Here is a 115,343-nt window from a genome sequence, read left to right on the forward strand (position 1 = left end):
GACAAAAATGACTCCTGAGCAAGCGGCAAATTATACAGAAAAAATTGCCGCCGGTAAAGAGTAGGGGGAATAAAGGTGAAGCTGCTTGAATTAGCCGGAACACGTATGCAGACTGCAACAGGTGCTGCAGCGAAGAATAACAAAAGTGAAGCGGGGTTTTTCCAAAACTGGCTTTTGTCTGAAATCGGTTCAGTGAAACAGACAGGCGAAGTCAAGGATACTTTGACAAGCGATCAACAGCTCTTAGAAAATGCCTTGAAAAAGATCGGTGACTGGCTGAAAGCAAGTCCGGAAGATCAGGAAAAACAAACTGCAGAGCTTTTACAATCGTTGAATACATTAAAAGGAAAACAGGCGGATGAAGCAATTGTGCCGTTGCTGGAAAATCTGATGAAGATGATTAAAGCCATCCTGCCTGAGCAGACGGAAATGCAGGATGGCTCTCAACATTCTGTATCAGCTGAGTATGCCGCTGTAACAGAAGCCGATGAGATGACTGCTGATGGTTCATCTGATGAAAAGGAAAATGAGGCAGAGCAGTCCACTGACGGCGTGCTTATTTTCATCCAAACAGCCCTTTACCAGTTATTGAAGGAAAGCGACCTATCAGAAAATAAGCAGCAAGCTCAGGCCATTTACAAAAACGGCGATAGCTTTCTGGCAGCTCTAAAAGAAAAGGGTGCGTCAGATCAGCTTATCGAGGAACTCAAACAGCAGGTGTTCACCAAACAGGAATCAGCCTCTAAGCTTTATACGATGTCCAATGCGGAGCTGAAGAGTTTTCGAAGCTTAATGGAACAAATAACGGCACTGCCGCAAAAAGGGACTAAAGATTGGAACATGGCTGAAAGTGAAATGAAAGCCTTCCTGTTGTCAAAATCATCTGACTCGTCCCAAGAGGGTAAACGTGTATCGCTATCAACTCAGTCCTCAGCGATTGAGAGAGAAAACCGCTCACCAAAAAGCATTCAGGCAGCTGACAGCAAGCAAGGAATACATATGCTGTTTTCAGGACATCGGAGCAGCGGGATTCAGAGTATGGCGGCGCAGCTGTCTGCGGAACCACTCGCAACGGAAAGCAAACCTCTTACAGATCAAGTGATCAGCGCGTGGAAACAGATGAAATATACGCCTTTCGGGAGATCAACCGGCAGTTTTACGATTCGGCTGAATCCTGAACATTTGGGCTTTGTCACGATTAAACTGACAAATGAAAACGGAATGTTTCAAAGTAAAATTATCGCATCCAGCCAATCGGCCAAAGAACTGCTGGAACAGCACCTTCCGCAGCTCAAGCAATCTTTGCCGAATATGGCAGTGCAGGTTGACCGTTTCACTCTTCCGATTCAATCAGGAGATCAGCCGGTTTACGGCCAGCTTTCCGATGAGCAAAGACAGCAGCATGACGGACAGAAGCAGCAGAAACAAAAGCAGCAAACAAATGAATTCGGCGACCTTTTGGATGAGATTTCCCATGTTGAATTGGAGGAAGAGGAATGACGACAATTGATTCAGATTATTTACTGTCAAACATCAATAAAAAGAGCTCGTCCAGTACAAATAACACCAGTTTGGGGAAAGATGAATTTTTAAAAATCTTAATGAAACAAGTCCAAAACCAGGATCCGCTCAATCCGGTTGATGATAAAGAATTCATCAGCCAGATGGCCACCTTCTCAAGCTTGGAACAAATGATGAATCTTAACACGACAATGACAAAGTTTGTAGATTACCAAGATCCGTTTACAACCTATGTGAACTGGATCGGCAAAGATGTGTCATGGAGTGAAGGTCAAGACGGCAAGGAACAGACAGGTAAGGTCAGTTCTGTCAAGCACTCAAAAGGTGAATACTTTCTTGTTCTTGAAGACGGCAAAGAGATCAGTCCGTGGAATGTTACATCTGTCGGACAAACATCCAAATAAAAACAGAAAAAATCAGGGGGAATTGACATGTTACGTTCACTATATTCTGGAATCAGCGGCATGAAAAACTTTCAAACAAAGCTTGATGTTATCGGGAATAACATCGCTAACGTAAATACAGTAGGATTTAAAAAAAGCCGGGTTACATTTAAAGACATGGTCAGCCAGACGATTGCAGGCGGTTCAGCAGCCGGCGCGCAGGTCGGCGGTACAAATTCGAAACAGATCGGTTTAGGATCATCAACAGGCACGATTGATACCATTCATTCTACAAGTGCAACTCAAAGTACCGGAAGAACGCTTGACTTAGCGATAGATGGTGATGGATATTTTCAAATTGATAACGGCGAGGGAACAGTTTATACAAGAGCTGGTAACTTCTATTTGGATAATGAAGGTAAATTGGTAACTGGCGACGGCTACTACGTGCAAAAACTCGGCGGAGGCGAAATTACCATTCCTAAGGATGCCCAAAACTTTACCATTGGGCCTGATGGAAGCGTGTCAATTGTAGGGGCAGGAGGAGAAAAGATAGATGGCGGTCAAATCGGTATTGTCACATTCGCAAACAGTGATGGTTTAGATAAAATCGGAAACAGCTTGTATCGTGAATCCTCAAATTCAGGAACTCCAAGCGCTGCTAATATACCGGGCGATGGAGGAACAGGAGAGCTTAAATCAGGTTTCCTTGAAATGTCCAACGTTGATTTGACAGATGAATTCACCGAAATGATTGTCGCGCAGCGCGGTTTCCAATCGAACTCGAAAATTATTACAACGTCTGATGAAATCCTTCAAGAGCTGGTTAACCTTAAACGGTAAGGAGGGAGGAGAGGCGAAGGTTATCGCTTCTCCGCTGTTTTATGATTAAAGTAACCCGTCTGAACGGCCAGCCATTTACGCTTAACGCTCTTTTTATTGAACAGATAGAATGCTTTCCGGACACCACTATCACACTGTCAAATGGAAAAAAATTTGTAGTAAAAGAGAATGAAGAAGCCGTTTTGAAAAAGATCTTATCTTTCTATCAAAAAATACAAGTATTTTCAATGGATCAGGGAGTAGAGGAAACAGAATGAACAAAAAATTAATCATTATTATGCTGATTATTCTTATCGCAATCAGCGCTTTAGGGACGGCTGCTTATTTTATGGTAAGCGGGAAGCTCGGTAAAAGTGATGAGGAACCGACCATTGACGAAATTGTCGAGTCTTCAGTAGACATAGAAGAAATAACAACGAATTTAAAATCTGATCACATCATCAGGATTGCAATAAAACTTGAGACCGATTCAAAAAAAGCCAAGGAAGAACTGGAAAAACGGGACTTTCAGGTGAAGGATGCCATTATTACACTGCTGGCCGATACGAACGCCGATAAGATTGAGGGAGACAAGGGAAAAGAAGTCTTTAAAAGGGAATTAAAAGATAAAGTGAACAGTTATCTCCAAGAAGGAAAAGTAGAGAAAGTATATATTACCTCCTTTAATCTGCAATAAAAACGATTTTGACAGAATACGGAGGTGAGGAAAATGTCAGGAGAAGTTCTTTCCCAAAACGAAATAGATGCATTGCTTTCTGCAATCTCAACAGGTGAAATGGACGCAGAAGAACTGAAAAAGGAAGACAGCGAGAAAAAAGTGAAGGTCTATGATTTCAAACGTGCTTTGCGGTTTTCTAAAGACCAGATCCGCAGTTTAACGAGAATTCATGATAATTTTGCAAGGCTTCTTACCACTCACTTTTCTGCGCAGCTCAGAACTTATATTCATATTTCTGTCAGTTCAGTCGATCAGGTTCCATATGAAGAATTTATTCGCTCTATACCGAACATGACCATATTAAACTTGTTTGATGTTCATCCGATGGAAGGCAGAATTATGATGGAAGTCAACCCGACTGTGGCCTACGCGATGATGGACAGGGTGATGGGCGGCATTGGAATCAGTCATAACAAGGTTGACAGTCTGACTGAAATTGAAACGAAAATTATTTCTAATTTATTTGAAAATGCACTGGGCAATTACAAAGAGGCTTGGCAATCTATTGCTGATATTGAACCCGAAATGACGGAATTTGAAGTGAATCCTCAATTTGTTCAAATGGTCTCGCCTAATGAAACGGTCGTGGTTATTTCACTAAACACGCAAATCGGCGAAATCAGCGGCGTCATTAATCTTTGTATTCCGCATGTCGTACTCGAGCCGATTATACCTAAGCTTTCCGTCCATTATTGGATGCAATCCGAAAGAAATGAACCGAAGCCGGAAGAAACCAAGTCGCTTGAAAAACGTATCATGACAGCACAGATTCCTGTCGTGGCAGAGCTCGGCACATCTGAACTGACGATAGAAGAGTTTTTAAGTTTGGAAGTCGGGGACTGTATCACTTTGGACAAATCAGTAACTGACCCTCTTACTGTATTGGTCGGAGACAAACCGAAATTTTTAGGACAGGCCGGCCGGGTGAATCGAAAACAGGCAGTGCAAATTTTAGATCACGACATAAGAGGTGAAAAAGATGGAGAATAATAGATTATCCCAAGATGAAATCGACGCGCTTCTTAATGGCAGCGGCAGCACTTCGGAGGAGCCGGCACCGGCGAAGCCTGAACTGGATTTATCAGAGATGGAGCGAGATGCGATCGGGGAAATTGGGAATATTTCATTTGGCAGTTCGGCAACAGCTCTTTCCACGCTTTTAAATCAAAAAGTGGACATTACGACGCCGAGTGTAACCGTTATATCAAAAAGTAAAATCAGCGATGAATTTCCGCATCCGTATGTCGCTATTGAAGTGAATTATACTGAAGGCTTCAGCGGGAGCAATCTTCTTGTCGTAGAACAAAGTGACGCGGCTATTATTGCTGATCTGATGATCGGAGGAGACGGAAAGGGAGCAGATCCTTCGCTTGGTGAAATTCACTTGAGCGCCGTTCAGGAAGCAATGAACCAAATGATGGGTTCGGCTGCAACCTCAATGTCAACTGTATTCAGTAAAAAGATCGACATTTCGCCGCCTCGTGTGGAATTGCTCGATGTCAATGAAGAAAAGGGAACAGATCGTATCCCTGCTGACGAAATGCTTGTCAAAGTTTCTTTCCGCTTAAAAGTCGGGGAGTTAATTGACTCAAATATTATGCAGCTTTATCCCATTACATTTGCAAAAGATCTTATTTCAGATCTGATGAATACAGGAAGTTCAAATGAGGATATTCAGCAAGAGGAGCCGGAAGAAACCTACGAGGCCCCAGAAGAGGCCGTCATGCCGGAGCCGCGGTTGGAATCACAGCCGCAGCCAACGCCTAAGAGACAGGGGAAACCGAAAAAAGCAGCACCTGTACAAGTAGCGCCGGTGGAATTTTCGGCATTTGACCCGACCGAGGCGCCTCAAGCCCATTTGAATAATCTTGATATGCTGATGGATATTCCGCTTTCCATTACTGTGGAACTCGGAAGAACAAAAAGAAGCGTAAAGGAAATTCTTGAGCTTTCAGCCGGAAGCATTATTGAGCTTGATAAATTGGCCGGAGAGCCTGTTGATATTTTAGTCAACCAGCGCATCGTCGCGAAGGGCGAGGTCGTGGTCATTGAGGAAAACTTCGGTGTAAGAGTCACTGACATTTTGAGTCAGGCAGAACGAATTAACAACTTAAAATAACCAACCACAAGGAGAGAGACAAACTTATGGCACACAGAATTTTGATTGTAGACGATGCAGCATTTATGAGAATGATGATTAAAGATATTTTGGTGAAAAACGGTTTTGATGTAGTAGCTGAAGCCCAGGACGGAGCGCAGGCGGTTGAAAAATTTAAAGAGCATTCGCCTGATCTAGTTACAATGGATATTACGATGCCTGAAATGGACGGGATTACAGCTTTAAAAGAAATTAAGCAAATTGATCCTCAAGCGAAAATTATTATGTGTTCTGCAATGGGGCAGCAATCGATGGTCATTGATGCCATTCAGGCAGGCGCAAAAGATTTTATCGTTAAACCTTTCCAAGCAGACCGTGTACTTGAAGCGATTAATAAAACATTAAGTTAAAGGGTGTACGACTGTTGAATAAAAAGCACTATGTAATAGCTTTCATAAGTTTTTTCATTTTGTTCAGTATGCATCCGCTTTCTGCATTTGCGGCAGATTCCGGTGATTCAACCGTAAACGAATGGTTTCAAAATAAAGATGGGAAAACAACCGGCAAATCAGAGCAAAAGGCTGAAAAAACGAAACAAACTGTTGATGATGGGATAGAAGAGGCTTCAGCTTCTTCTGTCTCAGCTTTTGATTTTGTAAAGTTGATTTTCGCTTTGCTGTTTGTCATCCTGCTGATTTATGGATTGGTTAAGCTTATGAACAAAAGGAATCGCCTGTTAAAGCCATTTCAATATGTTGAAAACATCGGCGGCACATCTGTCGGACAAAACCGTTCAGTACAGCTGATCAAAGTAGGGAAAAGAGTTTTGGTTGTCGGTGTGGGAGATACGATCCAGCTCCTGAAAGAAATCGACAATGAAGAAGAACGAGAGGCGATTCTCGCCCAGCACGAAGAGGCAATGAGCAGCAAAGTGGAGTGGCCGAAACTGATGAATCCATTAAAGGGTTCTGAGAAGAAGCCGCAGCAGATGCTTCCGTCATTCTCAAAAGCATTAAAAGAGCAGCTTGAAGAGCTGAAACAAAACCGTTCTGAAGGAAAGAAGAAAGGCCCACATCACCATGAATGAGTTCATTAATATTTTCAATTCAAGCGATCCGGATAACGTCAGTTCAACTGTGAAATTATTGTTATTGTTAACTGTATTTTCAGTTGCGCCTGGAATATTAATTCTGATGACATGCTTTACACGCATTGTCATTGTCCTGTCCTTTGTCAGAACCTCGCTGGCCACTCAGTCTATGCCGCCCAACCAGGTTCTCATCGGGCTTGCGCTGTTTTTGACTTTTTTTATCATGGCTCCGACGTTTTCAGAGATTAATAAGGAAGCGCTGACGCCATTGATGGATAACAAAATCAGCCTTGACGAAGCTTATACAAAAGCAGAGGAACCGATTAAAGAATTTATGAGTAAGCATACACGGCAAAAGGATTTGGCATTGTTTATGAATTACGCCAAAATGGATAAACCCGAATCGCTAAAAGACATTCCCCTTACGACAATGGTTCCGGCGTTTGCCATATCGGAACTGAAAACAGCGTTTCAAATCGGTTTTATGATTTTTATTCCTTTTTTAATTATTGATATGGTAGTGGCAAGTGTCTTAATGTCTATGGGAATGATGATGCTTCCGCCGGTTATGATTTCTCTGCCCTTTAAAATTTTACTGTTTGTTTTAGTGGACGGCTGGTATTTAATTGTGAAATCTTTGCTGCAGAGCTTTTAGGGTAGGTGTTAAACGTGAGTTCAGAATTTGTAATTTCCATGGCGGAAAAAGCCGTGTATGTAACGCTGCTGATCAGCGGACCTCTGCTTGCGATCGCTTTATTGGTCGGTTTGGTCGTCAGTATCTTTCAAGCAACAACACAAATCCAGGAGCAGACTCTTGCGTTCATTCCGAAAATTGTGGCGGTTCTCTTAGGACTGATCTTTTTCGGTCCGTGGATGCTGTCGACCATTCTTTCGTTTACAACAGAGCTGTTTTCTAATTTAAACCGATTTGCAGGTTAATGGATCTATGAATTCAATAATTGATTTATTTCCCGCTTTTTTATTGGTTTTTATTCGGATTTCCGCTTTCTTTGTGACGATTCCGCTCTTCGGCCATCGAAATGTGCCTGCTGTGCATCGGATCGGGTTTGCTTTTTTTCTCGCTGTGATTTGCTTCAGCACGCTCGATCAAGCACCTTCAATCGAAATAGACGAACATTACATGCTTCTTGCGGTTAAAGAGACTGTAGTCGGACTTAGTCTTGGTTTGATTGCCTTTATTATGATCGCCGCTGTTCAGATTGCCGGCTCATTTATTGATTTTCAGATGGGATTTGCAATTGCAAACGTTATTGATCCTCAAACGGGCGCACAGAGTCCGTTAATCGGACAATTTATATATACAATGGCGCTTTTGTTCATGCTGAGTGTCAATGCCCATCATCTGCTGCTAGACGGCATTTATTACAGCTTTCAATATATTTCCATAGACCAGGCGTTCCCTGCCTTTGGAAATGAAGAGTTTGCTTATTTCATAGCAAAAAGCTTCAATGCTATGTTTATTATCGCCTTTCAAATGTCGGCGCCGGTCGTTGCCAGTCTTTTTTTGGTTGATCTTGCTTTAGGTATTGTGGCCCGGACGGTTCCGCAGCTGAATGTGTTTGTTGTGGGGCTGCCTTTAAAAATCGCCGTCAGTTTCATCATGCTGATTGTTTGTATGTCCGTTATCTTCGGTGTCATTCAAAACATCTTCAGCCTGACAATAGAAACGATGCGGAATCTATTAGCATTGGTCGGTGTTTCATAATGAAGCTAAGAATGGACCTGCAATTTTTTGCCGGAGAAAAGACGGAGAAAGCAACACCGAAAAAAAGACAGGACACGAGAAAGAAAGGTCAGGTTGCCAAAAGTGCCGATGTAAATACTGCGGTTTCACTGCTGGTGGTATTTCTTTCTTTCATTGCTATCGGACCGTACATGCGAGACAGGCTGCTATCATTCCTTGAAACGTTTTATACAGAATCGCTGACGATGAAACTCTCGATGTCGAATGTCCACACGCTGTTTATTGATTTATTAAAGGATACAGGTATCATTCTCGCTCCTATCATGCTTGTCGCGCTTATAGCAGGCGTCATAAGCAATTACATGCAGGTTGGAATCTTATTTTCTGCAGAAGTAATCAAGCCTGATCTGAAAAAACTAAGCCCTTTAAAAGGGTTTAAACGAATATACAGCATGAGAGCGATTGTAGAACTGCTGAAGTCTATTTTAAAAATTGCGGTTGTAGGTTTTGCCGCCTTTCTTGTGCTTTGGACGCACTACGGAGAAATCCTCCGTCTGCCGCTCTTGACGCCGGAAGAGGTCCTCTCCTTTGTTTCTAAACTAACTCTGTGGATGGGGTTGAGCGGCGCCGGGGCTTTAATGGTTCTGGCCGGGCTCGACTATTTATATCAAAAATTTGATTATGAGAAAAACATCCGAATGTCAAAACAGGATATAAAAGACGAGTATAAGAAATCAGAGGGAGATCCGATTATTAAATCAAAGATTAAGCAAAGGCAGCGTGAAATGGCAATGAGGCGCATGATGCAGGAAGTGCCGAAAGCTGATGTCATTATTACAAACCCGACCCACTATGCGATCGCATTAAAATATGACGAGCACAAGATGGATGCCCCATATATCATTGCAAAAGGCGTTGACCATCTTGCATTAAAAATCAAACAGATTGCAAAAGAGCATGATGTGATGACGGTGGAAAACAGACCGCTTGCCCGTGCGTTATATGATCAGGTTGAGATTGATCAGGCAGTGCCGGAAGAGTTTTTTAAAGTCATTGCAGAAATTTTAGCTTATGTCTATAAAACGAAACAAAAAGTACATTGAATTTTCAGATTCAGAAGGAGAGAAAAAACAGCATGTCAACAAGAGATTTATCCGTTTTAATTAGTGTTGTCCTCATTGTGGCAATGCTGGTCATCCCATTTCCTCCATGGTTGTTAAGTATTTTGATCATTATTAATATCTCTCTTGCTTTGATCGTGCTTCTCACCACAATGAATATGCAAGAACCGCTGCAATTTTCAATTTTCCCGTCATTGCTGCTGCTATTGACGCTATTTCGGCTCGGGCTGAATGTATCGACAACCCGTTCGATTCTGTCACATGGCGAAGGGGGAAAAGTCGTCGAGACATTCGGCAATTTCGTTGTCGGCGGAAATGTTTTAGTCGGACTTGTTGTATTTATTATTTTGATTATCATTCAGTTTGTCGTGATTACAAAAGGTGCAGAGCGTGTTTCCGAAGTGGCTGCAAGATTTACCCTTGACGCGATGCCCGGAAAGCAGATGAGTATTGACGCTGATCTGAACGCGGGCATGGTCACGGAGCAGGAAGCGAAGCACCGTCGTGAAAAGGTAGCCAGAGAGGCTGACTTTTACGGAGCGATGGATGGAGCAAGCAAATTCGTAAAAGGGGACGCAATTGCCGGAATTATCATCGTGATGATTAATATTATTTTCGGCATTATTATCGGAATGCTTCAGCAAGGCATGAGCATTCAAGAGTCGGCCTCCCACTTTACGATGCTGACGGTAGGCGACGGGATCGTTTCGCAAATTCCGGCGCTTTTAATCTCAACGGCCACGGGAATCGTGGTGACGCGGGCGGCTTCGGAAGGAAATCTCGGCCATGACATTACAGGCCAGCTTTTCGCATACCCGAAGCTTCTCTATGTCACGGCGGTAACGATTTTATTACTTGGTTTATTTACACCGATCGGGATTCTGCTTACAGGCCCTCTTGCAGGCCTGCTGGCTTTTGGAGCCTATTCGCTTTCTAAGGCCGGAAAGCAAAAAGAAGAAGTGGATGAAGTTCTTGAGGAAGAAGCGGAAGTGGATGAGCTGAAGAGCCCTGAAAGCGTTGTACATCTGCTGCATATCGATCCGATTGAATTTGAGTTCGGATATGGTCTTATCCCGCTTGCGGATGCTAATCAGGGCGGCGATCTTTTAGACCGCATCGTGATGATCAGACGGCAGCTCGCAATTGAACTGGGCCTTGTGATTCCCGTAGTTCGCATTCGGGATAATATCGCACTGCAGCCGAATGAGTACCGCTTAAAAATTAAAGGGAATGAAGTGGCAAAAGGTGAGCTTTTGCTTGATCACTATTTAGCAATGTCCCCGTCATCTGAAGATGATCTGATTGAAGGAATAGAAACGATAGAGCCTTCATTCGGGCTCCCAGCCAAATGGATCGGGGAAGCCGCAAAAGACGAAGCGGATATGCTCGGCTATACGGTTGTTGATCCGGCTTCGGTCGTCTCCACCCATATTACGGAAAAGATAAAACAATATGCACACGAACTGATCGGAAGGCAGGAGACGAAACAGCTGATCGACCACTTGAAGGAAACGTATCCTGTTCTTGTGGACGAAGTGACGCCTAATCCCTTGTCTGTCGGTGAAATTCAAAAGGTTCTCTCTAAGCTTTTAAAAGAAAAAGTGTCCATCAGGAATTTAGTGACGATATTTGAAACACTTGCGGATTACGGAAAACTAACCACAGACTCTGACCTTTTGACAGAATATACGAGACAGGCGCTGGCTAAACAAATTACAGCACAATTTGCTAAAGAAGATGAGACGTTAAAGGTGATTACTTGTTCAGGCCGGGTAGAAAAAGCGATTGCTGACGGTGTGCAGCAGACAGAGCACGGCAATTATTTGTCGCTTGAGCCTGATGTGTCCGAAAGTATTGTGCGCTCTGTCGCCAAAGAGGCAGAACAACTGTCCATCAGGCAAGAGTCAGCGATCCTGCTGTGTTCACCGCCTGTCAGAATGTATGTGAAGCAGCTGCTTGAACGATATTTCCCGGAACTGCCTGTGCTCTCATATAACGAGCTTGAGGCAAATGTTGAAGTACAAAGCATTGGAGTGGTGGATATTTAATGAAAATAAAAAAATTTAAAGCCGCTTCAATGCAGGAAGCAGCGATTCAAATAAAAAAAGAGCTGGGCAAAGATGCAGTGATATTAAATTCAAAGCAAATCCAAAAGCGGAAATGGTTTGGATTTTCAAAAAAATCAGCTGTTGAGGTTATAGCTGTAATGGACCAGGATTTTTCGGAGCAGCGAAAACCTGATCCGAAAATTGATACTGTGCCGAAAAAGTCTCTTGAAGCGTCCTCCAGTGCCCCGCGTGTTCAAGAGCAGGAACAGCGGGTACATGAGACAGTTCAGGTCGTTCTCAATGAAACGTCTGATTATCAGTCAATGCTGCCTGAACCGCTTCGAAAGGCCGAACAGCTTCTGCAGGATGCGGGAATCAAAGATTCCATTAAAACCAGTGTGATGAGCCGCTTACTTCATGACTCAATTTCAGCAGGCGATCTGACTGAAGAGAACGTGGTTCGTAAATTACAGGATGTTTTATGCGAGGCGCTTCCGCCGAAAGATAGGTGGCAGGAAGCGATCTCTTCCCAATATATCGTGTTATTTGGCTCCACAGGCGCCGGAAAGACGACAACGCTGGCAAAGCTCGCAGCGTCTTCTATGCTGGACAAACATAAAAAAATCGCATTTATCACAACAGACACATACCGGATAGCGGCAGTAGAGCAGCTGAAAACTTATGCGGAGCTGCTGCAGGCGCCTATGGAAGTCTGTTATACAAATGAAGAGTTTTTGCAGGCGAAAGAAACATTCTCTGAATATGATCATGTATTTATTGATACGGCCGGCAGAAATTTTAAAGAACAACAATACATTGAAGAGTTAAAAGAAACGATTCCATTTGAAAACAGCATACAGTCATTTCTTGTATTGTCGGCAACTTCTAAGTACGAAGACATGAAAGACATCGTCAAACGATTTTCAAGCGTGCCGGTCAATCAATTCATTTTTACGAAGGCTGATGAGACAGCTTCATTAGGCTCTGTATTTCATATTTTAGCAGAATCCAAAATCGGAGCAGGGTTTATCACAAACGGCCAAAATGTGCCGGAGGATATACAATCAGTTTCTCCTGAGGATTTTGTAAGGATGCTTATGAAATGACCAGACCGGATCAAGCCGAAACATTAAGAAAAAAAATGGAGTCACGGCTGAGAAATGTGCCCGTACTTTATCCGCGAAAAGCGAAAACGCTGGCTGTGATAAGCGGCAAAGGCGGCGTCGGAAAATCGAATATCACTTTGAATCTGGCCCTCGCGCTACAGGAAAAAGGCAAAAAGGTGCTGCTGATTGATCTGGATATCGGGATGGGCAATATTGATGTGTTAATCGGTACTTCATCTTCCCGAACGATTATTGACGTATTAACAGATCGAAAACCTTTAACCCATTCGTTATCCGCGGGGCCAATGGGTCTTCGGTATATATCCGGAGGGACCGGTCTTGATGCGATGTTTGAGCTGGATCAGGAGAGATGGTCATTTTTTATGAATGAGCTTGCCGGTTCCTTAACTGAGTTTGATTACGTACTGTTCGATATGGGAGCGGGATTATCAAAAGACGCTCTGCCGTTTATCTTGGCGGCAGATGATATTTTGATCGTTACCACTCCTGAACCCACTGCCATTATGGATGCATACAGCGCAGTTAAACACTTGGTGCAGACAGGAAACAAACTGTCAATGAAGGTCGCGGTTAATCGTTCCCGTGATCAAAAGGATGGGCTGTACACGTTTTCCCGCCTTTCTCATACGGTTAAAACATTTTTGGATGAAGCTGTTCAATTTGCCGGCACCATCCCGGACGATCCGTTAGTGAGTAAGGCTGTTATTGAACAGATGCCTTTTATGATAAAAAGTCCTCAATCAAGAGTAAGCAGGTCTGTCCGGCTCTTGGCGGATGTCCTGTTTCAAATAGAAGAAAACCAACCAGCAGAAGAGAAACAGACATTTATTGAGAAATTATCTTCTTTTTTAATGAGGAGGACATAATGTGATTCGTGTTCTTGTAGTTGATGATTCAGCATTTATGAGAAAACTGATAAGCGATTTTCTAACCGCCGAAAGTCAGATAGAAGTAATCGGAACAGCGAGAAACGGAGAAGAGGCGCTGCAAAAAATTAATGCGCTTCAGCCAGACGTTGTGACGCTTGATATTGAGATGCCTGTAATGAATGGAACAGATACGCTGCAAAAAATTCTCAATACCTATCAATTGCCGGTCATTATGGTATCTAGCCAAACGCAGCAAGGAAAAGAAGTTACAATTGACTGTTTGGAGATGGGGGCGTTTGATTTTATCACAAAGCCCTCCGGCTCTATTTCTCTGGATTTATATAAAATAAAAGAACAATTGGTGGAAAGAGTAATTGCAGCAGGGCTCTCAACGGAACAAAAGACTGAAGCTGCACCAATTACTCCCCCTCCGCCAAGGCGCGCCGCCAAAATTGAGTTAGTAAAACCGATATCTGCCGCCGCAAAGCACATTGTTTGTCTCGGCACGTCAACGGGCGGCCCCCGGGCATTGCAGAAGGTAATTCCGAAACTGCCGAAGGATCTGAAAGCGCCGGTTCTCATTGTCCAGCATATGCCTGAAGGGTTTACGGCATCTTTAGCCGACAGATTAAATCATTTGTCAGATATACAAGTAAAAGAAGCAAAAGATGGCGAAATGGCGTCAGAAGGCTGTGTTTACATTGCGCCGGGCGGTAAAAACATGTCGGTTGTAAAAACGGGCGCCGGACTTCAGATTAGTCTTGACAGCAAAGTGACGCCAAGCCGCCATAAACCGTCAGTCGATTATTTGTTCCGATCTGTTAGCCGGCTTTCTGACTATGCAAAGGTTGCGGTGATTATGACCGGCATGGGAAGTGACGGCACAGAAGGCATCAAAGAAATTCTTGCGGCGGGTAATGTGAAAACAATAGCTGAATCTGAAGAATCCTGTGTTGTATTTGGAATGCCGAAATCGGCAATTAAAGCAGGCCTCATACATGAAATCAAGCATGTAGAAGATATCGCAGCAGCCATCACAAGCAGTGTGAAAAAAGAGAGGGTGTGAGTCAATTGGATATGAATCAATATTTAGATGTCTTTATTGATGAAAGTAAAGAACATTTACAAACATGTAATGAAAAGCTTCTGCTTTTAGAAAAAGACCCGTCAGACCTTCAGATTGTTCATGATATTTTCAGAGCTGCCCATACGTTAAAAGGAATGAGCGCAACGATGGGTTACACGGATCTGGCCCATCTAACCCATCAGCTTGAAAATGTGTTGGATGCCATTCGGAATGGAGATATAGCCATCACTTCAAGCAGGCTTGACGTAATGTTTGAAGCGCTGGACCATCTTGAAGCGATGGTTCAGTCCATTATAGACGGCGGAGACGGGAAACGGGATATTACTGAAGTGAGCGCAAAGCTTGATGTAAACGGCGCTCACGCCGAAACAGCGGCTGCTGCAGAAATAGCTGAGACGGAGAGTTCAAAAGAAGACTGGGAATACGATGAGTTTGAGCGGACGGTTATAGAAGAAGCTGAGGAACAGGGATTTGAGCGATACGAAATAACCGTTTCTCTTAACGAAAATTGTATGTTAAAAGCAGTCAGAGTATATATGATTTTTGAAAAACTTAATGAAATAGGCGAAGTCGCTAAAACAATGCCGAGTGCGGAAGTGCTTGAAACAGAGGACTTCGGATCTTCGTTTCAGGTTTGCCTGTTAACCAAGCAGACGGCCGAAGACGTTGAACAAATCATCAACGGCATTTCAGAAGTTGAGAATGTGGAAATCAAACACGGGACTCCGTTAAAAACGGTTGAAAAACAGCCTGAACCAAAGGCTGACATTCAACCAGCCCTCCCTGAAAAGAAGCAGCAGGAAAAACAAAAACAGCCCGTAAAAAACGAAGAACAGGCGAAACATCATTCAGGAGGATCAAAAACGATCCGGGTCAATATTGACAGGCTGGACTCTTTGATGAATCTATTTGAAGAGCTTGTGATCGACCGTGGCCGGCTTGAGCAGATTGCCAAGGAGCTTGAGCATAACGAATTGACCGAAACGGTAGAACGAATGACAAGAATATCCGGAGACTTGCAATCCATTATTCTTAACATGAGAATGGTTCCGGTAGAAACTGTATTTAACCGTTTCCCGAGAATGATTCGTCAGCTTCAAAAAGAACTGAACAAAAAAATTGAGCTGTCAATAATCGGAGCGGAAACCGAATTAGACCGAACTGTTATTGATGAAATCGGCGATCCGCTCGTTCACTTGATCAGAAACAGTATTGACCATGGTGTTGAATCACCAGAAGTCCGTTTGAAAAAAGGAAAACCTGAATCCGGTAAAGTCGTTCTTAAAGCGTATCACAGCGGTAATCACGTCTTTATTGAAGTGGAGGATGACGGGGCCGGTCTGAACCGCAAAAAAATTCTTGAAAAGGCGCTCGAGCGCAACGTAATAACAGATCGGGAAGCTGAGAGTCTCGAAGACAACGAGATTTATGAATTAATATTTGCGCCCGGCTTCTCCACCGCCGATCAAATCTCTGATATTTCAGGCCGCGGCGTCGGGCTGGATGTAGTCAAGAATAAACTGGAATCTCTCGGCGGATCAGTCAGTGTAAGATCTGTTGAAGGCGAAGGTTCGCTCTTCAGTATTCAGCTTCCGCTGACATTGTCGATTATCTCAGTTCTTCTTATTAAACTGGAAGAAGAAACGTTTGCTATACCGATTTCTTCTATTATTGAAACGGCTGTTATTGATAAAAACGATATTTTGCAGACACATGATCGCGAAGTCATTGATTTCAGAGGACACATTGTGCCTGTCGTCTATTTAAAAGAAGAGTTTAAGATAAACGATACCAAGCAAGATGCACAACAGCTCCATATCATTATTGTCAAAAAAGGCGACAAGCCTACTGCGTTTGTCGTGGACTCCTTTATCGGCCAGCAGGAGGTCGTCCTGAAATCACTCGGAGACTACTTAACGAACGTCTTTGCGATTTCCGGGGCCACCATTTTAGGAGACGGACAGGTAGCGCTGATTATTGATTGTAACGCACTGATTATTTAACGATACGAGGAGGTGTCTCACGTGACTGCAGAAATTAAAACAGGCGAAAAAATGATTGTGTTTATGGTGAACGGCAAGGAATACGCCATTTCCGTCACTCAAGTGAAGTCAATTGAAAAGTGGCAAAAGCCGACGAGAGTCCCCGGCGTGGAGCCTTACATTTGCGGAGTTATCAATTTGCGAGGTGTCGTCACACCGGTGCTGGATTTAAGGATGCGGCTGAACTTGCCCGAGCATACGATTACTGACGAAACGCGCATTATTATCATTGCTTATCGTGACATTGAGGTCGGCTGGATTGTCGATGAAGCGAATGACGTCATTACTGTGCATGAAAATGAGATTGAATCTGCGCCTGAAAGTCTTCAAAAGGACGCTGATGTATGGATCAAACAGATCGTGAAGCAAGAGAACAGACTGTTGAATATCATTGATGCAAATGCAGTTTTAGATAAAGAAACGCCCCAGTCTGCCGTGCCCGATCAACCTTATTCTTAAAGGGGTTATGACATGAGTATTTTTAACGGAATCAAAGAAGAGCAGATGGACATATTGCGGGAAGTCGGAAATATCGGTGCAGGTCACTCAGCTTCTGCAATGGCACAGCTGTTAAACAGAAAGATTGATATGGAAGTGCCATTTGCGAAACTGTTGTCATTTGATGAGCTTGCTGATTTTTTTGGCGGTGCCGATATGCCCGTTGCCAGTATCTTTTTAAGAATGGAAGGCGACCTGACCGGCTCAATGTTCTTTATTATGCCTTTTCACCAAGCTGAACAGTTTATCAGAGAGCTGATCGGGAATCCGGAATTTGATATTGACAACCTGAGTGAGGATGATTTAAGTTCATCCGCTTTGCATGAGCTGGGCAATATTTTAGCAGGATCATATTTAACGGCGCTGGCTGACTTGACCAAGCTTGAACTTTATCCGAGCGTGCCTGAAGTCTCGCTCGATATGTTCGGTGCAGTCATAAGTGAAGGGCTGATGGAGTTCAGCCAAATTGGAGAGCAGGCGATCGTCGTCGATACTTCTATTTTTGACCAAAGCCATCAGCAGGAGCTTAAAGCTCATATGTTTTTGCTCCCGGATTATGATTCATTTGAAAAGCTCTTTGTTTCCTTGGGTGCATCGCGATGAGCACTAGAGAAGCCGTTATTGTAAAGGTGGGGATTGCCGACGTTCAGATTGTTCGTTTTCCAGATAAAATCCGAACGTCTGGCCTCGGATCGTGTGTCGGTCTGGTTCTTTATGATAAAGAAGCACAAACGGCCGGGCTGGTTCATGTCATGCTGCCGGATTCATCTTTATCAAAAACAGCGGAGCTCAACCGGGCAAAATATGCCGATACAGCGGTGAAGGCTACGATTGATATGCTGGTGGAAGCGGGCTGCCGAAAATTCGCCTTAAAAGCAAAGCTTGCCGGCGGCTCGGAAATGTTTAAATTTAAAATGACGAATGATTTGATGAAAATCGGACCGAGAAATGTGTCAGCGATAAAAAAACAGCTGTCCTTATATAAAATACCGGTCATCAGTGAAGATACGGGCGGCTCCAGCGGCCGGACGATAGAGTTTGAACCGAAGTCCTGTGAGCTGCACATTCGAACTGTTAAACAAGGTGAAAAAACGATTTAATAAGGTATTAGGGGGATAAAGATGCAATCCTTAAACTATGAAGATCAGGTGCTTTGGTCGCGCTGGAAAGAGTGGAAAGATCCAAAAGCCGGTGATGATTTAATGCGCCGCTACATGCCGCTTGTTACATATCATGTAGGCAGAATTTCTGTCGGGCTGCCTAAATCGGTGCATAAAGACGATCTTATGAGCCTTGGTATGCTTGGTTTATATGATGCCCTTGAAAAATTTGATCCCAGCAGGGACTTGAAATTTGATACCTACGCCTCGTTTAGGATTCGCGGTGCGATTATTGACGGGCTTCGGAAAGAAGACTGGCTGCCCAGAACATCACGGGAAAAAACGAAGAAGGTAGAAGCTGCGATTGAAAAGCTTGAACAGCGTTATCTTCGAAATGTATCGCCTGCAGAAATTGCAGAGGAGCTTGGAATGACAGAACAGGATGTTGTATCAACGATGAACGAAGGCTTTTTTGCCAATCTGCTGTCAATTGATGAAAAGCTCCATGATCAGGACGACGGGGAAAATATCCAGGTGATGATCAGAGATGACAAAAATGTGCCCCCGGAAGAAAAAATCATGAAAGACGAACTGATTGCCCAGCTCGCTGAGAAAATTCATGAACTTTCTGAGAAGGAGCAGCTTGTGGTCAGTTTATTTTATAAGGAAGAATTGACCTTGACGGAAATCGGACAAGTGCTGAGTCTGTCAACATCACGAATTTCACAAATTCATTCAAAGGCTCTTTTTAAATTAAAACATCTGCTTGATAAAGTAATTCAATAAGGAATTTCATGGTTAGCGAGTGAAAAACATGTCAACACTATTATGGCTTTTAAGCTTTATGCTTCACGGCGTTCTCCTGTATGCCGTCATTATTCTGTATACGAAGCTGGCAGCTCTCAAAGAAACGGAGAGGCAGCAAAAGAAAATTCTTGAAGAGACCGAGAACACCCTGGCTGCATTTCTGCTTGAACTAAAAGAAGAAAATGAGAAATTGATAGAACATCCTGTAGATCTCAGTGCAGGCAAAGACCGAGCGGGGCAGGAAAAAAAGACTCCGCAGTCATCCGGCGAAAAAGCGGAGACGGCGCCTGAGCCGGAGGAAACTCCGATTCCCGCACATATTCAAGGTCTCATCAGTGAAGTGGAACAGGCGGAAGACAGCATGAACAGCGGAGGACGATCATTTGAAGATCAAGTGATTGAATTATACGATCAAGGCTTTTCAGCCGGAGAAATTGCGAGGAAATTAAAGAGCGGAAAGACAGAAATTGAGCTGTTTTTAAAATTTCGCGCTAAAGCTGTAAAGGATTCTTGATTGTCGCCTAAAGCTGTGTTATATTATTTTGTGGTGTTAAATACACACGCTTAACGATTTATGCAGAGGGTGCTGCACGGCAGTTCTGCACAAAAATGACCTAAGCGGAGGAAAAAAACCATTATATTAGGAGGAAATAACATGTCAGTCATTTCTATGAAGCAATTGCTTGAAGCTGGTGTTCACTTCGGTCACCAAACACGCCGCTGGAACCCAAAAATGAAGCGTTATATCTTTACGGAGCGTAACGGAATCTACATCATCGATCTTCAAAAAACGGTGAAAAAAGTAGAGGAAGCTTATAACTTCACGAAAAATCTTGCAGCAGACGGAGGAAAAATCCTTTTTGTCGGCACGAAAAAACAAGCTCAAGATTCTGTTAAAGAAGAAGCAGGCCGTTCTGGCATGTACTATGTCAACCAACGCTGGTTGGGCGGTACACTAACAAACTTCGAAACAATCCAAAAACGTATTAAACGTCTTAAAGACATCGAAAAAATGCAAGAAAACGGTACGTTTGAAGTACTTCCTAAAAAAGAAGTTGTTCAATTGAAAAAAGAATTAGAACGTCTTGAAAAATTCCTAGGCGGAATTAAAGACATGAAGGGTCTTCCTGATGCATTGTTCATCATCGATCCTCGCAAAGAGCGTATCGCTGTTGCGGAAGCTCGCAAATTGAACATCCCTATCATCGGAATCGTTGATACAAACTGTGATCCTGATGAGATTGATGTTGTAATCCCTGCAAACGATGACGCAATCCGCGCTGTAAAACTTCTTACTTCAAAAATGGCAGATGCGATTTTAGAAGCTAAGCAAGGTGAAGAAGAAGCGGAAGAAGCTGCACCGGAAACAGAAACTACAACTGCGTAACCTATTCAAAAAGGTGATAAGAGGGACTGCCTTTTATCACCTTTTTTTCAAGAAAAATGTATCTATACATATCTTGTTAACATATAAGGAGGAAATATAAATGGCTATTACTGCACAGCAAGTAAAAGAATTGCGTCAAAAAACAGGCGCAGGCATGATGGATTGTAAAAAAGCATTAACTGAAACTGATGGTGATATGGACAAAGCAATCGACCTTCTTAGAGAAAAAGGAATTGCAAAAGCAGCGAAAAAAGCTGACCGTATCGCAGCTGAAGGTTCAACTCTTATTAAAACTGACGGCAACAAAGCTGTTATTTTAGAAGTAAACTCTGAAACAGATTTCGTTGCGAAAAACGAAGGCTTCAAAGAGCTTCTTGACACATTGGCTGACCACCTTCTTGCAAACGCTCCTGAAAGCGTTGAAGAAGCACTTGGACAAAAAATGGACAATGGCTCTACTGTAGAAGAGTACATTACAACTGCAGTTGCTAAAATCGGTGAAAAAATCACGCTTCGCCGTTTCACAGTGCTTACAAAAGACGACAGTGCTGCATTTGGTGCTTACCTGCACATGGGCGGCCGTATCGGTGTGTTAACGGTTCTTACCGGCACTACTGAAGAAGAAATTGCAAGAGATATCGCAATGCACGTTGCTGCGGTAAATCCTCGTTACATTTCTCGCGACCAAGTGTCTGAAGAAGAAACAAATCACGAGCGTCAAATTTTGACTCAGCAAGCTCTTCAAGAAGGCAAACCAGAAAATATCGTAGCAAAAATGGTTGAAGGCCGTTTGAACAAATTCTTCGAAGAAATCTGCCTTTTAGATCAGCCGTTTGTTAAAAACCCTGACGAAAGAGTAAAACAGGTTATCGCTGCTAAAAACGCAACTGTTCAAACTTACGTCCGCTATGAAGTTGGAGAAGGCATTGAAAAACGCCAAGAAAACTTTGCTGAAGAAGTTATGAACCAAGTGAAAAAATAATGGTGAAAAGCTTCTGCGAGTCATTCGCGGCTTTTCAGGCAGTATAGGGGACACAACTTGTGTTCCCTATTTTTAAAACAATATTTACAAACCTTTTTTTCTCTTGCATAATAGTAAACGGCAATGTTTACACTTGGAGGTTATCATGGAAAAACCAAAATACAATCGTATCGTACTAAAGCTTAGCGGAGAAGCATTGGCGGGAGAACAGGGAAACGGAATTAATCCGACTGTCATTCAATCCATAGCGAAGCAAGTGAAAGAAATCGCTGAGCTTGAAGTCGAAGTAGCAGTTGTCGTAGGCGGAGGCAACTTATGGCGCGGCAAAACAGGCAGTGATTTAGGTATGGACCGCGCAACTGCGGACTATATGGGAATGCTTGCAACTGTTATGAACTCGCTTGCGCTTCAAGACAGCTTAGAAACTCTCGGAATTCAATCCAGAGTGCAGACATCTATTGAAATGCGGCAAGTTGCAGAACCGTATATTAGAAGAAAAGCCATTCGTCATTTGGAGAAAAAACGTGTCGTTATTTTTGCTGCGGGTACTGGAAATCCGTATTTCTCTACAGATACGACAGCCGCACTGCGGGCCGCTGAAATTGAAGCGGACGTTATTTTGATGGCTAAAAATAATGTAGACGGTGTGTATAATGCTGATCCTAGGAAAGATGAGTCAGCTGTGAAGTATGAATCACTCTCTTATCTTGACGTCTTAAAAGACGGACTGGAAGTCATGGATTCCACAGCTTCTTCTTTATGTATGGATAATGACATTCCGCTTATCGTCTTTTCTATTATGGAAGAAGGAAATATAAAGCGTGCCGTCACAGGCGAATCTATCGGAACGATCGTGAGGGGGAAATAACGTGTCAAACGAAGTATTAACAGAAACAAAAGAGCGGATGGAAAAGGCAGTTGCCGCTTACCAGCGTGAATTGGCTACTGTTCGTGCGGGCCGCGCAAATCCATCTTTATTAGACAAAGTAACAGTTGAATATTACGGAGCACAGACACCTTTAAACCAGCTGTCTTCTATTAATGTACCGGAAGCGCGTATGCTTGTTATCACACCATACGACAAGACGGCGATCGGTGATATCGAGAAAGCCATTCTTAAAGCGGATTTAGGCGTAACGCCGACAAGCGACGGGAATATTATCCGAATCGCCATCCCTGCCTTAACAGAAGAAAGACGTAAAGAATTGGTCAAGCTCGTCAAAAAATATGCTGAAGAAGCAAAGGTCGCTGTCCGAAACGTTCGCCGAGATGCAAATGATGATCTGAAAAAGCTTGAGAAAAATGGTGACATTACTGAGGATGAATTGCGGACTTCTAATGAAGATGTTCAAAAATTGACAGATGAATATGTGTCAAAAATTGACAGCGTCACAAAAGACAAAGAAAAAGAAATCATGGAAGTTTAATGAAAAACTATGTACAATAGATAATAGTGAAAAGACCCTCTCATGTTTACAGGGGGTTTTTTTGTTAATACTGTTGATTATCATTGGTCATCAGCAGGAATGCAACCTTTTTGGGTGACGGAGGAATCTCATGCTCAACATACTCAAAAATTGGAAGAATCAGCAAACAGCTGCTTCCAACTTAGAACGGTATACAAAAGAAGACATACTGAAGGGAGAAATCCCCGCGCATATTGCCATTATTATGGACGGAAACGGCCGTTGGGCTAAAAAGCGCGCACTTCCCCGGATTGCCGGCCACCACGAAGGGATGAAAGTGGTTAAAAGAACGACGAAGCTTGCAAATGAGCTGGGTGTTAAAGTACTGTCTTTATATGCTTTTTCAACGGAAAACTGGAAACGTCCCAAGCCGGAAGTCGATTTCTTAATGAAGCTCCCGGAAGAATTTTTGAATACGTATCTTCCAGAGCTTGTAGAAGAGAATGTGCGGGTCCAAATTATGGGCGATCAGTCTACTCTGCCTGACCACACGTTTCGGGCAATGGAGAAGGCTGTGCGGGATACTGAGCAGAATGACGGGCTCATCCTTAATTTTGCGCTGAATTACGGCGGCCGTACAGAAATAGTGTGTGCAGCAAAATCACTCGCAGAAAAAGTGAAGGACGGGTCTTTGAATGTTGAAGACATTGATGAATCTCTTTTTTCGGACTATTTAATGACTGAATCTTTACAGGATCCTGAACTTTTGATTCGAACAAGCGGAGAAATCAGACTGAGTAACTTTATGCTTTGGCAGGTAGCTTACAGTGAATTTGTCTTTACGGACGTTCTTTGGCCTGATTTTAATGAAAATGATTTCTTAAAAGCGTTAGGAGAATTTCAGCAGCGCGGCCGGAGGTTTGGCGGAATTTAGAGGATGGTGGAAATGAAACAAAGAATCTTGACAGGTGTTCTGGCAGCCGTTTTATTTTTGGCTTTTGTTATTTACGGAGAACTGCCGTTCGCCATATTAGTTTATGTGATGGGCAGTGTGGCGCTGTTTGAGCTTTTACGGATGAAAAAGCTCAAGCTTTTTTCACTTCCCGGATTGATCAGTCTGATCTTATTATGGCTGTTATTATTGCCAAGCCGGTATTATTTATTTGAAGACATCGGCATCTCGAAAATGGAGACGGCGCTTTTTGCGGTGCTGCTTTTGCTGATCTATACAGTGCTGGTGAAAAACAATTTTACCTTTGATGACGCAGGATTTATCACACTTGCGACAATCTATATCGGAATGTGCTTTTATTATTTTATAGAAATCAGAAATATTGACCAAGGCGGACTTAGGTATATTTTTTATGCTTGCGTTGTCATTTGGTCAACGGATTCAGGCGCGTACTTTGTCGGAAAATCGCTAGGGAAGCGGAAGCTGTGGCCGGAAATCAGTCCGAATAAAACAGTTGAAGGTTTTGTCGGCGGCATCGTGATCGCACTTATAGGCGCGACGATCTTTCAATTTTTCGCTGAAGTTCCGATACCTTATATTTCACTGCTTTTCATTACGCTGTTTTTGTCTGTATTCGGCCAGATGGGGGATTTAGTAGAATCTGCACTGAAAAGACATTACGATGTGAAAGATTCGGGGAAGATTCTGCCTGGGCATGGCGGTATTTTAGACCGTTTTGACAGCTTTTTGTTTGTCATGCCGTTCTTGTACTTCCTGCTTGCCCTTTTTTCATAAAAAAAGGCTAATATGAAGATGCAGAATGATCTGATAGCAAAAAGGATAGGAGTGGCATTTTGAAGAATATTTGTCTTTTAGGAGCAACAGGATCGATTGGGGAACAGACGATTGATGTATTGCGGGCGCACCCAGACCAATTTCAGCTTGTGTCTATGACATTCGGCCGCAATGCGGAAAAGGCTGTCCCTATGATAGAAGCCTTTAAACCGAAATTTGTCGCAGTCGGTGATCAGGATACATATAACAAATTAAAACAAGTCTCTTTCTCTTATAATGTTCATATCGGCATCGGTGAAGAAGGCCTGATTGAAGCGGCGGTAATGGAAGAAGTCGATATCGTCGTGAATGCGCTGCTTGGCAGCGTAGGCTTAATTCCCACTTTAAAGGCGATTGAACAGAAAAAAACAATTGCGCTTGCAAATAAGGAAACTCTTGTCACGGCCGGGCATATAGTAAAAGAACACGCTAAAATCTACGGTGTCCCTCTATTGCCTGTTGACAGTGAGCATTCAGCAATTTTCCAAGCGTTGCAGGGAGAACAAAGTAAAAACATAGAACGCCTTATTATCACAGCTTCTGGGGGGAGTTTCAGAGACCGCACCCGAAAAGAGCTGGAATCGGTTACGATAGAGGATGCATTAAAGCACCCGAATTGGTCAATGGGTGCAAAAATCACCATTGATTCGGCTACAATGATGAATAAGGGGCTAGAGGTGATCGAAGCACATTGGCTTTTCGATATTCCGTATGAACAGATTGATGTCGTGTTACATAAGGAAAGCATCATCCATTCAATGGTAGAATTTCACGACAGAAGCGTGATCGCGCAGCTTGGCACTCCGGATATGAGAGTTCCGATTCAATACGCGCTCACCTACCCGGACCGGCTGCCGCTGCCGGAAGCAAAAAGGCTTGAGCTATGGGAAATCGGAAGCCTCCATTTTGAAAAAGCGGATTTCGAAAGGTTCCGCTGCTTACAATTTGCTTTTGATTCAGGTAAAATAGGGGGAACGATGCCTACGGTGCTAAACGCAGCGAACGAAACGGCAGTCGCCGCTTTTTTAGCCGGAGAGATTTCGTTTCTGTCTATTGAAGACCTCATTGAAAGGGCATTAAAACGACATCAAGTTATTCATCAGCCAAGCTTGTCGGACATTCAAGAAGTGGACAAAGATACACGGGGATACGTCAATTCAATACTCACATAAGGTGGTATGTTCGTGAATACAGTAATAGCGTTTATTATTATTTTCGGAACGCTCGTTTTCTTCCATGAACTGGGCCATTTATTGCTTGCCCAAAGAGCGGGAATCCTCTGCCGTGAATTTGCGATCGGCTTTGGTCCTAAAATTTTTTCTTTTAAGAAAAATGAAACGGTGTATACAATCAGGCTGCTTCCGGTCGGCGGATTTGTCCGCATGGCCGGTGAAGATCCTGAGATGATTGAAGTTAAGCCGGGGTACACGGTCGGCCTTCTTTTTAATAAAGAGGACCAGGTTGAGAAGGTTATTATCAATCAGAAAGAAAAATACCCTGACGCTTTGGTCATCGAAGTGGAGACCGCTGATTTAGAACATGACATGAAAATCACCGGTTACGAACAGGGGAAAGAAGAGGAACTGTCAAGCTTCACTGTCAGCCAAACCTCTTTCTTTATCGTAGACGGAGAAGAGGTGCAGATTGCGCCATATAACCGTCAGTTCGGTTCAAAACCCGTATGGCAGCGGATCAAGGCCATTGCCGCGGGTCCAATTATGAACTTTATATTGGCCTATGTCATCCTTGTTATGCTCGGTCTGATTCAAGGAGTGCCGTCAAATGAGCCGGTTCTCGGAAAACTGACCGACGATGGACGGGCTGCTGTCTCCGGATTAAAAGAAGGAGACTATATTCAAAGCATTAACGGAGAAAAAATGCGTTCTTGGACTGATATCGTCTCGGCCGTTAAGAAAAATCCGGACAAAGAAATGGACGTCGCTGTAAAGCGGGATAACAAAACACTCCATATTTCTGTTACACCGGAAGCTGTAAAAGATGAGAACAAAAAAACGATCGGCCGTTTTGGCTCATATTCACCGACAGAAAAAGGGGTGCTTGCCTCTATCGCGTACGGTGCTACATCAACTGTCGATGTTACAAAAGCGATTTTAACCAATCTGGGTAAATTAGTGACTGGCCAATTTAAGATTGATATGCTTGCTGGCCCGGTTGGCATTTATGATATGACAGATCAAGTGGCAAAAACCGGTTTAATTAATTTATTTCAATTTGCCGCATTTTTAAGCATTAACCTTGGTATTGTCAATTTGCTTCCGATTCCTGCGCTTGACGGGGGAAGACTGTTATTCCTGTTTGTCGAAGCCATTCGCGGGAAACCGATTAATCGTGACAAAGAGGCATTTGTTGTATTTATCGGGGTTGCTTTTCTAATGCTTCTCATGCTTGTTGTGACATGGAATGATATCCAGCGATTATTTTTATAAATTGAATAGTAAATGAATCAGAGGTGCGAAGAAATGAGACAAAGTTTGACGCTTATTCCTACCCTCCGCGAAGTTCCAGCTGATGCCGACGCAAAAAGTCATCAGCTTCTTCTGAGAGCGGGATTTATCAGACAGAATACAAGCGGGGTATACAGTTATATGCCTCTTGCGTATAAGGTCATTAAAAATATTCAAACCATAGTGCGTGAAGAATTGGAAAAAATCAATGCCGTCGAAATGCTGATGCCTGCGCTTCAGCAGGCTGAGACATGGCAGGAATCAGGCAGGTGGTACACTTACGGGCCTGAACTGATGAGACTGAAAGACCGCCATGGCCGTGAATTTGCTTTGGGGGCTACGCATGAAGAAGTGGTCACATCACTTGTTCGTGATGAGGTTAAATCATATAAGCGCCTGCCTTTGACTCTTTATCAAATTCAATCTAAATTCAGAGATGAAAAACGTCCTCGTTTTGGCTTATTAAGAGGCCGTGAATTTATTATGAAGGATGCTTATTCATTTCATGCTTCCGAGGAAAGTTTGGATGAAACATACCAAAATATGTACGGCGCATACACAAATATTTTTGCACGCTGTGAATTGAATGTCAGACCCGTTATTGCTGATTCAGGCGCAATGGGCGGAAAAGACACGCATGAATTCATGGCGCTTTCCGAAATAGGGGAGGATACCATCGCATATTCAGATGAATCGACTTATGCGGCGAATATTGAAATGGCTGAAGTCATCAACAGGGACGCTTCCTCTTCAGAAGAGCCTAAAGCTTTAGAAAAGGTTCACACACCTGATGTGAAAACGATCGAGCAGCTTTCTGGGTTTTTGGATATTTCCCCTGAGGCTTGCATTAAATCTGTGTTATGTAAAGCGGATGACCGCTTTGTCCTTGTATTGGTAAGAGGAGACCATGAGGTTAATGATATAAAAGTTAAAAACCTTCTTCAAGCAGAAGTTGTCGAGCTTGCATCACGTGAAGAGGTCGTGCAGCAGCTCGGAACTGAACCTGGCTTCGTCGGACCTGTTGAGGTCAGCAAAGAAGTTGAGGTTTATGCTGATTTAGCTGTAAAAGCAATGGTAAACGCTGTTGCCGGAGCAAATGAACAAGATTATCATTATAAGAATGTTAATGTTGGCCGGGACGCTGCGATAAAGGAATACGCTGACCTTCGCTTTATTCAAGAAGGCGACCCGTCACCTGACGGCAAAGGAACAATCCGTTTTGCAGAAGGAATTGAAGTCGGGCAAGTCTTTAAGCTTGGAACCCGTTATTCTGAAGCAATGAATGCGACATATCTTGATGAAAATGGGCGCTCCCAGCCGATGCTCATGGGCTGCTACGGAATTGGCATTTCCAGAACGCTTTCCGCGATTGCCGAGCAGCATCATGATGAAAAAGGGCTGATCTGGCCGAAAAGCGTCGCACCATACGATCTTCACATTTTGGCGCTGAATATGAAAAATGATGCCCAGAAGGAACTGGCTGAAAAGCTGTATGAAACATTCAAGACGGAAGGTTATGATGTCTTGTTTGATGACCGCGCTGAGCGTGCGGGCGTTAAATTCGCTGATTCCGATCTGATCGGCCTTCCAATCAGAATTACAGTCGGCAAGCGGGCTGATGAAGGAATCGTTGAAGTGAAAATCCGCAAAACAGGTGAATCTTCAGAAGTATCAATTGAGGAATTATCTGACTTTATCAATAAGCAATAAACGTACTGATTTTAAGAAAAAACATGTTAAAATAGATAGAAAAGAAGGTACCTCATTGACAGAGGTACCTTCACTTATGAAGTTTTCTAGGGAGGGATACTGTCTTAATGGAACAGTTACCAGTAAACAGAAGACAGTTTCATATTCTTCTGCAGCAAATTAATATGACAGACGACACCTTCATGGCCTACTTTGAAGATGGCGAAATTGATAAGCTGACAATCCATAAAGCAGCTAAATCCTGGCATTTTCATTTTAAATTTAAAGCCCTGCTGCCATATAAAGTGTACGACGCGTTTATCATGAGATTAACTCAGGCATTTTCCCATATTGCGAAAGTAACATGTTCAATTGAAGCGAGCGACACAGCAATTGATGAAGGGCTGATTCAGGATTACTGGACGCGCTGCATAGAGGAACTGCAAGGGATTTCACCGCCTATATTAACGTTATTAAATCAGCAAAAACCAAAACTGAAGGGCAATAAACTGATCGTCAAGACAAAAACGGACACAGAAGCTTCCGCCCTTAAAAACAAATACAGCTCCTTAATTCAGACGAGCTATCGACAGTTCGGCTTTCCGGATCTTCAGCTTGATGCTGAGATATTTGTATCTGATCAGGAAGTTCAAAAATTCCGGGAACAAAAACTTGCGGAAGACCAAGAACGGGCGATGCAGGCGCTTATTGAAATGGAGAAGAAAGAGAAAGAAAGTGATGACGACCAAGTGCCGTCAGGGCCGCTTGTGATCGGCTATCAAATTAAAGACAGCGAAGAAATACGAACACTCGACAGCATTATGGACGAAGAACGGAGAATTACGGTCCAAGGCTATGTGTTTGATGCGGAGACCAGAGAACTTAAGAGCGGGCGCACTCTGTGCATCTTCAAAATCACTGACTATACAAACAGCATTTTAATCAAAATGTTTGCCAGAGAAAAAGAAGATGCCGCCGTGATGAAATCATTAAAAAAAGGAATGTGGGTCAAAGCGAGAGGCAGCATTCAAAACGATACCTTTGTCAGAGATTTGGTAATGATCGCAAATGATGTCAACGAAATTAAAGCGAAAACACGAGAAGACACGGCGCCAGAAGGAGAAAAAAGGGTCGAACTGCATTTGCATTCTCCAATGAGCCAGATGGACGCGGTTACGGGAGTCGGAAAGCTTGTTGAACAAGCGAAAAAATGGGGGCATGAAGCCATTGCCCTTACAGACCACGCTGTTGTCCAGTCATTCCCTGACGCTTATGCGGCTGCTAAAAAGAACGGGATCAAAATGATTTACGGTATGGAAGCGAATATTGTCGATGACGGAGTTCCGATTGCATACAACCCGGCACATCGCTTGCTTGAGGAAGACACATACATTGTGTTTGACGTAGAGACAACGGGCCTTTCAGCGGTATACGATACGATTATCGAGCTTGCGGCTGTCAAAATAAGAGGCGGGGAAATTATCGACAAATTTGAACGCTTTGCAAACCCGCACCATCCGCTGTCAGCAACAACGATTGAACTGACCGGAATTACCGATGATATGGTCAGGGATGCCCCTGATGTTATTGATGTGGTCAGGGATTTTAGGGAATGGATTGACGATGACATTCTTGTTGCCCATAACGCAAGCTTTGACATGGGATTCCTGAATGTGGCCTATAAACGCTTATTAAAAGTGGAGAAAGCGCAAAACCCGGTAATTGATACATTGGAGCTTGGCCGTTTTCTTTATCCTGAATTTAAAAATCACCGTCTTAATACGCTTTGTAAAAAGTTTGATATTGAGCTGACACAGCATCACCGTGCGATTTACGATGCCGAGGCAACGGGATATCTGCTTTTAAAAATGCTAAAAGACGCAGCCGAAAAAGACATTCAGTATCATGATCAGCTCAATGAAAATATGGGCCAGTCGAACGCTTACCAGAGATCAAGACCTTATCATGCGACACTGCTTGCCGTAAATGATACCGGCCTGAAAAATCTCTTTAAGCTTGTGTCGATGTCACATATTCATTATTTTTACAGAGTTCCGCGGATTCCAAGATCCCAGCTGGAAAAGTATCGTGAAGGTCTTTTAATCGGTTCAGCCTGCGACAGGGGCGAGGTGTTTGAAGGAATGATGCAAAAATCCCCTGAAGAAGTTGAAGATATTGCATCTTTCTACGATTATCTCGAAGTCCAGCCTCCTGAGGTATATCGGCACCTTCTGCAGCTCGAGCTTGTCCGTGATGAAAAAGCGTTAAAAGAAATCATTACTAATATCACGAAACTTGGAGAAAAACTGGATAAACCTGTCGTTGCTACCGGGAATGTCCACTATTTAAATGACGAGGACAAAATTTACCGGAAAATCTTAATTTCCTCCCAAGGCGGAGCCAACCCGCTTAACAGACATGAACTGCCGAAGGTTCATTTCAGAACGACAGATGAAATGCTCGAAGCTTTTTCATTTTTAGGCGCGGAAAAAGCGAAGGAAATCGTTGTGGCCAATACGCAAAAGGTGGCATCTATGATAGAGGAAATCAAGCCGATTAAGGATGATTTATACACGCCGAAAATTGAAGGTGCCGACCAGGAAATCCGGGATATGAGCTACCAGCGTGCAAGAAGTATTTACGGTGAGGAACTTCCTGAAATCGTAGAGGCGCGAATAGAAAAAGAACTAAAAAGTATTATCGGCCATGGGTTTGCTGTTATTTATCTGATTTCTCATAAACTGGTTAAGCGATCGCTTGATGACGGCTATCTTGTCGGTTCCCGGGGATCAGTAGGTTCATCGCTTGTCGCAACCCTGACAGAAATCACAGAGGTGAATCCTCTTGCGCCGCACTATGTATGTCCAGAGTGCCGGCATTCGGAATTTTTTAATGACGGTTCTGTCGGCTCGGGTTTTGACCTGCCAGACAAAATGTGCCCTAATTGCAATACGCCTTTGAAAAAAGATGGACATGATATCCCGTTTGAAACATTTTTGGGGTTTAAAGGAGATAAAGTTCCTGATATCGATTTGAACTTCTCTGGGGAATATCAGCCGCATGCCCACAACTATACAAAGGTTTTGTTTGGAGAAGACAATGTGTATCGTGCGGGTACAATCGGTACAGTTGCTGAAAAAACCGCCTATGGCTATGTAAAAGGCTATGCCGGAGACCATAACCTTCATATGAGGGGTGCGGAGATAGACCGCCTTGTGCAAGGCTGTACTGGCGTCAAAAGAACAACAGGGCAGCATCCGGGGGGAATCATCGTTGTTCCCGATTATATGGATATTTATGATTTTTCACCGATCCAGTTCCCGGCAGATGCGACAGGTTCTGAATGGAAAACGACTCATTTTGACTTTCACTCCATCCATGATAACTTGCTGAAGCTTGATATACTGGGGCACGATGACCCGACGGTGATACGGATGCTGCAGGATTTGAGCGGGATTGATCCGAAAACCATTCCGACTGATGATCCTGAAGTGATGAAAATTTTTCAGGGTACAGAATCTCTCGGAGTTACAGAAGAACAGATTGGCTGTAAAACTGGGACACTCGGTATTCCGGAGTTCGGAACCCGATTTGTCCGCCAAATGCTTGAAGATACAAAACCGACAACATTTTCTGAGCTTGTTCAAATATCCGGCCTATCACATGGGACCGATGTTTGGCTTGGCAATGCGCAAGAGCTGATTCACAATAATATTTGTGAGCTGAGTGAAGTTATCGGATGCCGTGATGACATTATGGTCTATTTAATCTATCAGGGGCTTGAACCGTCACTGGCTTTTAAAATTATGGAATTTGTCCGTAAGGGTAAAGGCTTGACTCCTGAATGGGAAGAGGAAATGAAAAATAATAAAGTGCCTGATTGGTATATTGATTCCTGTAAAAAGATTAAATATATGTTCCCGAAAGCCCACGCCGCGGCTTATGTCTTAATGGCAGTCCGGATTGCTTACTTTAAAGTCCATCATGCATTGCTTTATTACGCTGCTTATTTTACAGTTCGGGCAGATGACTTTGACATAGACACGATGATCAAAGGATCTACAGCAATCAAAGCCGTCATGGATGACATTAACTCGAAAGGGCTCGATGCTTCGCCGAAAGAAAAAAACCTTCTGACTGTGCTGGAATTGGCGCGTGAAATGTGTGAAAGAGGCTATTCGTTCCAAAAAGTCGATTTATACCGCTCAAGCGCTTCTGAATTTATCATTGACGGCAACAGTCTCATCCCGCCGTTTAATTCCATTCCGGGATTAGGGACAAACGCCGCGCTTAACATTGTTAAGGCGCGCGGAGAAGGCGAATTCCTTTCTAAAGAAGACTTGCAAAAAAGAGGGAAAGTCTCGAAAACGATATTAGAGTACTTGGATCGCCATGGCTGTTTAGAAGCTTTGCCGGATCAAAACCAGCTGTCGTTATTTTAATCACCGGACGCTGCTTTTTGTACCCTGTAAAAGAAGGGGCTTCTAGAGCTGAAAAACGGGAATGATTTCCTTCATTACCGATACAGAAGCCCGAGTATAAGTGCATATTCATTTGCATAAAAAATATGGTTATGGTATAGTTTTATTGGAAATGCTAACGATTACCGAGGCAAAGAGTGGGGAAACCCGCTCTTTTGTATTGAACAGGCAATTTTGTCTCGACATGTTCATCGTTTTTTTCTTAGCCCCTGCTCTCTTGAAGCAGGGTTTTTATGCAGAGAAGATGAGATGAACGTGATATCGCAAGCACAAGGAGGAAAAGAATGAGCAAAAAAGTGATTGATACCGCTCGAGAAATGGCTCAGCCAATAGCAGACAATCTTCAGCTTGAACTCGTTGACATCGAATTTGTCAAAGAGGGTCAAAACTGGTTCCTTCGCGTGTTTATTGATTCCGATAACGGGGTTGATATTGAGGAATGTGCCAAAGTAAGCGAATTATTGAGCGAAAAGCTTGATGAGGCCGATCCAATCAGCCAAAATTACTTTCTTGAAGTATCTTCTCCTGGAGCCGAGCGTCCGTTAAAGAAAAAAGCTGACTTCGACAGATCACTTGGAAAAAATGTTTATATTAAAACGTATGAGCCGATTGACGGCGTAAAAGTGTTTGAAGGCGAACTGGCCGAATTTGATGGACAAACTGTGACAGTAGAAATGACAATCAAAACAAGAAAGAAACGGATCAATATTCCGTACGAGAAAATAGCTAATGCAAGATTAGCTGTTTCATTCCAATAATATAGGTGTTTTAAGGGGGGAGACCGTTAACATGAGCAGTGAATTATTAGATGCCCTCACCATTCTTGAAAAAGAAAAAGGCATCAGTAAAGACATTATCATTGAAGCAATTGAAGCTGCGTTAATTTCTGCTTATAAGCGGAATTTTAACCAGGCGCAAAACGTACGGGTGGACTTGAACCGTGAAACTGGAACCATCCGTGTATTTGCAAGAAAAGACGTCGTCGACGAAGTGTACGATCCAAGATTGGAAATCTCGATTGACGATGCGCACGCGATTGACCCGAACTATGTTGTCGGCGATGTCGTTGAGATTGAAGTAACGCCTAAAGACTTTGGCCGAATCGCTGCTCAAACGGCGAAACAAGTCGTGACACAGCGTGTTCGCGAAGCTGAGCGCGGCGTGATTTATACTGAATTTATCGACCGTGAAGAAGACATTATGACAGGGATCGTACAGCGCCTTGACAACAAGTTTATTTACGTATCTTTAGGCAAGATTGAAGCACTTCTGCCGGTTAATGAGCAAATGCCGAATGAAAGCTACAAACCGCATGACCGCATTAAGGTATTCATCACAAAAGTAGAAAAAACGACGAAAGGGCCGCAAATTTATGTGTCAAGAACACATCCTGGGCTTTTGAAGCGTCTTTTTGAAATTGAAGTGCCTGAGATTTATGATGGTACTGTCGAACTGAAATCTGTTGCCAGAGAAGCCGGCGACCGTTCGAAAATTTCCGTGCGCACAGATGATCCTGATGTCGATCCGGTCGGTTCTTGCGTCGGGCCTAAAGGCCAGCGCGTCCAGGCGATTGTCAACGAGCTAAAAGGCGAAAAAATTGACATTGTCAACTGGTCAAATGATCCTGTAGAATTTGTGGCGAACGCGCTCAGCCCGTCAAAAGTGCTGGATGTAATCGTTAATGAAGAGGAAAAAGCGACTACTGTCATTGTTCCTGATTATCAGCTTTCACTGGCGATCGGCAAAAGAGGGCAGAACGCCCGCTTAGCTGCTAAACTGACAAGCTGGAAGATTGATATTAAAAGCGAAACAGACGCAAGAGAGCTTGGGATTTATCCAAGAGAACTTGAAGAAGACTTAGACGAACCGCTCTTTACGGAGCCAGAATCTGCAGAATCGGATGAATAAGAGGTGACTTTAGGTGAATAACCGCAAAAAGATCCCGTTGCGTAAATGTGTAGTGACTGGTGAAATGAAGCCTAAAAAGGAACTGATCCGAGTCGTACGTTCGAAAGAAGGGGAGATCGCAGTAGATCCGACCGGAAAAAAGAACGGGCGGGGTGCTTATTTAACTTTGGAAAAAGAATGCATCTTAGCTGCAAAAAAGAAAAACACTCTGCAAAACCAATTTCAATCACAAATCGATGACCAGATTTTCGAAGAATTGCTGGAACTGGCGGAAAAGGTGAAAAAATAACATGTCTGGAATGGAATGGTTTCCCTTGCTGGGTCTGGCCAATCGAGCTCGTAAGGTCGTGTCAGGCGAGGACTTGGTTATTAAAGAAATCAGGAATGCGCGTGCAAAGCTTGTCCTGCTGACAGAGGATGCATCTTTTAACACAGCAAAAAAAGTATCCGACAAGTGCAATTATTATAAAGTCCCTTATAAAAAAGTAGCGGATCGCGCGGTTCTAGGACGCTCTATCGGTAAAGAATCCCGTGTCGTTGTCGCCGTCACTGACCAAGGTTTTGCGAATAAGCTGATCAGCTTGCTCGATTAATATTTTTGGGGGTGAACGAATGGCTAAAATGAGAGTATATGAATATGCAAAAGCCATAAATGTTTCAAGTAAGGAAATTTTAACCGCGCTTAAAAACATGAACATGGAAGTCAATAATCACATGGCGATGATTGAAGAAAATGCCATTAAACAGCTTGATGCTAAATTTAAAAAAGGCGGCGCTCCCGCTAAATCTCAAAAGCCTGCGGAAACGAACAAAGAGAAACAGCCGCAAGGAGGAAACCAGCAGCAATCTGCTGGGAATCAGCCAAACAAAATTCGAGACGGAAAGAAGAATGACGTGCAGAATAATCAATTTAACAAAAACAAGAAGAACAACAACAAAAAAAATAAACGCAATAACAACAACAAAAATCAAAATCATAACCAGCAAAAACCGATGAAGCCGAAAAAAGAGCTTCCTGAGAAAATTACATTCTCAGGCACTTTAACAGTCGGTGCTTTGGCGGAAGAGCTTGGCAAAGAACCGTCTGAACTCATCAAAAAGCTGATGCTGCTTGGTGTTATGGCTACCATTAACCAAGAGCTTGATAAAGACACCATTGAACTGATTGCCTCAGAATACGGTGTGGAAACTGAAGAAGTCATCGTGCTTGAAGAAACAGAACTTGAAAAGTACGAAGAGGCCGATAAAGAAGAAGATCTTCAAATCCGCCCTCCTGTTGTAACAATCATGGGTCACGTTGACCACGGGAAAACAACGCTTCTTGACAGCATCCGTAAAACAAAGGTTGTTGAAGGGGAAGCAGGCGGTATCACACAGCATATCGGCGCTTATCAAATCGAGGAAAACGGCAAAAAAATTACGTTCTTGGATACACCAGGTCACGCCGCGTTTACGACAATGCGTGCCCGCGGAGCGGAAGTAACCGATATTACGATTTTAGTCGTTGCAGCGGATGACGGCGTTATGCCTCAAACGGTTGAAGCGATTAACCATGCGAAAGCGGCTGAGGTTCCGATTATCGTCGCGGTGAATAAAATTGATAAAGAAAGTGCCAATCCTGACCGTGTGATGCAGGAGCTTACAGAATACGGACTTGTTCCTGAAGCATGGGGCGGAGAAACGATTTTCGTACCTCTTTCTGCACTTTCGGGAAAAGGCATTGATGAATTGGTTGAAATGATTTTGCTTGTCAGTGAAGTAGAAGAACTGAAAGCAAACCCGAACCGCCAGGCGAAAGGAACTGTTATTGAAGCAGAGCTTGATAAAGGCAGAGGTTCTGTTGCCACATTGCTGGTTCAGACAGGAACTCTTCATGTCGGCGATCCGATTGTTGTCGGCAACACGTTTGGCCGCGTGCGTGCGATGGTGAATGATCTGGGAAGACGTGTGAAAACGGCAGGTCCGTCAACACCTGTAGAAATCACAGGCCTAAACGAAGTGCCGCACGCCGGAGATCAATTCCTTGTCTTTAAAGACGAAAAAACAGCCCGCTCTGTTGGTGAAGCACGTGCGTCTAAACAGGTTGAAGAACAGCGCAGCGACAAAGCTAAGCTAAGTCTTGATGATCTGTTTGAGCAAATCAAACAAGGTGATGTGAAAGATATCAACTTGATTGTAAAAGCTGACGTTCAAGGTTCTGCTGAAGCATTAACAGCCGCTCTTCAAAAAATTGAAGTAGAAGGCGTTAAGGTGAAAATCATTCATACCGGAGTCGGCGCAATTACAGAATCCGATATTATTTTAGCTTCCGCTTCTAATGCAATAGTTATTGGGTTTAATGTGAGACCTGACGGAAATGCTAAGAGTACGGCTGAAGCTGAAAACGTTGATATTCGTCTTCACCGTATTATTTACAAAGTCATCGACGAGATTGAAGCGGCGATGAAAGGCATGTTAGATCCTGAATACGAAGAAAAAGTAATCGGTCAGGTTGAAGTCCGTCAAACCTTTAAAGTGTCTAAGATCGGTACGATTGCAGGCGGTTACGTGACTGAAGGAACCATTACCCGTGACAGCGGCCTTCGTTTAATCCGTGACGGCATTGTTATCTTTGAAGGTGAAGTAGATGTACTAAAACGCTTTAAAGACGATGTGAAAGAAGTTTCACAAGGATACGAATGTGGTATTACTATTAAGAAATACAATGACATTCGCGAAGGTGACATTATGGAAGCTTATGTCATGCAGGAAATTGAAAGAAAGTGATCGGATTTGCGGAATGTGAATGCATTATTTATGATGCAGGATCACTAAAAGAAAAGCGCGCTGTTCTAAAGCGGATTATCACTAGGGTCCGGAATAAGTTCAATGTATCTGTTTCAGAGATTGACTATCAGGACACCTGGCAAAGAACCAGCTTTGGGATCGCCGCTGTTTCTTCCTCTCGCGTTCAGGCAGAAAAGGAATTGCAGCGCGTACTCGCGTTTATTGATTCCTTTCCTGAAATTGAACGGACGATCACTAGAACAGAGTGGTTTTAACTTTTGAGGTGATTGAATTGAGTATGAGAGCAAACCGTGTCGGTGAGCAGATGAAAAAAGAGCTTGGTGACATTATCAGCCGGAAACTGAAAGATCCGAGAATCGGTTTTCTGACGGTAACGGACGTGCGTGTCACAGGTGATTTGCAAATCGCAAAGGTGTATATCTCCGTTTTGGGAGATGAGAAAAAGCGTGAAGAAGCGCTGAAAGGGCTGGAAAAAGCAAAAGGCTTTATCCGTTCTGAAATCGGCAGCCGAATCAGACTTCGAAAAACGCCTGAGATTGAGTTCGAGTTCGATGAATCGATTGATTACGGCAATCGCATCGAAACTTTAATTCATCAATTGCATTCAGATAAAGACTCTGAATAAACAATAGGAAGAGGATAGGCGGATGCCCCGTCTGTCCTCTTTTCTGCGTCTGAAGTCAGACGAGAAATGAAAAGAAGGAGCGGAGGCATATGGTCAACGGAGTTCTGCTTTTACATAAGCCTGTCGGAATGACGTCTCACGATTGTGTGATGAAAATCCGCAAGCTGTTAAGAACAAAAAAGGTCGGACATACGGGAACACTAGATCCGGAAGTATCAGGCGTGCTTCCTATCTGTGTCGGACGAGCCACTAAAATTGTCGAATATTTAACGGAAAAATCAAAGACATACGATGCGGAAGTTACTCTCGGCGTCTCCACAACAACAGAGGATCAAACAGGAGAAACAGTGGCGGCTAAAGCGGTGGACAAAAGCATAACTGAAGCTGAGGTTGCGCGGGTGTTAGACAGCTTAAAGGGCCGGCAAGAGCAAGTCCCTCCTATGTATTCTGCAGTAAAAATAAATGGCAAAAAATTATACGAGTACGCAAGAGCCGGAATCGAAGTGGAAAGGCCGAAGCGAAGCATCACGATTGAAAATATCGCGCTTACATCAGCTGTTAAGCATGAAGGAGAAACAGCGCGCTTCCGATTCACCGTCACATGCTCAAAAGGGACGTATGTCCGCACATTGGCGGTAGCGATAGGTGAAAAGCTTGGTTTCCCGGCTCATATGTCCCACCTGATCCGCACGGCATCCGGAGCTTTTTCGCTTGATGAGTGCTTTACATTTGAAGAGCTAGAAGCACAAGCGGAAGCCGGCACCATAGACGAGCACAAGGTTCCGATTGAACGGGCGCTTAATCATTTGCCGAAATGGGTCATAAGTGATACATTAGCTAAGAAAGTAGAAAATGGGGCTTTACTTGATATACCAGAGCAATTTTCTCAATTGACCTGTGAGGACCGAATAGCTGTCTTTACTGAATCCGGGAATTGTTTGGCCATTTATTTTCCCCATCCTACAAAACAAGGGCTGTTAAAGCCGGCAAAAGTATTAGTGCAAAAAAGCGAACAATAAGAAAAAAGGTGACCGTTCTGTGAAGACGATACATATTACTCATCCCCACAATTTAAAAAAGGAAGAGCAGGCAAAGTCTGTAATGGCATTAGGCTATTTCGACGGCGTGCATCTCGGGCATCAAAAGGTGATAGGTACAGCAAAGGCTATAGCCGATGAAAAAGGTCTTGCATTAGCTGTCATGACATTTCACCCACACCCTTCCCACGTATTGGGCAGGGAGAGGGAGCCAAAGGATCTGATTACGCCTTTGGAAGATAAAATCAGCCAGATTGAACAATTAGGCACTGATGTTTTGTATGTCGTCAAGTTTAACGAAGCCTTTGCGTCTCTGACTCCTGAACAATTTGCGGACCAATACATTGTAGGTCTTAATGTGCAGCATGCGGTAGCGGGTTTTGACTTTACCTACGGAAAATACGGTAAAGGCACGATGGCGAGCATGCCGCTTGATCTGAACGGTCAGGCTGACTGTACGACGGTGGAAAAATTAACGGAGCAGGATAAAAAAATAAGCTCCAGCTTCATCCGGACTGCTCTTCAAAATGGAGACGTCGAACTAGCGGGCGTGCTGCTCGGACAGCCTTATTTTATTAAAGGCATCATTATTCACGGTGACAAAAGAGGCCGGACCATCGGCTTTCCGACAGCAAATGTCGGGCTGAACAACACCTATATTGTTCCGCCTACAGGGGTATACGCCGTTCAGGCTGAAATAAACGGAAATGTATATCAGGGCGTCTGCAATATCGGGTATAAACCGACATTTTATGAAAAGCGCCCGGAACAGCCCTCCATCGAAGTTCATTTATTTGATTTTGATCAAAAGGTGTACGGCGAGTCCATCAAAATCAAATGGTATAAGCGAATCAGAAGCGAACGCAAGTTCAGCGGCATAGCAGAATTAACGGAGCAAATTGAAAAAGATAAGCAAGAAGCAATCCGTTTTTTCAGCAAATGCGGAAATAAAATGTAAAACGCGCAAATTTTTATTCTAAAAAATTTGCATCTGAGCGTAATTTTTAGTATGATATGTTTCGTAGTCTTATAACCATTGCTTGGCAATCCGAAGTCACCGACGGTTGCTAGGTAACTGGGGCTAAAAATGATTTGGAGGTGAAACAGGATGGCAATTACTCAAGAACGTAAAAATCAACTCATCAGCGAGTTTAAAACGCACGAATCTGATACTGGATCTCCAGAAGTTCAGATCGCTATCCTAACTGATTCAATTAACAACTTGAACGAGCATTTGCGTACTCACAAGAAAGACCACCACTCACGTCGCGGTCTTCTTAAAATGGTAGGTAAGCGTCGTAATCTTCTTACGTATCTACGTAATAAAGACGTAACTCGTTACCGTGAGTTAATTAACAAACTAGGCTTACGTCGATAATCGTAAAAAGCGGGAGGATTCCCGCTTTTTTATCGTATAAAAGCGAAAAATTCTTTATAAAAATCATTGAAATCCTTTTACATACTACTTTGACATTGATATGTTCAATTCATTTCGTTCATAATAGGAGTAATTGATTATTTCACACACAAAGAGAGGAGTTCGTAATCGAATGGGACAAGAGAAACATGTCTTTACCATAGATTGGGCCGGCAGAAAACTGACTGTCGAAACCGGCCAGCTTGCAAAACAGGCAAACGGAGCTGTCATGATCCGCTACGGCGATACCGCAGTTCTCAGCTCAGCAACCGCTTCTAAAGAACCGAAACCGCTTGATTTTTTCCCGCTTACAGTGAACTACGAAGAAAGATTATATGCTGTAGGTAAAATTCCGGGCGGATTTATTAAAAGAGAAGGACGTCCAAGCGAAAAAGCGATTTTGGCAAGCCGCTTGATTGATCGTCCGATCCGACCTCTGTTTGCTGATGGATTCCGTAACGAAGTTCAGGTCATCAGCATTGTCATGAGCGTTGATCAAGACTGTTCATCAGAAATGGCGGCTATGTTTGGTTCATCCCTTGCGCTTTGTGTATCGGATATCCCGTTTGAAGGGCCGATTGCGGGTGTAACAGTAGGACGCGTCGATAATCAGTTTATCATTAATCCGACTGTTGATCAGCTTGAAAAAAGTGACATTCATCTTGTAGTAGCCGGAACAAAGGACGCCATCAACATGGTGGAAGCGGGAGCGGATGAAGTTCCTGAAGAAACAATGCTTGAAGCGATCATGTTCGGCCATGAGGAAATCAAACGCTTAATTGCTTTCCAAGAAGAGATTGTTGCAGCTGTCGGCAAAGAAAAATCAGAAATTAAGCTTTATGAAATTGATGCGGAGCTAAGTGATAAGGTCAAAGCTTTAGCGGAAGAAGATCTTCTAAAAGCAATCCAGGTTCACGAAAAACATGCCCGTGAAGATGCCATTAACGAAGTGAAAAATACAGTCGTGGCAAAATTTGAAGAAGAAGAGCACGATGACGATATCATCAAGCAGGTTAAGCAGACATTGTCTAAGCTTGTGAAAAATGAAGTGCGCCGCCTGATCACAGAAGAAAAAGTGCGTCCGGACGGCCGCGGAGTGGATCAAATCCGCCCGTTATCTTCAGAAGTCGGCATTCTGTCCAGAACGCATGGCTCCGGCTTGTTTACAAGAGGGCAGACGCAGGCTCTCAGCATTTGTACGTTAGGAGCACTTGGAGACGTTCAAATTCTTGACGGCTTAGGCGTTGAAGAATCAAAACGCTTCATGCACCACTACAACTTCCCGCAATTCAGTGTAGGAGAAACAGGGCCTATGCGCGGTCCGGGCCGACGCGAAATCGGACACGGAGCTCTTGGAGAGCGCGCGCTTGAGCCGGTTATCCCTTCTGAAAAGGATTTCCCGTATACGATCCGCCTTGTATCAGAAGTGCTTGAATCAAACGGTTCTACTTCTCAGGCAAGTATTTGCGCAAGCACGCTTGCAATGATGGATGCCGGGGTTCCGATCAAAGCGCCTGTTGCAGGAATCGCTATGGGTCTGGTCAAATCAGGCGAGTATTACACTGTGCTGACTGATATTCAAGGCATGGAAGACGCGCTTGGAGACATGGACTTCAAGGTGGCGGGAACAGCAAAAGGTGTTACCGCATTGCAAATGGATATTAAAATTGACGGCCTTTCCAGAGAGATTCTCGAAGAAGCGCTTCAGCAAGCGAAAAAGGGAAGAATGGAAATTCTCAGCAGCATGCTGAACACATTGGGTGAAGCAAGAAAAGAACTTTCCCAATATGCGCCTAAGATCCTTACAATGGCAATCAATCCTGATAAAATCCGTGACGTCATTGGACCGAGCGGAAAACAAATCAATAAAATCATCGAAGATACCGGTGTGAAAATTGATATTGAACAAGACGGCACAATCTTTATTTCTTCAACAGATGAAAGCAACAACCAAAAAGCTAAAAAAATCATCGAAGACCTTGTCAGAGAGGTTGAAGTCGGCCAGCTTTACTTAGGTAAAGTAAAACGAATTGAAAAATTCGGGGCTTTCGTAGAAATCTTCAGCGGAAAAGACGGTTTGGTGCACATTTCAGAGCTTGCGCTTGAACGTGTAGGCAAAGTTGAAGATGTCGTGAAAATCGGCGACGAGCTCCTTGTGAAAGTCACTGAAATCGATAAACAAGGACGAGTGAATTTGTCCCGCAAAGCAGTGCTTCGCGAGGAAAAAGAAAAAGAAGAACAGAAATCTTAAATGAAAACATAAAAAGGAGCCTGGGAGACCCGGCTTCTTTATTTTGAAGCTGAAAAAAAGCTGCGGGTTCTACCTTGTCCTTCTCCCACATAATGTGAGGTGAGGGGGGATAGAACATGTACAAAAAGTTCGTGCCGTTTGCTGTTTTTCTATTTCTTTTTTTTGTTTCATTTCATATGATGGAAAATCCGTACACACTTGATTATATAGGAGCCATGAAAAAGGACGCAGTAACCGTCACAGCTTCTAAGGACCCATTATATGAAGAATTGCTGCAAAAAGCGCCGCAATATGAAGTGAAAGCCCAGAACGCCAGAATCGATCAGATATGGAAAAGTATACCGGGGTATAATGGCTTGAAGGTTGATATAAAAAAATCATATGAACAAATGAAAAAGAATGGAGAATTTCAGGAAAATGACCTTGTGTATGAGCAGGTAAAGCCTAAAATTCATCTTAATTCTCTGCGGCCAGAGCCGATTTATAAAGGTCATCCAGATAAACCGATGGTGGCATTTCTCATAAATGTAGCGTGGGGAAATGAATATCTGGAGAAAATGCTTCCGGTTCTTCAGCAGCATCATGTGAAGGCTACGTTCTTTTTAGAAGGCAATTGGGTAAAAAATAATCCTGAGCTTGCCAAAAAAATAGCGAATGAAGGACACGAAATCGGAAATCATTCATACAATCATCCGGATATGAGCAAACTGACTACAGGAAGAATATCTGAGCAGCTCGACAAGACGAATGAGCAGATTGAAAAAACGCTCGACATCAAGCCGAAATGGTTTGCCCCGCCAAGCGGAAGCTTCAGAAAAGCAGTTGTAGACATTGCATCAGAAAAAGGAATGGGAACAGTGATGTGGACGGTGGATACCATCGACTGGCAAAAACCGGCGCCGTCAGTTTTACAGACAAGAGTCATCAGCAAGATACATAATGGAGCCATGATATTAATGCATCCGACAGACCCGACGTCGCAAAGCCTTGAAGCATTGATCACAAAGATCAAAGAGAAGGGCTATTCGCTCGGAACAGTCACTGAACTAATGGACGAAACGAGGCTGGTGAAGTAACAGCGTCTCAGATAAGTTTGTCTTGGAATAGGAGGAACAAAATTTGATTAAACGTTATACGTGTCAAAATGGTGTAAGAGTAGTGCTTGAAAATAACCCGACAGTGCGCTCGGTTGCGCTCGGTGTATGGATCGGAACGGGGTCGAGGCATGAAACGCCGGAGATTAACGGGATATCCCACTTTTTAGAGCACATGTTCTTTAAAGGAACGAGCACGAGGTCTGCACGTGATATAGCTGAATCCTTTGATCGCATCGGCGGTCAGGTCAATGCATTTACATCAAAGGAATATACATGCTATTACGCGAAAGTCCTTGATGAGCATGCGAATTATGCTTTGGACGTCTTAGCTGATATGTTCTTCCATTCCTCATTTGATGAAAATGAGCTGAAAAAAGAAAAAAACGTTGTGTATGAAGAAATTAAAATGTATGAAGATGCGCCCGACGACATCGTTCATGATCTGTTAAGCAAAGCAACCTATGGAAACCATTCTTTAGGGTACCCGATTCTTGGGACGGAAGAAACGCTTGACTCGTTCAACGGAGACTCACTCAGACAATACATGGATGACTTTTATACGCCTGACCGCGTGGTGATTTCAATCGCCGGAAACGTGACAGACAGCTTCATTAAGGACGTGGAAAAGTGGTTCGGGACTTATGAGGCTAAAGGTGCCGCATCCGGCATGAAACAGCCTGAGTTCTATTACGAAAAGCTTACGAGAAAAAAAGAAACAGAACAGGCTCATCTCTGTCTCGGTTTTAACGGGCTTGAAGTCGGACATCCGGATATTTATAACCTGATCGTGCTGAACAATGTGCTCGGAGGCAGCATGAGCAGCCGTCTCTTTCAGGATGTACGGGAGGATAAAGGGCTCGCTTATTCAGTATTCAGCTATCACAGTTCTTATGAAGACAGCGGAATGCTGACGATCTATGGCGGGACAGGCGCAAAACAGCTGCAGCTGCTCTCAGAAACCATCCAAGAAACACTTGGAACGCTAAAACGTGATGGTATTACACCGAAGGAACTGGAAAACAGCAAAGAGCAAATGAAGGGAAATCTCATGCTCAGCTTGGAAAGCACAAACAGCAAAATGAGCCGGAACGGGAAAAACGAACTTCTGCTCGGCAAACATAAAACGTTAGATGAAATCATTAATGAATTGAATGAAGTCAATTTAGAAAGCGTCAACGGCCTTGCTCGAAGGATTTTTACTGATGACTATGCGTTAGCGCTCATCAGCCCTTCCGGTGACATGCCAACATCATAATCCGCGTTGAAGACCTGCCTCTAATAGGAGGCAGGTCTTTTTTATATCTTTTACACATACATAGTACAAGGGGGTGACAGTGATGCGGCTAAGTGAACTTTCCGGAAAGGAAATCGTTGACATCAAAAGAGCTGAACGTCTCGGAGTGCTAGGGCAGACCGATTTAGAGATCAATGAACAGGACGGACAAATTACAGCGCTCCTTATTCCGACAGTCAAGTGGTTTGGCCTAAGAAAACATGGAAATGATATTCGTGTCCCCTGGAACCACATCCAAAAAATCGGGGCAGATATGATCATTTTAGATGTCCCTGAGGAAATGTCTCCGCCCCAAGAGTAGCATCGGCTTCCAAGCCGGTGTTTTTTTATTTTCAAAATCAGTTTTTATATTAAAAAAGCTTATCTTTTAATTCACCGCTATTTCCTTTTGATCATAAGATGGAGGGGAGCTTAACAACAAGAGACCCAGTATATATAAAGAAGGTGAACGTTTAGTATGTTAACCGGATTGACGATTGCGATTATTGGCGGTGACGCAAGACAGCTTGAAATTATAAGAAAGCTGACAGAACAGCAAGCCAACATATATCTCGTCGGATTTGACCAGTTAGATCATGGTTTTACGGGAGCCGTAAAATGTAAAATTGATGAAATTGCATTTCAGCAAATAGACAGCATCATCCTGCCCGTTTCTGCTACAACAGGGGAAGGGGTGGTGGCAACGGTATTTTCAAATGAAGAAGTGGTATTAAAGCAGGAGCATTTAGAGCAAACACCGGCACACTGTGTCATTTATTCAGGTATCTCCAACACCTATTTAGAAAAAATTGCAACAGAAGCGAACCGTAAGCTTGTCAAGCTGTTTGAGCGGGATGACATCGCAATATTCAACTCTATTCCAACAGTTGAAGGCACCATCATGATGGCCATTCAGCACACTGATTACACAATACACGGTTCAAGGGTTGCCGTTCTAGGACTTGGCCGCACCGGTACGACGATCGCCCGAACGTTTGCGGCGCTTGGAGCTAAAGTGAAAGTGGGAGCAAGAAGCTCGGCGCATCTGGCCCGCATCTCAGAAATGGGGCTGGTTCCTTTTCAAATAGATGAGCTGACAGAGAATGTGAAAGATATCGACATCTGCATTAATACTGTGCCGAGTATGGTTCTTAATCAGGCTGTGCTCTCCCGTATGACACCAAAAACATTGATTCTTGATTTAGCGTCGCGTCCTGGCGGAACAGATTTTAAATATGCCGAAAAACAGGGGATTAAAGCATTGCTTGCTCCCGGGCTTCCCGGAATCGTGGCGCCCAAAACAGCCGGACAGATCCTCGCAAATGTCCTGAGTAAGCTTCTATCAGAATTACAAGTGGGGGAGGAGAAATAGCCATGTCTCTTAAAGGGAAACGGATCGGTTTTGGATTAACTGGGTCTCATTGCACATATGAAGCGGTATTTCCGCAAATTGAGGCGCTTGTCAAGGAAGGCGCTGAAGTCCGGCCGGTCGTTACTTTTACAGTGAAATCGACGGATACCCGATTTGGCGAAGGCGCTGAGTGGATCAAAAAGATTGAAGAGCTGACAGGATATGAGGCGATTGATTCAATCGTAAAAGCAGAACCACTCGGACCGAAGCTGCCGCTTGACTGCATGATCATTGCCCCTTTAACGGGAAATTCAATGAGCAAACTGGCAAACGCAATGACCGACAGTCCCGTTTTAATGGCGGCCAAAGCAACGATCAGAAACAACAGGCCGGTGGTTCTGGGCATCTCAACAAATGATGCTCTGGGACTGAACGGCACAAATTTAATGAGACTGATGTCCACTAAAAATATCTTCTTTATCCCCTTTGGCCAAGATGATCCTTACAAAAAACCGAATTCAATGGTCGCTAAAATGGAGCTGCTTCCGCAAACAGTTGAAAAGGCTCTTTCGCATCAGCAGCTTCAGCCAATTCTTGTCGAGAATTATCAGGGAAATGACTAAATTTACAGAAAATCTTACCGAAACTAAAAAATTAGGTCCTCCCGTGACTATTCTATGGTAAAATAAAACGTAAAATGCAAAGTCAAATCAATAGTTGATGCTGATTGGCGGAAGGAGTTTTACAGATGGGAAGAGGATTGCACGTAGCTGTTGTCGGAGCGACCGGAGCCGTAGGACAACAAATGCTGAAAACATTAGAAGACAGAAACTTTGAAATGGACACACTTACACTATTATCCTCAAAACGCTCTGCGGGTACAAAAGTAACGTTTAAAGGCGAAGAATATACCGTACAGGAAGCGGTTCCAGAGAGCTTTGAAGGAGTCAATATCGCTTTGTTCAGCGCCGGCGGCAGTGTATCACTGGCATTGGCGCCAGAAGCTGTAAAACGCGGCGCGATTGTGATTGATAACACGAGTGCGTTCCGTATGGATGAAAATACACCGCTTGTCGTGCCGGAAGTAAACGAGGCGGACTTGCATGAACACAATGGAATTATTGCCAACCCTAACTGTTCGACTATCCAAATGGTGGCTGCCTTAGAACCGATCCGCAAAGCATACGGGCTAAATAAAGTCATTGTGTCAACCTATCAGGCGGTTTCAGGAGCAGGCAATGAAGCGGCGAAAGAATTATACAGCCAAACACAGGCGATTTTGAACAAAGAAGAGATTGAACCTGCAGTCATGCCTGTCAAAGGCGATCAAAAACATTACCAAATCGCATTTAATGCTATTCCTCAAATAGATAAATTCCAGGATAACGGGTATACATTTGAGGAAATGAAAATGATAAATGAAACAAAAAAAATCATGCACATGCCAAAGCTTGAAGTGGCGGCTACCTGCGTGAGGCTTCCGATAGAAACCGGCCATTCCGAATCAGTTTATATTGAAGTGGATCGTGACGATGCAACGGTTGAAGAGATTAAAAATCTTCTAAAAGAAGCACCGGGAATTACCCTTCAAGATGATCCTAATGAACAGCTTTATCCGATGCCTGCTGAGGCCGTGGGCAAACGTGATGTGTTCGTCGGGCGCATCCGTAAAGATTTGGACAGAGCAAACGGTTTTCATTTGTGGGTTGTTTCTGATAACCTATTAAAAGGTGCCGCATGGAATTCTGTTCAAATTGCGGAAAGCCTTAAAAAACTAAACCTTGTATAAATATAAGAAAGTATTACCTAAAGACGAATAGAAGAGAGTAAGGCACTAACAGCCTGCTCTCTTCTGTTACGTCCGAATAATTTGGAGTGAAAATAGTGAAAATCATTGTTCAAAAGTTCGGCGGAACATCTGTAAAGGATGACAAAGGCCGTAAATTAGCTTTAGGGCATATAAAACAAGCAATCAGTGAAGGATATAAAGTCGTCGTTGTCGTGTCCGCGATGGGCAGAAAAGGAGATCCGTATGCAACGGACTCTTTACTCGGTCTTCTTTACGGAGACCAGTCAGCGATTTCTCCAAGAGAGCAGGATTTATTGCTGTCTTGCGGAGAAACGATTTCTTCGGTCGTTTTTACCAGCATGCTGCTTGAAAACGGTGTAAAAGCTGCTGCGTTAACAGGTGCTCAGGCGGGTTTCTTAACGAATGGCCAGCACACCGATGCGAAAATTCTTGAAATGAAACCAGAGCGGTTATTCAGCGTACTTGCAAATCATGAGGCAGTGGTTGTCGCTGGTTTCCAAGGAGCTACGGAAAAAGGAGATACCACCACGATCGGCAGAGGAGGCAGCGATACGTCGGCGGCCGCACTCGGTGCCGCGGCAGATGCGGAATACATTGATATCTTTACAGATGTCGAAGGCGTGATGACGGCTGATCCGAGAATTGTGGAGAATGCGAAGCCGCTTCCGGTTATAACGTATACCGAAATCTGCAATCTCGCATACCAAGGCGCTAAAGTTATTCATCCGAGGGCTGTCGAAATTGCGATGCAGGCCAAAGTTCCGATGCGGGTCCGTTCCACATATTCTAAAGATAAGGGGACGCTGGTCACATCCCATCACTCTGCCAATATCGGAAGTGACAGGTTTGAGCGTCTGATTACGGGCATCGCCCATGTCAAAGATGTGACACAGTTTAAAGTGCCGGCCAAGGCGGGCCAATATAATGTCCAGACCGAAGTATTTAAAGCCATGGCTAACGCGGGCATCAGTGTAGACTTCTTTAACATTACGCCTAGTGAGATCGTGTATACGGTGTCTGGAAACAAGACCGAGACGGCGCGCGGCATTCTGCAGGAATTGGGCTATGAACCGACGGTTACCCGGAACTGTGCGAAGGTGTCAGCCGTCGGAGCGGGCATTATGGGTGTTCCGGGCGTCACGTCAAAAATTGTTTCAGCCCTTTCTGACAAAGGAATTCCTATCCTGCAATCGGCTGACAGTCACACCACGATATGGGTGCTTGTCCACGAAAAGGATATGGTGACTGCTGTAAACGCACTGCATGAAGTGTTTGAACTTTCCAAGTAAATGTGATTGAATCATGATGAGGTGAAAAAAATGAATTTCGGAAACATTGCTACAGCTATGATTACACCCTTTGACAATAAAGGGAATGTGGACTTCCAAAAGCTGTCTACACTAATTGATTATCTATTGAAAAATGGCACAGATTCATTGGTGGTAGCGGGTACGACAGGAGAGTCGCCTACACTATCAACAGAAGAAAAAATTGCGCTTTTTGAATATACGGTAAAAGAAGTTAACGGCCGGGTTCCTGTTATTGCGGGGACGGGAAGCAACAACACGAAAGACTCCATTAAACTGACGAAAAAAGCAGAGGAAACGGGCGTTGATGCCATAATGCTCGTTGCTCCTTATTATAATAAACCTTCCCAAGAAGGCATGTATGAGCATTTTAAAGCCATTGCTGAAGAAACATCTCTTCCGGTCATGCTGTACAATGTGCCGGGCCGGACAGTTGCTTCAATTTCTCCTGAAACAACAATTCGTTTAGCGGAAATTCCGAATGTTGTCGCCATTAAAGAAGCGAGCGGAGATCTTGACGCGATTACGAAAATCGTTGCGGAAACACCTGAAGATTTCTTCGTTTATTCAGGTGACGACGGCTTGACTCTTCCGGTTCTGTCAGTCGGCGGAAGAGGGATCGTTTCAGTAGCCAGCCATATTATCGGCTCTGATATGCAGCAGATGATCAAAAATTATACAAACGGGCAAACAGCAAACGCGGCGCTTATACACCAGAAATTGCTGCCGATCATGAAAGAGCTGTTTAAAGCGCCTAATCCGGCTCCTGTCAAAACCGCTCTTCAGCTAAAGGGCCTTGATGTCGGGTCTGTGCGTCTTCCTCTTATCCCGCTGAATGAAGATGAGCGCCTCAGCTTAAGCAGCGCCATCAGCGAACTGTAAGAAAAATTTCATACAGTGAACTTATGCGGTCATTCTCATAATTACTTGAGTTTGACCGTTTCTTATACATATTGGTTTTCCCTAAACCTTCTGCTTCATCTTGTTTTCTAAATTTAAATTCAGGTATAATAGGAACAAGTGATGATGGACGGGTATGAGACTAGGAGGATATAGATTTTGAAAAAGAAAAATACAGAAAACGTTAGAATTATCGCCCTTGGAGGCGTCGGAGAAATTGGGAAGAACCTTTATGTCATTGAAATAGACTCAGACATATTTGTCGTAGATGCGGGACTTATGCATCCTGAAAATGAAATGCTCGGGATCGATGTCGTGATTCCTGACATTTCTTATTTGATCGAGCGCGCAGACCGCGTTAAGGCTATCTTTTTAACTCACGGCCATGATGAGAACATCGGAGGCGTCTTTTATTTACTAAACAAGTTATCGGTTCCTGTTTACGGAACGAAACTGACACTTGCACTGCTGCGTGAAAAATTAAAGCAGTACGGACACAACCGCAAGTCGGATTTAAGAGAAATTCACTCAAAATCTGTCATTACATTTGAATCAACAAAAGTTTCGTTCTTTAAAACAAATCACAGCATTCCTGATTCTGTCGGAGTCAGCTTAAAAACATCACTTGGATCTATTGTATGCACCGGCGACTTTAAATTTGACCAAACACCCGCACTTAATCAATCTTGTGACATCGGCGAAATTGCCAAAATCGGAAACAACGGCGTGCTAGCTTTGCTTTCTGACAGCGCAAATGCTGAACGCCCCGGTTATACACCATCCGAGGCTTCTGTCAGCGGAGAGATTTCCGATGCAATGTATAATTCGGAAAACCGCGTCATTATCGCCGTATTCGCATCCAATATCAACCGAATCCAGCAGGTGATTCAAGCCGCAGCGCAAAATGGCAGAAAGCTTGCCGTAGCCGGAAAAAATCTTCAATCTGTTCTTCAACTGGCCAGAAAACTCGGTTATGTTGAAGCAGATGATGAACTATTTATTCCTGTGCAGGATGTAAAAAAATATTCAAAGCGCGAAGTGGCGATTGTAACAGCAGGCAGCCACGGTGAACCGCTAGCCGCCCTTACAAGAATGGCAAAGCAGGCGCACAAGCAGCTGAATATTGAAGAGGGAGACACAGTTGTTATAGCCTCTACTCCGATTCCGGGGCACGAGTTAATTTATTCAAAAACCGTTGACCTTCTTGCCAGATCAGGAGCACAGGTTATCTTTGCCCAAAAGCGCGTGCATGTATCAGGACACGGGTCACAGGAAGAATTAAAGCTTATGATCAACCTGTTAAAGCCGAAGTATTTAATTCCTGTAAACGGTGAATTCAGAATGCAAAAGGCACATTCTAAAATCGCGGAAGAAATCGGTATGAAGCGAAGTGATATTTTCTTGATTGAAAAAGGAGATGTCGTTGAGTTCCGCGGTCAAAATGTTAAAATAGGGGACAAGGTTCCTTACGGGAATATTTTAATCGACGGGCTTGGTGTCGGTGATATCGGCAACATCGTCTTAAGAGACCGCCGCTTGCTTTCTCAAGACGGAATCTTAATTGTGGTGATTACGCTGGATAAACAAAAGAAACATCTTGTATCCGGTCCGGAAATCATCACAAGAGGTTTTGTCTATGTAAGAGAGTCTGAAGGGCTGATTATACAGGCGACTGAACTTGTGCGCTCAATTGTAACAGAGGCGACTGAAACATCCGTCGTTGAATGGTCGACGCTTAAGCAAGCCATGCGTGACGCATTGAATCAATTCCTTTATGAAAAAACAAAACGCAAACCGATGATTATTCCTATTATTATGGAAGTGTAAGATCATACGATAAAAGGCTGGAGCTCTCCAAAAGAGCTTCAGCCTTTTCTTTATGTGAAGGCGTTTTTTCATCAGAAAAGCCGGGATTGAAATAAGACTCTTTGTTCATAATACAAAGAGAAACTCGGAAAGGGTGAAAGCGAAATGGACGAACGTATGGAAAAAAATGAAGAACAGCAGCCCGAAAAAACAGACGGGAAAGACAGTATCATGAGTAAGATTCAGCAGCTGGGGGAAACCGCTCTCCCTCAGATGCCGCAAGATACAAATATTCATTGTCTGACGATTATCGGACAAATAGAAGGCCACGTTCAGCTGCCTCCGCAAAACAAAACAACAAAATACGAGCATGTCATCCCGCAAATCGTTGCAATCGAGCAAAACCCAAAGATAGAAGGATTGCTGATTATCTTAAATACAGTCGGCGGTGATGTGGAAGCGGGGCTTGCGATAGCTGAAATGCTGGCATCCTTGTCAAAACCGACTGTTTCCATCGTACTTGGCGGCGGCCATTCCATCGGTGTGCCGATTGCAGTTTCATGCGATTACAGTTATATTGCGGAAACAGCGACGATGACGATCCATCCGGTGCGGTTGACGGGGCTTGTAATCGGCGTGCCGCAAACCTTTGAATATTTGGATAAGATGCAGGATAGAGTTGTCAAATTTGTCACGAGCCATTCCAATGTGACAGAAGAGAAGTTTAAAGAGCTAATGTTCTCAAAAGGTAATCTGACAAGGGATATCGGAACCAATGTGGTCGGAAAAGACGCAGCAGATTACGGATTGATTGATGATGTCGGCGGAGTCGGCCAAGCCATCAGGAAACTAAACCAGCTCATTGAAGAAGCGAAAGGCGAGGAAGGAAGGATTATTCAATGATTCTTTACACAGTCATGCCGCAGGAAATTGTCTATGCGGACCAAAACCAGCAAGCAGGGGCCCATGAACAGGTCGAATATGCAGGCGTGCCGATCCTTGTTGAGATGAAAGGCCAGGAAGCGGAAGTCGTACAAATTTTAAGCACAAACCCGATGCATTTTTTAAATCAGGATATTGCCCCGGGCCAAAAGCTTAAGTTGAACTTAAACGGCAATCCTCCCGTTTCTTAAGGGCAAAATATGCTATAATAGGGGAATCCTACAGAAAAGACGCAGCCAGCAAAAGGCTGCTTTCTTCATTATGTATGGTCTTACATTTTTTAACGCAGTAAGGTGATGAGTGTGGCAAAGAAAAAACGAAAATCGAGAAAAAAACAGGCAAAGCAGCTCAATCTAAAATACGAACTCAACGGCTTACTATGTATAGCGATTTCCATCATCGCCATTTTACAGCTTGGCGTTGTCGGTCAGACATTTATCTATCTATTTCGCTTTTTTGCAGGCGAATGGTTTATATTATGCTTGCTGGCCTTATTTACGTTAGGAGTCTCATTATTTTGGAAGAAAAAAACGCCGAGCCTTTTAACACGCAGAAAAGCCGGATTATACTGCATTATTGCGAGTATTTTGCTGCTTTCCCACGTGCAGCTGTTTAAAAACCTCTCTCACAAGGGGTCTATCCAATCAGCAAGCGTCATTCGGAATACATGGGAATTATTTTTAATGGACATGAACGGAAACTCAGCCTCCCCGGATTTAGGCGGGGGAATGATAGGCGCACTGCTGTTTGCGGCATCGCACTTTTTGTTTGCTTCAACAGGCTCGCAGATCATGGCGATCGTGATCATTTTGATGGGAATGATTTTGATTACAGGACGCTCGCTGCAAGAAACACTGAAAAAGTGGATGGGCCCAATCGGGCGATTTATCAGAGAACAGTGGGCAGCGTTTATTGACGATATGAAATCAGTGAAAACGAATATGAAATCATCAAAGGCAAAAACAAAATCGGGCAAAAAGCAAAAGCCGGTCCAAAAGAAACGCTGGGAAGAGCCTGAGATTGACGAAGAGGAAGACGATGAAGTGATATCGCCGCTCATACACTCCGAGCCAATTATCTCAAGTTTTTCTGATCGCGATGAAGACGCCAATCCTTCCTTGATGCAGAAGAAACAAAGTGAAACGGTTCAGGAGCCGGCTGAAGAGCAAACCGGAACGGAAGCCGGCGAAACGGTATCTGCTCCGCCGATGACGTTTACAGAGCTTGAAAATAAAGACTACCAAATGCCGTCACTAGATTTATTGGCTGATCCGATGCATACCGGCCAGCAGACGGACAAGAAAAACATTTACGAAAATGCGAGAAAACTGGAGCGCACGTTCCAAAGCTTCGGCGTCAAAGCGAAAGTAACGCAGGTGCATCTCGGACCTGCCGTGACAAAATATGAAGTGTACCCTGATGTGGGCGTTAAGGTAAGTAAAATTGTTAATCTCAGTGATGATTTAGCACTGGCGCTCGCCGCGAAAGATATTCGGATCGAAGCGCCGATTCCGGGCAAATCAGCAATTGGAATTGAAGTTCCTAACGCGGAAGTCGCCATGGTTTCGTTAAAAGAAGTGCTTGAATCCAAACTGAATGACCGACCAGATGCCAAGCTGTTGATAGGATTAGGCCGCAACATTTCAGGTGAAGCTGTGCTTGCGGAACTGAACAAAATGCCCCATTTGCTTGTAGCGGGAGCAACCGGAAGCGGTAAAAGTGTTTGTGTAAACGGAATTATCACAAGCATCCTTATGAGGGCAAAGCCGCATGAAGTGAAGATGATGATGATTGATCCGAAGATGGTCGAACTGAATGTATATAACGGCATTCCTCATTTGCTCGCGCCGGTCGTGACTGATCCGAAAAAAGCGTCCCAAGCTTTAAAAAAAGTTGTGAACGAAATGGAACGGCGGTATGAGCTCTTTTCTCATACAGGCACAAGGAATATTGAAGGTTATAACGATCATATTAAACGATCCAACGCAGAAGAAGAGGTTAAACAGCCGGAATTGCCTTATATCGTGGTCATTGTGGACGAGCTTGCAGACTTAATGATGGTTGCTTCTTCTGACGTTGAGGATTCGATTACGAGACTGTCACAAATGGCGCGGGCTGCAGGGATTCACTTGATTATCGCCACCCAGCGCCCGTCCGTAGATGTCATCACAGGTGTTATTAAAGCGAATATTCCGTCGCGTATTGCTTTCAGCGTGTCCTCTCAAACAGATTCAAGGACAATTCTTGACATGGGAGGAGCGGAAAAATTGCTGGGGCGCGGAGACATGCTGTTTTTGCCTGTCGGCGCCAATAAACCTGTCCGGGTGCAGGGAGCGTTTTTATCAGATGATGAAGTAGAACATATTGTCGATCACGTCATCACTCAACAAAAAGCCCAATATCAAGAAGAAATGATTCCTGAGGAAACAACGGAAACACATAGTGAAGTATCAGATGATTTGTATGATGAAGCCGTTGAATTAATTGTCGGTATGCAGACTGCTTCTGTGTCAATGCTGCAAAGACGGTTCAGAATCGGATATACGAGAGCGGCAAGGCTGATTGACGCAATGGAAGACCGCGGCGTAGTCGGACCTTATGAAGGCAGTAAGCCGAGGGAAGTTCTTTTGTCAAAAGAAAAACATGACGAGCTCTCTTCTTAACGGGAGAGGCTCTGGTTTTTAGTATTGTTATTATGTAAACTAATTGCAAATGTTTATTTTTTCGGCAAAACATGATATAGTTGTCCCAATTGTTCAATAATTTTAGCGAAAGTGGTTTAACGGAGGGGAAACATGTCTACAAAAGCTGACAATCGGCACTTATATTTAAGAGTGATTGAGCGAATAAAAGAAGATATTAGAAATGGAATTTATACCGAAAAAGAAAAGCTCCCTTCTGAATTCGAGCTTTCAAAGATCCTGGGTGTCAGCCGGGCAACTCTGCGTGAAGCTTTACGCATATTAGAAGAAGAACATGTGATTATCAGAAGACACGGGGTAGGGACTTTTGTTCATACCAAGCCGCTCTTTCTTACGGGAATAGAACAGCTGAACAGTGTAACCAAAATGATTAAACAGGCTAATATGATTCCGGGCACGATTTTTCTCTCTTCCCAGGTGATTATGCCTTCTGAAGAAGATATAAATCGGTTTCGACTTGAACATGACCAAGAACTTTTTTACCTCGAAAGAGTCAGAACTGCAAGCGGTCAGCCTATCGTCTACTGCTTGGATAAAATACCTATGGACATTTTGCCGGATTCCTTTTCACATCAGCAAGAATCTTTGTTTGATTTACTTGAAAAGCATACAGGCTCCGTTATCAGCTACGCGGCGACCGATATTGAGCCGATCGGCTATCACGATACCATATCACCTGTGCTGGAATGTGAACCGGAAACGGCACTCCTCTTATTAAAGCAAACGCACTATGATCAAAATGACAAACCGGTGCTGCATTCATTAAATTACTTCAGAGCGGATAAGTTCAGCTTTCATGTGTTAAGAAAACGATTTTAAAAACAGACGCCTTACTAAAAAAGCGTCTGTTTTTTTATTCTCGTTACCCAGTTTTCTGTGTACATACTTTCACCGTCATTAAGGCAACATATAAAGGATGACAAGAAAGATTGATGAATGGGTGAAAAACGTTGAAAGAAAAAAATGGAATGAAGAACATCATTGCTTTATCGTCCGTGCCGCTGGTCATGACGCTTGGGAACTCAATGCTGATTCCAGTGCTTCCCATGATTGAGAAAAAACTGTCTATCACGTCTTTTCAAGTGTCACTGATTATCACTGTTTATTCAATAGTAGCCATTATTTGTATCCCGTTTGCAGGATATTTGTCAGATCGGTTTGGCAGGAAGAAAGTTTTGCTGCCGTGCCTGCTCATAGCGGGAGCGGGAGGGGCGGTAGCAGCCTTTGCCTCTACAAGCTTTAAGGACCCTTATCTCATGATATTAGCGGGCCGTGTGCTCCAAGGAATAGGGTCGGCCGGCGCTGCTCCTGTAGTCATGCCGTTTATCGGAGATTTATTTAAGGGCGATGATGAAAAGGTCAGCGCCGGTCTCGGGGACATTGAAACATCAAACACGGCGGGCAAGGTGCTGAGTCCGATCCTTGGGGCTTTACTGGCGTCATGGTATTGGTTTATGCCGTTTTGGTTCATTCCGTTTTTTTGTTTAATCAGCTTTTTTCTTGTGTTGTTTCTGGTTGATAAACCAAAAGACGATGAAGAAGATGCACCTACAATTTCTGAATTTGTAAAAAACGTAAAAAAAATCTTTAAAGAAGACGGACGCTGGCTTTATACAGTTTTTGTGATTGGCTGTGTCATTATGTTTTTATTGTTTGGTGTTCTTTTTTACCTATCTGAAACACTCGAAAGCAAATATTCGATTGACGGCGTGATGAAAGGTTTATTATTGGCTATACCACTTTTATTTCTTTCTCTTAGTTCCTTTGTTGCAGGTAAAAAAATAGGCAAACACCAAAATAGAATGAAATTTTGTGTGGTGGCAGGCATGGGCTTGATGACCCTTTCGTTTATCGGCTTGTGGTGGAACCACAGTTTTTATTTACTGTTTATTTTTCTGAGCGTAGGGGGAATTGGAACGGGAATGTCGCTTCCTGCCCTTGATGCACTGATTACAGAAGGCATAGAGAACGAAGAGTGCGGGACAATCAGCTCATTTTACAATAGTATGCGTTTTATCGGCGTGGCGCTTGGACCGCCTATATTCGCTGCTCTCATGTCAAACGCAGCCTGGCTCATCTTTATTCTATCTGCTTTCTTCAGCCTTGTTTCCCTGTTTCTTGTGGTGTTTAATATTGATTCGAAAGAAAGCGAAGAGGAAGATTCTCTGCGGACGGTGTAACACACCGCCGCTTTTTTTGCATGCTGATTTTTAAATATTTACACTTTTTTATTGATAGTTATGCTGTTTAATAGTCCGGTGTTATTCAGATGTGTTATGAAAAATATAGGCTCTGTGATTATGTCAGCAGCCATTATATGAGCGGGAACTTTTGCTGTAATGCTTTCATCAGGTGTGCTTTCGTTCTTGCCAGATCGCAACACTTGTATTAACAGGCCTTCTTCTGTACGCGCTCGTTGTCCTTTCGCTCTGTTTGTGCCGGTTATGATACGGATTTTCGGCAGGGCGGACCGGCGGCCGTTTGCACACAAAATAAGATGACAATCAGCCTCTGCTGTCGCAGGCAGAGGTTATTGTTTCCTTATAAATCCTACAGTTGATATAATTACAATCAAACAGCGTTTCTGAGGATGCTGAAATTTGGTCATAATACATAATAATAAGAAGGAACGAAGGAGGTTTCACATGACATATGTAAATGAAGTAACATCGAAGCACGCCGGTTTAACGGCTCACATCGTTAAGACTGAAAAATTCAAAACCGTCTCGCTTGTTTTCAAAATGCTGGCGCCTTTATCAAAAGAACTTGTCACAAAAAGGGCACTGTTTCCGCATGTGCTTCTTCGGGGCACCCAAAGACATCCGAAAACGGCGGATTTACGCGCTTATTTGGATGAACTGTACGGCACGTCTGTTTCATGCGACCTTTCTAAAAAAGGTGAACAGCACGTCATCACATTCAGACTAGAGATTCCTAATGAAAAATATTTAAAGGATCAAACGCCGCTGCTTGAAAAGGGTCTTCAGCTCTTGGCTGAACTTGTTTTTTCGCCGGCTCTTGAAGGGGATGCTTTTCAATCGCAGTATGTCAATCAAGAAAAACGCACGCTGAAACAAAGAATTCAAGCCGTGTATGATGATAAAATGCGCTATTCTAACTTAAGGCTCGTTCAGGAAATGTGCAAAAACGAACCATACGCACTTCATGTCAATGGAGAGATTGATGCTGTGGATGCGATTACAGCGGAAAGCTTATATGAAACATACAAGGCAGCTCTAAAACAGGACCAGCTTGATCTGTATGTCATCGGCGATGTTGACAATAAACAGGTGCAAAAGGGCATAGAAACGTATTTTAAAACTGAAGACCGGCCCCTTAGAACCATTGAAAAAGCAGCAGCCGGGCAAAAACCGGAGTCGAAAGAAGTCATTGATGAAGAGGATGTAAAACAAGGCAAGCTGAACATCGGATTTCGGACGAATATCATTTATACCGATCCGGACTATCCGGCTTTACAAGTTTTCAACGGCTTGTTCGGAGGGTTTTCCCACTCCAAGCTGTTTATCAACGTTCGTGAAAAAGCAAGCCTTGCCTACTATGCCGCCTCGCGGGTGGAAAGCTTTAAAGGGCTTTTAATGGTCATGTCGGGCATTGAAGTGAAAAATTATAAACAGGCCGTGACCATTATTGAAGAGCAATTCCAAGCAATGAAAAACGGGGAATTCAGTGAAGAAGATATTGAACAGACAAAAGCCGTTATTAAAAATCAGGTGCTTGAGACAATTGATACAGCATACGGTTTATCAGAATTTCTTTATCAGCAGGCTGCGGTCCAAGTTCAGATTCCGGTTGAGGACTTCCTCTCTAATATTGAGCGGGTGACAAAAGAAGATATCATCAACGCCGGCAAAAAAATCGAACTGGATACCACTTATTTCTTAACAGGGACGGAGGGAGCATCTTGACAAAACCAATCGAATTCGAACAGCTTCAAGAAACACTGTACCATGAAAAAATGTCAAACGGCCTTGAAGTGTATGTTCTGCCGAAGAAGGGCTTTAACAAAACATATGCTGTATTTACGACTAAGTACGGCTCAATTGATAACCAGTTTGTCCCTCTGGGAAAAGAAGAGATGGTCCATGTGCCCGACGGTATTGCCCATTTTCTTGAGCACAAGCTGTTTGAAAAAGAAGACGGAGATGTGTTCCAAGGCTTTAGTAAACAAGGGGCATCCGCCAACGCATTTACATCATTTACAAGGACGGCTTACCTTTTTTCAAGCACATCGAATGTCGAGAAAAATCTCGAAACGCTCGTTGATTTTGTCCAAGATCCCTATTTTACGGAGAAAACTGTAGAAAAGGAAAAAGGCATTATCGGGCAAGAAATCAATATGTATGATGATAATCCTGACTGGCGCTTGTTTTTCGGCCTCATTGAAAATATGTACAAAGATCATCCGGTCAGAATAGACATTGCCGGCACAGTAGAAAGCATTTCTCATATTACAAAAGATCTTCTGTATGAATGCTATGAGACCTTTTATCATCCGAGCAATATGCTTCTGTTTGTCGTCGGTCCCGTTGATCCGGAGGCAATCATCACCCAGGTTAGAGAAAATCAGGAGAAAAAACCTTATACAGACCAGCCTGACATTAAACGGAATGAAGTGAAGGAGCAAGAAGCGGTCTTCCAAAAAGAACGAGAAATCAAAATGAACGTTCAAGGACCGAAATGTCTCGTCGGCTTAAAGGAGAAAAATCCGTACAGATCAGGGAAAGAATTGCTAAAGCATGAGCTTGTTATGAATCTGATGCTCGAAACTCTCTTTGGCAAAAGCTCAGCCAATTATGGGTCTTTATACGAAAAGGGATACATCGATGAAACTTTCAGCTTTGATTATACGGCGGAACATGGTTTCGGGTTTGCTTCAATTGGCGGAGACACGAAAGAGCCGGATAAACTGGCGGAAGAAATCTCCGGCATCCTTCTGCATGCGGCTGATTCGGTAACCGCCGAAAAAATTGAGCTGGCGAGAAAGAAAAAAATCGGTTCATTTTTAAAAGCGATGAATTCTCCTGAATACATCGCCAACCAATTTACACGTTATGCATTTTTAGATATGAGTTTATTTGATGTCGTGACTGTCCTTGAGCAAATTACGCTTGAGGATGTGAAACAGGCGATTCAAGAGGAGATAGACGCAGACCGAATCACGGTTTGCAAGGTTGTACCTAAATCATAAAAACAAACATCCCTCCGAGCGTGAGGGGTGTTTTTTGCGGGAAAGAAGGAAGACATATGAATCAAACCGCTCTTGTAACAGGTGCGAGCGGAGGCATCGGGGAAAGAATAAGCGAAACGCTTGCAGCCAAGGGATACGATCTCTTGCTGCATTATAACCGCAATGAACAAGCGGCCGGACGCCTTGCCAAAAGACTTACAGAAACGTACGGAATTCATGCTCAGGTTTTGCAAAGTGATTTATCAGCACCAAGCGGCGCGGCAGCTTTGACCGATTCTATCCAACAGCCAATTGACGCGATCGTGCTGAACAGCGGAAAAAGCCATTTTGGACTTATTACAGACGTGGATAACAGCACAGTTCAGGACATGGTGCAGCTGCATATAGCGAGCCCGTTCATCCTGACAAGAAACCTTCTGCCCGGCATGATCAAAAAGAAAACCGGTGCCATTGTGGCTGTCAGTTCTATCTGGGGGGAAACAGGTGCTTCTTGCGAAGTGCTGTACAGCATGGCGAAGGGCGCGCAAAATTCTTTTGTCAAAGGGCTTGCAAAGGAACTGGCGCCTAGCGGGATCCGCGTAAATGCAGTGGCGCCGGGCGCGGTGGATACGGGCATGATGAATCAATTCAGCCCGGAAGAAAAAGAAGCAATAGCTGAAGATATTCCGATGGGCCGGCTTGCAGGCGCCCAAGAAATTGCCGATTCGGTTGCTTTTCTTCTCTCTGACAAAGCTTCCTATATCACCGGTCAAATTTTGTCCGTCAATGGCGGCTGGCACTGCTGAGCGAAAATAAAATATGTATAGTTTACGACGGGAAGGACACAATAATTTTGTAACTTCAAGAAGAAATGGAGGAAGCCTAAATGTCAGTACTAGATAACTGGGATAACTGGAAGAATTTCTTAGGTGACCGTCTGAACTATGCGCAAGATAAAGGGATGAGTGAAGAAACCATCACAGATCTTGCTTATGAGATCGGCGGCTACTTGGCTAACGAAGTTGATTCTAAGAACCATCAGGAAAAAGTGCTTGCGGATCTTTGGAGCGTTGCATCGAAAGATGAACAGCACGCCATTGCGAATGTAATGGTTAAGCTTGTCGAAAATAACAGCACTCACTAGTGAGAGAGAGGATTTTTCCTCTCTTTTTTATGTTTTCCTGTTCAGAGCAACATTCTTCTTTCTAAATAGGGAAAAATGCTTTATGATAAAGGAAGGTAAAAATTTGCCACAATGAAGGGGGTATATCATTTGGCAAAGCTCGAATGGTATTTTGAATATGAAATTCAAGTCAACCGCCCCGGACTGCTCGGGGATATTTCATCTCTGCTCGGGATGCTTTCAATTAACATTGTCACGATTAACGGCGTCGATCTTTCCAGAAGGGGAATGCTGCTCAGGTGCCGCCATATAGATCAAATTAAACGTTTAGAATCAATATTAAAAACGATGGAAACAATTAAGGTGACGAAGCTTAGAGAACCGAGGCTTCGCGACCGTCTAGCTGTTCGCCACGGGCGATACATCCAAAGAGATGCTGATGATAAAAAAACATTCCGTTTTGAAAGGGACGAGCTGGGCCTTCTCGTCGATTTTATGGCTGAACTGTTCAAAAAAGAAGGTCATAAGCTAGTAGGAATCCGGGGTATGCCGCGCGTGGGAAAAACCGAATCAATCGTGGCGTCCAGCGTGTGCGCGAGCAAAAGGTGGCTGTTTGTGTCATCCACACTTCTGAAACAGACGATAAGAAGCCAGTTGATTGCCGACGAGTACAGCACTGAAAATGTGTTTATCATAGATGGCATCGTGTCAACGAGAAGAGGATCTGAGCGCCATCTTCAGCTTGTCAGTGAAATCATGAGGCTGCCTGCGACAAAGGTAGTGGAACATCCGGATATATTCGTCCAAAATACTGAATACACACTTGATGACTTTGATTACATCATTGAACTCAGGAATGAACCTGACGAGGTTATTACATATGAACATGCAGAAGAACCCCAAATGTTTGATCAATCCGGGTTTTCAAGCTTTGATTTTTAATATTGGAAGGTGTTTGTTGTGACTGAACTAGGAATCCGGCTGAAAGAAGCCAGAGAGGAAAAAGCAATGTCATTGGATGATCTCCAAGCGGCGACTAAAATTCAGAAAAGATATTTAACCGCTCTGGAGGAAGGAAACTATGACATTATTCCGGGAAGTTTTTATGTAAGAGCTTTTATCAAGCAATATGCCGAAGCCGTCGGGCTCGATTCAGATCAATTGTTTGAAGAGTTTAAAAAAGACATTCCGAACACGTATCATGATGATGTTTCTGAAAAGCTTTCCGGCATGAAATCGCAGAGAGAGCTGCCAAAGCCCGCCTCTAAAGCGCTGGAAGTCTTGCCGACAATCCTTGTGATCGCAGGAGTCCTTGTTGTAATTGCGATTATTTATGTGGTTGTCCAGCTTACGATGAACAAAAGTAATGACCAAAGTGATGCTGCATCTAAAAAAGCGGTCACGCAAAGCGAAAGCAAATATGAAATTCCAAAGGATTCAACGCTGAAAGATAACAAAAAAAGCAGCAGTGAAACAGACAGTAAAAAAGATACGAAAACATCAAGCGCTAAAAAAGACGACGAAAAGAAAAGTGACAGCGGCAAGCTCAGCATAAAAGCCACCGGCACTGAAGGTTCAGCAACAACATACGAAGTCTCCGGCGCAGATAAGATCGAGCTTGAGCTGGATGCTTCAGACAGCGCATGGATCCGTGTGCGTGATGAAAACAGCAGTTCTCTGAAAGAGGGAACATTGAAAAAAGGCGAGACCTATAAAAAAGACATAACTGATCAAAAACAAGTGGATATTCGTACCGGGTATGCACCTAACCTGAAAATCAAAATCAACGGAGAGGTTCTTTCATATGAACTTGATCCTAAAGACGTGATGGCGCAAACGATTACGATTGTAAATAAAAAGGAAGAAAAGTCATCTTAATCAGCAGATGACTTTTCTTCGCGTCCGAGTACATAAATTGGAGGGGCAATATGTTTAACTTACCGAATAAAATTACACTTTCAAGAATCGCTTTAATCCCCATTTTCATGATTATCATGCTGGCGCCGTTTGAGTGGGGGCATCTTGATCTCGGAGATGAGTCGATTCCGGTCGCACATCTGGTCGGAGCTATTTTATTTATTATTGCATCTACGACAGACTGGGTGGACGGATATTACGCCCGTAAATTAAACCTTGTAACGAACTTTGGGAAATTTCTTGATCCGCTGGCTGATAAGCTGCTCGTATCGGCTGCTTTAATTATTCTCGTTCAGCTTGAGCTTGCTCCTGCGTGGATGGTAATCGTCATTATCAGCCGGGAGTTTGCCGTGACGGGTTTACGGCTCGTCTTGGCGGGAACAGGGGAAGTTATAGCCGCCAACATGCTGGGTAAGGTCAAAACATGGGCTCAGATCATTGCTGTTTCTGCATTGCTTCTTCATAATCTGCCGTTTGAGCTTGTGTCATTTCCGTTTGGCGACCTTGCGTTATGGGTAGCTGTATTCTTTACGGTTGTGTCCGGCTGGGAATATTTCGCGAAAAACTGGGAAGCGTTAAAAACATCTAACTAAGAAAGAAGGACAAACATGATGGAGTTAGGAAAAAAAGCAGAAATTATTGCGGTCGGTTCAGAGCTTTTACTCGGTCAGATCGCCAATACCAATGCTCAATTTATCAGTAAAGAGCTTGCCGAGATCGGCATTAATGTGTTTTATCATACAGCTGTCGGAGACAACCCTGAGCGGCTGAAGCAAGTCATCCGCATTGCTGAAGAACGTTCTGATTTTATCATTTTTTCAGGGGGGCTCGGACCGACGAAGGATGATTTAACAAAAGAAACAATCGCAAATGTGCTGGGCCGTCCGCTCGTTCTTGATGATGAGGCTTTTCAATCAATTGAAGATTATTTCAAGAAAACAAAGCGTACGATGTCACCGAATAACCGTAAACAGGCGCTTGTGATTGAAGGCTCAGACGTATTGGCCAATAAATTCGGCATGGCGCCGGGGATGCTGACAGAGCACGAAGCCCGTCTTTATATGCTGCTTCCCGGGCCGCCGAGCGAACTGCACCCTATGTTTGAAAACGAGGCCAAGCCGCTTCTTCTTGAAAAACTCGGATCAAATGAAAAAATCGTTTCAACTGTTCTCCGGTTTTTTGGAATCGGCGAATCCCAGCTTGAAGCTGATTTAGAAGATATTATTGATGCACAGACCAATCCGACAATCGCTCCTTTGGCTGCTGACGGAGAAGTGACGCTGCGTCTCACTGCAAAGCATGCGGATGAATCGGAAACAGAGCGGCTGCTAAAAGAGACTGAAGCCGTGATTTTAGACCGTGTCGGAGAGTTTTTCTACGGGTATGATGATACATCTCTTGTTAAAGAGCTTTCAAAAGCGTGCAAGGAAAAAGGAATGACTCTTTCTTCAGCGGAGAGCTTTACAGGCGGTCTGTTCGCTGAATGGCTGACTGATTTAAGCGGTGCTTCGCAATTGTTTGCCGGCGGCGTTGTTTGCTATTCAAATGAGATGAAGCAGCACACCTTGGGGGTAAAGCCTGACACCCTGCAGCAGTTCGGAGCAGTCAGCAAAGAATGCGCGGGAGAGCTTGCCTCGGGGATTAAACGGCTGACGGGCAGTGACATTGGAATCAGTTTTACCGGCGTGGCCGGTCCTGAAGGGCAAGAGGGCCATGCCCCGGGACATGTCTTTATCGGCATTTTCGCGGACGGAAAAGAAGAGGTTCATGAATTTAACTTTGCAGGCTCCAGAACAGGCGTCAGAAAGCGTGCTGCCAAATACGGATGTCATTTAATCCTGAAACTCTTAGAACAAAAATAATGTTTTAGCACATTATCCTCCATGAAAAACCTGTTTTCTTCCGGCCATTATGATATTTTTATAGACAACAGGTTAAGAAAAAATCCGAATATGCGTTCGCTTTTTTCTTGGCAAATGCCTGCAAACAAGGTATAGTATATGTAGTGGCAAGTTAAAGGAGGAAAAAATAGAATGAGTGATCGTCAGGCAGCCTTAGATATGGCTCTTAAACAAATAGAAAAACAGTTTGGCAAAGGTTCTATTATGAAATTGGGGGAAAAGACAGATACAAGAATTTCAACCGTACCAAGCGGCTCTCTTGCGCTTGATACAGCGCTTGGAATAGGCGGGTATCCGCGCGGACGGATTATCGAAGTATACGGACCGGAAAGCTCCGGTAAAACAACTGTTGCGCTCCATGCCATTGCAGAAGTTCAGCAGCAGGGCGGACAAGCAGCGTTTATTGATGCTGAGCATGCATTGGACCCTGTATACGCGCAAAAGCTTGGCGTTAATATTGAAGAGCTTTTACTTTCTCAGCCTGATACGGGCGAGCAGGCGCTTGAAATTGCTGAAGCGCTTGTCAGAAGCGGCGCTGTTGACATTGTTGTCATTGACTCGGTGGCAGCTCTCGTTCCGAAAGCTGAAATTGAAGGAGACATGGGGGACTCACACGTAGGACTTCAGGCCCGCTTGATGTCTCAGGCACTTCGTAAGCTTTCCGGAGCAATCAATAAGTCTAAAACGATTGCTATTTTCATTAACCAGATTCGTGAAAAGGTCGGCGTCATGTTCGGAAATCCGGAGACAACTCCCGGAGGCCGTGCGCTGAAATTTTATTCCTCTGTACGGTTAGAAGTGCGCCGTGCCGAACAGCTGAAGCAAGGCAACGACGTAATGGGGAACAAAACACGAATCAAAGTTGTGAAGAACAAGGTGGCTCCGCCGTTCCGTACGGCTGAGGTTGATATTATGTACGGAGAAGGGATCTCAAAAGAAGGAGAGATCATTGATCTTGGAACTGAGCTCGATATTGTGCAAAAAAGCGGCTCTTGGTACTCTTACGAAGAAGAGCGCCTTGGTCAAGGCCGTGAAAATGCAAAGCAGTTCTTAAAAGAAAACAAAGATATCATGCTGATGATTCAAGAGCAAATTCGCGAACATTACGGCTTGGATAACAATGGAGTTGCACAAAAGCCTGAGGAAACCCAAGAAGAGCTAGAATTTGAAGGATAAAAACCAATGTAAAAAAAGGGCGGAGCGGCGAACTCCTGCCCTTTTTTTGTTTGTCAAATGTAAGCATACAGACGGAAGGCTGGCTGTTCAAATGATGCGAACAAGATGAACTATTTATTGGTGTGGCGTTTGATTAAACAAAGGGTTTATAAACCAATCCTGTCGCCTAAAATATCAAATGATAAAAGAGCATATTTATTTTTAGTTTTTACAACCTTTTTGAAGCTTACTTCGTCTAAAAATATGGTGCCTGCAAATTGAATTTATATTAGGGGGAAAAAACGAATGACGAGCTCGAGAAGCCGCACCAGAGATTCGAAACGAAGACGGAGAAAGCTGAACAAAAGGGGTAAGCTGGCTCTTTTTATATTGCTGATCGCTGTCTGCTGTATCATAATCTGGATAGGGAAAAATCACCAAAACGAGGAACCGGCAAAATCAGCTCCAGCGGCCGAGGACGGTTCTGATAAAAATAAAAAAAATCAGGTTCAAAAGAAAAAAGAAATGAAGAAGAAAAACCAAGATCAGCTTGCAACAGCCGATGATAATAAAAATATCAGCAACTATTTGCAAAGCATTGGATTCAGCGGAACAGCAATGATTGTAAAAGATGGAAAAATCGTGACGAATAAAGGCTTCGGCTATGCAGACCGTGAACACAAAATAACAAACAACCCTGAAACCACTTATTTTGTCGGATCGTCGCAAAAAGCATTAATTGCGACCGCCGTTTTGCAGCTTGAGGAAAAAGGCTTGCTTCGAACGAGCGATCCTGTCGCAGCTTATATAGAGGGTTTTCCGAATGGAAAGCAGATTACTTTAAAAAATCTGTTAACACATACTTCAGGAATCAGGGGGCATATCGAAGCAGAAGGCGCGATTACCCCGGACGACTTGATAAAAGATATTGAAAATCAAGGAATTAAACGGCAGCCAGGCATATGGGATTATCAGGACTCAAATTATTCAGTGCTCGCCTATATCGTTGCCAAGGTAAGCGGGGAGTCATATGAACATTACATAACAAACCATATTTTCAAACCGGCGGGCATGACGTACGCAGGCTTTTACAAAACGTTTCAAAAACAGCCTTATCCTGCCGTCGGCTACAAATTGGATAAAGGCGGAAATTTAGTGACGCCGCACATACTTGATTTATCCCAGCTGTACGGCGCGGGCGATATATATATGAGTGCATACGATATGTATAAATTTGATCAGGCTCTTGTGGATGGCACTCTTTACTCAAAAGCCAGCTTTGAAAAAATGTTCACCTCCGGAAGCAGTTCGACCTACGGAATGGGGTTTTATGTTGATCCGGGAAGCTACTCCAACCATGGTGTAATGCCCGGCTACAACATTTTAAACAGCTTCAGCCGCTCAGGGAACAAATTTGTTATTTTATTTTCAAATATCCAAAATAATACGAAATTGGGGCAGGTAAATAATAAAATGTATCAATTTCTCAATCAAGAAGAGGCTCCTGATTCCCAAGCGGCAAAAACAAATGGATAGTGCGACGCACTTTTATATAGACGGAATAGATATGCCGTCAATCGTTAAGATGGCAAGCTTGACAAGTATTTCCGACACAATTACAATGAAGTTGTAGTATTTGTTTTTTTAACATGATTGTTAAACCATTTAAACTTGACAAGGGCAGTGAGAAACTCATTCCCTGTGAAGGTTCTGTATGTTGAGAAAACTAGACAATGTACATGCCGACACTTATTTTAGCAACAACCAAGTTCATAGCAAGAGGAGGTGAAAGTATGACCCCAATTATGATGGTTCTCATCTCCATTTTGCTGATTCTACTCGGTTTAGTTGTTGGCTACTATGTTCGTAAAACCATTGCCGAAGCGAAAATTGCGGGCGCACGAGGTGCTGCCGAGCAAATTCTTGAAGATGCAAAGCGCGATGCTGAAGCACTGAAAAAAGAAGCTCTGCTTGAAGCAAAGGATGAAATCCACACACTTCGAATAGATGCTGAACAGGAAGTTCGTGAAAGACGAAATGAGCTTCAAAAACAAGAAAACCGTTTACTCCAAAAGGAGGAAAACCTTGATCGGAAACATGAGGGGATTGATAAACGGGAAGCGATGTTGGAGAAGAAAGATCATTCTCTGAATGAACGACAACAACATATTGAAGAGATGGAAAGCAAAGTGGATGAGATGATTCGTATGCAACAGTCAGAGTTGGAGCGAATTTCAAGCCTCACTCGTGACGAAGCGAAGCAAATCATTCTTGACCGGGTTGAAAACGAGCTTTCACATGACATCGCCATCATGACAAAAGAAACTGAAAACCGTGCAAAAGAAGAGGCTGATAAGAAAGCGAAAAACATTCTTTCGCTCGCCTTACAGCGCTGCGCAGCAGATCACGTTGCCGAAACGACGGTTTCAGTTGTCAATCTTCCAAATGATGAGATGAAAGGGCGTATTATCGGACGTGAAGGGCGTAACATCCGTACCCTTGAAACGCTGACAGGAATTGACCTGATCATTGATGATACCCCAGAAGCTGTCATTCTTTCCGGATTTGATCCGATCAGACGTGAGACAGCGAGGATCGCTCTGGATAAACTCGTTCAGGATGGCCGTATTCATCCGGCACGGATTGAAGAAATGGTTGAAAAATCTCGCCGCGAGGTCGATGACTACATTCGTGAAATGGGTGAACAAACCACATTTGAGGTTGGCGTTCACGGTCTTCACCCAGATCTGATCAAGATTCTCGGCCGCTTAAAGTTCCGTACAAGCTACGGTCAGAATGTGCTGAAGCATTCCATGGAGGTTGCATTCTTAGCCGGTTTAATGGCTTCGGAGCTTGGAGAGGACGCAAAGCTTGCCAAACGGGCCGGACTGCTTCATGACATCGGGAAAGCAATTGATCATGAAGTCGAAGGAAGCCACGTTGAAATCGGCGTGGAGCTTGCGACCAAATATAAAGAGCATCCAGTCGTCATTAACAGTATTGCGTCACACCACGGGGACGAAGAGCCGACTTCTATCATCGCAGTTTTAGTAGCCGCAGCGGATGCACTGTCAGCTGCAAGACCTGGCGCGAGAAGTGAAACGCTTGAGAATTATATTCGCAGACTTGAAAAGCTCGAAGAAATTTCTGAGTCCTACGAGGGTGTTGAAAAATCGTTCGCAATTCAGGCTGGACGTGAAGTGCGCATTATGGTGAAGCCGGATTCGATTAACGATCTTGAAGCCCATCGCCTGGCACGGGATATCCGTAAACGAATTGAGGACGAGCTTGACTATCCTGGACACATTAAAGTGACAGTGATAAGAGAAACACGAGCCGTAGAGTATGCAAAATAAAGTGATGCGCTAAGCATCACTTTATTTTTTTGACCGGCAAGGAAATGAAAAACAGAAAGGGTTCGAAGAATGAGAATTTTATTTATTGGAGATGTTGTCGGCTCACCGGGCCGCGACATGGTAAAAGAGTATGTTCCGAAACTAAAAACGAAGTATAAGCCGCATTTCACGATTATTAACGGGGAAAATGCCGCTCACGGCAAGGGCCTGACAGAAAAAATTTATCACAGCTTAATGCAGGCAGGCGCAGACGCTATTACTATGGGTAACCACACATGGGACAAAAAAGAAATATTTGACTTTATAGATGACGTACCGCACCTTGTCCGTCCGGCCAATTTTCCGGAGGGTACGCCGGGAAAAGGAATCACATATGTAAAAGCGAACGGTAAAGAGCTTGCCGTCATTAATTTGCAGGGACGCACATTTTTGCCGCCGCTCGATGATCCGTTTCAAAAGGCAGATGAATTAATCGCAGAAGCGGCTAAACGAACGCCCTATATCTTCATTGATTTTCATGCCGAGGCAACAAGTGAAAAGCTGGCGATCGGCTGGTACACAGATGGCAGAGCGTCTGCAGTAGTGGGTACGCACACACATGTGCAAACAGCAGATAACCGCATTTTGCCTAAGGGGACGGCATATATTACTGATGTAGGAATGACCGGCCCATATGACGGCATTCTCGGCATGGACCGAGAGACCATCATTAAACGCTTTAAAACAAACCTCCCTGTCCGTTTCTCTGTCGCAGAAGGCAAAACCACATTAAGCGGTGTCGTTATTGATATTGACGACCAAACGAAAAAAGCGGTTAAAATTGAGCGTATTTTGATAAATGATGATCACATGTTCTTTGAATAACTGAGCATATGTTTATTTTATAAAAATATTAAAAAGAAAAGCAGGAATATAGCAACTTCTTAGTGAATATAGTAAAAATGGAAGGTAGCCAGCTATTTTTGAAAAGCATTGTGGGGATGGCTTTTTGGATAGCAACATCTAATAATGATTGTTCTAATGAACACTCACTTATCCATTGTAAAACTAAGGGGGAGCAGAAATGGAAATCTTAAAAGTTTCAGCAAAATCAAGTCCGAACTCAGTAGCAGGTGCGCTGGCAGGTGTGTTAAGAGAGCGCGGAGCAGCGGAGATTCAAGCGATAGGAGCGGGCGCTTTAAACCAAGCCGTCAAAGCTGTAGCGATCGCCAGGGGATTTGTGGCGCCGAGCGGAGTCGACTTGATTTGTATTCCGGCATTTACCGATATTTTGATTGATGGCGAAGAAAGAACAGCGATCAAATTGATCGTTGAGCCCCGTTAAAACAACTAAAAATGATGTCTCAACCTGCTTGCTTATTTGCGAGCAGGTTGTTTTTAGGTTGTGATATTTTCTCCCAATACTATATTAATAATATAAATAAATCATGTAATTGTTGTCATATATAACAATTGAATAGATACACGCTTTCAGTATGAATGAAAATCAGCGTACCTAATTGAAAAATAAAAAATATTGAGCCCATTTTTTAAGGGGGATGCATTTGTCCACTGTGTGAGGACAGTGATGTTTACGTCTATTATTCATCATGATACAATCCAGATATAATAAGATTTCAAAAGGGGGATTGTACATGGTGAGTGGAAAAATGAAAGCTGTCGTTAAAAATGACAGCGCTTTCGGTGCGGTTTTGGCTGAGGTGCCCATTCCTCACATAGAAAAACATGAAGTTCTCGTGAAAGTAAAGGCAGCCTCGATATGCGGTACAGACGTGCACATCTATAATTGGGACCAGTGGGCCCAGCAAAGGATCAAGCCGCCTTATGTGTTTGGACATGAATTTAGCGGCATTGTAAAGGCGGTGGGTGAGCATGTCAGCAATGTGAAAGTCGGTGATTATGTATCGGCAGAAACACATATTGTGTGCGGCAAATGTATCCCTTGTGTCACCGGCAAACAACATGTCTGCACCCAAACTGCCATCATTGGCGTTGATACAGCAGGATGCTTTGCAGAATATGTAAAGGTGCCGTCGCAAAACATTTGGCAAAACCCGGCCGACATGGAGCTGGCAATAGCTTCAATCCAAGAGCCGCTGGGAAATGCGGTGCATACCGTGCTGGATAGTCAGCCCGCCGGCGCATCCGTTGCCGTCATCGGTTGCGGGCCGATCGGACTTATGGCTGTAGCGGTGGCAAAAGCAGCCGGAGCAGCCCACATCGTTGCCATAGATAAAAACGAGTATAGACTCAGCCTTGCTAAACAAATGGGGGCCACGCTTACGATATCAATCGAAAAAGAAGATCCGCTACAAATTGTAAGCGCTTTAACAAAAGGAGAGGGCATAGATCTTGTCTGTGAAATGTCAGGCCATCCGTCTGCTATTGAACAAGGCTTAAAGATGGCAGCCAATGGAGGAAGATTTCACATCCTCAGTCTGCCGGAACACCCGGTGACAATCGATCTAACAAATGAAGTGGTGTTTAAAGGCCTCACTGTCCAAGGAATTACAGGAAGAAAAATGTTCAGCACGTGGAGACAGGTGTCCAATTTACTGCAATCAAAGCTTTTAGACATTTCACCTGTTATTACACATCAGTTTCCATTGGAAGAGTTTGAGAAAGGCTTTGAGCTGATGAGAGAAGGACAGTGCGGGAAGGTTATTCTGATACCATAAAAGGGGGATAAACATGAAGGAGTTTGAATTTTTGAAAAGTGAGCTTGAAGATATGAAAGAAAACCATACGTGGCAGGAAATAAAACAGGTTGAATCCAAGCAGGGGGCTTACGTTACTGTAAACGGCAAACAAGTGATGCAGCTTTCGTCAAATAATTACCTTGGACTGACGTCACATCCAAGATTGGTCAAAGCCGCCCAGGCTGCCGCTGAACAGTTCGGAGCCGGTACTGGGTCAGTTCGGACGATCGCCGGTACATTTACGATGCATCACGAGCTTGAGAAAACATTAGCCGCCTTTAAAAAAACAGAGGCCGCTCTAGTATTTCAGTCCGGTTTCACAACAAACCAAGGGGTTCTTTCAAGCATTCTGACAAAAGAGGATATTGTCATTTCTGATGAACTGAACCACGCCTCCATTATTGACGGAATCAGGCTGACAAAAGCGGATAAAAAGGTATATCGCCATGTTGATATGGATGATTTAGAGAGAGTGCTGAAAAAATCAATGAATTACAGAATGCGCCTCATTGTCACCGACGGGGTGTTTTCAATGGATGGCAATATTGCGCCTTTGCCGGAGATTGTTAAGCTGGCTGAGGCTTATGACGCTTTTGTCATGGTGGATGACGCGCATGCATCCGGAGTGCTTGGAGAAAACGGAAGAGGAACCGTTAATCACTTTGGACTGGACGGCAGAGTGCATATTCAGGTCGGCACGTTAAGCAAGGCAATTGGGGTGTTGGGCGGATACGTTGCCGGTTCACATGTTTTAATTGATTACTTGCGGCATAAGGGCCGTCCGTTTTTATTCAGCACCTCGCACCCGCCTGCCGTAACCGCAGCTTGTATAGAAGCGATTAACGTGCTTTTGGAAGAACCGCAACATATGGAGCAGCTTTGGGATAATACGAATTACTTTAAGTCTATGCTCGTAAAGATGGGACTTACCCTTACAAAAAGTGAAACTCCGATTCTTCCTATTATAATAGGTGAAGAAGCCTTAGCCCAGCAATTCTCCGAACGGTTGCTTTCCGAGGGAATATTTGCCCAAAGTATTGTTTTCCCGACGGTTGCTAAAGGGAAGGCGAGAATTCGTACAATGATTACTGCGGAGCATACAAAGAAGGAACTCAATCAAGCGCTCGCCGTCATACAATCTGCAGCAAAAGAGCTTCATTTGCTATAGAGGTAGAAATCCCTCTTTTTCATTGATGGATGCTTCAGTATAGTTGAATAAGGAAATAGTTAACGTTACACTGAAGTAAATGAAATAAAAGGGCACACGGGGTGAGGATTGTGGTGAAATCAGTGAAATTAACCTCCTAAAATAAAAAGTTAAATATTTTAGGAGGTTATAAATATGAATTTTCATCAAATTGATATAGATCGCTGGAATAGAAAACCTTATTTCGAACATTATATAAAAGAAGGTAAATGTTCTTATAGTGTTACGGCTAACCTGAATGTGACCGCATTGCTGAATGGGCTGAGAAAAAAGAATATGAAACTTTATCCTGCTTTTATTTACATGATTTCTAGAGTTGTTAATTCACATATTGAGTTTCGAACGGCTTTTAACGATAAGGGGCAATTAGGGTATTGGGAACAGATGATGCCAACCTATACCATCTTTCATAAAGAGGATAAAACCTTTTCTGCAATGTGGACAGAATACTCGAGCGATTTTTCACTTTTTTATAAGAACTATCTACAAGATATTGACCGATATGGAGATAAAAAGGGATTATGGGTAAAAGAAAACGTACCTGCCCATACCTTTTCAATTTCTGCTCTTCCTTGGGTCAGCTTTACCGGTTTTCAACTCAATCTTTATAATGGAGAATATCTGCTTCCTATTATTACGCTTGGGAAGTACTTTTCAGATGGGGAAGCGGTATGTTTACCTATTTCATTGCAAGTTCACCACGCTGTATGTGACGGTTATCATGTAAGCATGTTTATAAATGAGTTACAGAAACTAGCCGATTCTTTCGAAGAGTGGTTATGAGTATTTGTTTTTCTTTCGGACGAATATAGTCTATACTGTAGGGTGGAAGTTTGGGTTGAAAGGAGAAATCATTTAATGAATGAAAAACAAAAACAAGAGAGCGGACAAGTCAATCCACCGGACAAAAAATCCGAGAAGGATTACAGCAAGTACTTTGAAGCTGTGTATATTCCGCCTTCTTTAAAAGATGCGAAAAAACGCGGGAAAGAAAGCGTCAGCTATCATCATGATTTTAAAATCTCAGAACAGTTTAAAGGTATGGGTGAGGGCAGAAAATTTTATATTCGCACATACGGCTGTCAAATGAACGAACATGACACTGAAGTAATGGCCGGAATTTTTATGGCTTTAGGATATGAAGCGACAAACTCTGTTGACGATGCCAATGTCATCCTGTTGAATACATGCGCGATCCGCGAAAATGCCGAAAACAAGGTTTTTGGCGAGCTTGGACATTTAAAAACGCTTAAAAAAGAAAATCCGGACCTGATTTTAGGCGTTTGCGGCTGTATGTCACAAGAGGAATCAGTGGTCAATCGTATTTTGAAAAAGCATCCCTTCGTCGATATGATCTTCGGAACGCACAATATTCACCGTTTGCCTGAACTGCTGTCAGAAGCTTATCTGTCAAAAGAAATGGTAATCGAAGTTTGGTCGAAGGAAGGCGATGTCATTGAAAACCTTCCGAAAGTGCGCCGCGGGAAAATTAAAGGATGGGTCAATATTATGTACGGCTGCGATAAATTCTGTACGTACTGCATTGTGCCTTACACACGCGGCAAAGAAAGAAGCCGGCGCCCTGAGGAAATTATTCAGGAAGTCAGAAGGCTTGCGAGTGAAGGGTATAAAGAAATTACTCTTCTAGGGCAAAACGTAAATGCGTACGGAAAAGATTTCGACGACATCACGTACGGTCTCGGAGATTTAATGGATGAACTGCGCAAAATTGATATTCCAAGAATCCGTTTTACAACAAGCCATCCTCGTGATTTCGACGACCATCTTGTTGAAGTGCTCGGTAAAGGCGGCAACCTGCTTGACCATATTCATTTGCCTGTTCAATCAGGAAGTTCGGAAGTATTAAAGCTGATGGCGCGCAAATATGACAGAGCGCGCTACATGGAGCTCGTAGGCAAAATTAAAGCGGCGATGCCAAATGCTTCACTAACAACAGACATTATCGTCGGTTTCCCGAACGAGACGGACGAACAGTTTGAAGAAACCCTTTCATTATACAGGGAAGTTGAATTTGACAGCGCCTATACGTTCATTTATTCTCCGCGTGAGGGTACACCGGCAGCGAAAATGAAGGATAATGTCCCGATGAGGGTGAAAAAAGAACGTCTTCAGCGGCTGAACGATCTCGTGAAAGAAATTTCCGCAAAAAAAATGAAGGAATATGAGGGTGAAGTCGTCGAAGTATTAGTCGAGGGAGAAAGCAAAAACAACCCTGAAATTCTTGCCGGATATACACGGAAAAGCAAGCTTGTGAATTTCAAAGGCCCTAAAGAAGCCATCGGCAAGCTGGTGCACGTGAAAATCCATCAAGCGAAAACATGGTCGCTTGACGGAGAAATGGTAGGAGAAGCAATCGAGGTGAAATAAGATGACGCTTTACACAAAAAAAGATATTGTGCAGCAAGCCCGTGACCTTGCGAAAATGATCTCAGAGACAGAAGAAGTGGATCTTTTCAAACGGGCAGAAGCGCAAATCAATGAAAATGCTAAAGTATCTGGGATTATCAATCAGATCAAAGCCCTGCAAAAGCAAGCCGTCAACTTGAAGCATTATGAGAAGCATGAAGCGTTAAAGCAGACAGAAGCTAAAATTGACGCCTTGCAGGAAGAGCTTGAGGCAATTCCTGTCATTCAGGAGTTCAGGGACTCCCAGATTGAGGTCAACGATCTTTTGCAGCTTGTTGCACACACCATATCTAATCAAGTCACAAATGAAATCATTTCATCAACCGGCGGCGACCTGCTGACAGGGGAAACCGGCTCAAAGGTGAAACATTCAAATAACAGCTGTTCACTCTGACACGGATGCCTTTTTAAAGGCTCCGTGTTTTTTTGTCCAGCTTCAAAGTAAACTAATAAAACTATGAACTAAAAATTCATCATATTTTCTTTCTCCCTGTCCGTATAAACTTTATAAAACATAAAAGTAAAGTTTCTAGGCGGTCCTGCATACAATGAAACAGAAACTTTGTATTTTTATATTTTATTTATAAAAATGCACACTAGACGAATGCCCAGCATAACATAACACGAAGAAGAACAAGGAGGCATGCCGGAATGTCTGAATACAGGGAAATTATTACGAAGGCAGTTGTAGCGAAAGGCAGAAAATTCACCCAATGCACCAATACCATCTCTCCTTCGCAAAAACCGACCAGCATATTGGGCGGTTGGATCATTAACCACAAGTATGATGCTGAAAAGATCGGAAAGACAGTAGAAATTGAAGGGTATTATGATATAAACGTCTGGTACTCTTACGCGGACAATACGAAAACAGAGGTTGTGACAGAGCGGGTTAAATATGTTGATGTCATTAAGCTGAGGTACAGAGATAATAACTACTTAGATGATGAGCATGAAGTAATCGCAAAAGTCCTTCAGCAGCCTAATTGTCTTGAGGTGACCATTTCGCCAAATGGAAATAAAATCGTGGTTCAGGCCGAGAGAGAATTTTTGGCAGAGGTCGTCGGGGAGACGAAGGTAGTTGTTGAGGTGAACCCGGATTGGGAAGAGGATGACGAGGAAGATTGGGAAGATGAGCTTGATGAAGAGTTAGAGGATATTAATCCGGAGTTTTTAGTCGGAGATCCGGAAGAATAAAAAAGAGACTAGGGGAGGCACACCCCAAGTCTCTTTTTTTATATGAGGATATCATTCTTTTTGGCTTTTTGTTTATGTTATAATGAAGTTTGGACAAAATAGAAACGTTGATACATAGTGAGGGATAAATGATGGCAAGTTACACGCCTATGATACAGCAATATTTAAAAATTAAGGCAGAGCACAAGGATGCCTTTTTATTTTTTCGCCTTGGCGATTTTTATGAAATGTTTTTTGATGACGCAAAAAAAGCTTCACAAGAGCTTGAAATTACATTAACAAGCAGGGACGGAGGAGCAGCCGACAAGATACCAATGTGCGGCGTACCTTATCATTCAGCTGCTGCTTACATCGAACAGCTGATCAAAAAAGGATATAAAGTAGCGATTTGTGAACAAACGGAGGATCCAAAAGCAGCAAAGGGAGTCGTGAAACGAGAGGTTGTCCAGCTGATTACGCCGGGAACCGTAATGGACGGCAAAGGCATTCATGAAACGGAAAATAACTTTATCGCCTCTGTTACAGCATTTCCAAACGGCTACGGCCTTGCGCTGTCTGATTTAACGACAGGGGAAAATTTAACCGTATTCATCAAACGGATTGAAGATGTGATCTCGGAGATTTATTCAGTCGGAGCAAGAGAAGTAGTCGTCAGCAGCAGCTTGGAGGAGCAGACGGTTGTCCAGCTGAAAGAACGGTGCGGCGCGACGATTTCAATCGAAGACGGAGAAACAGATGAGCGCATTGAAATTGCAGAGCAGCTGAAAAGCCAAGAATTGATGACAACGTTTATGCGTTTGTATACGTATCTTAAGAGAACCCAAAAACGGAGCCTTGATCATCTTCAGTCTGTCCAGGTATATGAGCTTGAAGAAGCAATGAAAATTGATTTGTATTCTAAACGCAATCTGGAACTGACGGAAACCATTCGTTCGAAAAACAAGAAAGGCTCGCTGCTTTGGCTGTTAGATGAGACAAAAACAGCAATGGGCGGAAGGCTGTTAAAGCAGTGGATCGACCGTCCTCTGATCAGAGCCGGCCAGATCGAAGAGCGCCAAGAAATGGTGGAAACACTTATTGCCCATTTATTCGAACGGGAAGATCTGCGCGAAAGATTAAAGGAAGTATACGATTTGGAGCGCCTTGCCGGCCGTGTCGCATTTGGCAATGTGAACGCTCGGGACCTAATTCAGCTGAAGGAATCATTAAAACAAGTACCGGCCATCAAAGATCTCGTTGCTTCACTCAACCATAAAATGGCGAAAGAGCGGGCTGAGCGGATTGATCCGTGCGAAGATGTCTTACAGCTGCTTGAAGAAGCGCTGCATGAAAAACCGCCTTTATCGTTAAAAGAAGGCAACCTGATGAAGGACGGCTATAACCAAAAGCTTGATGAATACCGGGATGCCAGCAAAAACGGGAAAGATTGGATCGCCCGGCTGGAACGGCAAGAACGTGAATACACGGGGATTCGTTCTCTGAAGGTCGGTTTCAATAAAGTATTCGGCTATTATATAGAAGTGACAAAAGCGAATTTGCATTTGCTGGAGGACGGGCGCTACGAACGGAAGCAGACATTGACAAACGCCGAGCGCTACATTACGCCGGAGTTAAAAGAAAAAGAAGCACTCATTTTAGAAGCGGAAAACAATATATGCGAGCTTGAGTACGAACTGTTTGCTGAACTTCGTGAAAAAATAAAGATGTACATTCCGCGTTTACAAAAGCTTGCCAAACAGATGAGTGAGCTTGATGCCCTGCAATGCTTTGCCACAATCAGTGAAAACCGCCATTACATAAAACCGGTTTTTTCTGAAGATCATGTGGAAGTCATTGACGGAAGGCATCCGGTCGTTGAAAAAGTAATGGACAGCCAGGAATACGTTCCTAATAACTGCGAGATGGGCGAAAGCAGCCAAATGCTTCTGATTACAGGTCCGAACATGTCCGGGAAAAGCACCTACATGAGACAAATAGCGCTTATCTCTATTTTGGCGCAAATCGGCTGCTTTGTACCTGCGAAAAAAGCGGTCCTTCCGATTTTTGACCAGATTTTCACCCGTATTGGCGCAGCGGATGATTTAATCTCCGGACAAAGCACATTTATGGTGGAAATGCTCGAGGCGAAAAACGCCATTGTTAATGCTACTAAAAATAGCTTGATCCTGTTTGATGAAATCGGCCGGGGCACGTCAACTTACGACGGAATGGCCCTTGCTCAAGCAATTATTGAGTATGTTCATGACCATATCGGCGCAAAAACGCTCTTCAGTACACATTACCATGAGCTGACCGTCCTTGAAGAGAAGCTGTCTCAGCTGAAAAACGTCCATGTCCGTGCAGAGGAATATAATGGAACAGTTGTGTTTCTCCATCAAATTAAAGAGGGCGCCGCTGACAAAAGCTACGGCATTCATGTAGCGCAGCTAGCCGAACTTCCTGATGATTTAATCGCGCGTGCTCAAGATATACTGAAGGAACTCGAAAATACGGGAACCAAACCAGAGCTTCCGGCACAGGAGCCAAAGTCTGTCGTGAAGGAAAAACCTGCACAGCTGTCCTTTTTTGACGAAGGAGAAAAGCCGGCTGAAAAAACAAAGCTGTCCAAAAAAGAAAAACAGGTACTGGATACCTTTAAATCTATAAATTTGCTTGATATGACACCGCTTGAAGCGATGAACGAAATGTACAAGCTGCAAAAGAAATTACAATAGAAAGAGGTGATGTAACTTGGCAAAAGTCATCCAGCTTTCAGATGAGCTCTCAAATAAAATAGCGGCCGGCGAAGTAGTCGAACGGCCCGCTTCAGTAGTGAAGGAGCTTGTAGAAAACGCGATCGACGCTAACAGCACGGTCATTGAAATAGATATAGAGGAAGCGGGCCTTGCTTCCATTCGGGTCCTCGATAACGGGGAAGGAATGGAAAATGAAGATTGCAAGCGGGCCTTCCGCCGCCACGCAACTAGTAAAATCAAAGATGAAAATGACCTGTTCCGTGTGAGAACGCTTGGCTTTCGCGGAGAAGCTTTGCCAAGTATCGCGTCAGTCTCACACCTTGAGATAAAAACGAGCACCGGAGAAGGAGCGGGAACCCAGCTTATGCTCCAAGGGGGAAACATCATATCCGAAACCCGGTCCTCAGGTCGAAAAGGGACGGAAATCACGGTTACGAATCTGTTTTTTAACACACCCGCCCGCCTGAAGTATATGAAAACCGTCCATACCGAGCTTGGCAACATAACAGACGTGGTCAACCGAATCGCTTTGGCTCATCCGGAGGTCTCCATCCGGCTCCGGCACCAAGGAAAAAACCTGCTGCAAACGACTGGCAACGGTGATGTCCGTCATGTTTTGGCCGCTATTTACGGTATGGCGACAGCTAAAAAAATGGTTCCTCTCCATGTCAGTTCACTGGATTTTGACGTGAAGGGGTATATTGCTCTTCCGGAAATTACCCGGGCATCAAGGAACTACATGTCTTCTGTCGTAAACGGTCGTTACATTAAAAATTTTCCGCTTGTTAAAGCGGTGCATGAAGGTTATCACACTCTCCTGCCGATCGGACGCCATCCGATTACGTTTATCGAGATCACAATGGATCCGATTTTGGTGGATGTGAACGTACATCCATCCAAGCTTGAGGTGCGGCTGAGCAAGGAGACGGAGCTGCATGAACTGATTCGTGATGGAATCAAAGACGTATTTAAACAGCAGCAGCTGATTCCTAGCGCGCAGCTGCCCAAAAAATCAGCACCGGTTATTAAAAACGAGCAGCAATTCATGAATTTTGACACAAGACCTGCCGAGCAGAAGCCGGAAAAAACGTCTGAGCCGTCATACTCACCTATGAAGTTGAGTTCAGTTGTAAAGGAACCTGCACAAACGGAAGAGGAAATACGCACAGACATTCCGGTGCCTGATCCCCTTATAGAAACAGACCAGGGCGATCACACTGCTTTTGCAGAGCTACAGCCTGAAGCCGCCGAATCCGAACAAGAACTTGTTCAGGAACATTCGCAGTCAGAGCGGGTGCCGATCATGTATCCAATCGGACAAATGCACGGAACGTATATTTTAGCGCAAAACGAAAACGGCTTGTACATCATTGATCAGCATGCGGCGCAAGAGCGCATTAAGTATGAATATTTTCGTGAAAAAGTGGGCGAGGTCGAGCCGGAAGTCCAAGATATGATCGTCCCGCTGACCTTTCACTACTCAACAAACGAAGCACTCATCATTGAACAGCATCAATATGAGCTCGAAAACGTAGGCGTCTTTTTAGAACCATTTGGCTCAAACAGCTATATCGTACGCTGTCACCCGGCCTGGTTTCCCAAGGGAGAGGAAGCCTTGCTGATAGAAGAAATCATTCAGCAGGTGCTTGACTCCAAAAACATCGACATCAAAAAACTGCGGGAAGAAGCGGCCATTATGATGAGCTGCAAAGGCTCTATTAAAGCAAACCGCCACCTGCGCAATGATGAAATCAAAGCTCTGCTGGACGAGCTGCGCGGCACCTCAGACCCATTTACATGCCCGCACGGCCGCCCGATTATCATTCACCATAGCACATATGAGATGGAGAAGATGTTTAAGCGGGTAATGTAGCGGGGGTCTGAGGGGGAGCGGAAAGCCCATTTGGCCACTAAATTTTCAACACGCATAAAAAATGCCCACCAGATTTGCGGTGGGCATTTTGTTTTTTAAATTGAGATTTTTGAAGAGTGTCTTCATTCTCTTTCAACCATTCTTTATGGAGTTTTATTCATTCAAGCAGATCTTTCGTTGGTATGTTCGGTACTAAAGGCGGGTTTTCGGTAAAACTGTCCCCGCATCAAGCAGGCATTTATTCATGGTTCTTTACATGTTAGTCCGGGGGATAATAGAATTTAGTCGCCCGTTTTTAATTCCTTTTTCATATTGTATTTTTAAGTTATAGTGGTTTTAAGCAATTTATTTCCTGTTTTTTACATATACATATTAACTATTTACTATTGAGCAATTGCCGCAGCCTGTTTGAAATGAGAACCTTCCTGAAGCTCACATTCATCAACAATTCCGCCTATCGCATGATATTTCTTCGCTTTATCTCCCTTTCTATTTCCATAATTTACCAAATTCTAAATCGACATTTATGTCGTGCCTTCTCAGAATCATCATCTAATCCCAGAACTATATGCTCCCCAAAGATTCGCCTGGTATCTTACGCATTTATAAAGGTTTTATGACATATCAATATTATTGAAAGTTGATGTTTTTCTCGACGGTAAAATCAGTATAGGTCATTTTTAGATTAAGTGATAATGCTTTTTAAATAGATACAAAGGAGGCACAAATTTGTCTAGTGATTTGACTGCTGGTGTTTGGATTTATCGAAGCTTTTTAAATCTTACTCAAGAAGTTGATGATTTTAATGAACTTAAGTTCGGGCAAGGGGAGTTGATTTTCGAATATGTCAGTGAACCTGGAACATTGCGGGGACAGTTAGCTTTTCGTTCTTTTCCTCCTAAAGCAGATGATCCCCGACTGGTTTTGTCAGGTTTCAAATATGATGGAAATCCTTATAGTTTAAGGTTTCAAGGTACTGGAGTTAAGGAAACATCAGCTGAAGGATGGGTTTATCAGTATGTTGGTTATTTTATACCAAAATGGCCCGATGGGAAAAGACAAAGGTCAGTTATAGTTGGATCAGTTATTCGTTCAGTTCCCCACGATGGCTGTTCGGATGGAATTGTAGGTTCATTTATTGCGGTTCAAAAAGACTTTAATGAACCCAGAAATGTTATACCGCTTCCGAACAACGTTAGGGATCTGCTTGCTTCACGCCATCATAGACTCCACCACGCAGTTTGGCACAGTGTTCGTAACAGATGGTTATCTCTAACTGAAAGCCAAAGACAACAAATACGCGCCCTTGAATGGCGGCCTGGAGGAATGGAATTTGAACGGCCGTCATTAAGTAAAAAAGGTGATCCTATATTAAACAATGGTTCGGGAGAGGATTTCCTATTTATGCATCGTGAAATGATAAGAGAAGTTCATTCGATGATGACTCATCCCATTAAAGGATGGACTGCTATTCCTGCCCCAGGTTCTTTTATCATTGAGCAGGAGTTTGCTTCATCTCATCCAACTTTTCATCATTCTGGCAACCCAGATGGATTTGCTGTTCCAAAGGCATGGATAAACAATTTAGATGAGGAAACTAATAGGCGGATTAAATATATTAAGACCGATGGATTCTATTGGTCACGCATGAGATGGTGGGATAGAGAATTCAAAAATTCACAATATCTGAGCACCCTTACTCTCGGTGAACTGGGGGCCCTTATTGAATGGTCTGTTCATAATGATATGCATATGCGATGGGCATCAGTTCCGCGTGATCCTTCTACAGGAGAAACGTTGCCTGAGGGGCGTAAAGATAATGATATAGATAAGGTATGGGATACTCCTGACTATGATTTTCTGGGTGATTTTTATTCCTCGCACGTTAATCCGATATTTTGGAGATTACATGGTTGGATTGATGATCGAATAGGAGATTGGTTTCAAGCCCACGAAAAAGCTCATCCTGGAGAAGTCAAACAATCACGTATTAAAGGAGTGCCTTGGTTTAAAAAGGGGAGGTGGGTGCACTCAGAACACCCATGGTCAGGTCCTGCTATGTCAAAACGCGGGCATCATGATATTGAAAAGATGGAAAAAGTCATCTGTATTTTATTTGGTGAGCCGACTTATATGCAAGAAGTTCCAAATGGGAAAGTGCGTTTTACATGGTTTTAATTTTTTTGATTCTGGATTCATTAAACATTCAGAACAGGTGCAAGACTATTTGATTGTAAACTAAGAAACCCGAACAGAACTCTATAAAGACCGATTGGAAGTCAGGCAAATGAATTGGGTGCTCAAATCGCCTTGATGAAGATGAAAAAACCATTAGTGAAAAAAATATCTGGCCTTCGCGTAAAATGAAAGGATCATGGAATCATGATTGAATTGGGGTTGAAAAGAGATACGTTTTATCTAATATGAAAAATATTGGATGCGCAGGGAATATTCTGGGCGCTGTTTTTTCGATAAGGCACCTATGAAAAACGATAGGTGATTCAACTTGCACGGAGATACAGAATGAAGAACTTTTAATGGTTGGGAATGGGAAGAAATCGTGGGACGGAACCACACAGAACGTATGGAAAAGTCAGTGGCCAGCTCTAAAACAATAAGTTATTTGCACATATTTAACTAATGGGAATATACAGGTGTTGTATGGCAAATTCATTACGAGAAAGAGGTAAATCATTTATGTATCCAAATTTTTATTATGATCATTATATGTATGAAAATCGTGCTTTTGAAGGTTTGGTCGGTCAGTTTATTACTATTCCAGCTAATTTAACTTTACCTAATGGTCAAGTGCTTCCTTCTGGTACGCGTGTTTTTATACACAGAGTTAATTTTACTCCGGCTGGTCAAGAACTTGTTACTATAGTATTTCCTTTAGGCGTCGGCGGTAACTGCATATCTGGATCTGCACAAGTTTCAGCCAGTCAGCTTGGGGGCCCTCTTGGAGGACCTGGAGGAGTTCAAACAATTAGATAAGGTTTTGTTAAAAGATAAGTCTGAGAGGAAGATCTTTGAGATCTTCCTCTTTTATCATCCATTTTTTAAATAAACAATGTTTGCAAATGGCAAGACTGATAGATACGTAAGAAATCGTGGGGAGAGAGCGGCGGGAACTAAGAAACCCAAAAGACATCGCCGAGGCTTTTGTCAAAAAACAACCGGACTGATGACAGGTCTCAGGCTTTTGCTTTTTTCGGCCAAATAAAATAGCTGATTGTAATAATGGCATCAATGCCTAAAACAATTGTCCACAACTTTAAGATTCCGCTTAATGCCTCAGTTCGAGAAGGGTCATTTATAAAATAAATCATTCCTACTAACAGCCCGGCGCCAATCAGATAAGCGAGTGCGTGTCTTACGAGACTTTTGGCATAATGTTTTGCAAAATCCATTCCGAACCGCTTAACCGGTTTTGCGCCTTGTTTGTTCACGTAATACTGAAAACGTTCATCAGCCCATTGGATCATACTTTTTCCGAACGCAACCGATATGCCGATGTACACCGCTGCTATGGCATGCACTTGAGTTGCTGCAGCCCCGCGATATAAATCAACACTTGTCGTTATTAACAAAATGAGATCAATTACCGGGGTTAAAGCTAAAAGAAGTAACCCCAGCTTATTTCGCTTGAACACATATCGTGTCACTAACCCTAGTGCAATGACAACCCAAAATGCAATTTCACAGCCGATAATCATCCATACTACAATATTCAACGTGTTTTCTCCCTCATTTCAATACTTCTGTATGATGTAAAAATATTTTAGCATTCGTATTTAAATAATACAACTGTATTATAAAATTGCGTTGTGATTTTTCTTTTGATAAAATGGAATCATGCCAAAACGAATTGATCACGAGAAAAGAAGAAAACAAATTGCAGAGGCGGCTTGGCGAGTTATTTTAGAACGGGGTATGGAAGGAGCGACAGTGAGAAATATTGCGGAGGAAGCAGAACTTTCATTAGGTGCATTGCGCCATTATTTTTCAACACAAGATGAACTGCTCGTTTATGCGATGAAACTCGTTAAAGAAAAAGCGGCAGCCAGAATAAATGAAATCGCTCTGCAAGACTTGCCTCCGAAAGAAAAAATATTAAACATATTGCTTGAAATTGTGCCGACGGATGATGAAACGAGGGCAGAAATGGAAGTCTGGTTTGCCTTTACAGCCTATTTCAGGCATAAGGAAACGGTGTATGACGCCCAGCATGACGGAATTTTTATCGCCATGCGAAAGCTCATTGACTATTTAGATCAGTTTCATCTGCTGCAGAACCATCTTGATAAAGAAATCGAAACAGAAAAGCTGTACGCTTTAATTGATGGGTTGGCATTACATGCGATGCTTGAGCCTGAGCGTGTTAATAAAAAACGAATCGAACGCGTATTAATTCAGCATCTGCATTCTATTTGTGCTGATGAATGAAACGGGCGGTTTTGAAATCCCGTTCGGCGTCGATAAAAGTGAAAAGAAAAGCTATTCTTTCTGAACATGCGGCTGAAAGGATAGCTTTTTTTATTTGTTTTTTGATCTTTGTATTGGAATTATGTCTATGAATGTTTCTGATACGATATGAGAATAAATGATTGAAAAATGGAAAAACAACATTTCATTTGGTAAAGTGGGGATGGAAAGCATCCAGCGCCAGACGGAGATCTGCTCTGGTCCATAAGAGAGAATCGCCATCTGAAACGAAAACATAATATTGATAGGAATGATGACAATGAAGCTTACTTATGAAGTACACCAAATCAAAACATCTCATCACATGTGGACCAACTATTGTTACATTATTGCAGATCATGTCAGCGGATCTGCAATAGTTGTTGACCCTTCATGGGAACTGAGTAAAATAACAAATAAATTGGATGAATTGGAAGTAGATTTGTCAGCTATCCTGTTAACTCACTCCCATTATGACCACGTAAACTTGGTGGAGCCGTTATTGAAGCTGTTTAATCCCTATGTTTATATGTCAAAAAAAGAGATAGACTTCTATCAATTCAATTGCAGAAATTTAATTGCGCTGAATGATAATCAAACCATCAGCATAGGGAATACAGAAGGGCGGTGCTTGCTTACGCCAGGCCATACAGCGGGAGGGATGTGTTATCTGTTTCCGGAAAGTATATTTACCGGGGATACGGTGTTTACAGAAGGCTGCGGTATATGTGAGGATCATGGCAGTTCTGCCTCAGATATGTTCGAAAGCATTCAAAGGATCAAATCTGAAGTATCACCTGACGTACACGTTTACCCGGGTCACTCATTTGGTAAAGAACCGGGTCACATCATAAAAGAACTTTTTAAGCATAATATCTATTTTCAAATTGACAAAAAAGAATACTTTGTGAAATTTCGTACCAGAAAAAATCAAAAAGGCATATTTGATTTCAAATAAGCGGCTCTTCATGACTGATTATAAATGAATCAAATAGCCTATTTTTCTTCTTTCGGTCAAATGATAGTCGGATTCAAAAAATGATTACATAGCCGTATAGGGTTTGCGGGTCCGTTCACCGTGATAAGATGAAGCGCTTTGTGATGATATTTTGCCGTAAAAACAAAATGGGTCATTTCGCCTGCATTCACTATGTTTCATGAGCCATTATACCGTCCTGGGAAAATGTAGGGGTTAAGTTGTGTAAGCTGTAGGAAAAATTAACTTGACGGAGAATATTTACAGGGTTACCATCAACTTGGACATGCTTCTTTTTATTCGGGTAATATACAAATTTTAATATCGTAAGCCAGTATTTAAATCATCGGTAAGTGGAAAGGGTGGCTTTAGAAGATGATCACATATGTTTTTCCTGGACAGGGTTCACAGCAGCAGGGAATGGGCAGTGAGCTGTTTGATGAATTTAAAGAACTGACGGCACAGGCAGATGAGATGTTAGGATATTCGATTAAACGGCTTTGCGTAGAAAACCCTTATTCTAACTTGAACAAGACCCAATTCACACAGCCTGCATTATATGTTGTGAACGCATTAAGCTACCTGAAAAAAACTCAACATTCAGATAAAAAACCCGATTTTGTTGCAGGCCACAGTTTAGGAGAATACAATGCTCTGTTTGCAGCGGAAGTATTTGATTTTGAGACCGGTTTAAAGCTTGTCAGAAAAAGAGGCGAGTTGATGAGCATGGTGAGCAACGGCGGCATGGCGGCTGTTATGGGACTGAATGAAGAACAGGTATCACAAGCTTTAAAAGAAAATCATTTACATACGATTGACATTGCTAATATAAACGCCCCTTATCAGATTGTGATTTCAGGGAAAAAAGAAGATATAGAAAAAGCCGCACCGGTTTTTGAAGCAATCAAAGATGTGACAAGGTTTCTCCCTTTAAACGTCAGCGGCGCGTTTCATTCCAGGTACATGAGTAAAGCGAAACAAGAGTTTGAACAGTTTCTAGATACATTTCATTTTTCTTCATTGTCCATTCCGGTCATTTCCAATGTTTTTGCCCGGCCTTACAAACAAGAACAGATCAAACTTACATTGGCAGACCAAATAGACCATTCAGTTAAATGGACGGAAAGTGTACATTATTTAATTGGAAAAGGCCAAATGGAGTTTGAGGAAATAGGACCGGGACATGTATTAACCGGATTAATCCATCGCATTAAGAAAGACGGGGAACCTTTGTCACGTTAATAGGGATTTTAGCTGAGGGATATAGTCATTTTTTTATTCGTAAACAGAAAAAAAAGATTCTTTCTTTACATTTGGAGTCAAAAGTATGATGAATTCATGGTTCGATTGACACTATTAAAAAAGGACAATCTTATATAATGTTACACATAATGAGGCTGATAAAACGGCCCGTTCTTTAATGGACATTTGCACTACATTCGATGAGGCTATTATATTTGCTCAAAAGCAAACCGTCGTTACCATCCAAACACACTCCCATTCATTTAACCGACCTACTTACACTATCGAAACGATGTCTTTGCTTATGCCATTGACAATGTACAACAATTTTGAGATTTCATTCATTTTTACACTTCATGATCACTTCATAATACGCTGCAAAGAATAATAAGGGTACATCCTGATGAAGACAATTATGGGGTTCTTAAGTTCTTCTTTCATTTTATATTCAATTTTTTAATCAGCTGGGCCAATAAAATAAACAAGTATGACGCAGGAACTTCTGCGCACATCATAAAAAAGAAGGTTAGGCCAATGAGTGAACCAATTGTTTTTATGTTTTCTGGACAAGGCTCACAGTATTATCATATGGGGCAGAAATTGTTCAGTGAAAACACTGCATTTCGAAATTGCTTGCTTAACATGGATGCAATCGTTACCCGACGAATCGGCAAGTCAATCTTGAGTGAAATGTACAATCCGGCTAAACGGATGTCAGATCCTTTTGATCGCACCCTCTATACACATCCCGCTATCTTTATGGTTGAGTATGCCTTATATCAGGTTTTATTCGAAAAAGGAATCCAGCCTGATTATGTATTGGGGACAAGCTTAGGAGAATTCACTTCTGCTGCTGTTTCCGGCGTCTTAGATGCAGAAGATGCAATGGAATGCATACTGGAACAGGCGATAATAATGGAAGAGCATTGCCGTGAAGGGAGTATGTTGGCTATACTCGATCATCCGCAATTATATAATGAATTTCCGCAGATTTTTGATCAGAGTGAACTCACTTCCGTTAATTATCATTCACACTTTGTCGTTTCAGGAGAAAATGAAAAGATAAAGATGATCATCAATTTTCTAAAGGAGAAACATATCACCCACCAGCTGCTGCCGGTATCATATGGATTTCATTCTTCACTTATGGATCCGGCAGAAAGAACATATAAAGAATTTCTAAGATCGAAATCTTTTAAGAGCCCTTCAATACCCTACATATCTAGCTTATCAGGAGACAGAGTTACTGAAATTGATCACTATTTTTTCTGGGATACGGTAAGAAAACCTATCCAATTTCCTCAAGCCATTCATTATTTGGAAAGTCGGCATACATGCCGGTTCATAGATTTAGGACCTTCCGGGACGCTGGCTGCGTTTGCAAAACAGCTGATTTCTGAAGATTCTGGGAGCCGCTGCAGCTCTATCATCACACCATTTCAACAGGAGCTGAAAAATCTGGAGACGGTTGAGAATTTACTGAAACTAGAAAGGAAGTAAAACTGGATGACTACATATGTTTTTCCTGGTCAGGGCTCCCAGCAAAAAGGCATGGGTCAGGGGCTCTTTGAGCATTATCAGCATTTGACGGACCAAGCTGATCACATATTGGGGTATTCAATAAAAAAACTTTGCACGGAAAAAGGCTATTTAGATATAAACCAGACTCAATACACTCAACCTGCTTTATACGTTGTAAATGCGTTCAGCTATCTTCAAAGAGTTGAAGAAACCGGCATGAAACCGGATTTTGCGGCCGGGCATAGCTTAGGGGAGTACAATGCGTTATTCGCCGCGGGAGCATTTGATTTTGGCACTGGATTAAAGCTGGTTAAAAAAAGAGGAGATCTGATGGGCCGAATTACCGGAGGCGGAATGGCAGCGGTGATCGGTCTGCATAAGGAACAAGTAGCAGAAGTTTTGCGTAAACACCATTTACATACGATTGATGTGGCAAACATGAATACTTCTCATCAAATCGTTATTTCAGGACAAAAACAAGATATCGAAAAAGCGGGTTCTGTTTTTGAATCAATCAAAGACGTTAAGCTGTTTCACCCCTTAAACGTAAGCGGAGCTTTTCATTCCAGATATATGGATGAAGCCAAGCGTGAATTTGAACAATTTGTTGATACATTCCATTTCAATCATTTGTATTTCCCTGTAATTTCCAATGTCTATGCACAGCCCTATATAGAGGAAAAGTTAAAAGAGACATTATCCCAGCAAATGAACAGCACGGTTAAATGGAATGAAAGTATTCGTTTTTTAATGGGACGGGGAGAAACGGAATTCGAAGAAATCGGGCCTGGAAAGGTATTAACCGGATTAATTCAGCGTATTCAAAAGGAAGAGGCGCCGATAACAGACAGGAACGAAAATGTCCGCTCGGCAGAACATAAAGGTCATCCGGATACATTGGAGGGGAACGCGCCAGGCCGCTCGCCGTCCGACCGGCAGCGCGGATTATCGAACAATCAAGGTGAGGCTGATTTACATTCGTCAAGCTCAACAGAGAAGATTACCGCATTTTCTCTCGGAAGTGCAGAGTTTAAAGAAGATTATAACTTGACATACGCTTACCTGGCTGGCGGGATGTATCGCGGAATCGCTTCTGAAAAAATGGTAGTGAATTTGGCAAAAGCGGGAATGATGGGCTTCTTTGGTACAGGCGGTTTGAAACTGAGTCAGATTGAGGAAGCCATTGTGTCTATTCAAAATGAATTAACGCAAGAACAAGCTTACGGCATAAATGTGGTGCACAATATGAAACATCCTGAAACAGAAGATAAAATAATTGACCTGTTAATAAAGCGTAGCGTCAGAAATTTGGAAGCTTCTGCATTTTTAAGTGTCACTCCCGCTTTAGTGAGGTTTCGTGCAAAAGGACTGAGGCGCGGTCCAAACGGCAAAGTGATATCGGTGAATCGTATCATAGCGAAATTATCAAGGCCTGAGGTTGCGGAATCCTTTCTAAGTCCTGCACCGGAGAGTATTCTTCAAAAACTTTTGGCAGAAAACAAAATTACGCCTGAGGAAGCTGTCCTATTGAGAGAAATCCCTGCGGCAAACGACATTTGTGTGGAAGCAGACTCCGGCGGCCATACCGATGGCGGCGTTGCTTACAGTTTAATGCCCGCGATGACACTATTAAGGGAAGAAATGATGGAAAAGTACCGCTATCATAAGAAAATACGAGTTGGAGCGGCAGGGGGGATCGGAACGCCTGAAGCGGCGATGGCTGCTTTTATGCTGGGTGCTGACTTTATTTTGACCGGCTCGATTAATCAATGTACGGCGGAGGCTTCAACAAGTGACAGGGTGAAAGATTTATTGCAGCAAATCAATGTGCAGGATACGGTATATGCACCCGCAGGGGATATGTTCGAATCGGGCAGCAAAGTGCAAGTGTTGAAGAAAGGTGTGTTCTTTCCGGCACGAGCCAACAAATTACATGACTTATATCAGCGATATGACTCATTAAGCGATATTGACCAAAAGACCTTAACTCAAATTGAGGAAAAATATTTTAAACGCAGTATAGATCAAGTCTATGAAGATATTAAATCATACCAGCCGTTGAAAGAGATTGAGAAGGCTGAACGAAACCCAAAACATAAAATGGCTTTGATATTCAGATGGTATTTTAGGTACAGCTCTGACCTTGCTATCAGAGGAAGCGGAGAGTCTAAGGTAGATTATCAGATTCACTGCGGCCCGGCATTAGGAGCCTTTAATCAATGGGTAAAAGGAACAGAACTAGAAAACTGGCGAAACCGCCATGTCGGTGAAATTGGGGAAAAGTTGATGACGGAGACGGCACAATTACTTAATGCCAAAATTCAATCGCTTTTTCAATCGGCACTTTAAATGGCCTGATGTTTCCAAGAAAAAAAGTTTGAATTTTTGTAAAAATACTCTTGACGAACTGTCTGATTATGTATGTTCCGCAATAAAATAGCAGAATTTGCATGTAGATCACATGCAAGGAGAAAGGACAAATACGTGATGAATAAACAGAGAATTTTTGAAGTGCTGGTAACGAATATTTGCGAGGTTCTTCCTGAGTTAGACGGGCATCGTTTTGAACCTGATGATCGTTTAGTTGAGTTAGGAGCAGATTCAGTTGACCGGGCTGAAATCATAACCATGGTGTTGGAAGAATTATCATTAAATATACCTCGTGTAGAGCTGTCGGGTGTGAAAAACATCGGCGAATTAACTGAGGTGCTTTATGAAAAAGTACAATCCGTCTGAGGTGGTTGTGACAGGTGTCGGTATAACCGCATCGATCGGCCAGGGAAAAGAGGCATTTTCCTCTTCTTTAATGTCCGCCAGGCATGCCTTTGGTGTCATGAAGCGCCCCGGCAGACAAAAAGACAGCCAATTTATAGGAGCTGAAATACCTTCATTATCTTACCCGGAGCGCCTTTCGAAAAAACTGCTCAGAAAAGCATCCTTTTCTAGCCAGGCGGCTTTGGTTACTCTCTCAGAAGCTTGGGAGGAGGCAAAATTGGACGATGCCGATCCAACGCGTATTGGATTGGTAGCAGGAGGATCAAACTTTCAGCAGAGAGAGAGTTTGCAAGTTTATGAGAAGTATAAAGACCGTGTCGGTTTTATTCCGCCGACCTATGGGTTGTCTTTCATGGATAGTGACCTCTGCGGATTATGTACAGATCAGTTCGGGATAGAAGGGTTAGCATATACGGCAGGGGGAGCTTCTGCGAGCGGTCAGTTAGCGGTTATTCAAGCCATTCAACAAGTCCTGTCTGGTCAGGTTGATGTTTGTATTGCGCTGGGGGCATTAATGGATATTTCTTATATGGAATGTCAGGCATTCAGGGCTTTGGGCGCTATGGGAACGGACCGCTATGCTGATGAGCCGGAAAAGGCGTGCCGTCCTTTTGATCAAAACAGAGATGGATTTATTTATGGAGAATCCTGCGGCGCATTGGTGATCGAACGCAAGGATACGGCTGTCCGCCGCGGTGCAAAACCCTATGCCGCATTGTCAGGCTGGTCCATCAAAATAGACGGAAACCGGAATCCGAATCCTTCATTAGAAGGAGAGGTGCATGTCATTCAGGAAGCATTGGAGCAGGCGAAGCTGTCACCGGAAGAAATTGATTATATTAATCCCCATGGCACGGGGTCTTTAATTGGAGATGAGATTGAACTGAAGGCGCTCCATGCTTGTCAGCTCACTCATGCCTACATAAATGCAACCAAATCAATCATCGGGCATGGGCTCAGTGCGGCAGGCATTGTTGAAATCATTTCTGTTTTGCTGCAAATGAAAGAATCCCGTCTTCACCCAAGCCGAAATTTAGATCATCCTATAGATCAATCCTTACATTGGGTAAAAGATCAATCAATTTCACATGACATAAGAAATGCTTTGAGCTTAAGCATGGGCTTTGGGGGAATAAACACAGCTGTTTGTATCCAAAACAATGAGAAATGTGGAGGCGAATCATAATGGTTTCAGCCGGAATAGAAGCGATGAATGTCTTTGGCGGAACGGCATACTTAGATGTGATGCAATTAGCCAAATACCGAGATTTAGATACTGCCAGGTTTGAAAACTTATTAATGAAGGAAAAAGCTGTAGCGCTGCCTTATGAGGACCCTGTTACTTTTGGGGTAAATGCGGCGAAACCGATTATTGATTCATTGACGGAAGCAGAGAAAGATCGGATTGAATTGCTGATCACCTGTTCAGAATCCGGCATCGACTTTGGCAAATCGTTAAGCACCTATATGCATCAATATTTAGGGCTGAATCGCAATTGCCGTTTGTTTGAAATTAAACAAGCCTGTTATTCAGGGACTGCCGGTTTTCAGATGGCGGTTAATTTTATTTTATCCCAGACCTCCCCGGGAGCAAAAGCGCTGGTCATTGCCAGTGATATTTCCCGTTTTTTAATCGCTGAGGGCGGAGACGCATTAAGTGAAGATTGGTCGTACGCTGAACCGAGTGCAGGAGCGGGAGCGGTGGCTGTTTTAGTAGGTGAGAACCCCGCCGTATTTCAAGCAGATGCAGGGGCAAACGGATATTATGGCTATGAAGTAATGGATACGTGCCGTCCCATTCCTGACAGTGAGGCGGGGGATGCCGATTTGTCATTAATGTCGTATTTGGATTGCTGTGAACAAACATTCTTAGAATATCAAAACCGTGTGCCCGGTGCCGATTATCAAAACACTTTCCAATATCTCGCCTATCACACTCCTTTTGGCGGAATGGTTAAAGGAGCGCATCGCACCATGATGCGTAAAATGGCAAAAGCAAAGAGTGCGGAGATTGAATCAGATTTTCTGCAACGGGTAAAGCCTGGCTTGGACTACTGTCAAAGGGTCGGGAACATCATGGGGGCTGCCGTGCTTCTGGCATTGGCGAGCACCATTGATCAAGGGCAATTTGATTCGCCAAAACGAATTGGCTGTTTTTCCTACGGATCCGGCTGCTGTTCTGAATTTTTCAGCGGAATTATAACGCCGCAAGGCCAAGAACGCCAGCGGCTGTTTGAAATCGAAAAGCATTTAAACAGTCGGTATCAGTTATCTATGGATGAATATGAGGTGTTATTTAAGGGAAGCGGACTGGTCCGATTCGGGACGCGTAATGTAATGCTGGATTTTGAGATGATTCCCGGAGTGCTAGATTCTAATAAAGGGACACCGCGATTGTATTTGGAGGAGATTTCTGAGTTTCATCGCAAATACAGGTGGATTTCGTGACATATCAAACGATAAAGGTCCGGTTTCATGAGTCAATTTGTTACATAACATTTCATCGTCCGGAAGCAAATAATACGATAAATGACAGGTTAATAGAAGAATGTTTACACGTGCTTGAACAATGTGAAACGACGGTTACGGTTGTCGTATTAGAAGGACTTCCAGAGGTATTCTGTTTCGGGGCGGATTTTCAAGAGATTTACCAGGAGATAAAACACGGCAGAAAAGACGCACATTCACCAGAGCCTCTTTACGATTTGTGGCTGAAACTGCAGACGGGTCCCTTTATCACAGTTTCTCATGTTCGAGGAAAAGTGAATGCCGGAGGTCTCGGGTTTGTGGCTGCCAGTGATATTGTCATAGCGGATGAAACAGCGACATTCAGTTTGTCAGAACTGTTATTTGGGCTCTTTCCCGCTTGTGTTTTACCGTTTCTGATTCGCCGGGTCGGCTGCCAAAAAGCACATTATATGACATTGATGACAAAGCCGATTCTTGTTCACCAGGCCCGTGAATGGGGATTGGTAGATGACTGTGACCAGCAAAGCGAAATTTTGCTGAGAAAGCATTTATTGCGTCTGCGGCGGTTGAATAAAGCGGGAATCACCCGTTATAAACATTATATGAACTCACTGAATGACCTTGTTTATCGTTCAAAATCGCTGGCATTGGCGGAGAATCAAGACATGTTTTCAAATCCTCAAAACCAAATGGGGATTTTAAGGTACGCAGAAACGGGACAATTTCCATGGGAGGGCCAATAGTCTGCTTGATACGTGATGTGAAAACCAGAAACAGTCAGGAGGAAACAATGCTGCATTCTGTAGTAGAGTTACTTGAAATCGAGCCAAATATTATTCAGGTGAAGATGCAGGACCGTGTTCATAAAAACGCGTTTTCACAAGAGCTGACAGACGGATTGATAAAGGCGTTTGATATTATTGGTCAATCGGCATGCAAAGCAGTCATTTTAACCGGGTATGACAATTATTTTGCATCAGGAGGAACGCAAGAAGGGCTGTTGAGAATCCAACAGGGAATCACCAAGTTCACTGATGATAATCTTTATTCTCTCGCGCTTGATTGTAAGGTTCCTGTCATCGCGGCGATGCAGGGCCATGGAATTGGCGGCGGCTTTGTCATGGGGCTGTTTGCTGACTTTATTGTTCTAAGCAGGGAGAGTGTCTATACAACGAATTTTATGAAATACGGTTTTACTCCGGGAATGGGTGCGACTTTCATCGTTCCTCAAAAATTGGGGTTCAGTTTGTCGCAGGAATTATTGATGAACGCCGGTAATTACCGCGGCGCAGACCTTGAAAAAAGAGGAGTTCCCTTTAAAGTTCTGCCTCGCCAAGAAGTGTTGCACCATGCATTGGAATTGGCGCGTGAGCTGGCGGAAAAGCCGAGAAACTCGTTGATAACATTAAAAGATCATTTGGTTGCGCCGCTTCGTGCACAGCTTCCCCGTGTAATTGAACAGGAGCTCGTAATGCATGAGAAAACATTCCATCAGGAAGAAGTAAAAGCGAGAATCACCGGGTTGTATGGATATTAACTGAGATTAAACGATAGATGCGTGTTTTATATAAAAATTGCAGGTTAAATGGAGGTAGCTCTATGAATAATGATGTGAATACCAGCGGCTTAGTCAATCCATCTATCAGCTATGGGGAGCCGTTACAAATATCCGGAGATCAGCCGGCTGCTATTCCCGAAGTCTTACACAAAACGGCTGCGGAACTTGGGGAAACGAAAGGAATCATTTATTTGCAGCCGGACGGTTCAGAGGTTCATCAATCATATGGCCGTTTATGGAAGGATGCACTTCGTATCGTAAGAGGGCTCCGTCAATCAGGGCTGAAAGCGAAAGATCAAGTAATCTTGCAGCTTGGCGACAATTCGCAATTTATCCCTGCCTTCTGGGGATGTGTTTCTGCTGGGATTGTCCCCGCTCCTCTTGCTGTTGCTCCGACATATACAGAGGCGAATAGCGGCACGCAAAAGCTGAAAGACGCATGGACGCTTCTTGACAAGCCGCCGGTTATTACGAATCGAGACATGCTGCCGGAACTGGCCGCTTGGGCAAAAGACCAAGGATTTGATGAATTTCGCGCTCTGGCAATCGAAGATCTTCTTAGCGCTGAGATGGAAACTGATTGGCATCGGGCCAGTTCTGAAGATTTGGCGCTTTTACTTTTGACCTCAGGGAGCACCGGCACCCCAAAAGCTGTGATGCTCAATCATGAAAACATTTTGAGTATGGTTAAAGGAATTATTCAGATGCAGGGCTTTACAAGTGAGGATATCACATTTAACTGGATGCCGTTTGATCATGTCGGAGGTATCGGAATGCTGCATTTGCGTGATGTATATCTCGGCTGTCAGGAAATCAACGTCGCAAGTGAGACAATCTTGATGGATCCTCTGAAATGGCTCGATTGGATTGATCATTACCGAGCTTCTGTGACATGGGCGCCGAATTTCGCCTTCGGTCTGGTCACTGATTTTAGTGATGAAATCGAAAATCGAAATTGGGATCTGTCTTCAATGCGTTACATGCTCAATGGCGGTGAAGCGATGGTGGCCAAGGTTGGGCGCAGGATGTTGGAGCTCTTAGAGCCTCATGGATTGCCCGCTGATGCGATTCGCCCTGCCTGGGGAATGTCCGAAACTTCCTCCGGTGTGATTTTCTCACAAGATTTTACACGTGCCTCGACTAATGATGAGGATGGTTTTGTGGAGATCGGTTCTCCGATTCCCGGATTTTCGATGAGAATTGTTGATGATCATAATGAATTGGTCGAGGAAGGCGAAATCGGCCGTTTTCAGGTTTCTGGGCTTTCTGTTACCGACGGTTATTATCAGCGGCCGGAATTAAATCAAAGTGTCTTTACGGAGGATGGCTGGTTTGAAACCGGAGATCTCGGTTTTCTGCGCAAGGGGCGCCTTACCATTACCGGCCGTACGAAGGATGCCATTATTATTAACGGCGTCAATTATTACAGTCATGCGATCGAATCCGCTGTCGAAGAATTGCCGGAAATCGAAACTTCCTATACTGCTGCTTGTGCTGTCCGTGTGAATCACAATACAACGGATCAACTGGCTATCTTCTTTGTTGCTTCTACCCAGCTTGATGATTCTCAAACCGCCCAACTTCTAAGAAACATACACTATCATGTCACAAAGACGATCGGTGTTACGCCTGAATATTTGCTGCCGGTCCGTAAAGAAGACATTCCGAAAACAGCCATAGGGAAGATTCAGCGCGCCCAGCTGAAGAGCTCATTTGAAAATGGAGAATTTGACCACATACATAACAAACTGAATTTGATGAGCAGTGAAGCTCAGGGCAGTCATACGCAAAAAACAGATTCCGCTCAATTAGAAGATATAAAGAAACATTTGACCAAATTCTTCACAGAGGATTTAAATATTGATCGTGATTGGATTAAACCTGACACAAATATCCAAAGTCTCGGCGTTAATTCAATTAAGATGATGAAACTTATTCGATCCGTAGAGAAAGAATACCGCGTAAGACTCACAGCGAGAGAGCTATATAAATATTCTGCCATTGAATTACTGGCTGCTTATATAGCTGAAAAAGAAGAAATGAACAAAAGCCGCTCTGCTGATAGGAACATCAGTATAGATGCAAGAGACAAACAAGCATCCTTGCATTCTCTTTCTGAGGTTCAAAAAGGACTATGGACATTGCAAAAAATGTCGCCTGAGAAGAGTGCTTATCATGTTCCTCTCTGTTTTCGATTCTCGTCAAAGCTTGATAAAGAGAAAGTAAAACAAGCCTTTCACCTTGTATTAGACCAGCACCCGATTTTAAAGCATGTCATCCAAGAAAAAGACGGAGTGCCTTATATCAAACATGAATCTGGACTCCCCATCACGATAAAAGCCGAAGATATTTCAGGCTTAAAAGAGGCTGACTTAACTCCTTATTTCAGAAAAAAAGTAAAGGAACCGTTTGTGAAAGAATCCAGTCCTTTATTGCGCGCCCACTTATTTTCAAGGTCTGAAGAGGAGCATTTTTTACTTGTCGTGATTCACCATATCATTTTTGACGGTGTTTCTTCCGTTACTTTTATTCACAGTCTTTTAGATAACTATAAGCATCTCTTAGAAGGGCAACATCCAAATGTGCCCGCTGCTCCGGCGGCTTACAATGATTTTGTCACATGGGAACAGCAGTTTCTTGCCGGTGAGGAGGGCGAGAAGCATCGTTCGTACTGGCAGCAGCAGTTAGCGGGAAGCTTGCCGAATCTTCAGCTGCCGTCCATGCGCATCAGCCCGTCTATTTCCGAATTTGAGGAGGACACATATACCCGGCGGATTTCAGACGGTTTAATAAACAGCATCAAATCTTTTGCAAAAGATCATTCTACGAATGTGTCAACGGTATTGCTGAGTTGTTATATGGTGCTGTTAAGCCGTTACTCTGATCAAGAGGATATGATTGTCGGCATGCCTGCGATGGTGCGGCCGGAAGAACGATTTGATTCATTAATCGGACATTTTCTCAATATGCTTCCCATACGGAGTGAGGTGAAGGGAACAAAAACATTTTCGGAGTTCGTTCATACATTGCAGTTGACGCTTCTTGATGGATTGGATCATGCGTCTTATCCTTTTCCGAAAATGGTTCGGGATTTGAATATACCGCGTCATCAAGCGGGTTCACCAGTTTTCCAAACGGCATTTTTCTATCAGAATTTCCAATCTGCAAGCTATCAGAACATGTTCCGTCAATATGAAGAGTCCTTTTCTGTCGATGCAGTTGAGGGGATTCATCAAGAAGGTGAATACGAATTAGTATTTGAACTATGGGAAGAAGAAGAAAAGATGGAATTGAACATCAAATACAATACCGGGTTGTTTGATGATACGTCTATTTCGACTATGTTTGATCATTTTATTTATTTAGCAGAACAGATGGTTCATAACCCTTCTCAACCTTTACAACAGTATTCTTTATTACCGAAAGAAGAGGAACATACCATTCTTCGTACGTGGAATGCTACTGAAAAGGATTATCCGGATGCATGTTTTCATGAGTTGTTTGAACGGCAGGCTAAAAAGACGCCTGATGCAATAGCTGTCAGCTATGAGAAGAAATCTCTGACGTATCAGGAGCTTGATGAGAAAAGCACACTGCTGGCCCTTTATTTGCAGAAGAACGGTGTGAGCCCGGACCAATTGGTAGGAATCTATGTCGAGCGATCGCTGGAAATGGCTGTAGGCTTGCTCGCAATCCTTAAAGCAGGAGGAGCATACGTGCCGCTAGACCCGTCCTACCCGGCTGAACGGTTGGAATACATGCTGGAGGACAGTGAGGTTTCCATTACGCTGACAACCTCTGAACTCATAGATACCTTAAGCTGGAACCATGTAAAAGTAATTGCTTTAGATCAAGACTGGGACGAAATCGCTCAAAACGCTTCAGGAGGCACAAGCCTTATGCGCACCGTGAAAACGGAGAATTTGGCTTATGTGATTTATACCTCCGGCAGCACAGGCAAGCCAAAGGGTGTCATGATTTCGCATAAAGCACTGACAAACTTTCTTGTTTCCATGGGAGAAAAGCCTGGTCTTTCATCAGAGGATATCATGCTTGCAGTGACAACCTACTGCTTTGATATAGCAGCTTTAGAGCTGTATCTGCCTTTAATGAAGGGCGCCCAATGCCATATTTGCAATACTGAGCATACAAAAGATGTGGAAAAGCTGAAACGAGACATTCAAGATATCAAACCGACGATTATGCAAGCCACGCCTGCTACATGGAAAATGCTATTTTATTCGGGCTGGAAAAATGAAGAGGGAATTAAAATTCTGTGCGGCGGAGAAGCGTTACCCGAGAAATTAAAGCAGCACTTTTTAAGTACAGGCAGTGAAGCTTGGAATATGTTCGGGCCTACAGAAACAACGGTCTGGTCAGCGATTCAGCGCATTAATGAAGAGACCGCTGCGTCCGTGATCGGCCAGCCTATTGCGAATACACGCGTTTATATTGTTGACTCGCACCTTCTGCCTGTCCCTGCCGGCATTCCCGGAGAACTTTGTATTGCAGGGGACGGATTGGCAAAGGGTTATTACAACCAGCCTGAGCTGACGGATGAAAGATTCATAGATTGTCCGTTTGAACCGACATCCAAGCTTTACAAAACAGGCGACATGGCACGGTGGCTTCCAGAGGGCAAGATTGAATATATCGGGCGTATCGATAATCAGGTGAAAATCCGCGGATTCCGTATCGAGCTGGGGGATATTGAGATTCGCCTTGGAGAACATCCGGATGTTCAGGAAAGCGTCGTCGTTGTGAACGAACAGAACGGAAATGAAAAATTGGCCGCTTATTATATAGTAAAAGACGCACATTCACCTGTTACGCCGAGAGAGTTGCGAAATGAGTTGAAAAAGAGCTTACCGGCTTATATGGTTCCTTCTTATTTTATTCAGCTTGATCAAATGCCGCTCACACCGAACGGAAAAGTAGACCGAAAGATACTAAAGAATCGAAACGTAACAGCGGAGCAGCCTCAACATGGAAATATGTCTCCTTCAAAGATTCAAGAAACGATACGATCCATTTGGCAGGATGTGCTTCAAACTGCTGACATTTACCTGGAAGACGGATTTTTCGATGTAGGCGGGGATTCGCTTCTTGCGGTTACTGTTGCTGAACGAATCAAAAGTGATCTAGCCTGCGAGTTTAGTGTTACTGAACTGTTTGAATACTCATCTGTGAAAGATATCAGTAAATACATTGCCGAACAGCAAGCAGCAGATCCATTTGTCTCTTTGCCGGCAGACGTAAAAGACAAGCCTGGCAAGCCGAACCGTACACAGCGTGTTCCGGAGGATCTTCCTGATTATTATGAGGACAGTGTAGCGATTATCGGGATATCGTGCGAATTTCCAGGGGCAAAAAATCATGTTGAATTTTGGAACAACATCAGAGACGGAAAGGAAAGCATCAAGTTTTTCACTAAAGAAGAGCTTCGCAGCTTAGGCGTTCCGGACACACTTGCGGAGAATCCTGGCTATGTGCCTGCTAAATCTGCGATTGAAGGGAAAGATCGTTTCGACCCAAGTTTCTTTAACATATCTCGAAAAGATGCCGAGTTCATGGATCCCCAGATGCGGATGCTGATGACTCATTCCTGGAAAGCGATTGAGGATGCGGGCTATGTCGCCAAACAGATTCCTGAAACCAGTGTGTATATGTCGGCAAGCAACAATTCTTACCGTGCGTTATTGCCCGAGGAAACAACAGAAAGCTTAGAAACGCCGGATGGTTATGTGTCATGGGTGCTTGCGCAGAGCGGGACGATTCCGACGATGATTTCTCATAAGCTGGGGCTGAAAGGGCCAAGCTATTTCGTCCATGCCAATTGTTCGTCTTCTTTGGTTGGGTTACATTCCGCCTTTAAAAGCCTGCAATCAGGTGAATCTGCATATGCGCTGGTCGGCGGAGCGACGCTGCACACCGAGACAAATATCGGATATGTGCATCAGCCGGGTCTGAATTTTTCAAGTGACGGGCATATCAAGGCTTTTGACGCTTCAGCCGACGGAATGGCAGGCGGTGAAGGTGTTGCGGTTGTCTTGCTGAAAAAAGCGGCGGATGCCGTAAAAGACGGAGATCATATTTATGCTTTGATGAGAGGCATCGGTGTAAATAACGATGGGGCTGATAAGGTCGGTTTTTATGCCCCGAGTGTGAAAGGGCAGGCTGATGTGGTCCAAAAGGTGATCGGCCAGACGGGTATTCATCCTGAATCGATCAGCTATCTTGAAGCGCACGGAACAGGAACAAAGCTGGGTGACCCAATCGAACTGTCGGCTTTAAATACAGTGTACAAGCAATATACAAACAAAAAACAGTTTTGCGGCATCGGATCGGTGAAAAGCAATATTGGACATTTGGATACAGCTGCCGGCCTGGCTGGCTGCATCAAGGTTGCGATGAGCTTATACCATAACGAGCTTGCTCCAACCATCAACTATAAAGAACCGAATCCGAATATGGATTTAGCTGACTCTCCTTTTTACGTGGTGGATCAAAAGAAAGTACTGGATCATGATATCAACACACATAGGGCGGCGCTAAGTTCATTCGGCCTCGGTGGAACAAACACCCATGCGATATTTGAACAATATGCGATCGCTTCTGAAACGAGGAAGGAGAACGGGGCCTGCATCATACCGATATCGGCGAAAAACAAAGAGCGGCTCGACGAATATGCGCAGGAACTCCTGTCCCATTTGGAAACGAGAGGACTTGAGAATGGTGATTTGGCTGATTTCGCTTATACATTGCAGGTCGGGCGAGAAGCGATGGAGCATCGCGTTGTCTTTATTGCGGATGAAGTGAATCAGCTGAAACGGCAGCTGGAGGATTTCATCAATGGAAAAACACCAATCAAAGGATGTTTTCAAGGAGAAAAGCAGCACGCCAAGGAAGCTGCATGGCTGACTGAAGATGAAGATAGCGCAGAACTGATACGTAAGTGGGCAACTAAAGGGAAAGTGAACAAGCTTGCGGAGATATGGAGCAAAGGAGTGTATGTCGATTGGTCGCAGCTTTACATGGATGTGCAGCCTCGACGAATGAGTTTGCCTACGTATCCCTTTGCAAAAGAACGGTATTGGGCATCACAGGATGTTCAGCAAGATTCCGGGCAGACACCTTCAATTCAGACTGCGGCGGCTACATTGCACCCGCTGCTCCATCAAAATACGTCTGATCTGTCTGAGCAGCGATTCAGTTCAGTCTTTACGGGCGAGGAATTTTTCCTGGCAGATCATGTCGTTAGAGGGAAGCCGGTGCTCCCTGGGGTGGCCTATCTCGAAATGGCTCGAACAGCTGTAAGCCGGGCAACCGGAAGCGGGAAGGATCAGGATATCAGAATCAGATTACATCATACAGTCTGGGTTCAGCCAATCGTTTTGAATGATCATCCGGTTCATGTGCATGTCGGTCTCTTTCCGGAAGAAGACGGAAAAATCGCATATGAAATCTATAGTGTTGGTGAAGATGACTCTGATTCACTTATTCACAGCCAAGGCAGTGCGGAATTGATTTCTGCAATCGAAAAGCCGGTCCTGAATATTGCAGAAGTACAAGGTCGCTATAATCAGAGAAATCTTACGCCTGACCAGTTCTATGAGGAAGGCAGAAGCAGAGGGATGTTCCATGGTCCGGCATTCCAAGGGATTGAAAAAGCTTATATAGGCAAAAGAGAGGTCTTGGCCAAATTGCAGCTTCCTGTTTCTGTATCTGAGACGAAGGAAAGCTATGTGCTTCACCCGAGTATGATGGATTCGGCTGTTCAGACGGCTACAATCTGCATCATGCAGGAATTTGCCGAGCAAAAACTGATTCTGCCTTTTGCGCTTGAAGAGCTTGAGGTCATCGGTAAATGTACATCCGTGATGTGGGCCTATGCCCGTTTAAGTGAGAGCTATAGGGACGGGGATACTGTGCTGAAAGCGGATATTGACCTGTGCGATGAGGCTGGAGCGGTTTGCGTCAGGATAAAGGGATTCTCCACGAGAGTGTTGGACGGAGAAGTGCAATCGTCGAAGCCCGCAGTCCATTCTGAACGCTTAATGCTTGAACCGGTTTGGAATATACAGGAATCTGTTTTAGGGAAGCAAGTGCCGACATATGCAGAACATCTTGTTGTGTTCTGTGAAGCTGCCCGTCATGTCAGTGACAGCATCGTCTCCCATATGAAGGATGTTCGCGTCATCCCATTAAATGAAGCTGAAGGAACCATTGCTGAGCGTTTTCAAATCTATGCACAGCAGGTTTTCGAACTGATTCAAGGAAAGATCCGTACGAAACCTGAAGGTAAAGTCATGATTCAAGTCATCGTTTGCGGGAAAGGCGAGCAGCAATTGTTTGTCGGTTTGTCCGGGCTGTTGAAAACAGCTGAATTGGAGCATGGCAAACTTATCGGCCAGCTGATTGAGATTCCAAGTACTGAGGAATTACATGATTTGCATGAAAAGTTGAAAAACGACAGTCTGAGACCTGAAGATAAACAGATCCGCTACGAGGCGGGAACCCGATATGTCAAAGATTGGCGTGAAATGACACCTTCACCTGTTGATGAACTTAGTATGCCGTGGAAAGACGATGGTGTTTATCTCATCACCGGAGGAGCAGGCAGTTTAGGCCTGCTGTTTGCAAAGGAAATTGCACAACGAACCGACCGCGCCACATTGATCCTCACCGGACGTTCAGTTTTGGAAGAGAGCAAGGAGCGAGAGTTAGAGGCGCTTCGCAACTTAGGGGCAGAGGTTAGCTATAAACAGACAGATGTGGCTGATCAAGAGGCGATTTCTCAGCTCATGAAGGAAATCAAAGAAAGGTACGGCCGTCTCAATGGAATCATTCACGGCGCAGGAGTTATTAAAGATCATTTCATCGTCCAAAAAACGAGTGAAGAGTTTCAAGAAGTGATACATCCAAAGGTAAACGGCTTAGTGCAGTTAGATGAGGCCGCCAAGGAATGGAAAATGGACTTTTTTATCTTATTTTCTTCCGTTTCCGGTAGCTTAGGAAACGCCGGCCAATCAGACTATGCAACTGCCAATACGTTCATGGATGCATACGCTGTATACCGAAATTCGCTGGTTGCATCCCAAAAACGGCACGGCACAACCATTTCCTTCAATTGGCCGTTGTGGAAAGAGGGCGGAATGCATGTCGACGCCGAGATTGAAAAGATGATGATGAAAACCTATGGAATGGTCCCGCTGCAAAGTGAAAGCGGCATAGAAGCCTTTTATCAGGGAGCGGTCTCAGGTAAGCCTCAAGTATTTGTGATCGAAGGGAACCTTGCAAGAATGAAGCAAAAACTGCTTTCTTCCGCCGGTTCTGCAGTTGAGCGGCCAGTTGTAAATAGGAACCGGGCTGAAGCGGATGGCTTATTCAGCAAGGTAGAGCAATCGTTGAGTCAAATGGTAAGTGCCATTCTGAAAGTGGACTTGGAAGAGATTGATATCAATACAGAGCTGAGTGAGTACGGCTTTGATTCAGTTTCATTTACGGTCTTCACAAACCAGATCAATGAAGCGCATCAATTGGAATTGGCGCCGACTATTTTCTTTGAATATGGAACCATACAAAGTCTGGCTGAGCATTTAGTTGAAGAGTATCAGGATGAATGGCTGACTCAATTCCCATTAGCGGATGCTTCCAGACAAACTGAGAACAAAAAAACAAACTCTCTTCCAGATGCGAATAGCTTGATTGTCAAAGCGCAGGAATCGTTGAGTCAAATGGTAAGCGGCATTTTGAAAGTGAACGTACAAGAGATTGAAATGGATACAGAGCTGAGTGAGTACGGCTTTGATTCAGTTTCATTCACTGTATTTACAAATCAAATCAATGAAGCGCATCAATTGGAATTGGCGCCGACTATTTTCTTTGAACATGGAACCATACAAAGTCTGGCTGAATGTCTAGTTGAAGAATACCCGGATGCATTTATTAAGGAATCTTCTGTACCGGAGAAGTCTGTCGTTTCTAAAGTTTCCGCTCCTGTTGTGCCAAGCATAGCGAAAAGGAAAAGAAACCGCTTTGCGCCTGTATCAATCACAAAAGAGGAAAAAAGCAATAACAAGGCAGCCGATTTTGAACCGATCGCAATCGTCGGGATCAGCGGCCAATTCCCTGGGGCAAAAGATATTGATGAATTCTGGAGAAACCTGAAAGAAGGAAAAGACAGTATAACGGAAGTCCCCGAAGACCGTTGGGATTGGCGGGAACATTATGGGGATCCTGAGACACAAGAAAATAAGACCGACATCAAATGGGGCGGATTTATTGATGGGGTGGCTGAGTTTGATCCGTTATTTTTTGGTATTTCGCCAAGAGAAGCTCAGTATTTAGATCCTCAGCAGCGGCTGTTAATGACCCATGCATGGAAGGCGATAGAAGATGCCGGGTGCTCGCCTCAGAACCTTTCAGGAACTATGACGGGCGTTTTTATCGGTACAGGCAATACAGGGTATAAAGATTTATTTTATAAAGCAAATGTACCGCTTGAAGGCCATGCGGCAACAGGAAATATGATTCCTTCCGTCGGTCCGAATAGGCTGAGCTACTTTTTAAATCTCCACGGGCCGAGCGAACCTATTGAAACAGCATGTTCAAGCTCTCTTGTAGCCATTCACCGCGCGGTTTCCGCTATGCAGGATGGAAATTGCGATATGGCGATCGCAGGAGGTGTAAACACGATATTGACCGAAGAGGCACATATCAGCTACAGCAAAGCCGGCATGCTCAGCAAAGACGGAAGGTGTAAAACCTTCTCTGCTGATGCGAATGGTTATGTCAGAGGTGAAGGTGTCGGGGTGGTCTTGCTGAAAAAGCTGACAGATGCCGAACGGGATATGAACCACATCTACGGCGTCATTCGGGGAACGGCAGAAAACCATGGAGGACGAGCCAATACCTTGACATCGCCTAATCCGAAAGCGCAAGCCGATTTATTGGTGCGCGCATATCGGAAAGCAGGCGTTGATCCGCGCACGGTAACCTATATTGAAGCTCACGGCACCGGCACTGAATTGGGAGATCCTATTGAAATGAACGGATTGAAGGCTGCGTTTAAGGAACTGTCTGAATTGGGAGAACACAGCGGGACAGAGGTGCTTGATCATCAATGCGGAATCGGTTCAGTCAAGAGCAATATCGGTCACTTAGAGCTTGCGGCAGGTATTTCGGGTCTCATTAAAGTGCTTTTGCAAATGAAACATAAAACCTTAGTCAAAAGCCTGCATTGCGATACGCTTAATCCTTACATTCAGCTGAAAGACAGTCCGTTTTATATTGTTCAAGAAGAAGATGAATGGAAGGCTGTACGAGATCGTAACGGAAACGAACTGCCGCGCCGCGCTGGTATCAGTTCGTTCGGAATTGGCGGGGTAAACGCTCATGTGGTGCTTGAAGAATATATACCGAAAGAAGATTTCAATTCTCAACAACAAATAGTTTCCGGCCAACCTAGCATCATCCTGCTGTCTGCCAAAAATAAAAAAAGGCTTCAGGATCGGGCGGTTCAATTGCTTTCTGCCATCCGCGAAAGAAAGTACACCAATAACGACCTGCACCGCATTGCCTATACGCTTCAAGTCGGGCGAGAGGGAATGGACGAACGTCTGGCATTCACCGCGGGTACAATAACAGAGCTTGAAGAAAAACTGCAGACGTTTGTGGAAGGCAAGGAAGGTACTGAGGGACTCATCCGTGGCCAGTCAAATCGAAACAAAGATACTATCGCAATTTTTGCGGCAGATGAAGACATGGCAATGGCTATGGATGCTTGGATCAGGAAAAGAAAATACGATAAGCTGGCAGATTTATGGGTGAAAGGCGTGAATATCGACTGGACCAAATTGTATGGTGATGCCAAACCGCGCCTTATCAGTCTTCCTTCATATCCATTTGCAAAGGATCACTGCTGGCTTCCCGAAAAAATGGATCAAGTGAAGGTGAATGATCTTGAAACGGGCCATATTCAACCTCTAGACAATAGTGAAAAGCGAACGGCCTGTTTTATGACAAAGCAATGGATGTTAAGCCCGGTTATCCCAAAAGAGCCGGGGACCCGAGCCGTTGCGATTCTGACCAGTGCAGAGACGGCAGACTTGGCTGCTGAAGTGTCTAAGTATTTTCCGAATCACTACTTATTAGATGTGAGTCGGGTTGAAAGTCAATCATTAAAGGATGATTGGAAAACCTTTGACGGTTTTGTGGATCTGATTGGATGCGGAGAGTACGACAAGGAGACGTTGAGTTGGATTGAATGGATTCAAAAGCTGATTGAGCATGGACATAAAGAAGGGCTGATGCTGCTTTGCGTTACGAAAGGGCTGGAATCTTATCAAAATGATTCCGTTCAGTTGGCAGGAGCCTCTCGCGCCGGTCTGTACCGCATGCTTCAAAGCGAGTACAGCCATCTCAAATCAAGGCATATGGATGCGGAGGCATCCGCAGATCATCTGACTCTTGCGAAGCAGATAGCAGATGAGTTTTATTCCGATAGCGAGGATGCTGAGGTTTGCTATAGAGACGGTTTGCGTTATCGTGCTTTTCTACAACCGGAACATAGAAAAGACGCCGATCAAAAACGAAGGGCTTTCCCAAAAGATCATGTGCTTTTAATTACAGGCGGCACACGAGGGATCGGACTATTATGCGCCCGGCATTTTGCAGAGTACTACGGAGTGAAAAAGATGGTATTGACAGGGCGTGAGTCACTGCCTCCGCGAGAAGAGTGGGCACGTTTTAAGAGCTTAAACACATCCGCCGCACAGAAAATACAAGCGGTGCAGGAACTGGAAGCACAAGGCGTACAAGTACAAGTGCTGTCGCTCCCTTTATCTGATGAGTCTCTCGTGCAGCAAAGCTTGCAGAATATGAAACAGACTTTGGGACCGATCGGCGGAGTCATTCATTGCGCTGGCATGACGGATATGAATACCTTGGCATTTATCCGGAAAACGGCCGATAATATTCAACAAGTTCTCGAGCCGAAGGTGGATGGGCTTACAACGCTGTATCGCCATGTATGTGATGAACCGTTGCAGTTTTTTGTATTGTTTTCATCAGTTTCAGCCATCATTCCGGCCCTTTCTGCGGGACAAGGCGATTACGCCATGGCTAATAGCTATATGGATTATTTTGCGGAGGCAAATAAGGAAAAAGCTCCGATCATCAGCATTCAGTGGCCGAATTGGAAAGAGACCGGGATGGGTGAAGTGACAAATAGCACTTATAGAGAAAGCGGCTTGCTTAGCATCACGAATTCAGAAGGCCTCAGCTTTCTTGATCAAATGTTATCCGAAACATTCCGCGCAGTTGTGCTGCCTGCGGTGACGGACCCAGCGGAATGGAAACCGGAGGAATTGATGAAGAGACGTGCCCGGCATGAGTCGGGTTCGAATGAATTGGCTTCGCAGCCATCACGAAAAACAGAAATGGACGGACCGGCAAAAAATGAGCTTCTTTTAAATGAAACAGAAGCATGGCTTGTTGGTTTGTTCTCTGAAGAACTGAGAATTGATCAAGAGGACTTGGAGATTGATGAATTATTCCAGGAGTATGGAGTGGATTCTATCATTCTAGCTCAGCTGTTACAGCGCATTAACCGAAAGATCGGAGCGGCACTCGACCCTTCTATTCTATATGAATATCCAACGATCCAGCGTTTTGCAGCTTGGCTCATCGGCTCTTATTCTGAATCGCTGTCTGATATGTTCATAGACAACATATCGGCAGCTGCTTCGGAAGGCAGAAAAGCAACAGCTTATCAAAAGCCGATTCAGCCGGAGACTCGTGCGGCTGCTCTGGAAGTACAAGAAGAAGAGTCCATTGCATCCGGCTCCCATAGAGAAGATATCGCGGTTGTCGGATTGTCCTGCCGCTTTCCGGGAGCAGAGACACTGGATAAATATTGGACATTATTATCTGAGGGGCGCTCGTCAATTCGCCCGGTTCCGCCAGAACGCTGGGGTTATCCGGCTCCTTATTATGCCGGAGTCATTGATCATGTCAATCATTTCGATCCTGCGTTCTTCCTGCTTCCAGAAGAAGATGTAAGTGCCATGGATCCGCAAGCATTAGCTGTTTTAGAAGAGAGTCTTAAGCTCTGGTATCACGCCGGCTATACACTTGAAGAAATAAAGGGAGAAGCAATCGGTATTTATCTCGGCGGACGCAGCCGTCATAATCCGGGTCAAGACAGCCTTCTTCATGCAAAGAATCCTATCGTGGCAGTCGGCCAGAATTATTTAGCGGCCAATATTTCACAATTTTTTGATGTGCGCGGTCCGAGTGTTGTATTAGATACGGCATGTTCTTCGGCTTTGGTCGGCATGAATATGGCGATTCAGGCTCTGCACAGCGGTGATATTAAAGCTGCCGTTGTGGGAGGAGTCAGCTTGTTTGACTCAGATGCCACCCACCGGCTGTTCGAGCAGCGCGGTATTTTAAGCGCAGAGTCATCCTTCCATGTGTTTGATGAACGTGCTGATGGAGTTGTTTTAGGAGAAGGCGTGGGAATGGTCTTGTTAAAGACAGTAAAACAGGCTCTGAAAGACGGCGATTCCATTTACGCTGTGGTAAAGGCCGCTTCTGTTAATAACGACGGAAGAACGGCCGGGCCTGCAACACCGAATCTGGAAGCGCAGAAGGAAGTCATGAAGGCGGCGCTTGCCAAAAGCGGCAAAAAACCAGAAGACATCAGCTATCTCGAAGCAAACGGCTCAGGATCAATGGTAACTGATCTGCTTGAACTTAAAGCGATCCAATCCATCTATCGTCCTGACAATTCAATTCCGCTGAGTCTTGGATCAATCAAACCAAATATCGGACATCCGCTTTGTGCCGAAGGGATTGCAAGCTTTATCAAGGTTGTGATGATGCTGAAGCATCGCAGTTTTGTTCCATTTTTGTCTGGTGAAAAGGAAATGACGCATTTTGATAGGAAAAAAGCGAACATCACTTTCAGCCGAACGCTGGCAGAATGGACGGCATCCCTTCCTGCTGCGGCAATTAACTGCTTTGCCGACGGAGGCACAAATGCCCATGTCATTATAGAGGCGTGGGATAAAGACGAAAACCGTGAAATAAGGCGGCGCCCTTTATCCCCGCCGGAATTAAAGAAACGGCCGTTCCCGTCTGATGATTCAAAGCCGGAAACGGAGACCTTAAAAATGGATAAGACAAACATATGGGATACTTATGAAGTGGAGGTCTAACGTGAAAACCATAACGAAGCAAATCACCTTATCGCTGAAAAATCCGTTTATTCGTCACCATGTGGTATACGGACAAGAAGTGCTTCCAGGATTGGCTTATATTGATATGATCTATCAAATATTCAGAGAACGGGATTATTCCTTTACCGACCTTCAATTGCGTAATTTATCTATCTATCAGCCGTTAGCTGCAGGACAGGATACAGTGATTATGCTCAATCTCGAATGTAAGGAGAAAAAGGAAGGGCTTTGGCAGATAACGATAAAAGGTTATGAAAAGCGTAACGGCAAAACGAACTCAGAAGAGAAACTCTATATCAAAGCAGAAATGCACATCGGTGCTATGCCGGCTTTTGAAGAGACACTTGATCTTATTAACATCAAAGAATGTGCCAAAGTCATTGTTCCGCTGCATGATGTTTATGAACAATGCAGACGCCAGGAATTGGTGCACAGCGGATATATGAAGGCGGAAGGTCAAATTTACGAAGGAGAAGACGGCGTTCTCATTGATTTGTCTCTTGGCTCACAAGCCATGCTTCATGCCGAGGGGTTCATGTTCCACCCCACTCTCATTGACGGGAGCGGGGTAGGCTCAAACCACATGCTGTCGTCTTTACTGAAAGGGGAACAGAGGCTGTACTTGCCTCTGTTCTATGAATCTTTTTCCGCTTCAGAACTTTTGCAAACGCAATGCATGACGAGAATTAAGCGCTCTTCGATCCGTCGGGAAAAAGAACTCATTTATTTAACGATGGAATTTTTCAACGCTTCCGGAGAAAAAGTGGCTGAATTAAAAAACTTTACAAGTAAACTTGTGCGCGAAGCCGAGCTTATCAATGGGGAACGCAAGACTATGCAGCCGAATCAAGAAACAAAGGCAGATATACCTGCTGAATCTGTTACTGCCGGAATGGAAGAAGTGTCTGCGTCAGTCGATCATGCGGGACCATACGGCGAAGCGGAACAATTTGTCAGCCGGTTAATAGGAGACAAAATAAATATACCGATAGAACAGATCGAAAAGCAGGTCGGTTATTATCAAATGGGTCTGAGTTCCTCCGGTTTGCTGGATGTGGTAGAAACCATTAGTGACAAAATCGGCGAGAGTCTTTCTCCGACGCTGCTGTTTGAATATACGACTATCGCGGAACTATCTGCGTTTCTTGCCAAGGAGCACGCCGAACATTTTGCTGCCTCCCATTCCTCTCATCAGATTGATCGTAAAGCTAGCGTAACTGGTCAAGGGGCTTCCGAGAAAAGGGAGGAAAATGTCAGTTCTGCCTCCTCTCACGCTCCTGCACTCATGCCGGCTGTGGAAGGAGACATTGCGATTATCGGCATGGCGGGCCGGTATCCGAAGGCAAACAATATTCATGAATTTTGGAACAATTTGAAAGAGGGGAAAGATTGTATCAGTGAAATCCCTGAATCGCGTTGGGATTGGCGCCGCTTTGAAGGCTTAACATCTCCTTCAGGAAAGAAAATCTCTAAATGGGGAGGTTTTATAGAAGATCCGGATTGTTTCGATCCCCAATTTTTCCGAATAACACCAAGGGAAGCAGAAACAATGGATCCTCAGGAGCGTCTGTTTTTGGAAACTTGCTGGGAAACAATTGAGGATGCGGGCTATACGCCGAAGACACTGGCAAAACCCCGAGGCCGGAATAACAGACAGCATGTAGGTGTTTTTGCGGGTGTCATGCATAAGGATTATACGTTAGTCGGAGCTGAGGCTGCATCAAAAGAAAATGTGTTTCCTCTCTCTTTGAACTATGCGCAAATCGCCAACAGGGTTTCGTATTTTTGCAATTTTCACGGCCCGAGTATGGCGGTCGATACGGTATGTTCTTCCTCTCTGACTGCCGTA

Annotated in this window: 95 protein-coding genes and 1 pseudogene (2 of these 96 running past the window's edge); 95 read left to right on the plus strand and 1 reads right to left on the minus strand. The window is 43.7% G+C overall.

Annotated elements, in window-relative coordinates; translation table 11 throughout:
• From AXI57_RS17430 to AXI57_RS17845, 83 genes and pseudogenes are all read left to right on the plus strand, one after another.
• Positions 1-64, plus strand: the 3' portion of a protein-coding gene (locus AXI57_RS17430) for a MotE family protein (RefSeq protein ID WP_003328941.1). Its footprint begins 536 nt before the window's first position; only the last 64 of its 600 coding nucleotides appear in the window; the start codon falls outside the window, past its left edge; its stop codon occupies positions 62-64.
• 11 nt (positions 65-75) lie between these two features.
• Entirely contained in the window at positions 76-1,500 is a 1,425-nt protein-coding gene (locus tag AXI57_RS17435) for a flagellar hook-length control protein FliK (RefSeq protein ID WP_061670775.1), read from the plus strand.
• Complete coding sequence (flgD, locus tag AXI57_RS17440; protein WP_003328939.1) at positions 1,497-1,925, plus strand: flagellar hook assembly protein FlgD; 429 nt, start codon at positions 1,497-1,499, stop codon at positions 1,923-1,925. Before AXI57_RS17435 ends, flgD begins: the two co-directional genes overlap by 4 nt.
• Positions 1,926-1,952: 27 nt before the next feature.
• Positions 1,953-2,747 carry a flagellar basal body rod protein FlgG gene (gene flgG / locus AXI57_RS17445; protein ID WP_003328938.1) on the plus strand — a complete coding sequence of 265 codons (795 nt, stop codon included), beginning with the start codon at positions 1,953-1,955 and terminating at the stop codon, positions 2,745-2,747.
• Between the two features lie 41 nt (positions 2,748-2,788).
• A complete protein-coding gene (gene swrD / locus AXI57_RS17450) occupies positions 2,789-3,004 on the plus strand; it encodes a swarming motility protein SwrD (protein ID WP_003328937.1) in 216 nt (71 codons plus the stop codon).
• A complete protein-coding gene (gene fliL, locus AXI57_RS17455) occupies positions 3,001-3,423 on the plus strand; it encodes a flagellar basal body-associated protein FliL (RefSeq protein ID WP_061670776.1) in 423 nt (140 codons plus the stop codon). Before swrD ends, fliL begins: the two co-directional genes overlap by 4 nt.
• A 33-nt stretch (positions 3,424-3,456) precedes the next feature.
• Complete coding sequence (gene fliM / locus AXI57_RS17460) at positions 3,457-4,455, plus strand: flagellar motor switch protein FliM (protein WP_003328935.1); 999 nt, start codon at positions 3,457-3,459, stop codon at positions 4,453-4,455.
• Positions 4,445-5,584 (plus strand): flagellar motor switch phosphatase FliY, encoded by a 1,140-nt coding sequence (gene fliY, locus AXI57_RS17465; protein WP_061670777.1) that lies wholly within the window; start codon positions 4,445-4,447, stop codon positions 5,582-5,584. Before fliM ends, fliY begins: the two co-directional genes overlap by 11 nt.
• A 26-nt stretch (positions 5,585-5,610) precedes the next feature.
• Positions 5,611-5,973 (plus strand): chemotaxis protein CheY, encoded by a 363-nt coding sequence (gene cheY / locus AXI57_RS17470; RefSeq protein WP_003328933.1) that lies wholly within the window; start codon positions 5,611-5,613, stop codon positions 5,971-5,973.
• A gap of 68 nt (positions 5,974-6,041) precedes the next feature.
• Positions 6,042-6,650, plus strand: coding sequence for a flagella biosynthesis regulatory protein FliZ (gene fliZ / locus AXI57_RS17475; protein WP_371176583.1), 609 nt, complete (start codon positions 6,042-6,044; stop codon positions 6,648-6,650).
• Complete coding sequence (fliP, locus tag AXI57_RS17480) at positions 6,643-7,308, plus strand: flagellar type III secretion system pore protein FliP (RefSeq protein ID WP_061670779.1); 666 nt, start codon at positions 6,643-6,645, stop codon at positions 7,306-7,308. The genes fliZ and fliP overlap by 8 nt, the downstream gene beginning before the upstream one ends.
• A gap of 14 nt (positions 7,309-7,322) precedes the next feature.
• Complete coding sequence (gene fliQ / locus AXI57_RS17485) at positions 7,323-7,592, plus strand: flagellar biosynthesis protein FliQ (RefSeq protein ID WP_003328930.1); 270 nt, start codon at positions 7,323-7,325, stop codon at positions 7,590-7,592.
• Positions 7,593-7,599: 7 nt separating this feature from the next.
• Entirely contained in the window at positions 7,600-8,379 is a 780-nt protein-coding gene (gene fliR / locus AXI57_RS17490) for a flagellar biosynthetic protein FliR (RefSeq protein WP_003328929.1), read from the plus strand.
• On the plus strand, positions 8,379-9,461 hold the full coding sequence (flhB, locus tag AXI57_RS17495; protein WP_061670780.1) for a flagellar biosynthesis protein FlhB: 1,083 nt from the start codon (positions 8,379-8,381) through the stop codon (positions 9,459-9,461). Before fliR ends, flhB begins: the two co-directional genes overlap by 1 nt.
• Positions 9,462-9,493: 32 nt before the next feature.
• The gene (gene flhA, locus AXI57_RS17500; RefSeq protein ID WP_003328927.1) at positions 9,494-11,527 is read left to right on the plus strand and encodes a flagellar biosynthesis protein FlhA; all 2,034 of its coding nucleotides are present in this window, start codon (positions 9,494-9,496) and stop codon (positions 11,525-11,527) included.
• On the plus strand, positions 11,527-12,633 hold the full coding sequence (flhF, locus tag AXI57_RS17505; RefSeq protein WP_061670781.1) for a flagellar biosynthesis GTPase FlhF: 1,107 nt from the start codon (positions 11,527-11,529) through the stop codon (positions 12,631-12,633). The genes flhA and flhF overlap by 1 nt, the downstream gene beginning before the upstream one ends.
• Positions 12,630-13,520 carry a MinD/ParA family protein gene (locus tag AXI57_RS17510; protein WP_013390516.1) on the plus strand — a complete coding sequence of 297 codons (891 nt, stop codon included), beginning with the start codon at positions 12,630-12,632 and terminating at the stop codon, positions 13,518-13,520. The genes flhF and AXI57_RS17510 overlap by 4 nt, the downstream gene beginning before the upstream one ends.
• A 1-nt stretch (position 13,521) precedes the next feature.
• A complete protein-coding gene (locus AXI57_RS17515) occupies positions 13,522-14,589 on the plus strand; it encodes a protein-glutamate methylesterase/protein-glutamine glutaminase (protein WP_061670782.1) in 1,068 nt (355 codons plus the stop codon).
• 5 nt (positions 14,590-14,594) lie between these two features.
• Entirely contained in the window at positions 14,595-16,613 is a 2,019-nt protein-coding gene (gene cheA, locus AXI57_RS17520) for a chemotaxis protein CheA (RefSeq protein ID WP_061670783.1), read from the plus strand.
• A 21-nt stretch (positions 16,614-16,634) separates the two neighbouring features.
• Positions 16,635-17,111 carry a chemotaxis protein CheW gene (gene cheW, locus AXI57_RS17525; RefSeq protein WP_010788621.1) on the plus strand — a complete coding sequence of 159 codons (477 nt, stop codon included), beginning with the start codon at positions 16,635-16,637 and terminating at the stop codon, positions 17,109-17,111.
• A gap of 12 nt (positions 17,112-17,123) precedes the next feature.
• Complete coding sequence (gene cheC, locus AXI57_RS17530) at positions 17,124-17,753, plus strand: CheY-P phosphatase CheC (RefSeq protein WP_003328920.1); 630 nt, start codon at positions 17,124-17,126, stop codon at positions 17,751-17,753.
• On the plus strand, positions 17,750-18,250 hold the full coding sequence (gene cheD, locus AXI57_RS17535; RefSeq protein WP_003328919.1) for a chemoreceptor glutamine deamidase CheD: 501 nt from the start codon (positions 17,750-17,752) through the stop codon (positions 18,248-18,250). The genes cheC and cheD overlap by 4 nt, the downstream gene beginning before the upstream one ends.
• A gap of 21 nt (positions 18,251-18,271) precedes the next feature.
• Complete coding sequence (sigD, locus tag AXI57_RS17540; protein ID WP_003328918.1) at positions 18,272-19,036, plus strand: RNA polymerase sigma-28 factor SigD; 765 nt, start codon at positions 18,272-18,274, stop codon at positions 19,034-19,036.
• A 28-nt stretch (positions 19,037-19,064) separates the two neighbouring features.
• Complete coding sequence (locus tag AXI57_RS17545) at positions 19,065-19,571, plus strand: DUF6115 domain-containing protein (protein ID WP_061670912.1); 507 nt, start codon at positions 19,065-19,067, stop codon at positions 19,569-19,571.
• A 141-nt stretch (positions 19,572-19,712) separates the two neighbouring features.
• A complete protein-coding gene (gene rpsB / locus AXI57_RS17550) occupies positions 19,713-20,444 on the plus strand; it encodes a 30S ribosomal protein S2 (protein ID WP_003328914.1) in 732 nt (243 codons plus the stop codon).
• A gap of 100 nt (positions 20,445-20,544) precedes the next feature.
• On the plus strand, positions 20,545-21,426 hold the full coding sequence (gene tsf, locus AXI57_RS17555; protein ID WP_003328913.1) for a translation elongation factor Ts: 882 nt from the start codon (positions 20,545-20,547) through the stop codon (positions 21,424-21,426).
• A 145-nt stretch (positions 21,427-21,571) separates the two neighbouring features.
• Positions 21,572-22,294, plus strand: a complete 723-nt coding sequence (gene pyrH / locus AXI57_RS17560; RefSeq protein WP_003328912.1) for a UMP kinase — start codon at positions 21,572-21,574, stop codon at positions 22,292-22,294.
• 1 nt (position 22,295) lies between these two features.
• Entirely contained in the window at positions 22,296-22,853 is a 558-nt protein-coding gene (gene frr, locus AXI57_RS17565; protein WP_003328911.1) for a ribosome recycling factor, read from the plus strand.
• 130 nt (positions 22,854-22,983) lie between these two features.
• Positions 22,984-23,766, plus strand: coding sequence for an isoprenyl transferase (locus AXI57_RS17570; protein ID WP_010788624.1), 783 nt, complete (start codon positions 22,984-22,986; stop codon positions 23,764-23,766).
• A gap of 3 nt (positions 23,767-23,769) precedes the next feature.
• Positions 23,770-24,579, plus strand: coding sequence for a phosphatidate cytidylyltransferase (gene cdsA / locus AXI57_RS17575; RefSeq protein WP_141292128.1), 810 nt, complete (start codon positions 23,770-23,772; stop codon positions 24,577-24,579).
• Positions 24,580-24,638: 59 nt separating this feature from the next.
• Complete coding sequence (gene dxr / locus AXI57_RS17580; protein WP_061670785.1) at positions 24,639-25,790, plus strand: 1-deoxy-D-xylulose-5-phosphate reductoisomerase; 1,152 nt, start codon at positions 24,639-24,641, stop codon at positions 25,788-25,790.
• 6 nt (positions 25,791-25,796) lie between these two features.
• Complete coding sequence (gene rseP / locus AXI57_RS17585; RefSeq protein ID WP_141292127.1) at positions 25,797-27,065, plus strand: RIP metalloprotease RseP; 1,269 nt, start codon at positions 25,797-25,799, stop codon at positions 27,063-27,065.
• A gap of 33 nt (positions 27,066-27,098) precedes the next feature.
• Positions 27,099-28,793 (plus strand): proline--tRNA ligase, encoded by a 1,695-nt coding sequence (proS, locus tag AXI57_RS17590; RefSeq protein ID WP_061670787.1) that lies wholly within the window; start codon positions 27,099-27,101, stop codon positions 28,791-28,793.
• Positions 28,794-28,900: 107 nt separating this feature from the next.
• The gene (locus AXI57_RS17595) at positions 28,901-33,214 is read left to right on the plus strand and encodes a PolC-type DNA polymerase III (protein ID WP_003328904.1); all 4,314 of its coding nucleotides are present in this window, start codon (positions 28,901-28,903) and stop codon (positions 33,212-33,214) included.
• Positions 33,215-33,537: 323 nt separating this feature from the next.
• Positions 33,538-34,011, plus strand: a complete 474-nt coding sequence (gene rimP / locus AXI57_RS17605; protein ID WP_003328902.1) for a ribosome maturation factor RimP — start codon at positions 33,538-33,540, stop codon at positions 34,009-34,011.
• Between the two features lie 31 nt (positions 34,012-34,042).
• Entirely contained in the window at positions 34,043-35,161 is a 1,119-nt protein-coding gene (gene nusA / locus AXI57_RS17610) for a transcription termination factor NusA (protein WP_003328901.1), read from the plus strand.
• A gap of 13 nt (positions 35,162-35,174) precedes the next feature.
• A complete protein-coding gene (gene rulR, locus AXI57_RS17615) occupies positions 35,175-35,450 on the plus strand; it encodes a glucose-induced regulator RulR (RefSeq protein ID WP_003328900.1) in 276 nt (91 codons plus the stop codon).
• A 1-nt stretch (position 35,451) separates the two neighbouring features.
• Positions 35,452-35,754, plus strand: coding sequence for a YlxQ family RNA-binding protein (locus AXI57_RS17620; protein ID WP_003328899.1), 303 nt, complete (start codon positions 35,452-35,454; stop codon positions 35,752-35,754).
• Positions 35,755-35,773: 19 nt separating this feature from the next.
• A complete protein-coding gene (infB, locus tag AXI57_RS17625; RefSeq protein WP_061670788.1) occupies positions 35,774-37,927 on the plus strand; it encodes a translation initiation factor IF-2 in 2,154 nt (717 codons plus the stop codon).
• Positions 37,924-38,202: a DUF503 domain-containing protein gene (locus tag AXI57_RS17630; protein WP_003328897.1), complete on the plus strand. Its 279-nt coding sequence runs from the start codon at positions 37,924-37,926 to the stop codon at positions 38,200-38,202. Before infB ends, AXI57_RS17630 begins: the two co-directional genes overlap by 4 nt.
• Positions 38,203-38,219: 17 nt before the next feature.
• Positions 38,220-38,573: a 30S ribosome-binding factor RbfA gene (rbfA, locus tag AXI57_RS17635; protein WP_003328895.1), complete on the plus strand. Its 354-nt coding sequence runs from the start codon at positions 38,220-38,222 to the stop codon at positions 38,571-38,573.
• Between the two features lie 89 nt (positions 38,574-38,662).
• A complete protein-coding gene (gene truB, locus AXI57_RS17640; protein ID WP_061670789.1) occupies positions 38,663-39,592 on the plus strand; it encodes a tRNA pseudouridine(55) synthase TruB in 930 nt (309 codons plus the stop codon).
• A 19-nt stretch (positions 39,593-39,611) separates the two neighbouring features.
• Positions 39,612-40,568 carry a bifunctional riboflavin kinase/FAD synthetase gene (gene ribF / locus AXI57_RS17645; RefSeq protein ID WP_061670790.1) on the plus strand — a complete coding sequence of 319 codons (957 nt, stop codon included), beginning with the start codon at positions 39,612-39,614 and terminating at the stop codon, positions 40,566-40,568.
• Between the two features lie 150 nt (positions 40,569-40,718).
• Positions 40,719-40,988: a 30S ribosomal protein S15 gene (gene rpsO / locus AXI57_RS17650; protein WP_003154182.1), complete on the plus strand. Its 270-nt coding sequence runs from the start codon at positions 40,719-40,721 to the stop codon at positions 40,986-40,988.
• Positions 40,989-41,160: 172 nt separating this feature from the next.
• A complete protein-coding gene (gene pnp, locus AXI57_RS17655; protein ID WP_003328892.1) occupies positions 41,161-43,278 on the plus strand; it encodes a polyribonucleotide nucleotidyltransferase in 2,118 nt (705 codons plus the stop codon).
• 116 nt (positions 43,279-43,394) lie between these two features.
• Positions 43,395-44,354 carry a polysaccharide deacetylase family protein gene (locus tag AXI57_RS17660; protein WP_061670791.1) on the plus strand — a complete coding sequence of 320 codons (960 nt, stop codon included), beginning with the start codon at positions 43,395-43,397 and terminating at the stop codon, positions 44,352-44,354.
• A gap of 43 nt (positions 44,355-44,397) precedes the next feature.
• Positions 44,398-45,630, plus strand: a complete 1,233-nt coding sequence (locus AXI57_RS17665) for a M16 family metallopeptidase (RefSeq protein WP_061670792.1) — start codon at positions 44,398-44,400, stop codon at positions 45,628-45,630.
• Between the two features lie 82 nt (positions 45,631-45,712).
• Entirely contained in the window at positions 45,713-45,970 is a 258-nt protein-coding gene (locus AXI57_RS17670; protein WP_003328889.1) for a YlmC/YmxH family sporulation protein, read from the plus strand.
• Positions 45,971-46,126: 156 nt separating this feature from the next.
• Complete coding sequence (gene dpaA, locus AXI57_RS17675) at positions 46,127-47,020, plus strand: dipicolinic acid synthetase subunit A (RefSeq protein ID WP_061670793.1); 894 nt, start codon at positions 46,127-46,129, stop codon at positions 47,018-47,020.
• A 2-nt stretch (positions 47,021-47,022) separates the two neighbouring features.
• Positions 47,023-47,622, plus strand: coding sequence for a dipicolinate synthase subunit B (gene dpaB, locus AXI57_RS17680; RefSeq protein ID WP_061670794.1), 600 nt, complete (start codon positions 47,023-47,025; stop codon positions 47,620-47,622).
• Positions 47,623-47,747: 125 nt separating this feature from the next.
• Positions 47,748-48,788: an aspartate-semialdehyde dehydrogenase gene (gene asd / locus AXI57_RS17685; protein ID WP_061670795.1), complete on the plus strand. Its 1,041-nt coding sequence runs from the start codon at positions 47,748-47,750 to the stop codon at positions 48,786-48,788.
• Between the two features lie 95 nt (positions 48,789-48,883).
• A complete protein-coding gene (gene dapG / locus AXI57_RS17690; RefSeq protein WP_061670796.1) occupies positions 48,884-50,098 on the plus strand; it encodes an aspartate kinase in 1,215 nt (404 codons plus the stop codon).
• A gap of 30 nt (positions 50,099-50,128) precedes the next feature.
• Complete coding sequence (gene dapA / locus AXI57_RS17695; protein ID WP_003328884.1) at positions 50,129-50,998, plus strand: 4-hydroxy-tetrahydrodipicolinate synthase; 870 nt, start codon at positions 50,129-50,131, stop codon at positions 50,996-50,998.
• Between the two features lie 177 nt (positions 50,999-51,175).
• Positions 51,176-52,843, plus strand: a complete 1,668-nt coding sequence (gene rnjB / locus AXI57_RS17700) for a ribonuclease J2 (RefSeq protein ID WP_003328883.1) — start codon at positions 51,176-51,178, stop codon at positions 52,841-52,843.
• 144 nt (positions 52,844-52,987) lie between these two features.
• Positions 52,988-53,725, plus strand: a complete 738-nt coding sequence (locus AXI57_RS17705; protein WP_010788642.1) for a ClpP family protease — start codon at positions 52,988-52,990, stop codon at positions 53,723-53,725.
• Positions 53,722-53,955, plus strand: coding sequence for a YlzJ-like family protein (locus AXI57_RS17710; RefSeq protein ID WP_003328881.1), 234 nt, complete (start codon positions 53,722-53,724; stop codon positions 53,953-53,955). The genes AXI57_RS17705 and AXI57_RS17710 overlap by 4 nt, the downstream gene beginning before the upstream one ends.
• 111 nt (positions 53,956-54,066) lie before the next feature.
• Positions 54,067-56,427 carry an FtsK/SpoIIIE family DNA translocase gene (locus tag AXI57_RS17715; protein WP_061670797.1) on the plus strand — a complete coding sequence of 787 codons (2,361 nt, stop codon included), beginning with the start codon at positions 54,067-54,069 and terminating at the stop codon, positions 56,425-56,427.
• 132 nt (positions 56,428-56,559) lie between these two features.
• On the plus strand, positions 56,560-57,285 hold the full coding sequence (locus AXI57_RS17720) for a GntR family transcriptional regulator (protein ID WP_010788644.1): 726 nt from the start codon (positions 56,560-56,562) through the stop codon (positions 57,283-57,285).
• A 149-nt stretch (positions 57,286-57,434) separates the two neighbouring features.
• The gene (locus tag AXI57_RS17725; protein ID WP_034718333.1) at positions 57,435-58,646 is read left to right on the plus strand and encodes a bacillibactin exporter BcbE; all 1,212 of its coding nucleotides are present in this window, start codon (positions 57,435-57,437) and stop codon (positions 58,644-58,646) included.
• A gap of 96 nt (positions 58,647-58,742) precedes the next feature.
• Positions 58,743-58,967, plus strand: a pseudogene (locus AXI57_RS21070) (MMPL family transporter); the annotation flags it as partial.
• Positions 58,968-59,111: 144 nt separating this feature from the next.
• A complete protein-coding gene (gene yfmF, locus AXI57_RS17735) occupies positions 59,112-60,392 on the plus strand; it encodes an EF-P 5-aminopentanol modification-associated protein YfmF (protein ID WP_061670799.1) in 1,281 nt (426 codons plus the stop codon).
• A complete protein-coding gene (yfmH, locus tag AXI57_RS17740) occupies positions 60,389-61,675 on the plus strand; it encodes an EF-P 5-aminopentanol modification-associated protein YfmH (protein ID WP_061670800.1) in 1,287 nt (428 codons plus the stop codon). Before yfmF ends, yfmH begins: the two co-directional genes overlap by 4 nt.
• Positions 61,676-61,731: 56 nt before the next feature.
• Positions 61,732-62,460 carry an elongation factor P 5-aminopentanone reductase gene (ymfI, locus tag AXI57_RS17745; RefSeq protein WP_061670801.1) on the plus strand — a complete coding sequence of 243 codons (729 nt, stop codon included), beginning with the start codon at positions 61,732-61,734 and terminating at the stop codon, positions 62,458-62,460.
• A gap of 80 nt (positions 62,461-62,540) precedes the next feature.
• Complete coding sequence (locus tag AXI57_RS17750) at positions 62,541-62,798, plus strand: DUF3243 domain-containing protein (protein ID WP_003328873.1); 258 nt, start codon at positions 62,541-62,543, stop codon at positions 62,796-62,798.
• A 129-nt stretch (positions 62,799-62,927) separates the two neighbouring features.
• Positions 62,928-63,719 (plus strand): DUF3388 domain-containing protein, encoded by a 792-nt coding sequence (locus tag AXI57_RS17755; protein WP_003328872.1) that lies wholly within the window; start codon positions 62,928-62,930, stop codon positions 63,717-63,719.
• Positions 63,720-63,737: 18 nt separating this feature from the next.
• The gene (gene rodZ / locus AXI57_RS17760; RefSeq protein ID WP_061670802.1) at positions 63,738-64,655 is read left to right on the plus strand and encodes a cell shape determination protein RodZ; all 918 of its coding nucleotides are present in this window, start codon (positions 63,738-63,740) and stop codon (positions 64,653-64,655) included.
• A gap of 50 nt (positions 64,656-64,705) precedes the next feature.
• On the plus strand, positions 64,706-65,287 hold the full coding sequence (gene pgsA, locus AXI57_RS17765; protein WP_061670803.1) for a CDP-diacylglycerol--glycerol-3-phosphate 3-phosphatidyltransferase: 582 nt from the start codon (positions 64,706-64,708) through the stop codon (positions 65,285-65,287).
• Between the two features lie 18 nt (positions 65,288-65,305).
• On the plus strand, positions 65,306-66,556 hold the full coding sequence (locus tag AXI57_RS17770) for a competence/damage-inducible protein A (protein WP_061670913.1): 1,251 nt from the start codon (positions 65,306-65,308) through the stop codon (positions 66,554-66,556).
• A 171-nt stretch (positions 66,557-66,727) separates the two neighbouring features.
• A complete protein-coding gene (gene recA, locus AXI57_RS17775; RefSeq protein ID WP_003328867.1) occupies positions 66,728-67,771 on the plus strand; it encodes a recombinase RecA in 1,044 nt (347 codons plus the stop codon).
• 285 nt (positions 67,772-68,056) lie between these two features.
• Positions 68,057-69,286 carry a serine hydrolase domain-containing protein gene (locus AXI57_RS17780; protein WP_003328866.1) on the plus strand — a complete coding sequence of 410 codons (1,230 nt, stop codon included), beginning with the start codon at positions 68,057-68,059 and terminating at the stop codon, positions 69,284-69,286.
• 257 nt (positions 69,287-69,543) lie between these two features.
• Complete coding sequence (gene rny / locus AXI57_RS17785) at positions 69,544-71,106, plus strand: ribonuclease Y (protein ID WP_003328865.1); 1,563 nt, start codon at positions 69,544-69,546, stop codon at positions 71,104-71,106.
• Positions 71,107-71,175: 69 nt separating this feature from the next.
• Positions 71,176-71,970 (plus strand): 2',3'-cyclic-nucleotide 2'-phosphodiesterase, encoded by a 795-nt coding sequence (gene ymdB / locus AXI57_RS17790; protein WP_003328864.1) that lies wholly within the window; start codon positions 71,176-71,178, stop codon positions 71,968-71,970.
• Between the two features lie 199 nt (positions 71,971-72,169).
• The gene (gene spoVS, locus AXI57_RS17795) at positions 72,170-72,430 is read left to right on the plus strand and encodes a stage V sporulation protein SpoVS (protein ID WP_003328863.1); all 261 of its coding nucleotides are present in this window, start codon (positions 72,170-72,172) and stop codon (positions 72,428-72,430) included.
• A gap of 310 nt (positions 72,431-72,740) precedes the next feature.
• Positions 72,741-73,784, plus strand: coding sequence for an L-threonine 3-dehydrogenase (tdh, locus tag AXI57_RS17800; RefSeq protein WP_061670804.1), 1,044 nt, complete (start codon positions 72,741-72,743; stop codon positions 73,782-73,784).
• A 13-nt stretch (positions 73,785-73,797) separates the two neighbouring features.
• Entirely contained in the window at positions 73,798-74,973 is a 1,176-nt protein-coding gene (locus tag AXI57_RS17805; RefSeq protein WP_061670805.1) for a glycine C-acetyltransferase, read from the plus strand.
• A 174-nt stretch (positions 74,974-75,147) separates the two neighbouring features.
• On the plus strand, positions 75,148-75,795 hold the full coding sequence (gene catA / locus AXI57_RS17810; RefSeq protein ID WP_061670806.1) for a type A chloramphenicol O-acetyltransferase: 648 nt from the start codon (positions 75,148-75,150) through the stop codon (positions 75,793-75,795).
• A gap of 75 nt (positions 75,796-75,870) precedes the next feature.
• A complete protein-coding gene (gene miaB, locus AXI57_RS17815; RefSeq protein WP_003328859.1) occupies positions 75,871-77,400 on the plus strand; it encodes a tRNA (N6-isopentenyl adenosine(37)-C2)-methylthiotransferase MiaB in 1,530 nt (509 codons plus the stop codon).
• A gap of 1 nt (position 77,401) precedes the next feature.
• Positions 77,402-77,833, plus strand: a complete 432-nt coding sequence (gene ricA, locus AXI57_RS17820) for a regulatory iron-sulfur-containing complex subunit RicA (protein ID WP_003328857.1) — start codon at positions 77,402-77,404, stop codon at positions 77,831-77,833.
• A 257-nt stretch (positions 77,834-78,090) separates the two neighbouring features.
• Entirely contained in the window at positions 78,091-78,636 is a 546-nt protein-coding gene (gene cotE / locus AXI57_RS17825; protein ID WP_003328856.1) for an outer spore coat protein CotE, read from the plus strand.
• Between the two features lie 131 nt (positions 78,637-78,767).
• Positions 78,768-81,350 (plus strand): DNA mismatch repair protein MutS, encoded by a 2,583-nt coding sequence (gene mutS, locus AXI57_RS17830; protein WP_061670807.1) that lies wholly within the window; start codon positions 78,768-78,770, stop codon positions 81,348-81,350.
• Between the two features lie 16 nt (positions 81,351-81,366).
• Positions 81,367-83,244, plus strand: coding sequence for a DNA mismatch repair endonuclease MutL (gene mutL / locus AXI57_RS17835; protein ID WP_061670808.1), 1,878 nt, complete (start codon positions 81,367-81,369; stop codon positions 83,242-83,244).
• A gap of 729 nt (positions 83,245-83,973) precedes the next feature.
• Positions 83,974-85,422 carry a hypothetical protein gene (locus AXI57_RS17840; protein ID WP_061670809.1) on the plus strand — a complete coding sequence of 483 codons (1,449 nt, stop codon included), beginning with the start codon at positions 83,974-83,976 and terminating at the stop codon, positions 85,420-85,422.
• A gap of 483 nt (positions 85,423-85,905) precedes the next feature.
• Positions 85,906-86,238: a hypothetical protein gene (locus AXI57_RS17845; protein WP_223251853.1), complete on the plus strand. Its 333-nt coding sequence runs from the start codon at positions 85,906-85,908 to the stop codon at positions 86,236-86,238.
• A gap of 200 nt (positions 86,239-86,438) precedes the next feature.
• Here the strand turns inward: AXI57_RS17845 and AXI57_RS17850 are convergent, their stop codons facing one another.
• Positions 86,439-86,978, minus strand: coding sequence for a hypothetical protein (locus tag AXI57_RS17850; protein ID WP_061670810.1), 540 nt, complete (start codon positions 86,976-86,978; stop codon positions 86,439-86,441).
• A 121-nt stretch (positions 86,979-87,099) separates the two neighbouring features.
• On the opposite strand from AXI57_RS17850, the gene AXI57_RS17855 reads away from it, so the two are divergent.
• From AXI57_RS17855 to AXI57_RS17910, 12 genes are all read left to right on the plus strand, one after another.
• On the plus strand, positions 87,100-87,690 hold the full coding sequence (locus AXI57_RS17855) for a TetR/AcrR family transcriptional regulator (protein ID WP_003328851.1): 591 nt from the start codon (positions 87,100-87,102) through the stop codon (positions 87,688-87,690).
• Positions 87,691-87,988: 298 nt separating this feature from the next.
• Positions 87,989-88,666: an MBL fold metallo-hydrolase gene (locus AXI57_RS17860; RefSeq protein ID WP_061670811.1), complete on the plus strand. Its 678-nt coding sequence runs from the start codon at positions 87,989-87,991 to the stop codon at positions 88,664-88,666.
• A 393-nt stretch (positions 88,667-89,059) separates the two neighbouring features.
• Positions 89,060-89,926, plus strand: coding sequence for an ACP S-malonyltransferase (gene fabD / locus AXI57_RS17865; protein ID WP_061670812.1), 867 nt, complete (start codon positions 89,060-89,062; stop codon positions 89,924-89,926).
• 534 nt (positions 89,927-90,460) lie between these two features.
• Positions 90,461-91,426, plus strand: coding sequence for an acyltransferase domain-containing protein (locus tag AXI57_RS17870; protein ID WP_010788663.1), 966 nt, complete (start codon positions 90,461-90,463; stop codon positions 91,424-91,426).
• A 6-nt stretch (positions 91,427-91,432) separates the two neighbouring features.
• Positions 91,433-93,796 carry an ACP S-malonyltransferase gene (fabD, locus tag AXI57_RS17875; RefSeq protein ID WP_061670813.1) on the plus strand — a complete coding sequence of 788 codons (2,364 nt, stop codon included), beginning with the start codon at positions 91,433-91,435 and terminating at the stop codon, positions 93,794-93,796.
• 138 nt (positions 93,797-93,934) lie between these two features.
• The gene (locus AXI57_RS17880) at positions 93,935-94,183 is read left to right on the plus strand and encodes an acyl carrier protein (protein ID WP_003328845.1); all 249 of its coding nucleotides are present in this window, start codon (positions 93,935-93,937) and stop codon (positions 94,181-94,183) included.
• Positions 94,161-95,408, plus strand: a complete 1,248-nt coding sequence (locus tag AXI57_RS17885; RefSeq protein WP_061670814.1) for a beta-ketoacyl synthase N-terminal-like domain-containing protein — start codon at positions 94,161-94,163, stop codon at positions 95,406-95,408. The genes AXI57_RS17880 and AXI57_RS17885 overlap by 23 nt, the downstream gene beginning before the upstream one ends.
• Positions 95,408-96,670 carry a hydroxymethylglutaryl-CoA synthase family protein gene (locus AXI57_RS17890; RefSeq protein ID WP_061670815.1) on the plus strand — a complete coding sequence of 421 codons (1,263 nt, stop codon included), beginning with the start codon at positions 95,408-95,410 and terminating at the stop codon, positions 96,668-96,670. Before AXI57_RS17885 ends, AXI57_RS17890 begins: the two co-directional genes overlap by 1 nt.
• On the plus strand, positions 96,658-97,434 hold the full coding sequence (locus AXI57_RS17895) for an enoyl-CoA hydratase/isomerase (RefSeq protein ID WP_141292126.1): 777 nt from the start codon (positions 96,658-96,660) through the stop codon (positions 97,432-97,434). The genes AXI57_RS17890 and AXI57_RS17895 overlap by 13 nt, the downstream gene beginning before the upstream one ends.
• 47 nt (positions 97,435-97,481) lie before the next feature.
• Positions 97,482-98,228: a polyketide synthase gene (locus AXI57_RS17900; RefSeq protein WP_061670817.1), complete on the plus strand. Its 747-nt coding sequence runs from the start codon at positions 97,482-97,484 to the stop codon at positions 98,226-98,228.
• Between the two features lie 62 nt (positions 98,229-98,290).
• A complete protein-coding gene (locus tag AXI57_RS17905; RefSeq protein WP_061670818.1) occupies positions 98,291-113,473 on the plus strand; it encodes a non-ribosomal peptide synthetase in 15,183 nt (5,060 codons plus the stop codon).
• A 1-nt stretch (position 113,474) separates the two neighbouring features.
• A protein-coding gene (locus AXI57_RS17910; RefSeq protein ID WP_061670819.1) for a type I polyketide synthase crosses the window boundary here: on the plus strand, positions 113,475-115,343 show its 5' portion. 11,943 nt of this gene lie beyond the right edge of the window; 1,869 of the gene's 13,812 nt are visible here — the first part of the coding sequence; it begins with the start codon at positions 113,475-113,477; the stop codon falls past the right edge of the window.

This window comes from Bacillus atrophaeus (assembly GCF_001584335.1).
Taxonomy (GTDB): domain Bacteria; phylum Bacillota; class Bacilli; order Bacillales; family Bacillaceae; genus Bacillus; species Bacillus atrophaeus.

Excerpts from the sequence above, each read along its gene's own strand:
- flgD (WP_003328939.1), top strand. The coding sequence starts at position 1,497 with ATGACGACAATTGATTCAGATTATTTACTGTCAAACATCAATAAAAAG.
- flgG (WP_003328938.1), top strand. The coding sequence starts at position 1,953 with ATGTTACGTTCACTATATTCTGGAATCAGCGGCATGAAAAACTTTCAA.
- swrD (WP_003328937.1), top strand. The coding sequence starts at position 2,789 with ATGATTAAAGTAACCCGTCTGAACGGCCAGCCATTTACGCTTAACGCT.
- fliL (WP_061670776.1), top strand. The coding sequence starts at position 3,001 with ATGAACAAAAAATTAATCATTATTATGCTGATTATTCTTATCGCAATC.
- fliM (WP_003328935.1), top strand. The coding sequence starts at position 3,457 with ATGTCAGGAGAAGTTCTTTCCCAAAACGAAATAGATGCATTGCTTTCT.
- fliY (WP_061670777.1), top strand. The coding sequence starts at position 4,445 with ATGGAGAATAATAGATTATCCCAAGATGAAATCGACGCGCTTCTTAAT.
- cheY (WP_003328933.1), top strand. The coding sequence starts at position 5,611 with ATGGCACACAGAATTTTGATTGTAGACGATGCAGCATTTATGAGAATG.
- fliZ (WP_371176583.1), top strand. The coding sequence starts at position 6,042 with ATGCATCCGCTTTCTGCATTTGCGGCAGATTCCGGTGATTCAACCGTA.
- fliP (WP_061670779.1), top strand. The coding sequence starts at position 6,643 with ATGAATGAGTTCATTAATATTTTCAATTCAAGCGATCCGGATAACGTC.
- fliR (WP_003328929.1), top strand. The coding sequence starts at position 7,600 with ATGAATTCAATAATTGATTTATTTCCCGCTTTTTTATTGGTTTTTATT.
- flhB (WP_061670780.1), top strand. The coding sequence starts at position 8,379 with ATGAAGCTAAGAATGGACCTGCAATTTTTTGCCGGAGAAAAGACGGAG.
- flhA (WP_003328927.1), top strand. The coding sequence starts at position 9,494 with ATGTCAACAAGAGATTTATCCGTTTTAATTAGTGTTGTCCTCATTGTG.
- flhF (WP_061670781.1), top strand. The coding sequence starts at position 11,527 with ATGAAAATAAAAAAATTTAAAGCCGCTTCAATGCAGGAAGCAGCGATT.
- AXI57_RS17510 (WP_013390516.1), top strand. The coding sequence starts at position 12,630 with ATGACCAGACCGGATCAAGCCGAAACATTAAGAAAAAAAATGGAGTCA.
- cheC (WP_003328920.1), top strand. The coding sequence starts at position 17,124 with ATGAGTATTTTTAACGGAATCAAAGAAGAGCAGATGGACATATTGCGG.
- cheD (WP_003328919.1), top strand. The coding sequence starts at position 17,750 with ATGAGCACTAGAGAAGCCGTTATTGTAAAGGTGGGGATTGCCGACGTT.
- sigD (WP_003328918.1), top strand. The coding sequence starts at position 18,272 with ATGCAATCCTTAAACTATGAAGATCAGGTGCTTTGGTCGCGCTGGAAA.
- AXI57_RS17545 (WP_061670912.1), top strand. The coding sequence starts at position 19,065 with ATGTCAACACTATTATGGCTTTTAAGCTTTATGCTTCACGGCGTTCTC.
- rpsB (WP_003328914.1), top strand. The coding sequence starts at position 19,713 with ATGTCAGTCATTTCTATGAAGCAATTGCTTGAAGCTGGTGTTCACTTC.
- tsf (WP_003328913.1), top strand. The coding sequence starts at position 20,545 with ATGGCTATTACTGCACAGCAAGTAAAAGAATTGCGTCAAAAAACAGGC.
- pyrH (WP_003328912.1), top strand. The coding sequence starts at position 21,572 with ATGGAAAAACCAAAATACAATCGTATCGTACTAAAGCTTAGCGGAGAA.
- AXI57_RS17570 (WP_010788624.1), top strand. The coding sequence starts at position 22,984 with ATGCTCAACATACTCAAAAATTGGAAGAATCAGCAAACAGCTGCTTCC.
- cdsA (WP_141292128.1), top strand. The coding sequence starts at position 23,770 with ATGGTGGAAATGAAACAAAGAATCTTGACAGGTGTTCTGGCAGCCGTT.
- rseP (WP_141292127.1), top strand. The coding sequence starts at position 25,797 with ATGTTCGTGAATACAGTAATAGCGTTTATTATTATTTTCGGAACGCTC.
- proS (WP_061670787.1), top strand. The coding sequence starts at position 27,099 with ATGAGACAAAGTTTGACGCTTATTCCTACCCTCCGCGAAGTTCCAGCT.
- AXI57_RS17595 (WP_003328904.1), top strand. The coding sequence starts at position 28,901 with ATGGAACAGTTACCAGTAAACAGAAGACAGTTTCATATTCTTCTGCAG.
- rimP (WP_003328902.1), top strand. The coding sequence starts at position 33,538 with ATGAGCAAAAAAGTGATTGATACCGCTCGAGAAATGGCTCAGCCAATA.
- nusA (WP_003328901.1), top strand. The coding sequence starts at position 34,043 with ATGAGCAGTGAATTATTAGATGCCCTCACCATTCTTGAAAAAGAAAAA.
- AXI57_RS17620 (WP_003328899.1), top strand. The coding sequence starts at position 35,452 with ATGTCTGGAATGGAATGGTTTCCCTTGCTGGGTCTGGCCAATCGAGCT.
- infB (WP_061670788.1), top strand. The coding sequence starts at position 35,774 with ATGGCTAAAATGAGAGTATATGAATATGCAAAAGCCATAAATGTTTCA.
- truB (WP_061670789.1), top strand. The coding sequence starts at position 38,663 with ATGGTCAACGGAGTTCTGCTTTTACATAAGCCTGTCGGAATGACGTCT.
- rpsO (WP_003154182.1), top strand. The coding sequence starts at position 40,719 with ATGGCAATTACTCAAGAACGTAAAAATCAACTCATCAGCGAGTTTAAA.
- pnp (WP_003328892.1), top strand. The coding sequence starts at position 41,161 with ATGGGACAAGAGAAACATGTCTTTACCATAGATTGGGCCGGCAGAAAA.
- AXI57_RS17660 (WP_061670791.1), top strand. The coding sequence starts at position 43,395 with ATGTACAAAAAGTTCGTGCCGTTTGCTGTTTTTCTATTTCTTTTTTTT.
- AXI57_RS17670 (WP_003328889.1), top strand. The coding sequence starts at position 45,713 with ATGCGGCTAAGTGAACTTTCCGGAAAGGAAATCGTTGACATCAAAAGA.
- dpaA (WP_061670793.1), top strand. The coding sequence starts at position 46,127 with ATGTTAACCGGATTGACGATTGCGATTATTGGCGGTGACGCAAGACAG.
- dpaB (WP_061670794.1), top strand. The coding sequence starts at position 47,023 with ATGTCTCTTAAAGGGAAACGGATCGGTTTTGGATTAACTGGGTCTCAT.
- asd (WP_061670795.1), top strand. The coding sequence starts at position 47,748 with ATGGGAAGAGGATTGCACGTAGCTGTTGTCGGAGCGACCGGAGCCGTA.
- dapA (WP_003328884.1), top strand. The coding sequence starts at position 50,129 with ATGAATTTCGGAAACATTGCTACAGCTATGATTACACCCTTTGACAAT.
- AXI57_RS17705 (WP_010788642.1), top strand. The coding sequence starts at position 52,988 with ATGGACGAACGTATGGAAAAAAATGAAGAACAGCAGCCCGAAAAAACA.
- AXI57_RS17710 (WP_003328881.1), top strand. The coding sequence starts at position 53,722 with ATGATTCTTTACACAGTCATGCCGCAGGAAATTGTCTATGCGGACCAA.
- AXI57_RS17720 (WP_010788644.1), top strand. The coding sequence starts at position 56,560 with ATGTCTACAAAAGCTGACAATCGGCACTTATATTTAAGAGTGATTGAG.
- AXI57_RS17725 (WP_034718333.1), top strand. The coding sequence starts at position 57,435 with ATGAAGAACATCATTGCTTTATCGTCCGTGCCGCTGGTCATGACGCTT.
- yfmF (WP_061670799.1), top strand. The coding sequence starts at position 59,112 with ATGACATATGTAAATGAAGTAACATCGAAGCACGCCGGTTTAACGGCT.
- ymfI (WP_061670801.1), top strand. The coding sequence starts at position 61,732 with ATGAATCAAACCGCTCTTGTAACAGGTGCGAGCGGAGGCATCGGGGAA.
- AXI57_RS17750 (WP_003328873.1), top strand. The coding sequence starts at position 62,541 with ATGTCAGTACTAGATAACTGGGATAACTGGAAGAATTTCTTAGGTGAC.
- pgsA (WP_061670803.1), top strand. The coding sequence starts at position 64,706 with ATGTTTAACTTACCGAATAAAATTACACTTTCAAGAATCGCTTTAATC.
- AXI57_RS17770 (WP_061670913.1), top strand. The coding sequence starts at position 65,306 with ATGGAGTTAGGAAAAAAAGCAGAAATTATTGCGGTCGGTTCAGAGCTT.
- recA (WP_003328867.1), top strand. The coding sequence starts at position 66,728 with ATGAGTGATCGTCAGGCAGCCTTAGATATGGCTCTTAAACAAATAGAA.
- AXI57_RS17780 (WP_003328866.1), top strand. The coding sequence starts at position 68,057 with ATGACGAGCTCGAGAAGCCGCACCAGAGATTCGAAACGAAGACGGAGA.
- rny (WP_003328865.1), top strand. The coding sequence starts at position 69,544 with ATGACCCCAATTATGATGGTTCTCATCTCCATTTTGCTGATTCTACTC.
- ymdB (WP_003328864.1), top strand. The coding sequence starts at position 71,176 with ATGAGAATTTTATTTATTGGAGATGTTGTCGGCTCACCGGGCCGCGAC.
- spoVS (WP_003328863.1), top strand. The coding sequence starts at position 72,170 with ATGGAAATCTTAAAAGTTTCAGCAAAATCAAGTCCGAACTCAGTAGCA.
- tdh (WP_061670804.1), top strand. The coding sequence starts at position 72,741 with ATGGTGAGTGGAAAAATGAAAGCTGTCGTTAAAAATGACAGCGCTTTC.
- AXI57_RS17805 (WP_061670805.1), top strand. The coding sequence starts at position 73,798 with ATGAAGGAGTTTGAATTTTTGAAAAGTGAGCTTGAAGATATGAAAGAA.
- catA (WP_061670806.1), top strand. The coding sequence starts at position 75,148 with ATGAATTTTCATCAAATTGATATAGATCGCTGGAATAGAAAACCTTAT.
- miaB (WP_003328859.1), top strand. The coding sequence starts at position 75,871 with ATGAATGAAAAACAAAAACAAGAGAGCGGACAAGTCAATCCACCGGAC.
- ricA (WP_003328857.1), top strand. The coding sequence starts at position 77,402 with ATGACGCTTTACACAAAAAAAGATATTGTGCAGCAAGCCCGTGACCTT.
- cotE (WP_003328856.1), top strand. The coding sequence starts at position 78,091 with ATGTCTGAATACAGGGAAATTATTACGAAGGCAGTTGTAGCGAAAGGC.
- mutS (WP_061670807.1), top strand. The coding sequence starts at position 78,768 with ATGGCAAGTTACACGCCTATGATACAGCAATATTTAAAAATTAAGGCA.
- AXI57_RS17845 (WP_223251853.1), top strand. The coding sequence starts at position 85,906 with ATGGCAAATTCATTACGAGAAAGAGGTAAATCATTTATGTATCCAAAT.
- AXI57_RS17855 (WP_003328851.1), top strand. The coding sequence starts at position 87,100 with ATGCCAAAACGAATTGATCACGAGAAAAGAAGAAAACAAATTGCAGAG.
- AXI57_RS17860 (WP_061670811.1), top strand. The coding sequence starts at position 87,989 with ATGAAGCTTACTTATGAAGTACACCAAATCAAAACATCTCATCACATG.
- fabD (WP_061670812.1), top strand. The coding sequence starts at position 89,060 with ATGATCACATATGTTTTTCCTGGACAGGGTTCACAGCAGCAGGGAATG.
- AXI57_RS17870 (WP_010788663.1), top strand. The coding sequence starts at position 90,461 with ATGAGTGAACCAATTGTTTTTATGTTTTCTGGACAAGGCTCACAGTAT.
- fabD (WP_061670813.1), top strand. The coding sequence starts at position 91,433 with ATGACTACATATGTTTTTCCTGGTCAGGGCTCCCAGCAAAAAGGCATG.
- AXI57_RS17880 (WP_003328845.1), top strand. The coding sequence starts at position 93,935 with ATGAATAAACAGAGAATTTTTGAAGTGCTGGTAACGAATATTTGCGAG.
- AXI57_RS17885 (WP_061670814.1), top strand. The coding sequence starts at position 94,161 with ATGAAAAAGTACAATCCGTCTGAGGTGGTTGTGACAGGTGTCGGTATA.
- AXI57_RS17890 (WP_061670815.1), top strand. The coding sequence starts at position 95,408 with ATGGTTTCAGCCGGAATAGAAGCGATGAATGTCTTTGGCGGAACGGCA.
- AXI57_RS17900 (WP_061670817.1), top strand. The coding sequence starts at position 97,482 with ATGCTGCATTCTGTAGTAGAGTTACTTGAAATCGAGCCAAATATTATT.
- AXI57_RS17905 (WP_061670818.1), top strand. The coding sequence starts at position 98,291 with ATGAATAATGATGTGAATACCAGCGGCTTAGTCAATCCATCTATCAGC.